Consider the following 115,343-nt stretch of genomic DNA (forward strand, 5'->3'; position numbering starts at 1 on the left):
TCTCGACCGCTACCGCAAGGTTAAGGTTGAGCCAACCGAGGAAGCGAGCATCGAGCGCTACCCGAACCGGATTCTCGCCGGCGAAGCAACCTTTGACGAGAACGACTTCTCATTCGTCGACTTCGACAGCTACAACGCCGACGAGTTCGACCCGAGCGGAATCGAATAGCGGCGGCGACAGCGGCTAGCAGCAATTGACTAGTACGCTGAGCTAAGCAAAAACGGGGGTGGGTGCCTTAGGGCATCCGCCCCCGCTTTGTTTTCTGTGTGTGGTGTAGCAGCGGCCGCTTGTAAGAGGGGAGCTGCGGCATTAGACCGGCTCCGTTTGTCGGGGGTGCGGAGCCGCCAAAAACCTGGAAAACCGTTTAATTTCAACAAAAATCGGCGCGGTAGTGAGAGAATGGGCTTGCAGCTTGTTAGTTTCAAGAGGTAACTTTGCTCAGCTGAGAGGTGAAAATGACTGAACCACGCGAAAAAGAAACCCCGGGAGCAGCGCTGCCGGAGACAGAGGCCACACCCGAGGCGGTTGAAGCGGCGGTGTCACGAGCAAGTGACGAGTCACTAACCGCTGAACCGGTTGTGATTCCCGAGTTTTTGAGGTCGGAAGAGAAGAACGGCGCGGCCGCAGACGGTGCCGCCCGAGACGGCGTTGCTGATAGCGGTGACGCGGCAGACAGCGGTGCCCGAGATAGTGCTGCCCGTGACGGCGCAGCGCGTGATGCTGCTGCCCGTGACGGTGCCGACCTGAACGGTGATGGCCGCGACGGTGACGCCGAACTGCGCGAGGCCGATGCTGCCGGTGCTGGCGGATCTACCACCGCGGCAGCTGCGACCGCCGGAGTTGCTGCGGGAGCGGGGATCGGATCCGCCCGCGTAAACAGCGCGAAAGCAGCCTACACAGAGGTGAACACCGCAGAGGCCGATGAGCTCTACCGCAAACGTGCGGCCGAAACCTCAACCGAGCCATACACACCGGTGGACGCGGCCGCAGCGGCACACACCGGCGACGAAAACTTCGTCCGCATCGAGAAGGATCACCCGATGGCGGGCTTCTATGTGCAGGCGCCGATCGAACCTGACATGCGCGGCAACCGCCTCGCGGGCTTCTTTATTTCGCTGCTCGCAACCGTTGTGTTCGCGGGCGTTTACAGCGGTGCCTACGCGCTGCTGCAGCTGCTGTGGGTTGAGCCCGATAACCGTTTCTTTGCGGATGTGCTGCTGCCGTTCTTCGGTTCCGCCCAGTTCTATCTGCCGGTTGGCGTGTTTGCGCTGGCGCTGATTCTGCTGGTGCTGATCGTCGGCAAAGCGGGCTGGTGGGCTTATGTGCTCGGTGGTTTCCCAATCGCGGGCGCGGTGTGGATCGCGGCAACCCTCGGTTATGCGCTCTACACCGGTGAGCTGGCTGACGGCTTCAGCTGGCGCAGCCTCACCGAGATCGGTAGTCACGCCAGACTGATCCTCGCCGGAATTGTGGCGCGTGAGGTGGTTGTCTGGTTTGGTGCGTGGATCGGTGCGCGCGGCCGCCGTGTGAAGCTGAAGAACAAGCAGGCGATGGCTGACTACAACGAGGCGCTTGCAGAGACCAACGCAGCATAATGACCTCCCAGCCGACGCGTAAAATAACCCGCGAGTTTGCCGTTATTGTTTTGGCAATGCTGCTTGTCTCGCTGTTCGCGTTTATGCTGTTCGGCTGGGGACTGCTGTTCTGGTTTACCGACCAGTGGCCGGTGCCTGAATCACACCCGTACTGGCAGGGTCCGCTGCTGGTAATTATTGCGTTGATCGGGACCGCGATTCTGCTGTGGCGGGGTGTTATTAGTCTTTTGCGCGGTAATTTTGCGCCGCCGCTCGGCAGGGCGCTGGTGGTGTTCCTGCTGTGGTATCTGACCTGGTGTGTTGGCGGCACGATTATGAGCTTCGGGCTCGCAAACACCTGGTTTGGTTGGCACGCGCTCATCGCCGCCGCCGTTATGGCGACCGGGCCGATTCTCAGCTGGTATTTCCTGCTGCGGCAAATCTACGGCCGGAACGTGCGTCCGCGCTGGCTGTGGGAGAAACAGGCGGAGCGGGAGCGCGAGATTGACACGCTCAACCGGCTCTGGGAACAGTCATGACCGCGGGCGGTGGTGCGCAGCTGGGGCCGCAACAGCCCGACGGTGGCCGGGGTGGATCCACCTGGGACCCCTCATCGCAGGTTGCTAAGGGGGTTGAATCGTGGCGCCGGTGGGTTATGGGGTGGAAACCTGAGATGCACCGCACCCGTTCAAGCCTCTGTAAGCGCTGCACAGGATCGCCGCTGGTGAACGCTGCCGGATTCACCGCCGACACACCCCACCAGGTGAAACACGCGCTGGTGATTCGGATGCACCGGATTATAGACGCGCGCGTCGACGACTACACCGCGAAGCACCTGCACACGCTCCACGCGGAGCTGGAGGGGGAGAAGATTTGGCGGCAGCGGGGATATGATCCGCACGTTAATATCGCCCCGGAACTCGACGGTATGGACCTCGACCCGGAGCCGGAGAGCACAGCGCAGCCGTTCCTGTTCACGCTCGCTGAGCTGGCGGACCAGAGTGACGCCGCCCCGGCGCTCCCCAGGCCGCCCCTCACCGCGGCCGAAAAACAGCAGCTGCGGGCCGAAATCGCGGTCTCTGACCGGGTTGCGAACGAGGCGGGGCAGGCGGTTTGTTTTGAGCTGATTCGGCACAGTCTGGAGATTCGCGAGACGGTTGCCAGGTTTGTGCAGCCGCAGATTGAGGAGCTTCTGACCCGGCTCAGCAGTCAGCTGAGCATGCCCGACAGCGACGGCTAGGCCGCTGCCTCGGCTGCGGCGTCTCGCTCGTCTCTCTGGGCGCTTGGGTTAGATGGCTGGCCGGGGCTTTTACTCTGGCTCGGCGAGCAGTCTGGTGAGCAGCGCCGCGGTGTCCTGCCAGTTCTCAACGGCGATGCACCTGACACCCAGTTCCTTCACCGGGTAGTCGTTGCCCGCGGGATCTAGCCGATCCCCAATAAACAGCATCTCGCTCAGCGGAATATCAGTGTGAGCGGTGAGTTTCTTCATGCCGTAGGCTTTGTCGATGCCCTTGCGGGTGATATCGACCGAGGTGGATCCGCCACTTCGCACCTCCAGCTCCGGCAGCAGCAGCTGCACCGCCGCGGCAAGCTCGTTCTTCTTGGCGCCGGTTGGATCCCACGCCGCCTTCGCGGCGACCGGGGCTTCTTGGCCGAGAGCTGAGAAAGTGACCTGGCTGCCGCGATCCTCGAGGATATCGCCCCACGTCTCAGCCTCCCACAGTCCGAGCCGCTGCGCCTCACTCTTAAGCGCGGCAAGACTCTGCTCGCGCTCCTCGACGGTGAGCGTCTCACGGTAAACGGTCTGCCAGGCGCCGTCTGCCCGCCGCTCATAGTGGGTGCCGCAGGTCGGCAGAATGTGTAACCTGCTCAGCTGTTCCTCGGTCACGCCCGCGCCCGTTTGTGGATCCGCCTGCTCAGCTGCTTCGCCGGTTGCGGAAAGCGACTCTAGCGGGGTCAGCAGCTGGGTTTGAAACTGTGTGATATTGCCTCCCGAGATAACCGCAACCGAGGTCTTCGCTAACAACCGTGCGAGCAGTTCAAGAATCTCGCCCGGAACGGGCGATTTGGACGGGGCAAGGGTATCGTCGAGGTCAAAAGCGATGAGAGCGGGTAGTTTAGTCACCCAACCATTCTAGTTGTTCCTGTTTGAGATCGGGCTTCGTGTTATACGATAGAATTGCGTATACGCAAACGAATCGGGGTGAGGATAGTGGAAGCGGCAACAATTATTAAGTATGTCCGGTCACTGAGCGGAATCACGAGAAAAGAACTCGCGGCACTCGCGGGAGTATCGCCATCGACTGTTGGGCGGATCGAGCGGGGTGAGCTGGATCCCACCTGGGGTACGCTATCCCGAATTCTTGAGGCAACCGGGTATCAGATAAACGGTAACACCGTTGTTTCAGCGGGTGACCCGACAGCAATTATCGCGGCAAGAAAACTGCTGGAGTCGTCAGTTAACGCAACCGCGAGTCAGAATCAGTGCAAAGCCTCTGGCGCTAATGAGCTTGCTGAGCGCTGGGTGCAGCGTTGGCGGCGGGCTGGTTGGCTCACCCCTAAAGTGAGCGGATCCAGCTCTGAGCGTGGTGCCTCAAACGGAAAGCGGAGCCCTGAGCGGCTTATCATACTGGCAGTAAACGCAGGCAACGCTTCGAAGCTAACGCGGCGCAAGGTTGTTCGTCGAACAGTTGTTGCTCCGAATGGCTGGCAAAATCTGGTGAAACAAATCGGTGCAGCAGGTTTCGATTACGCTGTATCGGGAATGGCTGCGGCTCGTGAAGATCGAAGCGTCGTTTCAACGACGGATCCGGTGGTTTACGTTGATAATCCAGCAGAGGTAGCTGCTTGCCTCTCACTCGAGGAAGCATTGCCAGGCAGGGGAGTGCTGTTGATTTCGGCGAGCGGGGACGAACTTGTGGAGACCGAAGATTATGGCGGCATTCGCTATGTTTCGCGTTTGCAGGGAATCCTTGACGCTTTCGCTGGACCAGGGCGTGAACCGGATAAGGCTGAAGATGAGCTGCGCAGTCTGCTGGCGGTGAACTCATGAGTGAGTGCTTTAGGGATCGACCCAATGAGAGGTGGCGAGAGGATTTTGCAACGAGGCAAAAGCCCGGGGGTTCTATACAGTGTAACTATTTGATATCGATTTTTGTGTAAAAATAGCCCGTCATTTCAGGTTTTTGTGGATTTATTCGAGCAGGATAAGCCATTTTCGCTGCAAAGCGTCAAACTTTTCGGTAGTCTTATCTCATTGCAACGGATGCAATAAAACCGACATTGTTCATGCGGGGATGGCCCGGATGAATGTTAGGAGGAGATACTACGTGAAGAAATCTCGTATATACACAGGTCTGGTAGCGCTCAGCGCAGCAGGTGCACTGGTTCTGTCTGGTTGCTCTGCAAACGGCGGTGACAGCGGCGGTGACGCTAGCGCAAAGGGAGGCGTCGTCAGCGTCAACAGCGGTGAGCCGCAGCGTCCACTGATTCCGTCTGATACGGCTGAGGTAAACGGCGGCAAGATCATTGATCTCGTGTTCTCTGGTCTCGCTAGCTACGATGCTGAGGGTAAAACCCAGCTCGAGATGGCTGAGTCAATCGAGAGCGATGACAACAAGCTCTGGACCATCAAGATCAAGAAAGACATGAAGTTCAGCGATGGTACTCCGGTTAACGCCGACAGCTTCATCAACGCTTGGAGCTTCGGTGCTAACAAGGCGAACAACCATCTCGGATCTTACTTCTTCAGTGAGATTGTTGGTTTCAGCTTCACTGAGTCTGTTGAGAAGCTTGAGGGTCTGAAGAAGGTTGATGACCTCACCTTCACTGTAGAGCTCGTTGAGCCAGCAGCAGACTTCGGCACCCGTCTCGGCTACAGCGCATATGTGCCACTGCCAGAGGTTGCCTATGAGGACATCGAAGCTTTCGGTAAACTGCCAGTTGGCAACGGCCCATACAAGCTGGAGTCCGCAATCAACCCACAGTCCGGTGTAAAACTTGTGCCAAACGAGGAATACACCGGTGAAAAGAAGGTTGCAAACGCTGGCATCGACTTCAAGTTCTACGCTGACACCAAGGCTGCATACGCAGACCTGCTCTCAGGTAACCTTGACATCCTCGATGCAATCCCAAGCTCAGCGTTCGAGAACTACGAGTCTGACCTCGGCGATCGTGCTGTAAACCAGCCAGTTGCTGTGTTCCAGAGCTTCCTGATCCCAAGCTCACTCGAGGGCTTCTCAGGTGAAGAGGGTGCCCTCCGCCGTGCAGCTATCTCTCGGGCAATCGACCGTGACCAGATCACCGACAAGATCTTCAAGGGCACTCGCAGCCCTGCTAAGGACTTCACCTCACCAGTTATTGAAGGCTTCACCGCTGATATTCCTGGCAACGAGGTGCTGACCTTCGACAAGGACGAGGCTAAGAAGCTGTGGGAGCAGGCTAACGCTATGAACCCATGGCCAGCAGACCGCGAACTGAAGATCTCATACAACGCAGACGGTGACCACCAGGCATGGGTTGACGCTGTAGCAAACAGCATCAAGAACAACCTCGACATTAAAGCACTGGGTAACCCAGTTCCAACCTTTGAATCATTCCGTGAGCAGATCACCAACCGCACCATCGGAACCGCGTTCCGTACCGGTTGGCAGGCTGACTACCCAGGTCTGTTCAACTTCCTCGGTCCTATCTACGGCACCGGAGCTGGTTCAAACGATGGTGACTACTCAAACCCAGAGTTTGACAAGCTGATCCAGCAGGGTAACGCAGCACCATCTGCTGAAGAGGCTAATGAGTACTACGTGAAAGCTCAGGAGATCCTGTTCAAGGATCTGCCAGCTATTCCACTCTGGAACTCAAACGTGACAGGTGGATACGGCGACAAGGTTGACAACGTTGTATTCGGCTGGAACTCTGTTCCACTCCTTAACGAAGTCACCAAAAAGGGCTAGTTAGGCACTGATAATAGGCCCCCTCGCGTGGAGATACGCGGCGGGGCCTATTGTCAAGCCATCACATAACTCGCGAGGCTAACTAATGTTGAAATATATTCTGTTCCGTTTGCTGCAGGTGATCCCGGTGCTGCTCGGAACCACACTACTGATCTACTTCCTGGTGTTCTCTATGCCGGGTGACCCAGTGCTCGCCATGTTCGGAGACAAAACACCGTCCCCTGAGCAGGCTCAGGCACTTAGAGAACAGTACAACCTCGATAAGCCGTTCATTGTGCAGTACCTGATGTTCATGGGAGGGTTGCTAACAGGTGACCTCGGAACCAGCTTCAGCGGCGAAGAGGTGGTCGACATCCTGGCAAGAACATTCCCGGTAACCGCGATGCTCGCTGTGATGGCGATTGCTATCGAGTTCACACTTGCTGTTGTGTTCGGTCTGATCTCCGGTGTACGCAAGGGCAAGCTGTTTGATAACTTCAGCCTGATCCTTGGTCTTATCATTCTCAGCGTACCAGTCTTTGTTGTCGCCTTTATCGCACAGTTCACACTCGGCATTAAAGCGGGCATCTTCCCGGCAACGGTTGGCGGCAATGTGTCGTTCTATTCACTGCTGATGCCAGCGCTGGTTCTGGGCGTTTCACTGTTCCCAATCAGTATGCGACTGACCCGCGCGTCAACAATTGACACCCTCAATCAGGACTTTGTGAAGACCGCCTACTCGAAAGGACTCAGCCGCCGTCGTGTGCTGCCAGTACACGTGCTGCGTAACTCACTGATCCCAACCGTCACAAACTCCTCAGCAAACTTCGGCGTGCTGCTGGTTGGCGCGACGGTAACCGAGGGTATCTTCAACATCCCAGGTGTTGGTAACGAGCTGTTCCAGGCGATCCTCCGTGGTGAAAACTCTACGGTTGTGAGCTTCGTCACCGTGATGGTGCTGCTCTACCTGATTGTTAACTTGCTCGTGGACCTGCTCTACGCAGTGCTTGACCCAAGGATTCGATATGTCTAAGAAAGAGCAAACACACAATAATGAGACCCCGCTGTCACTCAGTGAGCACTATGTTGCCCCGTTTGAGGACACCGAGGTGCAGCCGATTGACGCGGTTAAGGTTGACGAAAAACCAAGCAACCTCTGGCTAGAGGCCTGGCGCGATATGCGCAAGCGGGTTATGTTCTGGATCGCGGCAGTGATTATCCTGCTGGTGTTGGTTGTGGCTCTCTTCCCACAGCTGTTTACAAAGCTGGATCCAATGTACTGCAACCTTGATTTCTCAAACGAGGGGCCAGACGCGAACAGTCTTTTAGGCTACACCGAGCAAGGCTGCGACATTTACGCGCACATTATCTACGGCACCTCAACCTCGGTTTCGGTTGGTATTATCGCCGTGCTCTTAACCTTCACGGTTGGCCTGATCTTTGGTGCTCTCGCGGGTTATTTTGGAGGCATCGTTGACGCGATCCTCTCACGCCTCGGAGACATCTTCTTCTCAATCCCATACATCCTTGCGGCGATTGTTGTGATGAGCGTGCTCGTTGAGCACCGCAACATCTGGGTTATCTCGCTGGCGATTGGTGGATTCGCGTGGCCAAGCACCGCTCGTATTCTGCGCGCCGAAATCCTTCGGGTGAAGAGTCAGGACTTTGTGACCGCTGCTGAGTCAATCGGTCTGTCGAAGTTCAAAACCCTGGTGAAGCACGTGCTGCCAAACGCTATTGCGCCGGTGATTGTTGTGACAACACTGTCGCTGGCTGGCGCAATCGTTGCCGAAGCAACCCTGTCGTTCCTCGGTGTGGGGCTGCCATCCGGTGAGTTCCTCAGCTGGGGTAACGACATCAACGCTGCGCAGGATCACCTCCGCAGCCGACCACAGAACCTGATCTACCCGTCGATTGCGCTGTCAATCACGGTGCTCGGGTTCATTATGATGGGCGAGGTAGTGCGTGACGCGCTTGATCCGAAAGCGAGGGCACGTCGATGAGCGTAACAGAAAGCAACAAAGTGACTAACGAATCAAAGCAGCGTGAGCCACTGCTCAGTGTGCGTGACCTGAAGGTGGCGTTTGGTAAGCCAAAGTCACCCAACGAGGTGCTGCACGGCATCAACTTCGATATCTACCCGGGTGAAACCGTTGCGATTGTGGGCGAGTCAGGCTCTGGCAAGTCAACAACCATGCACGCGGTTATCAACCTGCTGCCCGGGACCGGGCGGATCACAGACGGCTCTGTGAAGTGGAAGGGTCGCGAGCTTGTCGGCATCAACCGCAAAGACATGGAGAAGCTGCGCGGCCGTGAAATCGGTCTGGTGCCGCAGGATCCAATGTCGAACCTCAACCCGGTGTGGTCAATCGGCTTCCAGGTTGAGGAGGCGATCCGCGCCAACGGTATCGCGAGCGATAAAAAAGAGATTAAACAGCGTGCCGTAGAGGTGCTGCAGCAGGCCGGCCTGGCTGACGCGGAACGTCGCATGAAGCAGTTCCCGCACCAGTTCTCGGGCGGCATGAAGCAGCGTGCGCTGATCGGTATCGGCCTCTCTGCTGAGCCAGATCTGTTGATCGCTGACGAGCCAACCAGCGCGCTCGATGTCACCGTGCAGAAGGTGGTTCTCGACCACCTCGCAAAACTCACCGGTGAACTCGGCACAACCGTTGTGTTCATCACCCACGACCTGGGTCTCGCCGCTGAGCGCGCCGAGAAACTGATCGTGATGTACCGCGGCAATATTGTTGAGTCCGGGCCGAGCAAGGAAATCCTGCAGCGCCCACAGCACCCGTACACCAAGCGACTGGTTGCTGCGGCGCCAAGCCTCGCATCCAGGCGGATCCAGGCAACCGGCACACTCGGCAACACCCAGGCTGTAACCCTGCCGGGGATTGCCGCGCTGCACGCCTCCGAGAACGATAGCTCGGCAGACGGGCAGGTGTCGGCGGTGCCGGTTATCGAGGTGAAGGACCTGACAAAGCAGTATCGGATCCGCAAAGGCAATTTCGGGTCAGAGCTGTTTACCGCGGTTGATAGCGCAAACTTCAAGATTAACCGGGGTGAGACGCTCGCGCTCGTGGGTGAGTCCGGCTCGGGTAAGTCGACGATCGCGAAGATGGTGCTGCAGCTGGAGAAACCAACCAGTGGTTCGGTGCTGATCAACGGTAAGGACACAACCGGTATTTCAGGCCGTGAGCTGTTTGAGCTGCGGAGCACACTGCAGCCGGTGTTCCAGGATCCATACGGGTCGCTTGATCCGATGGTGAGCATCGGCAATATTATTGGTGAGCCGCTGAGCGTGCACGGCGTTGGTGACAGAACCAGCCGTCGCGAGCGGGTTTATGAGCTGCTCGACCAGGTTGCGCTGCCGCGCTCACTGGCGACACGTTACCCGAACGAGCTCTCCGGAGGACAGCGTCAGCGTGTTGCGGTCGCCCGCGGCCTCGCCCTGAAACCAGATATTCTGGTGCTCGATGAGGCGGTTTCGGCGCTTGACGTGCTGGTGCAGGCGCAGGTGCTGGATCTGCTCGCGCAGCTGCAGCACGAGCTCGGTCTGACATACCTGTTCATCACCCACGACCTCGCGGTTGTGCGGCTGATCGCCGACCAGGTGTGTGTTATGCAGCAGGGCAAAATCGTGGAGCAGGCGACAACCGATGAGGTGTTCGACAACCCGCAACACGATTACACCAAGAACCTGCTCGGCGCTATTCCGGGCGCAAACATCGAGCTCGGTGTGAAGTAACCGCCGCAGCAAACGCTGTGAAATAAGCCGGCCGTTCTGTTAATACAGGGCGGCCGGTTTGTTTTCCGGCGAGCTAGATGCGGTCGGCGAGCAGCGCGATCCGCCCGCCCCGAAACCGCGTGATAATCAGCGTCGCCTGCCTGCGCCCCCGCAGTTTCAATGACCGCCGAAGCTGCTCAGGCACAACATCCACCCCGCGTTTCTTAATCTCTAGCTTGCCCACCTCGAACTCGCGCAGCAGCTGACCGATCGCCTTGCTCTTGAACGGGCACACAGCAAGCACCCTAAAACCGGCCGCGAAAGGGGTTTTTCTGGCCTCTGGTGAAACAAAATAGGCGATTTGTGGATCCACCAGCGCCCCCGCGAGTGGCTCTGCCGCCGCACCGATAAGGCGTGCGCGAATGACCGCCGGGTCCGGTTCATAGAGCGTCATGCCGACCAGCTCGGCGGGGTCGGTGAGCTCGGTTATCGGCGGGTTTGCGAGCGGATCGTCCGGGTCGCCGCCAATCGTGGTTTCGGCGGTTAGTTCGCTCTTCTGCTCACCCTGGAAAACAACCGCTGAGCGGCTGATTCCGGGGCGGCGGAGTGAGTCGAACCAGAGGCTCAGCTCAACCGCCTGGCCGTTAACCGAAACCCACTGCGCCTCCGCCTCTGCGGGGATAAGCTCGTTGGGGAACCCGGGGCCGAGTTTCACACCGGTCGGCAGCTGGTTTGCGATTTGCCACACAAACTCGAGGCTGGGGGAGTAGTCGTCCGGGCTCACTCGTCGGGTATCGCGGTGACCGGAGGTTCTTCTGGCGGGGTCGAAGAAGACCGCGTCGGCGTCTCGCGGGTTAAAGTCCTCGGCCGCGGCGCAGGCGACCTCCGGGGAGCTAGCGGAGTCGGGGCTGCAGAGAGGCTGCTGGCGCAGATTGTGCTCGGCAAAAGCGGCGGTCAGCGGATCAATCTCAACCGCGAGCGGGGTTAGTCCCGCCCGCTGCAGCGCGAGCGATTCCGCGCCGATTCCGCACCCCAGGTCGGCAACCCGCTGGGCGCCAGCACCGGCGAACCGGGCGGCGTGCAGATCCGCCACCTGCCAGCGCGTAGCCTGCTCCAGACCCGCGGGGGTGAACAGCAACTCGCTCGCCAGCGACCCAAACTTCGCCTCGGCTCTAATCCGCAGCTCCGCCTGTTTGAGAGCGGCGGCGGTTTGCTCACCGGTTAAGCCAGCGGCGGGGGTTTGCTCGCCGCTAGCCCCCGCAGCGGCGGCATTTTGCTCGACGGTCGCCCCCGCAATAGCGGCGCTGTCGGATCCATCCCGGAAGACACCCGCAGAACCCTGCCGCAGCAGCTGGTTAACCGCCAGCGGTGAACTGCCCTCGGCGAGGAGCGCGTGGGCGGTTTTGGTGGCGGCGGCGCCGGCGGGTGTCAACAGAAAATCCCAGCCCGGCAGCGTGGACGCGGAGGCGGCGTTAGAGAGCATGGCATAAGTGTATCCTGGTTTGTTCGTACGCCAGCAGCTTAAACCGGCCCCGAAAGGGCGTTGCCGTGTTGCAGCAGGCCAGGATGCTTAATAAAATTGCTCTTGTATTGAAGGCGAGCACTGCTCTGCAAGCGGGCTGCGGCTGCGATTTTAGGTAGCACCGAAATCCCAGCGCGGTTTGTTAGGGTTTTGTTGGCAAGACAGTTTTAATAGAAAGGGCTACTGTGTCAGTAACACTTAAACCACTCGAGGATCGTATCATTATTAAGCAGGTTGAGGCTGAGCAGACAACCGCTTCCGGTCTTGTAATTCCTGACAGCGCTAAAGAGAAGCCGCAGGAGGGCGAGGTGCTCGCTGTTGGTCCGGGTCGTGTTGACGACAACGGCAACCGTGTACCACTCGACGTCAAGGTTGGCGACCGCGTAATCTACGCAAAGTACGCTGGCACCGAGGTGAAGTACGGCGTTGACGAGTTCATCGTGCTCTCCTCACGCGACCTGCTCGCTGTTGTTGAGCGCTAAGCGCCAGGCAAGCTAAAACCTTAGGCGGCCGCCCCGGTTTGGGGTGGTCGCCGTTTCATTCTCGCCCCTCCGCGGCAGCGAGCAAAGCGCGGCAGTTTGTGCGGATCCGCCAGCCGCCAAGCACCCCAGCCCAGCGCCGCCACTGACCCGCCTCACCGGTAGTATGATGTAAACCGTGCAAAGCAAAAGCGGTCTCTGGTACGGCATCACAGCCTACGTGCTGTGGGGTCTTTTCCCGATCTATTTCGGGCTGCTGCAACACCTCAACGCGCTCGAGGTTATTCCCTGGCGGGTTATCACCTGCCTCGGGTTCTGCGTGATTCTGCTGCTGATCCTCAGACAGTGGAGCGAACTGATACAGATCCTCCGCAAACCAAAACAGCTGCTGTGGTTTCTTGTCAGCGGTGTGCTGCTCTACATCAACTGGCAGCTTTACGTGTACGGGGTGCTTAACGGCCTCGTGCTTGAAACCTCGCTCGGCTACTTTATTAACCCGATTGTGACGGTGCTGCTCGGGGTTGTTATCTGGCGTGAGAAACTCAGTCGGATCCGCTGGATCGCCCTCGCGGTTGTGACGGTTGGGGTGCTTGTCGGGGTGATTGTTTACGGCGAGTTCCCGGCGGTGGCGCTGGGGCTGGCGTTCTCGTTCGGCAGCTATGGCGCGATCCGCAAAGCAATGAAAACCAACACCACGGTTGTCACGGGCCTAACCCTCGAGACGGTGGCGGTGTTGCCGCTTGCGCTGCTGCAGTTGCTGTTACTGGCACAGCAGGAGCCGCTGCACGGATTCTCAACCGGTACTGTCACCGCGTTGGTTGTTATCGGAACAGGTGTTGTCACAGCGGTGCCGTTGCTCTGCTTCAGTGCCGCAACCGCGAGACTGCCGCTCAGCTACCTCGGGTTCATCCAGTTTATCGGACCCATGCTGATCTTCTTTTACGGCTGGCTGGTGCTTGACGAACCGATGGGTGTTGCGCGGTGGATCAGTTTTGGTGCGGTCTGGCTGGCAGCCGCGCTGCTGCTGTTTGAAACGCTACAACGGCATCGTCTGAACCGCTAGACTAGATAGAGTATAACCATCGTGCTGTAAGGTGAGGTTTTAAATGGAACAGCGAGATCCTTTTGCGTTTACCGGACTAACATATGATGATGTGCTGCTGCTGCCGGCGCACACCGATGTGATTCCGAGCGAGGCAGACACCGGCACCCAGTTGACGCGCCGTGTCAGGGTGAATGTGCCGATTATCTCCGCCGCGATGGACACCGTCACCGAGACTCGCATGGCGATTGCGATGGCTCGTAACGGTGGTCTCGGCATCCTCCACCGTAACCTCTCAATCGCTGACCAGGCTGAGATGGTGGATCGCGTTAAACGCAGCGAATCAGGTATGATCACGAACCCGGTCACCACCTCCGTTGACGCAACCCTCGCTGAGGTTGATGCGCTGTGCGGCGAGTTCCGTGTTAGTGGTTTGCCGGTTGTTGATGACGAGGGTGTGCTGCTCGGCATTATCACCAACCGCGATATGCGTTTTATCAGCAGTGAGGATCGCAAAACCATGCGGGTTGCTGAGGCGATGACGAAGATGCCGCTGGTCACTGCAAAGCAGGGGATCACCCGTGATGAGGCGCAGGCGATCTTCCAGAAGCACCGGATCGAGAAGCTGCCGCTGGTTGATGAGGCTGGCAAACTAACCGGTCTGATCACCGTGAAAGACTTTGACAAGCGCGAACAGTACCCGAACGCGACAAAGGACGATGAGGGCAGACTGCGCGTTGGCGCGGCGGTTGGTTTCTTCGGCGATGCCTGGGAGCGTGCGAAGGCGCTGCTGGAAGCTGACGTTGACGTACTCGTCGTTGACACCGCAAACGGCGACAGTCGCGGTGTGCTCGAGATTATTGCCAAGCTGAAGGCTGATCCGGCGTTCGCGGGCGTTGATGTGATCGGCGGTAACGTTGCAACCTACGCGGGGGCGAAGGCGCTGGTTGAAGCTGGCGCTGATGCGATCAAGGTCGGTGTTGGCCCCGGATCCATCTGCACCACAAGGGTTATTGCGGGCGTTGGTGTGCCGCAGGTGACAGCGGTTTATGAAGCGGCGAAGGCGGCAACCCCGGCTGGTGTGCCGGTTATCGCCGACGGTGGTCTGCAATACTCTGGAGATATCGCGAAGGCGCTGGTTGCGGGTGCAAGCTCCGTGATGATGGGCTCACTGCTCGCAGGCACCGACGAGAGCCCCGGCGATCTCGTGTTCGTTGGCGGCAAACAGTTTAAGAGCTACCGCGGTATGGGCTCGCTCGGCGCGCTACAAACCCGCGGTGAGCGCACCTCCTACTCAAAAGACCGCTACTTCCAGGCTGATGTGCCAAGCGATGAGAAACTGATCCCGGAGGGTATCGAGGGTCAGGTGCCGTATCGTGGCCCTGCCTCATCAGTGCTTTACCAGATGGTGGGTGGACTTAGGCAGTCAATGTTCTACGTTGGTGCCCGCAGCATCCCAGAGCTGAAGGCGCGCGGCAACTTCGTGAGAATCACCGCTGCTGGCTTGAAAGAATCACACCCGCACGACATCCAGATGGTTGTTGAAGCACCAAACTATCGACGCTAACCGCGTTTACTACCCATAGAGCTTAGGAAAATCAGTGAGCAGTGAGATCGAAATCGGCCGCGCAAAAAAGGCGCGCCGTGTTTACAGCTTCGACGACATCGGCATAACCCCGACCCGACGCACCCGCGACCCGGAACTCGTCTCAACCGCCTGGAGTCTTGACGCCTTCAACTTCGAGATTCCGGTGCTTGGCGCGCCAATGGACTCGGTTATGTCGCCGGCAACCGCGATCGCGCTCGGCCAGCAGGGCGGCCTTGGGGTTTTGAACCTGGAGGGGCTTTGGACCAGGCACGAGGACCCAACCCCGCTGCTAAAGGAGCTCGCCGCTCTCGGAAACGGCCCCGCCGCGGTTGCGAGAATGCGTGAAATCTACGCGGAGCCGATTAAACCGGAGCTGATCCGTGACCGGGTTGCTGAGATCCGCGAGGCTGGCGTCACCGTCGCCGGTTCACTCTCCCCGCACCTCACCGCGCAGTATCACGAGGCTGTTGTGAACGCGGGCGTTGACCTGTTTGTGATCCGCGGCAACACGGTTTCGGCTGAGCATGTTGCCCAGAGCGGCCGCGAACCGCTCAACCTGAAAGAGTTTATTTACGAGCTGGACGTGCCCGTGATCGTTGGCGGCGCCGCAACCTACACTTCGGCGCTGCACCTGATGCGGACCGGCGCGGCCGCCGTGCTCGTCGGTTTCGGCGGCGGGGCATCCTCGGTAACCCGCGCAACCCTCGGGATCCGCGCACCAATGGCAACCGCAATCGCGGATGTTGCCGGGGCTCGCACCGACTACCTGGACGAGTCGGGCGGGCGCTATGTGCACGTTATCGCTGACGGCGGGCTTGGCACCTCGGGAGACATTGTGAAGGCGATCGCCTGCGGCGCTGACGCGGTTATGCTCGGGTCGCTGCTCGCGCGCGCAACAGAGGCGCCGGGCGAGGGTTGGCACTGGGGGCAGGAGGCGCACCACGCTTCACTGCCGCGCGGCAAACGCCTGGAGGTGAAACCGGTTGGGTCGCTCGCCGAGATTCTGCACGGCCCCGCGAACGTCGCAGACGGCACCTCAAACCTGATGGGTGCGCTCAGGGTTGCGATGGCGACAACCGGATACTCCGAGCTGAAAGAGTTCCAGCGCGTAGATTTGATTCAGGCAAACCGCTAACCAAATGAGTGAGCCGGCCGCTAAAAAACCACGACGCCCGCAGTATCAGGGTGATCCGACGGTACGGCAAATTATGCTGCGGCCGAAGTGGTTGCTTGCGCTGCTCGGTTTCCTCGCTGTGGCCGCGGCGTTTGCCGGGCTTGCGCAGTGGCAGCTGAGCCACGCGGTGAGGATCAACACCGAAGCGCCAGACAGTGAAACACCGGCCCCGCTGGAGACGCTCAACCCGCCGGGCACCGCGATCAGTGACACCGCCGCTGGCTATCTTGCCGAGGTGAGCGGCAGCTGGGCAGCTGGCGACTTCAGCGTTGTGAGCGAGCGAGCAAACCAGGGTGAAACCGGTTACTGGGTTGTTGGTCACCTGGTTACCGGTGGGGCGGATCCGGCAGACCTCGCCGTCGCAATCGGTTGGACCGCCGATGGGGAGCGCTCGCACGAGACTGTTTCACGTTTGAACGCTGAGGCGGATCCGCTCGCTGAAATAACCGCGAACCCGCTGCTCGGCAGATACAACCCGACCGAGGCGGCGAAAATCCCGGACGGCAGTCAGCCGCCCAACAGCATGAGCACGATGGTGCCGAGCCAGTTGCTAAACCTCTGGCAGCAGCAGCCGCAGGAGCGGGTTTATGCGGGCTTCCTGGTGTTGCACGACACTGCCTCGCAGCTGCCTGCCTATCAGCTGCAGCAGATCGACTCGGTGCCGCCGAAGGCTCCCGAGACGCTGAACCTGCTCAACTTGTTCTATGCGATTGAGTGGGTTGTGTTTGCCGGGTTTGCGATCTATTTCTGGGTGCGGCTGTGCCGTGACGCCTGGGAGAAGGAGCACGAGCTGAAAGAGCTGCGGGCCGCCGGCGACAGCGACGAGACTTTGCCAGAACAAAACAGCGCGACCGCGCGAAAAAACAGCAAGGAGCAGTAATGCAGTTACGGCCTAAACCAGAGAACTATCCGCGGATCCGCAAGGCGCTGACCTTCTTTAAGATCTCGTCTGTGATCACCGGCATTATGTTGTTCGGGCTCTACATTATCTCAAGCATCCGCTGGTTCATGCACAGCGACATCTACCTTTTCACCGGCAACGCCATCGCAGAGCTGGTGCAGCTGCCGCCAGAGGGTGTTGAATATGATGTGGCCCCTGAGGGGATCAACTTCACTGTTATCTTCCTGATCCTCCACGGTTGGTTCTATGTTGTCTACCTGATCGCTGGTTTCTCAATCTGGTCGCCGATGCGCTGGTCCTTTGGTCGGTTCATTATGATTGCGATCGCGGGCTGCGTTATCGTGCTGTCGTTTATTGTTGAGCGCTGGATTGTCCGAAACGTTGAAGAGGAGCTCGCGCGAGGTAAGGACGAGCAGGCGAGCGGCCAGGCCCAGCTTAGTTCGACATGAACAAACCCCCGACTATACAGTAAAATTTAGCCGTACGGCTTGAAATTCGTGGCCTTATGTGCCGCAGAAATTCGAAACCTGATCTAGCCAACCGCGTCTAGCAGTAGCGATCCACCGCGAAACGCACTTAACGAAAGGTCTTAAATGACTGCAGAGGCTCCCGCAGCAACCCCGGCAGCACCCCGCCCGGTGCTGGTTGTTGACTTCGGCGCACAGTATGCGCAGCTGATTGCGCGCCGCGTGCGCGAGGCCGGAGTGTACTCCGAGCTTGTTCCCCACACGATTACCGCCGCTGAAGTGCGTGACAAAAACCCGCTCGCGCTGGTGCTCTCTGGTGGCCCCTCAAGCGTTTATGAGGAGGGTGCGCCACAGTTCGACGACTCAATCTTCGATCTCGGCATCCCCGTTTTCGGTATCTGCTACGGCTTCCAGGTGATGGCGCGGGCGCTCGGCGGTGAGGTGGCAAACACCGGTGACCGCGAATACGGCGCAACCGACGCGCAGGTGGTTGGTGACGGCGGTAAACTGCTCGGCGGTCAGCCAGCAGAGCAGAACGTGTGGATGAGTCACGGTGACGCGGTGCAGCGTGCTCCGGAGGGCTTCGATGTGCTCGCCTCCACCGCGGTCACCCCGGTTGCGGCGTTTGGTTCACCAGAGAAGCAACTATACGGTGTGCAGTGGCACCCGGAGGTGAAACACTCCGACTACGGGCAGGGCGTGCTCGAAAACTTCCTCCACCAGATCGCGGGCATCGCCTCAGATTGGAACGCCGACAACGTGATTGAGGACCAGGTTGCCCGGATCCGCCAGCAGGTTGGTGACGGTAAGGTTATCTGTGGTCTCTCCGGCGGCGTCGACTCGGCGGTTGCGGCAGCGCTTGTGCACCGCGCGGTTGGGGACCAGCTGACCTGTGTGTTTGTGGATCACGGCCTGCTCCGTGAGGGAGAGCGCGAGCAGGTTGAGGTTGACTATGTTGCGTCAACCGGTGTCCGGCTTGTTACCGTTGACGCGCGTGAGCAGTTCTTGAGTGCGCTCGCCGGTGTCACAGACCCGGAGGAGAAGCGTAAGATTATTGGGCGCGAGTTTATTCGCACCTTTGAGGCGGCGCAGGTGCAGCTTATTGCGGAATCTGCGGAGGCGGGCGACGAGATCCGCTTCCTCGTGCAGGGCACCCTCTACCCAGACGTTGTTGAGTCGGGTGGCGGATCCGGCACCGCCAACATTAAGAGCCACCACAACGTCGGTGGGCTGCCGGAGGATCTGAAGTTTGAGCTGGTTGAGCCGCTGCGCACCCTGTTCAAGGACGAGGTGCGTGAGATCGGGCGGCAGCTTGGCGTGCCTGAGGTGATTGTCTCCAGGCAGCCATTCCCAGGGCCGGGTCTTGGCATCAGGATTATCGGTGAGGTGACCGAGGAAAGGTTAAACACTCTCCGCGCCGCCGACCTGATCGTCCGTGATGAACTGACTGCCGCCGGCAAGGACGCGGAGATTTGGCAGTGCCCGGTTGTGCTGCTCGCTGATGTCCGGTCGGTTGGTGTGCAGGGTGACGGCCGCACCTACGGACACCCGATTGTGCTTCGGCCGGTATCTTCTGAGGACGCGATGACCGCGGACTGGACACGGCTGCCATACGATCTGCTCGCCAGGATCTCAAACCGGATCACCAACCAGGTACCGGATGTGAACCGTGTCGTGCTCGATGTGACATCAAAACCGCCGGGAACAATCGAGTGGGAATAGTGACCGGTTAGCGCAATAAAACGCGCTAACACAACGCGACCTTGGCGAAGCTGAGGTCGCGTTTTTGTTTTTGGTGAGATAGACTGCTGAAAAAGTGGCTCAAAAAGCCAAACCAAATCCAAGACAAATCCAAGACGAAATATAAAACCACTGTCAACGAAGTCAGGAGCGAGAGTTATGAACCTCAACATCGAAAGCCACCCGCTGCATGATGCTGCCGCAGAGCTCAGTTACCCACCCAGCGAGGAGTTCGCCAGGCAGGCGAATGTGCAAGACCCGGGGATTTATCGGGCGGCGGCAGCGGATCCGCTAGAATACTGGGCTGAGGAGGCTAGGCAGCTGCACTGGCACAAGCCATTCACCGAGGTTTTCTATCGCGATAAGCCGCACCAGAACGAGTGGTTTCGAGACGGTGAACTAAACATCGCCTTCAACTGTGTTGACCGGCACGTGCTTGCCGGGTTGGGGGATCGCACCGCACTGCTGTTTGAGGGCGAACCGGGAGACACCCGGAGTATCAGCTACCGGGAACTGCACGTTGAGGTGCAGCGCGCAGCCAATATGCTAGCGGCGCTCGGTGTCAGGCAGGGTGACCGTGTTGCGATCTATATGCCGATGATCCCTGAAACGGTTGTTGCGATGCTCGCGGTTGCTAGGCTTGGTGCTATCCACTCGGTTGTGTTTGGCGGGTTTAGTGCCGAGAGTTTGCGCGCCAGAATCAACGACGCGGGCGCGAAGCTTGTGATCACCGCTGACGGCGGCAATCGTAAGGGGCGGATCACCAAGCTGAAGGACACGGTTGATGCGGCGCTGCGCCTCGACGCTGGGGAGCCAAGCCCGGTTGAACACGTGCTGGTTGTGAAACGCTGCGGTAACGAGGTGACCATGCAGGAGCCGCGCGACCTGTGGTGGGATGAAGAGATTATGACCTATGACGCGGAGCATCGGCCGCAGGCGTTTGCCGCCGAGAATCCGCTGTTTATTCTCTACACGAGCGGCACAACCGGAAAACCAAAGGGGATCCTGCACACAAGCGGCGGTTATCTGACGCAGGCCGCCTCAACCATGCGGGGCGTGTTCGATCTGAAACCCGAGACCGACATTTACTGGTGCACAGCAGACGTCGGGTGGATCACGGGGCACAGCTATGTTGTTTACGGCCCGCTCGCAAACGGCGCAACCCAGGTAATCTATGAGGGTTCACCTGACACTCCAGACTGGTCGAGGTGGTGGCAGATCGTGGAAAAATACGGGGTGACGATTCTTTACACGGCACCCACCGCGATCCGCGCCGCAATGCGTATTGGTCGGCAGGTTGCCCAGCAGCACGATCTTAGTTCGCTGCGGTTGCTCGGCAGTGTCGGGGAGCCGATCAACCCGGAGGCGTGGCGCTGGTATTACGAGGTGATTGGCGGACACAGGTGCCCGATTGTTGACACCTGGTGGCAGACTGAGACGGGGGCGATTATGGCGGCTCCGCTGCCGGGCATCACAACGCTGCGGCCGGGCAGTGCACAGCGGGCGCTGCCGGGAATTTACCTGGAGGTGCTCGACGATGCTGGTGAGAGTATGGATCCGCCAACCGGTGGGCTGCTGGCGGCAGTGACACCGTGGCCGTCTATGGCGCGCACCATTTGGGGTGATGATCAGCGGTTTGTTGAGACCTACTGGGAGCGATTCGGTGACGCCTATTTCACCGGCGACGGTGCCAGGTTTGATGAGGAGGGTAACCTCTGGCTGCTGGGCCGCGTCGACGACGTGTTGAACGTTTCCGGGCACCGACTGTCGACCGCGGAGATCGAATCCGCGCTGGTTGAGCACCACGCTGTTGCGGAGGCCGCTGTTATCGGTGTGCCGGACGAGGCAACCGGTGAGGCGGTTGCTGCGTTTGTGATTCTAAAGACGCAGCAACAGCTTGTCACGCCGGAGGATGCGCCGCGACAGCTAACACAGTTTGTTGCCGAGCAGATCGGCGCAATCGCGCGGCCGAAACAGCTGCTGATTGTGCCGGAACTACCAAAAACTCGCTCCGGCAAGATTATGCGTCGGCTGCTGCGTGATGCCGCCGCGGGCAAGTCGATCGGAGACACAACAACGCTCGCGGACACCACCGTTATCCAGGTTATTACCGATCAGATTAGCGGTCGCTAGCGTTACGCGAAGTACAGTTCCTCGTGGAGCTTACACCCCGGATTGAACGGGTGCGCGCAGTGCGGGCACGCCGTCACCGCGGCATACTGCCGGTAACTGAGCGTGCCACCGCAGCAGCCACACAGCACCGCCGGCCTTAGGTCGCTCTTTAGCACCCTCCCGAAAACATGGCCGGCCAGTTCCTCGTGGCAGCTGTGGCATGCCCAAAACTCGTCACACACTGTGCAGCGGTTCGCCACAACATCGAGCTCGCTGTGCCAGTGCGTGCAGCGCCCCTGCTCGTCAACGGTGTGCCCGCGTACCTGATGAATCACAAACCCAGTGTAGCGAGCTAACTTGCAAAATAAATCATCTGCTTGTAGATTAAATAATACCTATAACGGTCTACAAGGAGGTAAGAGATGACTGCTGAAGACACAGCTATACACGATGAGGACGCTCAACACCTGGCATCCCTTGGCTATAGCTACGACGCAACATTTAAACGGGAAATGACGTTTTGGGGCAATGTGTCCCTGGGATTCACCTACCTGTCACCGATTGCCGGCGTCTATTCAATGTTCGCAATCTCGCTCGGAACAGCCGGCCCACCAATGGCTTGGGCAATGCTTATTGCACTGGCTGGTCAGTTCTTTGTCGCGCTGGTATTTGGTGAGGTGGTTTCTAACTACCCGGTATCCGGTGGCGTGTATCCCTGGTCTCGTCGGCTCTGGGGTCGCAAATGGGCGTGGATGAACGGCTGGATCTACGTTGTCGCACTGGTTGGCACACTCGCAGCCGTAGCCTACGGCGCAGCGCCGTTTGTGGCATCCATGTTTGGGATGGTTTTGGATAGCTGGGGCACCGTGCTGATTGGTCTGCTGGCGCTGGTGATTGCTACGGTGCTCAATTTCAGTGGTACCAAGGTTCTGAATCTCGCGGCGCTGGTTGGTCTTATTGCTGAAATGATCGGCGCCGTGGGTATTGGAATCTATCTGCTGCTGTTTGGTAGGCAGCACGACTGGAGCGTGCTCTTTGATAATCAGGGCATCGGTAATGATGCACCTGGCGGTTACTTTGGTGCATTTGCCGCCGCAGCGCTGATTGGTATGTTTGCCTACTACGGTTTTGAGGCTAATGGCGATGTGGCGGAGGAGATCAAGGATCCCGGAAGGCAGGTGCCAAAGGCCATGCGGGTGACACTGTACATCGGCGGCTTCGCTGCCAACCTGATGGTGTTTTCACTGGTGCTTGCGGTTCCTGACTTCGGTAAGATCGCAAGTGGCGAGGTGACGGATCCAATCGGTGAACTGCTGCACCAGGCATTCGGGCCGATCTTCCCGCTGGTTATGGCCATTATCGTTGTGGCGTTTATTAGCTGTATCACCAGTCTGCAAGCAGCAGCAAGCAGGCTTGTCTACTCAATGGCCAGGGATGGTTTCCTGCCAGCCTCTCACCTTGCTGCTTCGTTCAACAAGAAGCTGCATGTCCCGCATGTTGCTTTGATCTCTGTTGCGGTAGTACCTGCGGCGATTCTGGTGCTGTCACTGCTGCTAGAGGATGCGTTGACGGCGATGGTCGGATTCGGAACTGTCGGTATCTATATGGGCTTCCAGATGGTTGTTTTGGCTGCTCTGCGAGCCAGGATCTTGGGTTGGCAGCCAGCAGGTAAGTTCAAGCTCGGCGTGTGGGCATACCCCGTTAACCTGATCGCGCTGCTCTGGGGTGTTTTAGCGATTGCAAACATTCTCTGGCCGCGTGAAACAGGCGGTGGCTGGGCAGAGGACTATTTGTTGCTGATGACAACCGCGGGTGTGCTGCTGTTCGGCTACACCTACATGATGGTGACAAGATCGTATCGCCGTGGTGACGCGCCAGCGGGTGACGCGAGCGGTCCGATTAAACTGCCGTAGTGGCGGAATACAGCGGCTGTAGTGTTTGTTTGGTCGATGACACACAAACAATTAGGGTGTGAGACCTGGGATTCGGTCTCACACCCTAATTGTTTTACATACTAGGCGGCTTCAGCAGCCTCTAGAATTCCCGGCAGCCAGGCAAGCGCAACATCGCTACCGAGATCCCAACCAGATGCATCATGGCGTCCATACTCGCCGACGCGCTCAGCACCCTGTGCGCTGAATCGAGCATCCAGGTGCTCGCTGCCTCTGCTGTAGGTTTCTTCATAGAAGGTGTCGCCGAGGCCGAAGACAGCGTACTTGATTCCGTCCATGGCTGGTGGATCCGCGTCAAAAGCCTCTGCAAAAGGCAGCGCCGTATTTGGTAGATCGCCCTCACCGTGAGTTGAGCAGACAACAACATAAAACTCGGATGGCGTGAAATTAGCGGGATCAAAATCCTGCAGGTCAAACACCGTTGTTTCGTGACCGGCAGAGCTAGCCTCGGCAGCGATGTCATTAGCTATCAGTTCTGAGTTACCGGATTCGGTCCCAAAGAGCACTGTTATCTTCATTTTTCCTCCTCATGGTTAAGCACAGCCGACAGCTGTTTGCTGTGGTCAGTGATTTTCAGGCGAACTCTACCCGCCGTAGCGTTTACCAGTTCAAGTTCATTGAGTTGCAGCCACTGTGCAAAGCTGGTTGCTTTGTTTTGCGCCTGTTCATTAAGCCCGATAAACCCGGGCTTTGGGACTGTAGATTGCTCAGATAGTGCTTCAGCAACCTCTTTTGCGACGGCGATTGCGCAAGCCCGGTTACTTGGAATACCACCGCTTGACCCGCGCTTAGCCCAACCGGTGCGAAACACCTGTTCTGTCACTCTGCCGGATTCAGCGGGCGAGGTGATCAGGCTCTCGAAGGCGGATCCTTCAGCGGTAAAACCGATAGCGGAGATAACCGACGAGGCTGTCATCGTTTTGGTCTCATCTCGCTGAGAGTATTGCAAGCTTATCTGTTCAGCGGTGATGTCGTCTGTTGCCTCAGATGATTTAGCTAAGCCGAGGGGGATGGCGTTAAAGAGAAAATTGACCTGCACCGGATTACTGGTTGTTTCTCGGCGCGGGTCAAAGAGTTGCTGCAGAGCTGTTGCTGTGCGATTACCTGCGGTTTCCTCGTTTGCAAGATTGCCCGAGGTTATGTCATCGCAGCTGTAGTGCGCCTCAGATATTGCCCCGAGCTCCTTGATCATCTGAGCATCGCCCTTGAACGTCTCGGGCGTGCCGCGATAGAGAAGTGTCACCCGTTGTACCGGAACTTGGTGGATGTCGTGATAGACATCGTCGTTTATATCACTGCCGGAGTAAGCGGTAGACGGTTTGACACAGAGTCTAAGCAGGTCGAGAGCAACATTACCGCCGCCGACAATTACCGGGTGTGAGCCTAACGGATCCACTTGTGAGCTTGCTAGTGGATGAGAGTTCAGAGCTCTAATTAGGCTGTTTGCGCCGATAACAAGAGCCTGAGAGCAAACATCATCGGGGAACAGTGCTCGGTCAGCTTCAAGACCGCTCGCTATCACAACTGCGTTAAAGCACCTCTGCAGCTCCTCGAGAGTGACATCGTCGGGAACGCTGATGTTTCCTGCGAAGCGAACGCGCGGATCCTGCAGCACGCGGTCTAGCTGCTGTGTTATCCGTTTGGTGTGCTGGTGATCAGCGGCAACCCCGTAGCGGATCAATCCGTATGGAGTGACAAGCCTGTCGAAAACCGTTATTTGCGCGTCTGGCAGCAGTTTTAGCAAGGCCTGAGCTGCGTAGCAACCGGCAGGGCCAGAACCGATAATGGCTATCTCTGAGGAGTTAATCGACATTGTTCATCCCCTAACAATATGGTTATAGATTCTTTAAATGCGCCTTTTAGCCTAGGTAATAGTACAAAATACTACACCGAGAAGGTCGATTTGCAAAAAATAAGATATGGATGTAGATTAATTAAAACCAAAGAAGGGAGCCGTTATGAGTGCTACTGCAGAAGTTGCATACTTGAACATCAGTGATCCATCGTTTGCGATGAGTTCTGAGGAGGTGCGTCGAGCGCGTGATCTGAACTGGTACGCAAAGACAAACTACGGTTACGGGATCTTGCGTTACAATGAGGTGACCGCGCTTTTGAAGCATCCAAGCCTGAACCAGGGCAGTGCTAAATGGCCAGATCACCACGGAGTGCACAGCGGGATTTTCTACGAGTGGTGGGAAAAGAATCTGCTCGTGCTAGAAGGCGATGAGCATCACCGAATCAGGCGTCTGCTAAACCCGGCGTTTTCTCCGACAATGGCACGCAGACTGGTTCCGGAATTCCAGGCGATCGCAGACGAGCTGGTTGAGGAGATGAAAGAAAAGCAGCGTCAAGCCCGCGAGATAGATTTCGTGGCTGACTTTGCTGAGCCATTTGCAACCAGAGCGCTGTGCGCCATGATGGGGCTTGACCAGAAACACTGGCCTTTTATTGCCTCTCGCGCTAACACCGTGGGTTACGCTCTCAGCATCACAATTAAAGAGGACATTGAGCAGATTGATCACGCGGTAAACGAGCTGTATGACTTTGTTGCTGAGCTTATTGATGAGCGCCGCACTAACCCAGGTGAGGATGTAGTGTCTCGTCTGGTCAACTTCACTGACCAGGGCGACAAACTCAGTGACGCAGAACTTCGTAACGCCCTAGTGCTTATGCTGTTTGGCGGCATGGACACAACCAGAAACCAGCTGGGTCTTATTCTACAAACCTTTATGCGGCACCAAGACCAATGGGAGCTGCTAGCGGCGGATCCGGAAACCTACGCACAGCCAGCGCTGGAGGAGGCGCTGCGCGTTAACCCAACAACCAGGTGGGTAACTCGTGAAGCAAATGAAGACTTTGAATTCCAGGGGCTTGAGATAAAACGTGGAGAGACGGTGCACCTGTTCACTATGGTGAGCGGCACCGATGTGCTCGCATACCCAAACCCGGAGATCGATATAACAAAGCCTGCCGAAAAGCCACACCACACATTTGGAGGTGGAGTGCACCACTGCCTCGGACACTACATTGCCCGAGCAGACATGAGCGTTGCGCTGCCAACGCTTGCCCGCAATTTCAAGAATATTCAGTGCCCAGGAGGTGACGAATGGTTGCCAGACTCAGGTAACCACGGACCGGTGAAACTCCCCATCACATTTGAAATACGGTAGGTTCCGAGAATACGAGGCCTTCCGACGAAGAAAGGTAAAACAATGTCAAAACACTCGATCAGAGACGATATAGCCGAGATTCTAACGGACCACAGCAGCTTTGAAGCCCATCGGGCGGCAAATCTCAGCCCAGAGGTTGTTGAAGAATTTCGTCGCAAGATAACCGAGAGCGGGATTAAGTTCATCTACTACATGGTGCCAACCCTCGGTGGAAGAACTGTAGCCAAGGTTGTTCCAGCGGAACACTACGAGCGAATGCTCGGAAAAGGAATAGCTTTTCACCGCACAGCGCTCAGCGATCTGCAAACCAGCCGCAGCGGAGAACTAATCGGCGGTGGGGTAGATGCCCATGAATTTTGGGCACTGCCAAATCCTGAAACACTAGAACAGCTGCCGTGGGATCCGGAAGTGGGCAGAGTCTTTTGCATGGCTTATGATCCACCGCAGCTGCAAAACGGTGGTCGCCTGATTCCACTAGACACCAGAGCACTGTTTATCCGAGTTCACGACCGGTTCACACAGCGAACCGGGATTGAGCTGCGAAGCGGACTAGAACCTGAAATGACTTGGTCCGGACAGGGAACAGAAGTGATCGCTAAACAGGATCAGAGCCCTGCCTATCAGGTTGAAAACCTCGAGAAGATGCGGCCAGTGTTCAAGAAAGTGATTAGCTACGCGCAGCAGCTTAACTTCAACATGATCCAGGGTGATTATGAGGACGATGGGCAGGTCGAACTGAACTGGGAGTATGATCGAGCAGAGCTCACCTGTATGAGGATGACAACATACCGTCAAATCTGCAAACAGGTTGCACGAGAGCTGCAGCTGCAGGCAAGCTTTATGCCGAAACCATTTAATAAGAAAATGGGTAATGGCTGCCACCACAATCTCAGTCTTTGGCGAGTGGATCAGGGCGAGCCGCAAAATCTGGTTGAAGACGGTCGAGTGGAACTGCACGTGACAGAAATCGCCAAGCAGGCTATCGCGGGAATGCTGTTACACGCACCGGGCTCAATGCTGGTTATGGGGTCAACAGTGAACTCCTACAAGCGGTTCTGGGACTCTGGTCAGTTTGCTCCTTCAGGGGCGGACTGGGGACTGGACACAAGGGGAGTTGCGGTGAGAATCTCTGCAAACGGCAGAATGGAGTACCGACTACCGGACGCCAGCGTCAATCCATACCTGTCACACCTCTACCTTCTGACAGCAATCGATCACGGGTTGAGTGAGCAGATGGATCCTGGCAACCCTGGTGAACCAAGCGAACTGCTCGCATCAGCACCTCCGATCCCGATGACGCTCGGAGAAGCAATCGCAGCTTACACCGCGGATGACTACCTGATGGACACCATGCCTGAGGAACTCACCCGCATCTACACACAACTAAAACAAGACGAGTGGGCTCGCTATTGCGGTGAGATTACGCAGTGGGAGTTCGATCAATACTGGGAGGCAATACCATGACAACAACACGCACAATCCGTTTCGCCTGCATCGACTCAGACGCGCTGCCGCTGTTTGCAAAAAGCACGGACGGAGTCACCCGAACCGGTTACGAAGCCAGCGTTGCTGAGCTACTGTGTAACAAACTCGGGGTGAAGTTTGAGTGGCTTATGATGCCCTGGGAGGACATGATCCCGTCGGTGAGATCTGGTGAGACAGACGCGGTGCTGTGCGGTCAGGGAGTGATCCCCGAGCGACAGGCGCTTGTTGACTTCACTGAACCGTACACAATCTTCAACGAGACGCTTGTGGTAAGGGAGGGGATAACCCTCACCCCGGAGAGTGACTACACCGGTTACAAGATTGGCGCGATTGCCGGATCCACCAACATGAAACTGGCTGAAACATTCAAGGGGGCTGAGCTTGTGCCGTTTGGGTCAAGCGACGATGTCTTCCAAGACATGATCGATGCGACAAGAAGCGGGCAAATCCACGGCTTTGTTGATGACGATGTTGTGATGATCCCGCTGGCGCAAGAAGCTGAAGACCTGTCAGAGGCCTTCACCGTGAAAACCGCTAACCGTTGGGCAATCGGTGTGAAGCCAGGGAATCAGGCTCTGCTTGACGAGTTGAACGGTGCGCTCGCTGAGGCGATCGCTGATGGCTCACTGAAGCAGATCTGGGATCAGTGGCTCAGCCCGCTGGAGTTTCCGTTCACAGAGTCAGAGTAGGAGCCGATGATGTCGACTGTTGCGCGGCGAGCGCCGCGAGTAGCTGTTACTGGAATGCACTCCGGAACAATAAAAGGGTTACGCTTTGGCGGAAGTGCAGCATCCGATGCGATTCTGAGGGCGGTGGTTGCAGCCGGCGGGGAGCCAGCTGTTCTCAGCTTGCACTCGTCGCTCGCCGCGCAACAACGACTAGAGGGGTATGATGCGCTGTTGATACCGGGCGGTGCAGATATCAACCCTGCCAGGTACGGTGCTGAGGTGGAACCGCACACGGTAGTTGCCGATTCACCTCATCAGGATCAGTTTGAGGCGGATCTGCTGATGGCCGCTGCTCAGGCGCAGATGCGGGTGCTAGCGATCTGTCGCGGTATGCAGCTCGTGAACGTTGAATTTGGTGGAACCATGCAGCAGGATGTTGCGGGCGACTCTATTCATCGTAACTCGGTGCATGACGTTGAGATTGTGGCGGGCTCGCTCCTGTCGCGGGTGTTCAACGGTGAGGAGCGGGTTGCTGCATCCTCATACCATCACCAGGCCGTTGCAGACCTTGGGCAAAACCTCCGCGTCACCGCCCGCGCGAACGACGGCACCGTGGAGGCGCTGGAACATGAAACCGCTGAAATTATTGCCGTGCAGTGGCACCCCGAGGATGATATAGTTACCCGAGAAAAGCACGCCCAGCTCTTTCAATGGCTTGTGTGGGGAGAGGATTTACCGCAGTGACGAAACTACGAATATTGGTTGTGCAACACCAGGCAAACGCCGGCCTTGGCGTCTATCAAGAGCAGCTGCGGAAGGCTGCCAGTGAGCTGGTGATCGCAGGCCCCGTGTTTGAGACGGCGGTGCCAAGCTCCGCTGCCGGGTTTGACGCGGTGATAGTGCTTGGTGGATCCATGGGCCCCACTGATGATGAGAAGGCGCCGTGGCTGGTGCAGACCCGCGAGCTACTGCGTGATGCTGTCGCAGGCGGGGTGCCAACCCTCGGCATCTGCCTTGGTGCACAACTGCTTGCAACCGCGCTTAACGGCGAGGTGAAAACCATGCCGCAGGGGCCCGAAATTGGTGTCTGCCGCGTGCGAGTAAGTGACGATGCTGGAGCGGATCCGCTTTTCGGCAACTGCGCGGGCGCGGCATTGCCGGCGGTGCAGTGGCACTATCTGGAGGTTGCAAAACTACCGGATGGCGCTGTTGTGCTCGGCGGAAGCGAACACTGCCCACACCAGATTTACCGGGTTGGGGATGCCGCGTGGGGAACCCAGTTCCATCCCGAGGCGAACGCGCAAACCGTTGTTGACTGGGTCAAGGAGGATCCCGCCGAGCTTGACCGGCTAAAGCTTAACCCCGAGGAACTGGTTAGCGCCGCCCAGCGTGAGGAGCCAGCGCTCGCCGATGAATCACAGCAACTGATGGAACGGTTCCTCGGGTTTGCCGCTGCACGGCGGGTCGCCAGCTAGACGTCGACGACCACTGTGTGGGGTGGGGGCGGATCCGCTCACCCCAGCGCCTTGGTAAACAGAGGGTAGCACCTGCCCGTGCGGGGGCGATAGAGCTGCTTAGCGCTTGCCGACGCGGGGGCGATAGAACAGCTGAATACCGCTGTCGAGCGGTTGGATTTTGATCTGATCGAATATCCCGCTGGCTTCCTGCAGCAGTGTGCCCGGAAGCTGTTCCGGGGTGTTGCTCAGCAGCACCGTGCCGTGACTGTTGGTGATAACTGCGTCAATCTCGGTGTGCATGAGAAGCGGCATCAACTCCTCTTCGAAGTCCGCAACGGTGATGTCGAGGCCGATAATGCCGACACGTTTGCCGTCGAGGGTCGCCGGGGTTGTGAAGGTTATGATGTTGGCTTCAACACCCAGGTAGTCGAGGTACGGGCCGACAGCGCCGATTGTGCCGTGCTCGTAAGAGGTGATGAACCAGGGCAGCTGCTCGTAGTCGTAGAAACGCTCTGACTCGGGTGTGACACCGAACGCGTAACGGGCGAAACGGCCCTCATCCTCACGCACCCACCACTCAAGCTGACCCTGTGACTTGTGTGCTGTGCTTCTCGCGAGGACCAGGCCACAACCGTCAACTCGCGGGTGTGCGTCCAGGAAGTCGGCCGCAAGGAGTTTAATCTCGCGACGGTTGGTGGGTGTGATGTTTACGTTGTTGTCGGCGCTGTTGCCGCTGATGAAGCCGATGATACCGCTGTTCAGCGCCTCCAGGTCAGTAAACAGTTCTGTCAGGTGGTTGCCGAGAGCTTCACCCATACGCTGTGCGGCTTTTCTTGCCGCAACCGCTTTATCCTCGCTTGAGGCGGCAGCTGATGCCGCTGCCGCTGCTGCCGCAGCCTCCGCAACCCGCTCAGCTGTTGTGCCTGCTGGGGTGGCTGAGGCGAGAGCAAGCTGCAGGCGGTTCTTACCCTCCAATATTAGTCGCATATTGTGTTCAACGTGTGCGACAGCGAGTTTCTCTGCCTTGTCTGGATCACCCTGCTCAATCGCCATGGTGATGTCGAGGTGGTCACGGTAAGCGGCAGCGCTCGATGCCTCGGTGATCTCCGTCTCCCAGAGGAACGGAGAAAGCTCAGAGTAGAGGCGCTGTTCAGCGAGCAGCAGCCTGTTCGAGTTGCTTAAAACCGCGATCTCGAAGTGGAAACGGTTGTCAGTGAGTGCACACTCACGCGGTGTTTTAGCGTCGCGGGCGCGGAACATCAGCTCTGGTAGGCGAGTCTGGGCACCCAACGGTAGGCGCTGAGCGGCGAGACGCGCAGCGGTGCCGGAGACCGCGCACTGCTCGTCAAAGAAGTCACGCAGTGTGTCGGTGCTGGTCGCCAGCAGAGAATCCTTTAGCAGCTGCACGTTCGGAACTGGTGACTGGGCAATAAAAGTGCCACCGTTGCGGCCTCGTGTTGTCTGCACGATACCCTCTTTGCGCAGTTTCGCGAGTGCCTTGCGCAGCGTTACAACCGCGACACCAAACTGTGCAGCTATTTCTGGTTCGGATGGGAGGCGTTCACCAACATTGAGTTTGCCGGTTGTGATCGCCTTCTTAATTCTCTCAACGATCAGATCGACGCTGGACACAGAGAGGTCTTGAGTTCCTGCGGAAGCGGAGTCAAATAGTTGCACGGATGAATCACCCTCACATCTCTAATGTTCTTATAATTTTATTCTAGTCTTTTAATCCCCCGTGTGACAGGGGTGTTGGGCACACTAACAAAGTCTGTGGGCATCACACCACAATAGTGTAATGCCCACAGAGAAGAGCTATTTAGCGTGTTTGGTCGGTTAAGTATACCGTGTCAGCGGTTAGTCGTTGCCGCGGAGAATAGCTAGCAGACGCAGGATTTCAACGTACAACCACACGAGGGTGACCATCAAACCGAACGCTGCTGACCAGCCGTATTTCTGGTCGATGCGGTTCTCAACACCGCCTTTAATCACGTCGAAGTCCTGCACAAGTGAGTAGGCGGCGAGCAGAATTGCCAGCGCGCCGATAATGACACCGAGTGGGATGCCGCCGAATAGTTGAACACCCCGCAGACCCCACGGATCTGAAGCAACACCTGTCCACATCAACACCAGGTTAACAACCGAGAATGCGAGGTAGCCGACGGTTGCGACCAGGAAGATCTTGTTTGCCCGTGGGCTGGTGCGTACCTTACCACTGCGGAACAGCAGCAGTGTCACACCGAAAACGATAACCGTGCCGAGCACCGCTTGGAAGACGATGCCCGCCCAACGAGCCTCAAAGATCTGTGAGATACCGCCGACGAATAGGCCCTCGGCTGCCGCGTAGAGCACGATCAGTGGGACACTTGGTTCGCGTTTGAAAGCGTTTATAAGCCCGAGCACGAGTCCGGCGATTGCACCCGGGATCGCTAGTATCGGGAACATCCAGCCAACAGCCGCTGTGGTGAGCAGCACGAGGAACAACATCACGGTCTTGGTGATGGTGTTCTCGTAGGTCATCGGGGTTGCGGATCCGCCCAGCGCGAATCCTGGTTGTGCGCCCTGATGGGCTGTTTTTGCCGCAACCGTTGCTGCGGGCTGGTTGTAAATCTCACGGAGCTGATCAGCGCTCAGCGTCTGTTGATTCTTCGGATCAAAAGCTGGCATCCGGTTAAATGCTGGGTTGCTCATCTGGCCACTCCCTTATAAATGTTGGTCTGTAAGCAAAGGATGCTGTTTATCTTACTGCGCTTTAATGTGATAAAGCTGTGTTGCCAGGCGATTGCAAAGCCAACACTGTTTGTTATACCGGCCAGGGTGCCGAAGCTGACACAGTTTGTAACAAAATGTCCGATGCCTCTTCTAGACTTGTAGGTATGAGTTTTTCAGATCACGCCGACCCACTGCTCGCAGGGCTTAACGAGCAGCAGCGCACCGCTGTTGTCTCTAAGAGCAAAGCGCTTTTAATCGTGGCGGGTGCGGGCTCGGGCAAAACTCGGGTGCTCACTCACCGCATCGCGCACCTGATTAGGCAGCGGATCGCCTGGCCCAGCCAGATTCTTGCAATCACTTTCACGAACAAAGCGGCAGCTGAGATGCGGCAGCGGGTAGGGCAGCTGCTTGGCGAGGGTGCTGAGAGTATGTGGGTTAGCACATTCCACTCCGCCTGTGTGCGAATCTTACGCAAGGAGGCGGAGCGCTTCGGCTATGTTTCCGGTTTCACCATTTACGACAGTGCTGACAGCAGAGCGCTGTTAAAACGACTCATCAAAGAGAGCGGGGCAGAGGCATACAACTTCACACCGGCCGCTGTCGGCAACAAGATATCACGGTTAAAGAACGAGTTAAAAACCGCCTCAGACTACGCTGCAACGGCGAGGGTGACTGATCCACGCGAGGCGGTATTTGTTGAACTGTTTAGCGCATATGAGCAGGAGCTGCGGCGAGCAAACGCCTTCGATTTTGACGATCTGATCGCGCAGACCGTCTACCTGTTCCGGGCCTTCCCCGATGTTGCCGCTAAGTATCGCGCACGCTTCAGGTGGGTGCTCATCGACGAGTACCAAGATACTAACCACGCCCAGTACGCGCTCGTCAGGGAGCTTACCAAGGCAACCCCGGCTGATGCCATCGCGGCGCTAAAAACCCCTCTTAACCCAGCGCTTTTAACACCAGCGGGGGATTTGCCCGGCGCGGCGCTCACCGTTGTTGGTGACTCTGACCAGTCAATCTACGCTTTCCGCGGCGCAGACATCCGCAACATCGTCGACTTCGAAAGCGATTTCAGCGACGCTGAGGTTGTGAAGCTTGAACAAAACTATCGCTCAACGCAGAACATCCTGGATGCTGCAAACGCGATTATTGCCGAGAATTTTGATCGTCAAGAAAAGTCGCTGTGGACGGCGTCGGGTCCCGGCAACAAAATAGTCGGGTTTGCCGGCTACTCACAGCACGATGAGGCACGGTTTGTAGCAGAGGAGATTGAGCGGCTGCACAACGACGGTGTCGCTTACGGGCAGATCGCAGTCTTTTACCGTACCAACGCCCAAACCCGTGCGCTTGAAGAACTGCTGATGCGCGCGGCAATACCCTACCGTGTACTCGGTGGCACCAAGTTCTATGACCGGGCAGAGATTAAAGACGCAATAGCGTACCTGACCAGCATCGTAAACCCCTATGATCCAATCAGCTGGTCGCGGCTATTAAGCGCCCCCAAACGGGGGATTGGGGCAGTCACCGAAGCACAGATCGCGGTCTTTGCTGAAACCAACGAGATCAGCTACCACGAGGCGATGCTGCGCTGCGCAGAAATAGGCATCGGAGCAAAGGCACGAAACGCGGTGCTCTCGCTCGCCCAAACACTGAAGCAGGCAACCGAGCTCGCAGCACCCACAGCGGCAGCGGTGAAGCCGCGCCCGGTCGGTGAAATCCTGGAAATGATCTTAAAAGAAACCCGCTACCTTGAGACGCTCAGGGCGAAACGGGATCCGCAAGACGAGGCAAGAGCAGAAAACCTAGAAGAGCTTATCGCCGTTGCCAAAGAATTCGACGCGGCAAACAGCGGCGGTACAGTAATCGAGTTCCTCACCCAGGTGAGCCTCGTCGCCGCAGTCGATGAACTAGACGACATCAGCGGCACCGTCTCCCTGATGACACTGCACACAGCCAAAGGGCTAGAGTTCCCATACGTGTTCCTCACCGGCGTTGAAGAAGGGCTTTTGCCACACCAGATGTCACTCAACGAACCAGGCGGGGTAGCAGAAGAACGACGACTCATGTACGTCGGTGTGACAAGAGCCGAAAAACAGCTCTACTTAACACTCGCGAGCACCCGCAGCCAATTCGGCGACATCGCCGCAACCGTGCCATCCCGCTTCCTCCAAGACATTCCAGAAACACTCATCGACTGGCGACAAACCCCAGACCAGATCGGCCACCGCTGCTACGCGGGCGGCAGCCTACAAACAACAGGATCCGGGTACGGCGGCGGTGGATCCGGCGGCGGATCCGGTTACAGCGCAGGCCAGCGCCGCGACGCCGCTGCGGCAGACCGCAGCCAAGCCGCGAAATGGCGCGAGCGCAAACAACAGCTCACTGCTTCCCGCTTAAACGGGAAGCAAACAAAGCCGATCAGCTTCGGAACGCCGATAGCGCAAAACTACAACGATATAACACTGGAGATTGGCGACAGGATCGAACACGAAACCTACGGCATCGGCTCCGTCAGACTAATCACCGGTTCCGGCAATAAAAGCGTGGCACACGTCAGCTTCGAAGAGCACGGTGAGAAGAAGCTGTTAATCAGGCTCGCCCCAATAATTAAAATTACAGGCAAAGATTAGTTGTGTAGACTAGAGCCTAGACATCAAGCAAAGGGATGTTAGATCAGTCAACAAATGCGCCGGTGTAGCCGCACTGACGCAGCAAAACCGATAGGAAAAGCGTGGATCTCTACGAATACCAGGCCCGCGATCTGTTCGAAAAATACGGTGTGCCGGTGCTCGCCGGCATCGTCGCCGAAACACCCGAAGAAGTTAGAGCGGCAGCAGAACAGATTGGTGGCACAGTAGTTGTTAAAGCACAGGTAAAAACCGGAGGCCGCGGCAAAGCAGGCGGAGTGAAAGTAGCTCACACCCCAGACGAAGCCGCAGCAGCAGCCGAAGCCATCCTCGGCCTCGACATTAAAGGCCACATCGTAAAACGCGTGATGGTCGCCCAGGGCGCAAAAATCGCGCAGGAGTTCTACTTCTCAGTGTTGCTCGACCGCGCAAACCGGTCACTGCTCTCTCTCTGCAGCGTCGAAGGCGGCATGGAAATCGAACAGCTCGCAGTTGAGAAGCCGGAGGCACTCGCGCGGGTAGCCGTGGATCCACTCGTCGGGATCGACGCGGCAAAAGCGAAAGAAATCGCAACCGCGGCAAACTTCCCAGCAGAACTCGTAGACAAAGTAGCGCCAGTGCTCGAAACCCTCTACCGGGTCTACAGCTCAGAAGATGCAACACTCGTTGAAGTAAACCCGCTCGTGCTCACCGAAGAAGGTGACATCATCGCGCTCGACGGTAAAGTCTCACTCGACGCCAACGCCGACTTCCGGCAGCCAGAACACGCAGCCCTCGAAGACAAAGCGGCAAGCGATCCACTCGAAGCTAAAGCAAAAGCACTCGACCTCAACTACGTCAAACTCGACGGTGAAGTAGGAGTCATCGGAAACGGTGCTGGCCTCGTCATGTCAACACTCGACGTAGTCGCCTACGCCGGCGAAAAACACGGCGGAGTAAAACCAGCCAACTTCCTAGACATCGGAGGCGGCGCATCAGCAGAAGTAATGGCGGCCGGACTCGACGTGATCCTCGGCGATCCACAGGTGAAAAGCGTGTTCGTTAACGTCTTCGGTGGAATCACCGCCTGCGACGCAGTCGCCAACGGCATAGTCGGCGCGCTCGAAAAACTCGGCGACACCGCAAACAAGCCACTCGTGGTTAGGCTCGACGGCAACAACGTCGCAGCAGGCCGCGAAATACTTGAGGCTGCAGCCCACCCACTCGTCACCCTCATGACCACAATGGACGAGGGCGCAGACAAAGCCGCAGAGCTCGCAAACACCAACAGCTAAGCCGCAAAAGGTATCAAGGAACAATGTCAATCTTCTTAAACAAAAACTCGAAAATTATTGTGCAGGGCATAACCGGCGGCGAAGGCACAAAGCACACCGCGCGGATGCTCGCAGCGGGCAGCAACATCGTCGGCGGCGTTAACGCCCGCAAAGCAGGCACAACCGTCACCCACACCGACAAAAACGGCAACAGCGTTGAACTGCCAGTGTACGGAACCGTCGCCGAGGCCATCGAAGCAACCGGCGCCGACGTGTCAGTCGCATTTGTGCCGCCAGCGTTCACAAAAGACGCGGCAATCGAAGCCATCGACGCGGGCATTGGCCTGCTCGTCATCATCACCGAGGGCGTACCGGTGAAAGACACCGCCGAACTCTGGGCATACGCCGGTAAAACCGGCAACAAAACCCGGATCATCGGCCCAAACTGCCCGGGTATAATCACCCCCGACGAGTCACTCGCGGGCATCACCCCGGCAAACATCACCGGCAGCGGACCAATCGGGCTCGTCTCCAAATCAGGCACACTCACCTACCAGATGATGTACGAACTGCGCGAAATCGGAATCTCCACCGCAATCGGCATCGGCGGTGACCCAATCATCGGCACAACCCACATCGACGCACTCGCAGCATTCGAAGCGGATCCCGACACCAAAGCAATCGTGATGATCGGCGAAATCGGAGGCGACGCCGAAGAACGAGCAGCCGAATACATTAAACAGCACGTCACCAAACCGGTAGTCGGCTACGTAGCAGGCTTCACCGCCCCTGAGGGTAAAACCATGGGTCACGCGGGAGCAATCGTGTCAGGCTCAGCAGGCACCGCAGCAGCCAAACAGGAAGCCCTCGAAGCAGCCGGAGTGCGAGTCGGGAAAACCCCAACCGAGGCAGCAAACATTATGAAAGAGATCATCAAAGATCTCTAACAGCAGCCCCGCCAAGGGCCGCAAAACCCTCACAGGGAGACATAAACAAACGTCACCCACAGAGGATCCAAACAAAAATATCGGGCAACAAAAACGCCGGGCCGTTTGCAGCGAAAGCAACTAGCGACCCGGCGTTAACCCTAACCCCGCGAGACAGCTAGCCCGGGGGTGTCGAGCCTAGATAGCGTCGATAATGCCGTTGAGAGTGGCGCTCGGGCGCATCAGAGCGTCAGCCTTGGCCGGATCCACTCGGTAGTAACCGCCCAGGTCAACAGCACTGCCAGACCCCGCCAAAAGCTCCCGCTCAATCGCATCGGAGTTAGCGGCGAGCGCGTCCGCGACCGGCTTAAAACGCTCAGCGAGCGGCTCGCTGTCAGCCTGATCGCGCAGCGCCTCAGCCCAGAAGCGGGCGAGCCAGAAGTGGCTGCCGCGGTTATCAAGCTCACCGGCCTTACGGGACGGCGACTTATTCTCGGCGAGGAACTTCGCGGTAGCGTTCTCCAGCGCGTCAGCCAGCACACTCGCACCAGCGTGCCTGAGCGACTCCGCGAGCGCCATAAACTCGCCGAGTGAGTCCCAGCGCAGGTGGTTCTCCTGCACAAGCTGCTCAACATGCTTTGGTGCGGATCCGCCAGCCCCCGTCTCAAACAGTCCACCGCCCGCGAGCAGCGGCACAACGGAGAGCATTTTGGCGCTGGTGCCGAGCTCCAGAATCGGGAACAGGTCGGTGTTGTAGTCACGCAGCACGTTACCGGTGACGCTGATCGTGTCGAGGCCCTCGCGGATCCGGGTGACCGCGTGTTTTGCGGCGTCGGCCGGTGCGAGGATATCAATCTCCAGGCCTGCGGTGTCGTGATCCGCCAGATACTCGCGAACCTTCGCGATCAGCGCCCGATCGTGTGCCCGGTTCTCGTCAAGCCAGAACACAGCGGGGGTTTTGGAGGCGCGGGCGCGGGTGACAGCGAGTTTCACCCAGTCGCGTACCGCGGCATCCTTGGTTTGGCAGCCGCGCCAGATATCGCCAGCGCCCACCTCGTGTGACAGCACGGTCTCACCGGCGCTGTTAACCACCTCAACGGTGCCCGCGGAAGCGATCTTAAAGGTTTTATCGTGGGAGCCGTACTCCTCAGCTTTTTTAGCCATCAGACCAACATTCGGAACAGATCCCATGGTGCGTGGGTCGTAGGCGCCGTGCTCTTTACAGTCGTCAATAACCGCCTGGTAGACTCCGGCGTATGACGAGTCTGGGATAACCGCGAGGGTGTCCTGCAAGTTGCCGTTACGGTCCCACATTTTGCCGCTGTTGCGGATCATCGCGGGCATTGAAGCGTCGACGATCACGTCGCTCGGCACGTGCAGGTTGGTTATGCCCTTGTCGCTGTTAACCATCGCGAGCGCGGGGCCGTTCTCCAGGTCAGCAGCGATCTGCGCGGTAATCTCGGCCTCGTTTTCCCATCCGGCAATGCCCGTGAGGATCGCGCCAAGCCCGTTCTCACCGGTCAGCCCTGCCTCGGTGAGTTGCTCGCCGAAGCGGTTGAAGGTTTCCGCGAAGAAGGCACGCACAACGTGGCCGAAAATAATCGGGTCAGACACCTTCATCATGGTTGCTTTCAGGTGCACCGAGAAGAGCTGGTTGTTGGCTTTGGCGGCGCTGATCTGCTCCCGCAGGAAAGCGTCAAGCGCCTGCGCGCTGATAAAGGTGGCGTCAAAGATTTCACCGGCCAAAACAGGAATCTGCTCGCGCAGCACGGTGACGGTGCCGTCCTCGGCGGTGTGCTTAACGGTGAGCACATCGTCCCCTGTGAAGTTGTGTGAAACCTCGTTGCTGAGGAAGTCGTTTTGCCCCATTGTCGCAACCGCGGTTTTCGAGTCGGCGTGCCACTCACCCATGCTGTGCGGGTGGGCCTGCGCGTAAGCCTTTACGGCCTTTGGTGCGCGGCGATCCGAGTTACCCTCACGCAGCACGGGGTTGACGGCGGATCCCTTCACCGCGTCATAGCGAGCCTTCACGGCCTGCTCAGCCTCGTTCGCCGGGTCGTCCGGGTAGTCGGGCAGCTGGTAACCGAGCTGCTGCAGCTCTGCGATTGCGGCCTTTAACTGCGGCACCGAGGCGGAAATATTCGGCAGCTTGACAATGTTTGCCTCGGGGGTTTTAGCCAGTTCACCAAGCTCAGCGAGCGCGTCAGCTTCGCGCTGCTCGGCCGGCAACTGGTCGGCGAAAGCCGCGAGGATCCGCCCCGCCAGCGAAATATCTCGGGTCTCTACAGTAACGTCTGCGGCGCCGGCAAAAGCCTTGACGATGGGCAGCAGCGAGTGCGTTGCGAGCATTGGCGCTTCGTCAGTGTAGGTGTAGATAATGTTAGCCACTTAAAATACTCCTTCTTCGGTGTACATCAACTTAAATCTACCGTGTTTTTCTGCGAGTTAGCTAGTCAGGGGCGTTAGACTTTGTGGTAATGAAATCGATTTTTGCCGGTCTGAGCGCCGCTGTTAATGCTGTTGGGGTTGCCCTCACAGGCTATCTGCTTGTTGCCATCCCGGCGATTTTGCTGTGGATGATCACCTTCAAACTGGAGGGGGATCTCGCCCAGCCGCTCTCCGGCGCGAGCGCCGCCTGGCTGCTCGGTCACGCGGTGCCGCTGGTGTTCTCCTTCTCGGCGAGTGAGGCGCTGAGCTTCGGGGCCGCCGCTGAGGCGGTGCATCTGCCGCTGTCACTGCCGCTTTTGGGGCTTGCACTGCTGACAGTGATTGCCGCGATCCGCTTTGGTTGGCGGATCCCGAAACAGCCGCTGCACGCCCTGGCGATGCTCATCGGGGGCACCGCCGGGTTCGCCCTGGTGAGCACGGTTGTCGCCTTTGCCGCCGCGGACGCGCTCAACACCTTCGTCTGGTGGGCTGCCTTAAAGCCGCTGCTGTTCTTCATCATCCCGGCCGTGCTCGCGTTCCTGGTGCGTCACCTCTCCGATGTGCTCGATCTTTTGCCCGATAGCGTCGCTAATTTCGGGGGCGGATCCGTGCTGCTGCTGCCCCTCGCGGGTCGCCTCGCAACAGCCACCGGCGCCGCAATCCTGGCGGTTTGCGCGGCGCTGTTTGCGGTTTCGTGTCTGCTCCACTTTGCCGAGTTTGTGCGGATCAGCCAGCTGCTGCACCTCGATGTGCTCGGCACCGTTGTGCTCTGGCTGACCTGCCTGCTGCTGTTGCCGGTTGCGCTGCTGTGGACGCTGGCGTGGCTAACCGGCAGCGGCTTCCGTGTCGGGGTTGGGTCAAGTGTCAGCCCCTTCGAGCAGCTGCTCGGGCCGGTGCCGTCCTTCCCAATGTTCAGCATGATCCCCGCAGACTGGGGCAACTGGGCGTTCCTTGCGCCGCTGCTGCTGTTCCTTGCGACCGTCACCGTCGGGGCACTGTTTAGCGCGAGACTGCGCGGCGAATCAGCTGTCGGCAGGGTTGTTGTGATCGGCGCGGCAACACTGCTGCTGTTCTTTGCGACCGCGTTTTTGATGGGGCTCGCGGGCGGCGCAATCGGGCCGGGCAGGCTAACCCTGACAGGACCAGAGCCGTGGCTGGTTGCCCTGATTGTTGCGGCACTCAGCGTGGTTGGTCTCGCGCTTGGCACCTGGATCGGCAGCAGCGGCGGATCCGTCGCCGAGCGGCTGCCAGGACCTGCGGGCGCCGGACTGAAACGGCTGCGCGACGCACGCAGGGAGGCAATCGCGGCGAAACGGCCGCAGCTGGTTGAGCTCGTGGACGACGAGGAGCCGGCCCAGTGGGAGAGCGCCAACCAGGAAACCGAGCTGCTGGAGACCGAGGCACTGCAGTTTGAGGAGTTCAGACTGACACCGTCGCAGACAGCTGAGCCGGAGGGTGAGACGCCAGATTCCTCGGAGCAGCAGGGCACGCCGCAAGCCGACGGCGGGATCGCGGACGGCAGTTTCGGTTTCCTGTTTAAGAAGCGGACGGGTCTTCGCAAACCACCGAAATCCGATGCCTAAACCGTGATTTTGTGATAATTTTGTAGATCTACGGGAGTTCACAGGTGTGGGCTGAGAGGGAGCAAGCGGCTCCGACCGTTAAACCTGATCTGGGTAATGCCAGCGGAGGAAAAGGAGAATAACTGTGCCTAAGGGCTACTTCAAACACGGTGTTGTTTTTACTGCGGGAATCACCGCCGGTCTGCTCGCGCTGACCGGTTGTGCGGGGGGTTCCTCGGATGCCGGTGACGGATCCGCAAACAGCGAAAAAACCGTTCGAATTGTCACCCACGACAGCTTCCCGGCCGAGGATTTTGCGAAGGCCGCGAGTGAGGCGACCGGTTACACGGTTGAGGTTGTTGCTGCCGGTGACGGCGGCGAGCTCACCAACAAGCTGGTGCTGACAAAAGACAAGCCGATCGCGGACCTGTTCTACGGCGTTGACAACTACTTTGCGTCACGCCTGGTGGACGAGGATGTTGTGACGGCTTACACACCGGCTGGCCTGCCCGAGTCGGCTAAAGAGTTCAACTACGACGACAGCGGATCCCTAACCCCGATCGACGAGGGCGCGGTCTGTGTGAACATCGACCCTGCCTGGTTTGCTGAAAAGGGCATCGCCGAGCCGGTAACCTACGAGGACCTCACAAAAGAGGAGTACAAGGGCTTGACCGTTGCAATGGATCCGGCCGGTTCCTCAACCGGTATGGCGTTCCTCGCGGGCACCGTCTCCAAGTTCGGTGAGGACGGCTTCGCCGACTACTGGAAGCAGCTGGTTGCCAACGACGTGCGCATTGAGCAGGGCTGGACCGAGGCATACAACGGCCAGTTCACTCAGGGCGGCGAGTCAGGCAAGAAGCCGATCGTTGTCTCCTACGCATCATCACCGGCCTGGACCGTGAACGATGACGAGACCGAGACCAGCACCAAGGCGCTGCTCGAAACCTGCTCTAGCCAGGTTGAGTACGCAGGCATCCTGAAGGGTGCCGAGAATGTCGAGGGCGCGAAAGCGGTTATCGACTACATGGTGAGCGTTGACTTCCAGAACACCATCGCCGAGTCAATGTACGTCTACCCGGTTCACAGCGAGGCTGAGGTTCCTGAGGTGTGGCAGAAGTTCGCACCAAAACCAACCACCCGCCACGACCTGAGCGCGGCGAAAATCGGCGAGTCACGCGAGGCGTGGCTGAAAACTTGGTCTGACGCGGTCGCTGAGTAGCAGCGTAACGATTAGGGGGCACAGGGGCTGGCGGATCCTGCAACACCAGGGTCGCATCGCCCCTCGGCGAGTAAACCGGCTGGGCAGATCCCCAGCACCGCGACCGGCCCCAGCTGAAACTATGCGGTTCAAACAGTCACTGACAAAGCAACTGCTGCCCGGAATTATCTGGGCAGCAGTTGCTGCTGTTCCCGTCCTGTTTGTTGCGATATTTTTTGGCTGGCCGGTTGTTTCGCTGATTATGCGGGGGCTTGCGGATCCGCAAACCGCCCTCGAAATCGCTCTCTCTTCCGACACCGTTAAGGTGCTCGGGCAGACCCTCATGCAGGCGACCGCGGGCACAGTGGTTTCAGTGCTCGCGGGCATCCCGGTCGGATACGCCCTCTACCGGGTTAACTTTCGCGGGGTGACGGCGCTGCGGGCGCTGATCACGGTGCCGTTTGTGATGCCGACGGTTGTTGTTGCGGTGTCGTTTAACAGCCTCTACGGGGAGAGCGGCGCGCTCTACTGGCTCGGACTCGACCAGAGTTTTACGCTCTTGGTGATGGCGTTCGCGTTCTTTAACATCACGGTTGTTGCCCGCAGCGTTGGCACGCTCTGGGAGCGGCTTGACACGAGACCGGCTGACGCGGCGCGGATGCTCGGCGCCGGGCCGGTGCGGGTTTTCTTAACGATCACGTTACCCGCGCTGAGGCCCGCAATAGCCGCCGCGAGCGCGCTGGTGTTCCTGTTTTGCGCAACCAGTTTCGGGATTGTGCTGATCCTCGGCGGGCGCCGCTTCGCGAACCTTGAAACCGCAATCTACCGCAACACGGTGCAGCTGCTCGACCTGCAAACGGCGGCGGTGCTCGCGATCCTGCAGACGATCCTGGTGGTGCTGTCGCTTGTTGTGGCGCAGCGGATCCGCTCCCGCAGCGAACAGCGGCAGCTGGTACAGAAACCGGCGGCGAGGCTGGGGCGCAGTAACTGGCTGCCGGTTGCGGTGACGATTCTGATTATGCTGCTGCAGGCGATGCCGCTGTTTTCACTGCTGTGGCGCTCCCTGCATCGTGACGGCAGGTTCACGCTACAAAACTACGCGGATCTCGCGGTCACCCACAAAACCCTCAACGGCAGTGTGCTTGACGCGGCGTTCACCTCGCTGAAGTTCGCGGTAATTGCGACGCTTTTAACCGTTGTTATCTCGGCGATCGCCGCGATTGTTGCCTCCCGCAGGCCAACGAGTCCGCTGCTGCGGCGCGGGCTTAGCCTGTTCGACGGACTGTTGATGCTGCCGGTTGGGGTGAGCGCGGTAACCCTCGGTTCGGGGCTGCTGTTAACAATGCACCGACCCTTCGGCATCGACATTGACCTGCGCACCGACACCGCGCTGATTTTTATCGCCCAGGCACTGGTTGCGATGCCGATTGTGATGCGGATCCTGCTGCCCAGCCTGCGAGCAATCGACCAGCGCAGCAAGGACGCGGCGGCGGTGCTCGGCGCGAGCCCGCTGAGGGTTATGCTCGACATTGAACTGCCGCAGCTGGGGCGGGCGCTCGGCATCGCGCTCGGTTTCGCGTTCGCGGCGGCTCTCGGGGAGTTTGGTGCGAGCTCGTTCCTGGTGCGTCCCGGGGCGACAACGCTGCCGGTGATAATCTCATATCTTGCCGCTAAGCCGGGATCGTCGGAGTACGGATCCGCGCTCGCGGCAGCGGTTTTGCTTGGCGCGATAACCGCCGCTGTGATGCTGGCTGCTGAGCGGATCCGCCCAAAACAACGAGGGGAGTGGTAGTGTGCTCGAGCTTCAAGGGGTGACGGTTGCGGCGTCGCAGAAACGCGCCGCGAATATTTTGCAGGATATTTCCTTACGAGTCGGTAGCATCGAGACGGTTGCGCTGCTCGGGCCGAGCGGGTGTGGAAAGTCGACGCTGCTGCGCGCAATTGCGGGCTTGCAGCCGCTCGCCGCGGGCCGGATTTTTTGGGACGGCGAGGATATTACGGCGGTGAAACCGCACAGGCGCGGTTTCGGGCTGCTGTTCCAGGACGGGCAGCTGTTTAACCACAAGAACGTGGCAGAGAACATCGGTTATGGGCTGCGGCTGCAGAAACGATCACGCGGCGAGGTTGCTGAGCGGGTCGAGCAGCTGCTGGATCTCGTTGGTTTGGCGGGCTACGGCAAACGCAGTGTGCTGCAGCTCTCGGGCGGGCAACAGCAGCGGGTTGCGCTCGCGCGGGCGCTCGCCCCGGCACCGAAACTGCTGCTGCTTGACGAGCCACTCTCGGCGCTTGACGCCGATCTGCGGACCCGGCTGGCACAGGAGCTAACCGTGATGCTGGAAAACACGGCAGCGATTTTTGTCACCCACGATGAAACTGAGGCTTCCGCAGTGGCGGATCGGATTATTAGAATGAGAGATGGCAGGCTCGCAGGTTAGACGCGGGGCCTGCCAGGAAGCGGATTTGGGAAGGAGCATAGATGCTTACCGGAAGAACCGAACACGACTACCGCAGCCGTCCGTTTGCCGGTCAGATTGTGCTGATTGACGGCAGATCAGGGGCGGGTAAAACCACGATCGCGAAACAGCTCGCGGCACAAAACGACGCACAGCTTGTGCAGCTTGATGAACTGTATCCGGGCTGGGAGGGGTTGCGCGCCGGGGTGCAGCTGGCGATCAGCGAGGTGATTCTGCAGTGCCGGGTGCCGCAGTTTAACTGGCAGACAATGCGGTTCGGGATCCCGCGCATGCTGAATCGGCAGCAGCGGCTCGTGCTGGAGGGTTGCGGAGTGCTCACCCCCGACCTGATCAGCGCGGCGAAACGCACCGGCGCCCGTGTTATCACCATCTGGGTTGAGTGCGATGAGGCGGAACGGAAGGCGCGGGCGCTCGCGCGTGACGGCGCCAGCTACGAAAACCGCTGGGAGATGTGGGCTGCGCAGGAGCAGCAGCACATAGCGGACCACAATCCTCAGCAGCTCGCCCAGAAGATCTACACAACCGATGGTGCAGGCGGTGACTTCGGCATCGTCTGCTAGGCGGCCAGGAAACTAATAGAATAGCTAATATGCTTGATACCGTTGTTTTAATCTCCGGCGGCGGCAGCAACCTGAAGGCGCTGCTCACCGCTGCCGAGCAGCCAGACTCTCCGTTCCGCGTTGTCGCCGTTGCAGCGGACAACTTCTGTGACGGTCTGTGCCACGCGGCAGACCACGGTGTGCCGTCCTTTGTTGTCAGCCCCAAGGATCACTCCGGCTCGCGCGCTGCCTGGGGTGAGGCGCTCGCCGCGGGGATTAGGGAATACGGCGTTAACGCCTCTAACGGGCTGGTTGTTTCGGCGGGTTTTATGCGGATCCTGCCACCAAACTTTATTGCCGAGTTTAGTCCGCGGCTGATTAACACCCACCCGGCGCTGCTGCCAAACTTCCCGGGAGCGCACGCTGTGCGTGACGCGCTCGCGGCCGGAGCGACGGAGACGGGTGTGACCGTGCACGTGATTGACGAGGGCGTTGACACCGGGCCGATTATTGCCCAGCACGCGGTTCCGGTGCTGGAGGGTGACAGCGAGGAGGAGCTGCACGAGCGGATTAAAACGGTTGAACGGCAGCTGCTCGTGAACGTTGTGAAAGACATCGCAACCGGCAAGCAGCCACTGCCGCCGCAGCCATAACGGCCGCGCCGCTAACTCGCTAAGGGCCGCGGCCCCGCAGCCCTAGCGACCGCGGTCCCGGCCCCTCTAACGCCCGCGCCGCTACAGCCCCGATGAACTATAATTAGAACGAAAAATTCGTTTCTACAAGGAGCAGCTTTGGCAGTAGCAAGCCGTGACCCGCATCTCTATTCACACCGTGACACTGTCGCGATCCGCCGAGCACTGATTTCGGTCAGTGACAAAACCGGCCTGCTGGAGCTGGCAGCGGCCCTGGCAGCAGCCGACGTTGAGATTGTTTCAACCGGTTCAACCGCCGCGCAGATTCGTGACGCGGGCTACCCGGTTACCGATGTTGCCGAGGTTACCGGCTTCCGGGAGGCGCTTGACGGGCGCGTAAAAACCCTGCACCCGGCTGTGCACTCGGGGCTGCTCGCTGATTTGCGGCTGGAGGATCACGTCTCCCAGCTGGAGGAGCTCGGCTATGCGCCGTTCGAGCTCGTGGTGGTTAACCTGTACCCGTTCGAGCAGACCGTTGCGGCCGGTAAACCCGCCGCGGATATTGTTGAGAACATCGACATTGGTGGCCCGGCGATGGTGCGCGCCTCAGCGAAGAACCACGCAAACGTTGCGATTGTTGTGTCACCTGAGCGCTACCCGCTGATTATTGACGCGGTGAAGGCGGGTGGCACCGACCTGGAGCTGCGTCGCGCGCTGGCAACCGAGGCGTTTGTGCACACCGCAAACTATGACGGCATGGTCGCCAACTGGCTGATTGAGCAGCAGCAGTTCGGCTGGGGCGAGACTGAGGGGGCTGACGGATCCGCCTCAGAGTATGACGAGTACGATGTTGAGAGCGAAACCGATATGGTGTTCGCTGAGGTTGAGAACGCGGTTGTTGCATACTCTTTGCGGGGCACCCGCGAGCAGGTGCTGCGCTACGGTGAGAACAGTCACCAGCGGGCGGCGCTGTTTGTGGATCCGGACGCCGCTGGCATTGCGCAGGCCACCCAGCTGCACGGCAAGGCAATGTCTTACAACAACTATGTTGACGCGGATGCGGCGCTGCGTGCCGCCTACGACCATGAGCGGCCCGCGGTTGCGATTATTAAGCACGCGAACCCCTGCGGTATTGCGGTAGCACCCGAGGATGCTGCCGACCCGATTGCGGCGGCGCACAAGCTCGCACACGACTGTGACCCGGTTTCCGCGTTCGGCGGAGTTATCGCCTGCAACCGTGAGGTTAGCGAGGAGATGGCAAAAACCGTTGCCGAGATTTTCACCGAGGTGATTGTGGCACCGAGCTTCAGCCCGGCGGCGCTCGCAATCCTCACCCAGAAGAAGAACATTCGCTTGCTGGCACTGCCGGAGGATTTCAAGCCGGCGGTTACCGAACTGAAGCAGGTTTCGGGTGGTTTCCTGGTGCAGGATGTTGACCGCAGTTTTGCGGATCCAGCCAGCTGGACGCTCGCGGCCGGTGAGGCGGCGGACGAGGCAACCCTCGCCGATCTAGAGTTTGCGTGGCGTGCCTGCCGCGCGGTGAAATCGAACGCGATCCTGCTCGCATCAGGCGGCGCAACCGTCGGTGTTGGCATGGGGCAGGTTAACCGGGTTGATTCCTCACGCCTGGCGGTGCAGCGCGCAGCAGACCGCGCAGCCGGATCGGTTGCCGCCTCAGACGCTTTCTTCCCGTTTGCTGACGGCCTGCAGGTGCTGATTGACGCGGGTGTGAAAGCGGTTGTGCAACCGGGTGGATCCGTCCGCGACGGCGAGGTAATCGAGGCCGCCAACCAGGCGGGTATCACCCTCTATTTCACCGGTGAGAGGCACTTCTTCCACTAATTCAGGTGTCGTTTAAACGGTTAAGCCCGCTCCACCAACAGCTGGTCATGGTTAGGCGGGGCTTGCTAGTATTCTGCGCCGCACCGAACTATGCTTACAGGTATGGAAATTGTAAAAGGAATTCTTGTTGTTTTGCACCTGCTCTGCTTCGGTGCGATGCTCGGTATCACGATCGCGCAGTTCAAGCCTGCCGCAAAAGGTAAAGGTGTTATCCCTAACGGCCTGATCCACTGCGCCTGGGGTCTGCTGATCACCGGTGCCGGTCTGATCGGAACTGTTTACGCCGCTGGCGGTGCCCCAAACAACCTGAAGATCGCTGTCAAGCTGCTCGTGCTGATCGCGATTATTGTGCTGCTGTTCGTGCTGAAGAAGAAACAGCCGGTGAAGCCAGCCGGTCTCGGAGCCGTTGCGGCGCTGCTCGTTGTGAACGTTGCGCTCGCGGTCCTCTGGGCATAGCTAGCGACCAGCCCTTAAAACCTCACACGCCTCACGCTCTTTCAGCGTGGGGCGTGTACTATTTTTATCAGTGTTTTGCAGATCGCGGGGTGGAGCAGCCTAGTGCATATTTTGATTTTTAGCGACCAGCACGTCGAGTCGCTCGGCGGCGCACAAACCTCGATCCTGCTGCAGCGTAAATACCTGCAGCGTGCCGGGCACCTCGTCACCGTCTGCCAGCCGCGCAGCTTCAAACCGGGGGTTGTAAACCGCTCCCGCCAGGGTGTTGGCAGCGACGCCGCTCACGCCGGCGATAACGTTCAGGCAGCTGCCCGGGGTGGATCCGCCCTCGCCGCCTCTAGCGCGGTCACCGAGCTAAACACCCCCGCTATCCCGGTAACACCCGACCGTGAGTATTCGCTGACGCTGCCAACCGGGCTTGTGCAGCGCTGGCTTGACCGCCACACCGAGAAGCTTCCGCCGATTGACCTGGTGCTTGTGCAGGCGGATTTTGCGCAGGCACTGATCGGCTACCGTTTCGCGAGACGCCACCGACTACCGGTTGTGCACACAACCCACACGAATATTGGTGAGTCTTTCCGCTCTAACACCGGCAGGATCGCGCCTCTGTTGCTGCGCGGTTTCCTGCTGTTACAGCGTCACCGTCTCGGCGGCCGCCGTAGCCGCCTCAAGGATCCTGAGTTTGCGATCTATGACGAGTACGCGCGCCGCGCTGCCGCGGTTGTCACCCCGTCACTGCACTTCCAGGAGCTGTTGCGCAAGGCCGGGGTTAGCACGGGTTACGCAGCTGCTGAGTTTGTGCACGCGATAACCGGTGTCGATGACGATCTGGTGGATCCGGTTGCTGCCGCCGGCGGTGCAGCTGATGCCACCGTGCCAGCTGGTGCCGCCGTGCGCCGCGATCCCACCCGGATCGTTTGGAGCGGACGGATGAGCCCCGAGAAGCGGCTGCTGCCGTTTATTGAGGCGCTGCGCTTACTCGCTACGGGCGGCGCCGAGTTTAACGCCGAGATTTACGGCGAGGGCGCGGAGAAGGACGCGGCAATTACCGCGGTGAAGGCCGCTGGGCTCGATGATCGGGTGCGTTTTTGTGGACGGGTGAGCTACCCCGAGATGCTCGCGGCGCAGCGTCACTCCGGGGTGCTGGCACAAACCTCAATCGGGTTTGAGACGCAGGGGATGACGGTTTATGAGTCGCTGACGCTCGGAACGGTTGTTGCGGTCAGTGACCCAAATATCTACGCTGAAGTGGCGAGCGCTGCCGACACCGCAGACTTTCTGGTTGCTGTCGCAGATCGCACACCGCAGAGCCTCGCGCGCGCACTTAGGCAGGCGCTGCAGCTTGCGCGCGCAGCGAGCATTGGTGGCGGTGAGGCCGGTGCGGCGGGGGAGGGTGGATCCGCCCCCGCACCCCACAGGCAGTTCTTGCAGAGCACCCAAACCGCGAAGCTGCTTGACGTCTACAGCAGGGTGCTGCGGGTGACCGGCAGGCGCTAGAGCAGGTTCTCGACCTCGATGAAAACGATGTCGGTGTCGCCGCGGTTCTCGTTCATGTGCGCGGAACCGGCCGGCCTGCCGTAGGCGGTGCCGGGCTCCATGCGAGCCTCCAACAGTTCGCCGGCGTCGGTTGTGACGTGCATCACGTTGTTTGAGATGGGCACAACCACGTAGTCGTACTCGTGGGTGTGCATCTCAATTGTCGCGCCCGGTTCGATCGTCCACTTGGTGACCCGGAACTTGCTGTCTTCGTGGATAACTTCGCTGTAACTACGTGGTGTGCTCATGTTATCCACTATAGATCAAAGCCGGGCAGGCTAGCCCACTTTTGGCTGCTGCTGGGTTATGCAGTGGATGCCGCCACCCCGTGCGAACAGTGGTTTTGCATCAACCGGTACAATTTTGCGACCTTCGTAAACATCGGCGAGTATGCCTAGTGCGCGGTCGTCACCCTCGCCGAATGAGCAGGCAATAACCGCGTCGTTGATCACCAGGTGGTTGATGTAGCTGTAGTCAACAAAGCCCTCCTCGTCGCGCTGGGCGGCAGGGGCGGGTAGGTCGAGGATTGTGATGTTCTCGCCGCGATCCGCAAACCACGCCTCAGCAACCTCGCGGTTGCGTGCTGCAATCGCGTGATCGGGGTGGTTTTCGTTCGGCTGCTGGTGCATCAGCAGCAGGTCTGGGGTGACGAAGGCCGCGAGAATGTCGGAGTGACCGCGGGTGCCAAACTCGTCGTGGTCGCGGGTGAGGCCGCGCGGCAGCCAGAGCACACTATCGGTGCCGATTGTGCGCAGCAGTTCCGCTTCAACGTCCTGTTTTGTGAGATTCGGGTTGCGTCCCGGATCCAGCTGCACCGTCTCGGTGATTATGACACGCCCGGTTCCGTCAACTTGGATACCGCCGCCCTCGTTAACCATTTCAGAGTTGATCAGGGTTGCGCCGGAGGCCTCGGCGATGATGCGGCCGATGTGCTGGTCTTTGTCCCAGCTGGCCCAGTCCTGTGCGCCCCAGCCGTTGAACACGTAGTTGACCGCGCCCAGTTCGCCGCCCTCACCGAGCACGAAGCTCGGACCGATGTCGCGCATCCAAGCGTCGTTGAGTGGCGCCTCAAGCAGTGTGATTGAACCGTTCAGGAACTGCCTAGCGATTGCCTCATCGCCCGGATTCACAACCATTGTGACCGGTTCAAACTCGCTGATCGCGTTTGCGACCGCGGCCCAGGTGGTGCGCGCCTCGGTTGCATCCTCGGCGGTTTCGCCGAGCGTGTATCCGGTGGTTGGCCACGCCATCCAAACTCGTTCTTGCGGGTGTGATTCAATCGGCATCTGCCATTTTGCTGTCATCGGTGAACGGTGTCCTTTCGTTTACCACAAGCTTAATAGAATGTTGTCTGACCGCCTACATAGATCACTATAAAATCACATTTTGATGTAGAAATTAGGTTTTGTAGTTTTTTGAGCAAATTTGCAGATACAATGTTTCGTTAGAGGAGAGAGTGACCTTATGAGCATTAACAAGCCTGCCATACTGGCGTGGGAGTCTATGGTTCGTGCAGAGAATACTCTGAAATACCACTTTCAGCAGAGTGCTATCTGGAACGCGTGCGGCAACCGCGAGTATGACGTTTTGTATAACCTGAAGCTTGCGCCAGACGGTAAAGCCAAACAGGCAGATCTGGTGCCGCGTCTTGTTATTTCGCAGCCATCACTGAGTCGCATCATCGACAAACTGGTGCGCAAAGGGTATGTCGCACGCACCCCCGACCCTAATGACGGTCGTGGCGCGATCCTGACTCTTACCTCAGAGGGCAAGCGAATGCAGCGGCGGATCGGGCGGGCTTACGCCACAGAGGTCTCCGACATAATCGCAAACGCGCTCAGTGATGAAGAGATTGAGCAGCTCGACATTATCAGCAAGAAACTGCTTGAGCAGCTGCACCGTCACCTCGAAGACTAGTCTCCTGAGCGGATCTGGGTGGATCCGACCGAGTTAGCTATCCTGCTCTCAATCTCCCCGGGTTGGTGAGGGTGAGCGGGATCGCTTTTGGCTACCCAAAAACCATTCGGGCGCTGATGTTTACGGTGAATAATTATTTATGTGAATATAAAAGTGTGGAAGCGGATCTAAACCCGCTGGGCACCCGTAGAGACTGTTAGGGGGAGGAGGCGGATCCACCAGATAGCGCAGAGAGCGCCCAGCAGCCCCGTTGCGACCCTAACTGCTGTGTGGCAGTATAAAACCACGTCTCAGGGGTTACTGGGCTCTCTCAGAGCCTGCTAGAACTTCAGCGCATCCGCGATTAGCTTCTCCTGCTCAACCGCGTGCACCTTAGCAGAACCGGTTGACGGTGCCGCCGACTCCGGGCGTGAAACCACACGACAGTCAGCGAGAGCTGGAATATCAGCGAACTGGTTGCGGAGGAAGTACCAGGCTCCCTGGTTTACCGGCTCGTCCTGTACCCAGACGAGATCAGTCCGGTTGTTGTAGCGTTTAACAGTGTTGATTAGCTCGGTGAGCGGCAGTGGGTAGAACTGTTCGATCCGCACCAGGGCGATTCGGTTCTGGTTGCCGTCCTTCTCAAGCTGCTGCTTCAAATCGTAGTAGACCTTACCAGCGGTGAGGATTACGCGTTCAACACTGCCTGTATCGGTAATGTTAGGATCGTCAATAATGGTCTGGAAACCGCCGTCGGTGAAGTCAGCAACCGAGCTGGTTGCGCCGCGCAGGCGGAGCATCGATTTCGGGCTGAACACGATCAGTGGCTTGCGTGGGCGAGCGTATGCTTGACGCCGTAGCAGGTGGAAATAGTTAGCCGGTGTCGACGGGCGCGCGACAGTCATGTTGTTTTGTGCGCACATCTGCAGATAACGCTCTATCCTCGCGGAGGAGTGGTCTGGCCCTTGGCCTTCATAGCCGTGAGGTAGCAACATCACGACCGAGGAGTTCTGACCCCACTTCTGCTCAGCTGAGGAGATGAACTCGTCAACCACGGTCTGTGCGCCATCCGCGAAGTCACCGAACTGTGCCTCCCAGACCACCAGTGCGTCCTCTCGCTGCAGCGAGTAACCGTACTCGTAGGCGAGGGCTGCGTATTCGCTGAGCAGTGAGTCGTAGATCCAGAAACGTGCCTGGTTGCTGGTCAGGTTCAAAAGCGGCAGCCACTCTTGGCCGTTAACCCGGTCGTGGAATACGGCGTGACGCTGTGCGAAGGTGCCGCGGCGTGCATCCTGGCCTGCGAACCTGACAGGGGTGCCCTCAATCAACAGCGACCCAATAGCCAGAATCTCGGCGAAGCCCCAATCGATATCGCCGTCACGGCTCATCTTGTGCCGCTTTTTGGTGAGCGCGTCAAGCTTCGGGTGGATTGTGAAACCGTCAGGTTTGTTCAGATGGGCATCGCCGATCAGTTCAACGGCTGATTTTTCAATCGCGGTCGCAACCCGAACCTCAGCCGGTTCTGGTTTTCGGGTGCTCTTACTGAGCGACAGCGGTGTTGAGGAAGTTTGGGCGGCGTGAGTTTCAGCGAATGCCTGCTCCAGCTTCTTCTGGAAGTTTTGTTTTGCCTCCTCGTACTCTTCCTCGGTGATGTCACCGCGGCCAACCAGCGCCTCAGAATAGAGTTTACGGGTTGACTGCTTCGCCTCGATCAGGTCGTACATCAGCGGCTGAGTCATCGACGGTTCATCGCCCTCGTTGTGACCGCGCCGGCGGTAGCAGACCAGGTCGATGATAACGTCCTTGTGGAACTTCTGACGGAACCGGTACGCGAGCTGCGCAACGTAGACAACTGCCTCGGGATCATCGCCGTTAACATGGAAGATTGGGGTCTGCACGGTCTTACCCACATCGGTTGCGTAAACCGAGCTGCGGGAGTCGCTTGGCAGTGTTGTGAAGCCCACCTGGTTGTTGACGATGATATGGATTGTGCCACCGGTGCGGTATCCGCGCAGCTGTGACATCTGCAGAGTTTCGTAGACGATTCCCTGGCCGGAGAAAGCGGCATCGCCGTGCACCAGCACGGGCAGGGTTGTGAACGAGCCGATCGGTTTCGGATCCTGCTTCGCACGCACAATCCCCTCCAGCACGCCGTTAACAACCTCCAGGTGTGATGGGTTTGCGGCGAGGTGGATCGGCACCTGAGTACCGTTCGGGGCGGTGAACATACCCGATGAACCGAGGTGGTATTTCACGTCACCTGAAGCACCGGCCGCCGCCTGCGATCCCTCAAACTCGAGGAAGATCTGACCGTAGCTCTTGCCCGCGATATTGGATAGCACGCTCAGGCGTCCACGGTGCGCCATGCCGATATCAACCGAGTCGACGCCGTCCTCAGCCGCCTCAATCAGCATCGCGTCCAACAGCGGGATCAGTGACTCTCCACCCTCCAAACTGAAGCGCTTCTGGCCAACATACTTGGTCTGCAGGAAGGTCTCGAAGGCTTCAGCCTCATTGAGTTTTTCGAGGATCCGCATCTGCACATCGTGGCTCGGTTTCGCGTACTTAACCTCAAGCTGCTCACGCAGCCACAGACGCTCCTCCGGCTCCTGAATGTGCATGTACTCAACACCGACCTTGCGGCAGTACGAGTCACGCAGAACGCCGAGGATATCGCGCAGCTTCATCACACTCTGGCCGCCAACGCCGCCGGTTGGGAAGTCACGATCCAGATCCCAGAAGGTGAGGCCGTGGCTCTCCAGCTCCAGATCCGGGTGGGTGTGTTGGCGGTATTCGAGCGGATCAATATCCGCCATCAGGTGACCGCGCACCCTAAAGGAGTTAATCAGCTCCTGCACGCGGGCGGTTTTATCAACGGTTGTTTCGCTGTCCGCGTTAATGTCCATGCTCCAGCGCACCGGCGCGTAGGGGAGACGGAGGGCGGCGAAGATTTCCTCGTAGAAGTTGTGGCGACCAATCAGACGCTCGTGTACAAGTTTCAGGAACTCGCCGGATCCAGCACCCTGAATCACGCGGTGATCATAGGTGCTGGTAAGGGTTATGGTCTTGGAGATGGCGAGCGCGGCAACAGTCTCGTTTGAGGCGCCGTGGAACTCAGCCGGGTAGTCGAGCGCTCCAGCGCCGATAATGCAGCCCTGACCCTGCATCAGACGCGGGATCGAGTGGACGGTGCCGATGCCGCCCGGGTTGGTTAGCGACACGGTTGCGCCCTGGAAGTCTGCGGCGGTGAGTTTGCCGTCGCGTGCGCGCTTCACCAGATCCTCGTAGGTTGCCAGGAACTCGTTAAAGTCGAGGGTTTCAGCCTTTTTAATCGCAGGCACCATCAGCTGCCTGCTACCGTCAGGCTTCGGCAGGTCAATTGCGATGCCGAGCCCAATGTGCGCCGGAGAAACAACCGCGGGTTTGCCGTCAACCTCGGTGTAGGCGACGTTCTGGCTCGGGAACTCCTTCAGTGTTTGAATAATCGCCCAGCCGATCAGGTGCGTAAACGACACCTTACCTCCGCGGGTGCGACGCATGTGGTTGTTTATGACGATGCGGTTGTCGATCATCAGCTTCGCCGGGATTGTGCGCACGCTCGTCGCGGTTGGGATCGTCAGTGACTGATCCATGTTCTTCGAGATGGTGCGGGCAACACCCTTCAGCGGGGTTACCTGGTCGGCATCCTGCGATTCGGTATCTGGTTGTTTTTCTGCCTTGGTAGGCTCCGCCGGAATTGGTGCGCTGCGCGGCGCAACCTTCGTGGTTGTTGCGGTCACCTGACCGGTTGCAGGCTGTGCGGTGCCCTGTGCTGCTGGCTGCGGGGTGCCCTGTGCGGATCCCTGCGCGCTGGCCTGAGCAGGCTGCGCAGCAGGCTGAGCTGCTGGTTGCGCACTTGCCGGGGCTGTTGCTGGCTGCGCGGCCGGGGCGGCGGGGGTGGATCCACCCTGCTGACCCGCGGACGAAGCTGCCGAACCGCTCGCTGCCGAGATATCACCGCCGTTCGCGTGCACGCGCTCAAGTATCGGCCACCAGGATTGGTCGACCGATGACTTGTCTTGTAAATACTGTTTATAGAGTTCCTCTACCAACCAAGCATTTGCGCCAAAGTCGTTGTCTGATCCGGGTGCCCCAGTCGCCTGCGCCACAGTCGCTGCCTCTTTCCTTCGCATCGGTGCGGGTATACAAATTGACGGTATTAGCCTATGGCATAAACCTGAGTGATGTACAACCGCCACAGCGAAAATTACGGTTTTTTACAGCAAAACATCCCCGAAGTATCACATCTGAGCGGGAAAATATCCGGTTTTTCAGCATCCCTTAACCAGTTTTCGATATTCTTAGAGGGATATGTGTGAGGAGAGCCAGTGAACGAGTGGGTGCTGCTGACTATCGGCCTGCTCTTAACGTTCAGCACCGGAATCTTCGTCGCCGCTGAGTTCTCACTCGTTGCCCTCGACCGCAGCGAGCTGGAACGCCGCCGTGACAGCGGCGAAAAGCGGCTTGACAGCGTAATTAATGCGCTCCGCGTCACCTCAACCCACCTCTCCAGCGCCCAGCTCGGGATCACGCTGACAACCCTGCTCGCGGGCTACACGCTCGAACCAGCCCTTAGTAGGCTGCTCGCGCAGCCGCTTCGCGCGCTCGGGGTGAGCGAGGGTGTGTGGGAGGTTATCAGCATGCCGATTGCGGTGCTGATCGCAACGGTGCTGTCGATGATCTTCGGCGAATTGGTCCCTAAGAATTTCGCAATCTCACTGCCCGAGGCAACAGCTAAGTTCGTGGTGCCCATGCAGGCGGCGTTCACGGCTGTGTTTCGGCCCGCGATCTTCCTGCTCAACGGCAGCGCCAACAGTATGCTGCGGCTGCTCGGAGTGGAACCAAAGGAGGAGCTGTCTGGAGCCAGATCCGCTGAGGAACTATCATCGCTGGTTAGACACTCCGCCTCAGCCGGTGTGCTCGAGCTTGACACGGCAACACTGCTCGATAAAACCCTGCGATTTAGTGAGCTGAGTGCGGCGGACGCGATGACCCCGCGCCTGAAAATGCAGAGTATTCAGAAGCTGGATCCGGTCGCCTGTGTGCTTGCAAAAGCTGGCAGCACCGGGTTTTCTCGCTTCCCAATCTACGAGTCTGACAGTGACGACATTGTCGGTGTTGCGCACGTTAAACAGGCGATCGCGGTGCCGCGGGAGAAACGCGCCGAGGTGCCCGTTGCAGCAATCGGTGAGGAGATCAGCCGTGTCCCCGAGACGATGGCGCTCGACTCGCTGCTCGCCGAGCTGCGGGAGGCGGTTTATCAGTGCGCGATCGTGGTCGACGAGTACGGCGGCACAGCGGGGTTTGTGACGCTGGAGGACCTGGTTGAGGAGCTTGTTGGTGAGGTTGCTGACGAGCACGACCGCGCGCAGGCGGGAGTCACCGGAACCGCCGGAAAACTACTGATTCCGGGCGAGCTGCGACCGGACGAGCTACTGGAACAGACCGGGATTACTGTGCCGGAGGACGGCAGCTACGACACCGTCGCCGGGTTTATGCTGCACCAGCTTGGCAGACTACCTGTGATCGGGGATTCTGTGACGCTGGCGGACGGCAGCTCACTTACCGTCGAAAGACTAGAGGGGCGGCGGATCGCCAGGATCCGCTACACAGGTGCGGCGCTGCCGGAGCGGCTGCGCGAGTTCAGCGGCTTAGGCGCGGAGCCGGTGACAACAGCGACCGGGACGCTGCAGCTGCCGGGGCATTTGCTCGGTGGATCCGCCGCGAAACAGGCCGGTGGCCAGATTGGCGGCCAGCAACAGGCGGAGCAGGAGGTGTCGCAGTGAGCGACTGGGCAGGAATTGTGTGGCTGGTTGTGCTGCTCGCGGTTAACGCATTCTTCGTTGCCGCAGAGTTCGCCGTCATCTCGGCCAGGCGCTCGCAGATTGAGCCGCGTGCGCAGGTGGGTTCGCGCGCCGCAAAAACCGCGCTGTGGGCGATGGAGAACGCAACCCTGATGCTCGCAACCTGCCAGCTCGGGATTACCGTCTGCTCGCTTCTAATTTTGAACGTTTCAGAGCCCGCGATCCACCACCTGTTTGAGGGGCCGCTCGGGTGGACGGGTCTGCCCCACAACCTGATCGGGATAATTGCCTTCCTCTTGGCGCTGATTCTGGTCACCTACTTGCACGTTGTGTTCGGCGAGATGATGCCGAAGAACGCCGCGTTCTCGATGCCGGATCGCGCAGTGCTGCTTTTGGCACCGCCGCTGGTTGCGATCTCGCGGGTGCTGAAACCGGTTATCTACGCGATGAACGCGATCGCAAACGGTGTTTTGCGGCTTTTCCGGGTGGATCCAAAGAACGAGACCAACAGCACCTTCACGCTTGAGGAGGTTGAGAGCATTGTGCAGAACTCAACCCGCGAGGGTGTTTTACAGGACCGCAGCGGTGCGCTGACGGCCGCGTTCGAGTTCACCAACAAGCAGGCTCGGGATCTCGTTGTGCCGGCGGCTAAGCTAGTGACGCTGCCAGACACGGCAACCCCGCTGGATATTGAGGCGGCCGTCACCAAACACGGTTTTTCCAGGTATCCGCTGGTTGCGGGACCGCAGTCGGTTATCACCGGTTATGTGCACGTGAAGGATCTGCTGCGTCTCAGCGGTGAGCAGCTGACCGCACCAATCAACCCGAAGCGGGTGCGGGAGCTGGTGACCGTCAGCGACGAAACCGATATTGAGGACGCGCTCGCGCAGCTGCAGCGCCGCGGTGTGCACCTCGCGAGGGTTTACGCGGCCGACGGCACTGAGCTCGGGGTGCTGTTCCTGGAGGACATTATTGAAGAGCTGGTCGGTGAGGTGCACGACGCGACAACCCGGCAGCGGGTGCGCGACTAGGCAGCTGGCGAGGTCAGCCAGCAGGTTTGCGAACTGCTAGGATCCACGACTAGGCAGGCTGTTCGAGCAGACGCAGCAGCTGCTCACCAACCCGCTCGTGCTCGATCAGGAAGGCGTCATGCCCGTAAGGGGAGTCGAGTCGCCACGCCTGGTCGCCGTCGAGCGCGCCCGGCAGGTTAGCGGCGATCAGATCCTGGCCGTCGATTGTGAAGAGCCTGTCGCTCGGGATCCCAATCACCAGCGCCGGCATGGTGAGATTCGCAAGCGCCGCTGTGATGCCGCCGCGGCCGCGCCCAACATCGTGCGAGTTCATCGCCTGTACGAGGGTAACGTAGCTGCCGGCGTCAAACCGGCGGGTGAACTTGTTGCCGTGGAAGTCAAGATACGACTCAACCGCGAAGCGACCACCGCCGCCGAGCGGACTCAGCGTGGACTGCCACGCCCTGCCGAACCGCTCATCAAGCTCTGTGTTGCTGCGGTAGTTGAGCAGCGCGAGCCGTCTAGCGGTTGCGAGGCCGTGGTGTGGGCCTGCTCCGTCAGCCTGGTTGTAGTAGTCGCCGCCGTTGTAGTTCGGGTCTGAGCGGATCGCCTCCAGCTGCACCAGATTCAACCCGATCTGGTCGGCGGTGAGCACCGGGGGAGCCGCAATCACCGCGATCCTCAGCGCGCGCTCGGGCGCTGCGATGCTGAACTCCAGGGTGTGCATGCCGCCCATGGATCCACCAATCACCGCCTCGAAGCGCTCAATGCCGAGCTCCTCTGTCCACTTCAGCGCCGCCTGCGCCTGGTCGCGAATTGTCAGGTAGGGGAAGCGTGAACCCCACTCTTGCCCGTCTGGCGCGAGCGACGACGGGCCGGTTGAGCCCATACAGCCGCCGAGCACGTTACAGGCGAGGACGCAGAAACGGTCAGTGTCGAGCGCCTTGCCCGGGCCGACCACGTCATCCCACCAACCGGCGGTGACGTGGCCGGGACCCGCGGCGCCTATCAGGTGGCTGTCACCCGTGAGGGCGTGGAACACGAGGATCGCGTTACTTTTGTCCTCGTTCAGCTCACCAAACTGTTCATAGGCGATTGTGACGTGCGGCAATTTCTCGCCCGCCTCGGTAACAAACTCGCCGATCCTTGCGAATTTGCGATTCCCGGGCGGATCCCCAACCCGCCAGGCTCCTGAGACCGGCGGCTTGCCAATCAGGGCGCGCAGCTGCGCGTCCGTCACAAACTCTGCCTGCCTGGAATCCTCGGGTGTTTGCCAGTCCAATCTCTCTCCTGCGTTGTTTTGCTTAGGCTCTACTCGTGGTTAGCCGCAACCACCTCTTTGGCTGCAACAAATCCCCGCTTCAGGTCCGCGATCAAATCGGCGGTGTTTTCAATACCGACCGACAGTCTGATCAGACCCGGGGTTACCCCGCTGGCGAGCTGCTGCTCGGGGGTGAGCTGAGCGTGTGTTGTTGAAGCCGGGTGGATCACCAGGCTTCGCACATCGCCGATGTTTGCCAGTTGACTAAACAGTTCAAGGCTATCAACAAATGCCTTACCGGCGGCAACTCCGCCCTTCAGTTCGAAGGACAGCACCGCGCCGGATCCGAGCGGTGCATATTTCTCGGCAGCCTTGTTCCACGGGCTGTTCGGCAGCGAAGCATAGTTAACGCTCGCAACATCCTGGTGGGAAGCCAGCCAGCTGGCAATCTCCTTAGCGTTGGCGACGTGGCGATCCAAACGCAGCGACAGGGTCTCAATACCCTGCAACAGCGTCCACGCGGACTGCGGTGAGAGGGCAGCGCCGATGTCGCGCAGCAGGGTGACGCGCGCCTTCACAATGTAGGCGAGCTGGTCACCGAGCGCCTCCGTGTAGACGAGGCCGTGGTAGGAGGCGTCAGGTGTGTTGAGCGTTGCAAAACGCTCCGGGTGTTTAGACCACGGGAACTTTCCGCCGTCAACGAGCACACCGCCGATGGTTGTGCCGTGTCCGCCCAGGAACTTGGTTGCGGAGTGCACAACAATGTCTGCTCCGTGCTCGAACGGGCGGATCAGGTAGGGCGTTGCGATGGTGTTGTCGACGATCAACGGCACACCGTTCTCGTGAGCGATCTCGCTAACCTTCTCAATGTCGAGCACGTTAACCTTTGGGTTGCCGATTGTCTCGGCGAAGAACGCCTTGGTGTTTGGTTTGACAGCGCGCTGCCACTCGGCCGCGTCATCCTGATCCTCAACGAAGCTAACCTCGATGCCGAGCTTGCTGAGCGTGTGCACAAACAGGTTGTAGGTGCCGCCGTAGATGGAGGTTGAGGAAACAATGTGGTCACCGGCTGAGGCGATGTTTAGGATCGCGTAGGTTGTTGCAGCCTGACCGGATGACAGCGCCAACGCGGCAATGCCGCCTTCAAGCGCGGCAACGCGCTCCTCCAGCACCGCCGTTGTTGGGTTGGTGATGCGAGTGTAGATGTTGCCCGGCTCGGCGAGCGAGAACAGGTTCGCAGCGTGGTCGGTGCTGTCAAAAACAAACGAGGTTGTCTGGTAGATGGGCAGTGCCCGGGCCTTAGTGGTGGGGTCTGGCTGCTGTCCGGCGTGCAGCTGTTTGGTCTCGAAGCTCCAGGATTCTGCGCTCATCTGCTTATCTCTTTTCTGCTAAAAATAGTGCGGCCCGTTAGCCGCTGCCACAGTAGTTTTACCCTTCTAACAGTAGGGCTAGCGGGAGCGGCTCGCAATAAACCAGAAATATTCTGTAATATGTCGAGCATGGCGAAATCCCTGCAGCAGCTTATTGCGTCCGGCGAAATCGCCCCTGACTGGGAAGAAGCCTTGGCGCCCGTGGCGGGGGAGCTAGCCGAGCTGTTAGCGCTGCTTGATGAGCGCGCGAGCGCGGGTGAGACTATTCTGCCTACCAGGGCGGATCTGTTTGCGTCGCTGCGTCAGCCGCTTGCGGGTGTGCGGGCGGTGATCCTCGGGCAGGATCCGTACCCCACCCCCGGTCACCCGATCGGCCTGTCTTTCGCGGTGTCTCCACGGGTGAAACCGCTGCCAGGCTCCCTGCGTAACATCTTTCAGGAGCTGCAGCAGGACATCGGCGCACCGCCGCCCGCAACGGGCGATCTCACGCCCTGGACCGAGCAGGGCGTGCTGCTGTTAAACCGGGTGCTGACCGTCAGCGCCGGCAAAGCTGGCTCCCACCGCGGTCTCGGCTGGGAGCAGATAACTTCGCAGCTGCTTCGTGCCGTGGGGGATCGCGACCAGCCGCTCGCGGGAATCCTCTGGGGTAATGACGCCAGGGCTGCCGCACCGCTTTTGGACGAGTGGCGCTGTGTGATTAGCACACACCCGTCACCGCTCGCGGCACACCGCGGCTTCTTCGGGTCTAGACCGTTTAGTCGCGCCAACGAGCTGCTGCGCGAGCAGGGGGCGGATCCGATCAACTGGGCGCTGCCGAGTGCGGCGCTGCTCTAACTGGTGCCGAGTGCGGCGCTGCTCTAACCACTGCCCGGGTGAAACGGTGCTCAGCTTGGCGCTGAGCAACCACTCACCCGGGCTCGACCGGTTTTAAGCTTAGACGCTTACCTGCGCAAGCAGTTGCGGGGAGCCGCCTGTGCGACCGCTGTGCGATACGCGTTTTCGGTTAACCACGTCGACCACAATGATTGCGATGATGCTGAGCACAAATAGGATTACCGAGCCGAACAGCATAACCAGCTGATAGCCGGGAGTTGGGGGCGGCGTAAGCGTTGCTGGCCCCGATGCCTCCCACTCGCGATAGGCAATGCCCATCAAGATAATGGCAGTGAAGCCTGTGACCATGCTCAGGCACATCGCGGTGATGCCCGGCTAAATTGGAAGCTTCATTATTTCCTCCTTACCAGTGCTCTCACCCCTGCTCCCGCGGCTTCTATCACCCGCATCTGGTCTGTGGGAGCTGTGTCTGTGTGACCAGATTTAGGGGGTTGGGCACTTTAGGTTTGCTTTAGTCTACACCCTTGTTGCTGGAATCAAAACTAAAATTTGTTGGAAGCAGTGTGTGCCTGTTGCCTGCGGTAACTGGGCATGAAAAAACTCCGGGACAGAAAACCTGTTCTGCCCCGGAGTTTTAATCGCTTTTCAGCACTAGCTTCGGCTGAGCGCTGATGCTTACTGCTTATTCGCCTGGCGATTAAGCGCTGAAGCGGTAGAGCTTCTTGTTAGCGAACTCGTCGATGCCGTACTTACCGATCTCGCGACCGTAGCCTGACTTCTTCACGCCACCGAATGGCACGTCTACGCCCTCAAGGCCTGAAGCGTTGATGAACACCATACCAACCTCGAGCTCGTCACCAACGCGCTCCGCACGCTCAACATCGTCGCAGAACACGACTGAGCCGAGACCGTATGGTGAAGCGTTGCAGAGGTCGATTGCCTCCTGGTCGCTTGAAACCTTGTAGAGCTGAGCGACTGGACCAAACAGCTCCTCGCTGTAAACATCCATCTCAGGGGTTACACCCTCGAGCACACCAGGGGTGTACCAGTTGCCCTTTGGTTCGTTGTCGCCAACGGTGAGCTGTGCGCCCTGGTCGAGTGCGCTCTGCACCTGAGCGGTGAAGCCAACGGTTGCCTTCTCGCTTGAGAGCGGGCCGTAGTCGCCGTTGTCCGCGTTCTGACCAGCGATAGCTGCCTTGAACTTCTCTGCGAACTCGTCGTAAACAGTGTCGAGCACGACGATACGCTTTGAACCGTTACATGCCTGGCCGGTGTTCTCCATCCGGCCACCAACCGCGTACTCAACAGCTGCGTCAATGTTCTCGGTGTCGAGAACGATGAACACGTCTGAGCCACCGAGCTCCAGCACGCACTTCTTGAGTGCGCGGCCAGCCTGCTCAGCAACGATTGCGCCCGCACGCTCTGAACCGGTGAGCGAAACAGCTGCAACGCGGTCGTCTGCGATCAGGGTTGAGATCTGGTCGTGGGTTGCGAAGACGTTTACGTATGCGCCCTCTGGGAAGCCTGCGTCGCGGAACAGCTTCTCAAGTGCGAGAGCTGTCTCAGGACACTGCTCTGCGTGCTTCACGATTGTGGTGTTACCAACTGCGAGAACCGGAGCTGCGAAGCGAGCGATCTGGTACATCGGGTAGTTCCAAGGCATAATGCCGAGCACAACACCGATTGGCTTGCGCTTAACAACGGTTTTCAGGCCGTCTTCAACCTTGAGCTCGTCATCAGCCAGCCACTCCTCAGCGTTCTTTGCAAACGCCTCGATGATGCCAGCGGAGAACTCAACCTCGAGCTTGCACTGCTCGAGTGGTTTACCCATCTCGCGGTGGAAGGTCTCAGCTAGTTCGTCCTGACGCTCCATGTGCAGCTCTGCAAGGCGGGTTAGCAGCTTTGCGCGCTCTGCAACGGTTGTCTTCTTGCCCCACTCGCGGTATGCCTTATCGCTTGAGGCGAGTGCCTCTTCGATCTGGGCGTCGGTTGCAGACTCGTAGCTTGCAACGACCTCGCCGGTTGCCGGGTTTGTGACAGCGTACTTGCTCATTTAATCACTCCTTCAGTGAACGTCCATGTTGACCGTCACTATTTAGTCTCCCACACTTGGGGCGTGCGGCGCTTGATTTGTGGCTGTGATTGCTCTGGGAAGTGGTTAGGCGGCGGGTTTCTCTGGGGTGTTTTGTGGGGCGGATCCACCCCGCTGCCGCTACTTTCTTCTGTGTCTTATATACAGGGTATTGATCTGCTTCGAGTGGCGACCGTGTTTAGCGCAGTATTGGCAGGTCGGTGGTTGCGGTGTCGGGCGCCGGACTAATGTCGACACCGCGGAGATTCGGGATCCACCGGTTGCCCGCCAGCGCGATAATAATCGCGATCGCAAACAGTGCTGCGGCAGTGATAATCGCGGCGGGCGCGCCGCTGATGTCAGCTGCAACACCCGCGAGAGCGGAGCCGATTGCGGCGCCCACGAGCTGGCCTGACGCGATCCACCCGAACGCCTCAGCGGTTTCAGAGAACCTGACGGTTGCGCTGACCAGGCTGTTAATCGCCGCGAGTGCGGGTGCGCAGCCGATACCACCGATGAACATCATTAGCAGCAGCCACCAGAATGAGATATTAATCAGGCTCAGCAGCATCACCAGCATCATCAGTGAGATGCGGATCCCGATGTTCCAGCGGGTGAGTGGGCGGTGGCCGAATGTTAGGCCGCCGACGAAGGATCCGACCGCGTTGGCCCCGATCACAAAACCGCTCTCAACACTGTGGTTGCCAAACACCGCAATGATCGCAACCTCCATGGCGGCGAAGCCGGCGATGAACGCGAGGCTGATAAACACCGCGAGCAGTGCGGGCGGGCGTTTTAGCACGGCGCCGAAGCGTTTTTTGGCGCGGGGGATCTGCAGTCGTTTCAGTTCGGGTAGAAAAGCGAGCCAGGTGACACCGCCGAGCAGTGTTGTCGCGCACAACAGCAGTCCGGCCGCGGGGTTGATAAACTGCGCAATAAACACCGCGATAACCGGTCCGACCGCCCAGATTACCTCCTGCGCGGTGGCGTCCAGGGAGTAGAGGCCGGGCAGTTGCGTGCCCGGCACCAGGCGAGAGTAGAGGGTTCTGGCGACCGAGTGGACCGGTGGCAGGGTCAGTCCGAGAAACAGTGACAGGATAACCATCACCGCGTAGGGCAGGGGCACGAAAGCAATTGCGAGCAGGGCGGCGGCGCTGCAGCTTGCGGAGGTTATCAAAACCAGGCGGCTACCGTATTTTCCGGTCAGTCGGCCAAGGATCGGACCGGCCGTTGCCTGACCGATTGACACGGCAGCGAGCGCTAAACCGCCGCTGCTGTAGTTATTAAACACCCTTTCAAAGTGCAAAAGCAGGAGCAGCGATGTCATGCCCGCGGGAATGCGGGCAACCAGCTGTGACGCCACAACCCTTGTGACGCCCGGGTTTTTGACTATCTCTCTGTAGATTCCCATTTTGATTAGTTTAGCACCGGAATTGGCTCTTTTAGCTCGAGAAAACAGTAATTTGCTAATGATAACCGTTACCAATAAACTGGTTGCTGTGCTTCAGAAGATCAAGAAATCAGCGTCTTTGACGATGCTGCTCACCGCGCTGCTGTGCGCAGGCTGCACCCACCAGGGTTCCGCGCATTCCAGCACCGCGCAATCAAGCACAGCGCAGACCCTGGGAGACGGAGGCGGCGGAGGAAACAGCGCGGCGGGGGCGGATCCACAAGCGACAAAGGCGGAGCGGCCCCTCAACGTTGTCACAACCACCGGCCTGCTCAGAGACCTGGTGAAGAACGTTGCCGGTGATCGCGCCAACGTCACCTCGATTGTGCCAGACGGCGCAGACCCGCACAGCTACGAGCCGACACTGCGCAGAGTGCGCGACATTGTTTACGCTGACGCGGCGTTCTCGAACTATCTGCTGCTGGAGGAACACCGGGTTATTGAAACCCTCGACAGCAACCTGAAACCGGGTGTGCCAAACGTTGCGCTCGCGGAGGCGGCGGTGCAGTATGCGGCGGAGATTATTCCGCTCGTTGAGGACGCATCGCTTGACACGATCTGGCTGGGCTTGCGCAGCAGCGGGGCCGACAGTGATCCAGCGCTGAACCGGCGCAGCACAACCGAGATCCAGGTCACAGAGGTGACCGGGCCGGGGCGGATGGTTGGGTATTTGACCGGTAGTTTCGGCGATATTGAAAGGTATTTTGACTCGGCTGACGGCTTTGACAAAAACAGCGGGTACCGCGACGACACCGCTGTTTTACCGGTTGATGCGCACACCCACATGAGCTGGGCGTTCACAAAACCGGGTCTTTACCGGGTGAAACTGCAGGCGAAGGTGCGCACCGCGCCCGACCAGAAACCGCGCAGCGTGTCCGCCGGTGAGCTCGTGTTCGCGGTTAGTGTGTCCCCAGATGAGGCGGTGACGGCCGAGCGCACCGAGATTCTTGACTCCGGTCACGCCGATATTACCGCACAGCTGGATCGCTCCCACCCGGACAGTTCTAAGCTCACCGTCGTACTCGATGAGCACAGCGGCAAGGTGCGGACGGTGCCGGTTGAGCGGGCGATTATCTCGGTGCCGAGCAAGGCGATCCACGAGGTGCCGGGCGAGCAGGCATACCGCTTCCTCGGCAAACCCGGGCAGCAGATTTACCAGCTGCCGCAGGCGGTGCTCGGCAAACACGTGCACGGTGAGATCGACCCGCACCTCTGGCAGGACGTGAAGAACGCGATGGCGTATGTGCAGGCGATTAGGGACACCCTGAGCGAGGTAGATCCCGGATCCGCCCAGGAATATCACGCCAACGCGGAGCGCTACCTCGCGGAGCTGGAGCAGCTCGATAATTTTGTGCGCGAAACCATCGCGGAGGTGCCAGCGCAGCGGCGGACACTCGTGACAACCCACGACGCTTTCGGCTATCTCGCGAATGCCTACGATATGCAGATTTCCGGGTTTGTTGCCCCAAACCCGGCAGCGGAGCCTTCCTTAAGCGGCCGCAAGAAACTAACCGAGACGCTGAAGAACCTCGAGATTCCGGCGGTGTTTTTAGAACCGAACCTGGCGCAGGTGTCGAACACGCTGAGCGAGCTCGCCGCCGAACAAAACATTAAGGTCTGCGCAATCTACGGCGACAGTTTCAGCAGCGAGGTTAACAACTATATAGCGATGATGCGGTTTAACGCGACCTCGACCAGGGACTGCCTCGGGTAGCGGCGAGGACCCCGGAACCAGCCGGGGCCGGGACGGGATCGGGGTCGGAATCGCGGCCGGGGTCGGAATCGGGGCCGAGGCCGCTAAAGCAACAAGCAGTAAATCAAAGAAGTAAAACAAGCAGAAGAGAAAAGGAAACAGGGGAATAAATGACCAGCACGTTAATTGAGCAGGCTGCTTCGTCGGCTCAGCAACAGGCGGGGTGGCAGCGACGCGGCACCCGTAAAACCGGCTTTGCGGGCAGGTTTTTGCGGGGAGTAACCGCGCTCGCCTTGATCACCTGCGCGGTGCTGGGCGGATCCGCTGGCTCAGCCGCCTTCGCAGAGGACGATGACGATCCGGCGCTGGAGCAGGACCTCACCGGCGAGCAGCAGGGCACCGGCCGGGTTGTTATTTCCAGCGGTCACGTCGATTTTGGTCCGGTGCTGCTGCCGGGTGACGGCGGTGCGCAGGAGGCGCGCGTGCAAATCCACGACGACAGCGGTGCGGTCAGCTACTGGCGCAACCTTGAGGACGTGGTTTTGCAGGTCAGTGACGCCGCGAAGCTTGAGGTGCCAGACAATGCAGCCTACAGTTTTGTGCAGGCGGATCCGGGTGAGACCGTCTGGGTGCTGCCGCAGACCGAGCAACCCGGGGTTGTGTGGGCTGGCTGGAACACCCAGCAGGAGACACTTCTGCAGCAGGCCTCCCGCGGTGTGACGCTGAGCGTTCTGGGCGTGCAGGGTCCCGGCGATGTTGCTGTTTACCTGCAGGACGGAAACTTTGGTGAACCGCAGGCGCTCTGGCACACCGGGGCTGACTTCCCGCAGCAGATGTGGATTGAACTGAACACCCACACGCACGCCAACTGGGTTTTCACGAAACCCGGTGTCTACCTCGTGACAATGCTGTTCGATATCACCCTCAACACCGGTGAAACCGCCAGAGCACAGGGAACACTGCGCTTCGCGGTCGGCGATGAAACCGACGCGGAAGCAGCTTTTACCGCGGCGGTTGATGAGTCGAAGCTCGCCAGCGCAGACGCTGAACCGGTTGACGCGGTTGGCGCCGCCGAGGATGCCGCTGCCGGCAACAGCTTCGAGATCGTCGTCTGGGTTGTGGTTGGTGTTGTCGGTGTCGCGCTTCTGATCGCGGTTGTGCTGGTTTTGATCGCGAGCGCGAGAGCGAAACGGCGGGCAGCGGATCCGCAAACCAGCGAGTCAGCTGCTGCGGCGGCGACCGGGGCTGGGCCTGCGGCGGATCCGGCAGACACCTCCTTGGCGAGGGCGGCGGCTGATGACTAGCCTGCTCTTGCGCGTTAGCGATCTCGGGGTGCGGCTCTCCGGGAACCAGGTGCTGCGCGACGTCAATCTGACCATCAACAGCGGCGAGTTTATCGGCGTTATCGGGCCGAACGGTGCCGGAAAAACAACGTTTTTGCGCGCGATCCTCGGGTTGATTAACACGAGCTCGGGCAGGGTGCAGTTTAGCGCCGCCGGAAACACAGCTAAGCCCGGGAAGCAGGCGAAGCTCGGGGCGACGCCTGCTAAGCCCGGACGGCGGGAGCTGGCGCGCCTGATCGGCTATGTGCCGCAGCGGCACGAGTTCGCCTGGGAGTTTCCGATCACGGTTGAGGATGCGGTGCTGACCGGGCTGATCGCCGAGATCGGGATCCTTCGCCGCCCGGGTGCCGCGCACTATCAGGCGGTGACCGAGGCGCTCACCAAAACCGGGCTTTTGGAGCTTAGAAAACGCCCGGTTGGCGCGCTTTCTGGCGGGCAGCGGCAGCGTGTGTTGGTGGCGCGGGCGCTCGTCTGTAAACCGAAGATGCTGCTGCTCGACGAACCGTTTACCGGTCTGGACATGCCAACCGCTGAGGAGCTGACGCAGCTGTTTAAGAACCTCGCGGCAGCCGGCTGTGCGGTTGTGATGACAACCCACGACCTGTTGAGCGCTGTGCACGAGTGCTCCCGCATCTGCCTGATCAACCGCACGGTTGTTGCCGACGGCACACCCGCGCAGCTGCTGCAGGGGGATGCCTGGCAGCGGGCGTTCAACGTCAGCAGCTCACACCCGCTGCTCCGCGCAATCGGCGCGGTCAGCGCCGCCAAAACCCCCAGCGAGATAGGAGCGGTAAGTGCTTAGCCCACTCGACTTTATTGTTGACCTGTTCAACCCCGACCTTGCGTTCCTCGGCAAAGCGTTAATCGTCGCGCTCGCCTCCAGCATCGTCTGCGGTGTTATGGGCTGCTATGTTGTGCTGCGCGGGATGGCGTTCATCGGTGACGCTGTTGCGCACGCGGTGTTCCCGGGGCTCGCGGTCGCTTTTGTGCTGCAGGGATCCCTCGTCCTCGGCGGTATGGTCGCAGGCGTTCTCACCGCGCTACTGGTGGCACTGTTTGCCCACAACCGCCGGATGAAAGCGGACTCGGTTATCGGTGTGCTGTTCGTTGCGGCCTTCGCACTCGGCATTGTGATTATTTCGCAGGCACCCGGATACGCCGGGTCGCTGCAGCAGTTCCTGTTCGGCGCGATAACCGGCATCTCCAGTGACAAGGTGCTGCTGGTGTGCGCAACCGGACTGGTGCTGCTAATCCTCGCCTTCCTCTTCCATAAAGAACTCGTGATGGTCAGCCTCGACCGGGAAATGGCGCAGGCGTCAGGTCTTAGAGTTCTGCTTTTCGACATGCTGCTGTACGCGATGGTTGCGATCGCGATCGTCATCTCCGTGCAGACGATCGGCAACGTCCTCGTTCTTGCTCTGCTCATCACGCCCGCCGCTGCGGCGCGGCTGCTAACAGATCGGCTGATTATTATGATGCTTCTAGCTCCTGTGCTCGGCGCAATCGCCGCCGTTTTTGGAATGTACCTGTCCTGGAGTCTAAACCTGCCAGTCGGCGGCACAATCGTGCTGACCGCAACGGCGCTGTTTGTGCTCGCCTGGCTGTTTGCTCCACGCCACGGCCTAATCAGCAGCAGGCTGAAACGCACCCTAAACAAACCAGAAAAAGACCGGTCAGAAGGTAAAGCCCGGGTGAAAACCGGTGACGCGGCGAAAAAACTCGCGGCCGCTGCGGCTTCGCTGACGCTAATCGCGGGGGCGGCGCTCACTCAGCTCGGCAGCACCGGTGCGGGGGCGGTGGCGGATCCGCCCACAGACCTGACCGGTAAAACCATTGTGCGAGACGTGCACACCGACGCGGTTTCCGCCTACGCCGACAACGGGCGTCTGGTGCTCGCGAGCTCCGCGGACATCGACGTTAACGGTGACGGCAGGGTGGATCTCGCCTCCCGGCTGGATCCGAGCACAACCGTGTTCCACGTCAGCGCCGCCTCCGCAACCAAGATTCCCGCTGGGGTTACCGGCTACGAGTTTATTGCCGAACCGGAAACAGTGTTCTGGATGGCACCGCAAACCCAGCAGCCGGGCATTATCTGGCCCGGTTTCAGCACCGAGTCCGCGAGCCTTGCAGCGCACGGAATCACCGCTGTAGACCTGCGGCTGAAGCAGGTAAACGGCCCCGGAAAACTGGAAATGTTTACCAGCAGCACCTTCGGCGTGAACCGCCTGTTCAGCTCAACCGAGAAACTGCCCGACTGGACGCTCAACGTGCCACAGCACACCCACCTCAACTGGGCGTTCACCGCCGAGGGTCTCTACCAGCTAACCTTCGAGGCAACAGCAACCGTCTCGGGCAAACAGCAGAGCGCCGAAAACACCTACCTCTTCTATGTTGGTGACCTGCCGACGGGTGGTGGATCCGGTTCCGGCGCCGGTGACGGTTCAGACGGCAACGGCAACCTGCCAGGGGACCTGCCCGGCAACCTGCCTGGTGACCTGCCCGGCGGCTTGCCTGGCGGATCCGCCCCCGGGGCCGCTCAGCCCGCACCTGCCCCAACCCCCGCACCAGCTGCGCCCGCCGCACCAAACAACACCGGGACCACCCCGATCCGCCCCGGACACAGTGCACAGTATTGCGCACCGGCGCTAACCCTTGACAGCGGCCACATCGACCTGTTCACGGTCAGCGCCGCGGGCGGGGTTGCAGTGCTGCAGATTAAAGAGGACGTGACCGGCCGGCACGTGCTTCGGCAGCCGGAGACAACGCTGATTCGCGTCGGCGAGCACGCGCTGCGCGGGGTTCCCGCGGGCTACCCTGGCGCGGGCCAGGGCTATGTGCTGCCGCTCACCCAGGAATCAAACCTGCCGTGGCCGGGCTGGGACACCAACGGCACAGCCGCGAGCGGTTACACAGACGTGAAAATCAACATCACGAGCGTTACCGGCCCCGGTCAGGTGCATCTCTACTCGATTGCCTCCTTTGGTGGGTGGCGGTCGCTTTTGACCACGGGTGGATCGCTGCTGCCCGGCACCCTGCATGAGCCCCGCCCGGCTCACACCCACGCGCAGTGGGTTTTCACAAACCCCGGGGTTTACCGAATCAGTGCCTACGCAACCGCAACCAACCCGGCAACCGGCAAAACCCTGACAACCGCCCTCAGACAGTATGTTTTCCAGGTTGGTAACGCGCCGCTCGGCAATGTTTTCTGTGGCGCAAACCCGGGAGCGGGAGCAGCGCAGGCGGCAGCTGTTGCATCGGCGCTGCCAGCTGAGCAGCGTGCCTCACAGGCGGCTGCGGCGCAGCAGGCGGATCAGGAACAGCAGCTGCGCGCGGCAGCCCAGGCCGATGCGGTGAAAGCGAAAGCTGCTGAGGAACTGAAGCAGCGCAAGCAGCGCGAGAAGGCTAAACAGAAGAACCCGGTTGCGGACTTTGCGGCCGCGGTGAAGCGCAGACCGCTCGCGGCAGCCGGTGTGATGGGCTTCGGCGGTGGCCTCAGCCTGGTGTTGATCGCCGGTCTAACCGCGGCAAAACTGCGCAAGCTTCGCGGCTAGCTGATCCTGGCTATCCGGCCACTGGCATCCGCTGGCGCGTCTAGCTATACCCCACTGGCGCGGCTAGCTGCAGCACCCTGACGGTGCTGGACGGTTGTGGCGCGATCCGAAACCGCCCAGCGTCGTCTCATACCCTGGTATGAAATTACTGAAAAGCGCTTACCAAACCAGCGGGCAGCAATTAGAGTTAGTCTCAACAGCGTTTTGTAGTATTTGGAGTTCGTTATGCAAGTGTTTCGCAAGGTAGTGTTACCGCTTGGCTTCCTCATCGCCTTCCTACTGATCGGCGTTTCAATGTTGCTGATGGTGCTAAAACCGGGCAACGGTAACGAGGCGGATCAGCTCACCCCAACCGGTGTTCCCGGCGGCGTTACCGAGGCCGCTGTGACGGTCGGGGATATTGACGCGACAATCTCGCTGGAGGGCACGGTTAACGTGGATCCGGCAACCCCCGTGAAAGCCAGCACCGACGGTGTTGTTAACCACATCTATGTTGGTGAGGGCAGCAGGGTTGAACAGGGCGCGCCGATCTACCAGATCCGCTACGAAAAATCTGCCCCGGCAGCGAGCGGTGCTGCCTCTGCGGCCGCCGACGGCGGTGACGGCGCTGCTGTGCAGTTGACCGCGCCCGCGAACCCGGAGCCGAGCTACGCATACGCTGACGTTGTTGCGCCGGTTGCCGGTGTGCTCAACAAATACACCGTTGCTGTTGGTGACACTGTCACCAAGGGAACCGCGGTGACCGCGATCGCGTCGAGCACCTACCGGGTGAGTGCGAACGTTGAACCGATTAAGCTCTACCAGCTGGATCCGCTGCCAACCGTTGCGAAGGTGATTATCAACCAGGGTCCTGAGCCGTTTGAGTGCGTTAACCTGCGCTTAAAAGAGGGCGGCGATGCAGCAACCCCGGCGCCAGCTACCCCACAGCCACAGCCGCCAATCGGCCAGGAGAGTGGTTTTGCTGGCGCGCCGCTAGCTGAGGCTGCTCCGCCGGTGAGCGGATCCGGCTCCCAGCTCAACTGCGTTGTTCCCGACGGGATTAAAGTGTTTAACGGGCTGGCCGCAAAACTTGAGATTTCACTCGGCAGGGCTGAGGGTGTTTTGACCGTGCCGCGCACCGCGGTGCAGGGACAGGGCGCCAACGGCAGTGTCTGGGTTTATGACGATAAGGGTGAACCCGTTGAAACCAAGGTTGTGCTCGGTCTCAGCGACGGTAACCTGATCGAGGTGAAAGAGGGGCTGAAGGAGGGTCAGGCGATCCTTGAGTATGTTCCCGGAACTGAACCTGCGCCAGCCGAGGATGAACTCTACGGTGGCGTGGGAGTATCCGGTTACGGGGGATAGGCCCAGCCATGACTGATAAACCCTTTGTGACACTGCGCGGTGTGACCCGCACGGTCACCCTGCCGGAGGGTGACAAATTGGAGATCCTGCGCGGGATTGACCTGGATATTTACGGCGGTGAACACATCGGCATCGTTGGCCGCAGCGGCACCGGCAAATCGACGCTGCTCAACCTGCTCGGGCTGCTCGACAAACCCACCTCGGGGGAGCTGCTGTGGCGGGGTATGGCGGTGCAGAAGATTAGCGACGCGAAAGCCGCAAAGATTCGTGGCCGTGATATTGGATTCGTGTTCCAGCAGTTCAACCTGCTGCCTGGCCGAACCGCGCTGGAGAACGTGGCGGCGCCGATGCTTTACGGATCCGCTAAGGACGTGATGACCCGCAACCGGCGCGCGCTGGAGGTGCTCGCCGAGCTGGGGCTTGAAAACCGTGCCTATGATCTGCCGCATCGACTGTCAGGCGGTGAGCAGCAGCGGGTTGCGATTGCGCGGGCGCTGGTGAGGCAGCCGAAGATTGTGCTAGCTGACGAACCAACCGGTGCGCTCGACGTTGAAACCGGTCTGCACGTTATTCGGATGCTGGAGCGGGCGGTTTTGGATCTCGGCGCAACCCTGATCACGATCACCCACGATCCGAAGATTGCCGCGATGTCGACGCGGGCGCTGGAACTCGCTGACGGGAAACTGCACCCGATCGAGTCAGAGAGCAACACCAGCGATATTGCGCAGGCGGTGAGGGCGGCGAAGGCGGACAGCCAGAAGCAGGCCGTGAGGGCGGCCAGCCCTGCTCGCTCGGCCAGCCGGGCGAGTGCTGACGCGAGTGCCGCAGATAAGCAGGGGGTGAACGCAGCATGATCGGAGCAATCCAGGGCGCCTTCATCGAGGCGTGGCAGGAGATTCGGATCCACAAAGCGCGCGTGATCCTGTCGCTGGTCGGTGTGATGCTCGCAATCGCCTCGCTAACGCTGGTGGTTGCGATGAACTCAATCACCGAGCGGCTGCTGCAGGACGACTTCTCCAGCGCCGGCGGTCGAGCCGCAACACTCAGGATCGACTCCACCTCGCTGCAGGGGGGAACCGGCATCGGTCGGGTTGATAAACTGCGTGAGCAGCTGACCCCGGTGCTTGAAGCACACGAAATTAAATATGCCTCACTGTCGGTTGAGGGTGCTGGTGGCAGGCTGAAGAGTGAAAACAAGCCCGCGATCGACACGACTGTGACGCTTGTGGATCCGTCATACAAGACCTTCTACCCGGTGCGGGTGTCCGCTGGTTCCTGGTTTGCGAAGGGTGACGAACACAACCTCGCTCCGGCGTTCCTAATTAACAGCTATGCGGCTGAACAGCTCGGCGTGACAGCAAAGGATCTGCCAACCGCGGTACAGTTGCAGGCACCGAACGGGGATCCATACACGATCACGGTTCGCGGCATCTTCAAGGAGAATTACGAGATCGGCAGGGTTATTGGCCTGGCCGGATCCGCTGCGAACGAGCCGTTCCTGGAGGGCGCGCAGATCACCGCCGGTGTTTGGGTGCCGCCCGAGCAGGCGGACGAGATTGCCAAGAGCCTAAAAAAGACACTGCAAACCCAAACCGGCGAGAAGGGGTGGAACGTTAACCGTTCTGACTTCTTCGCGGGTAACGATGATCCCTTGGCCGTGTTTAAGGTGACTCTGCTGTCGGTTGCGACGCTGATCCTGTTCCTCGGTGCGATGGGCCTGATTAACATCGCGATTGTGACGGTGCAGCAGCGGATCCGCGAGATCGGCATTAGACGCAGCTTCGGCGCCACAGCGTCAAGAGTTTTCTTCTCGGTGCTGATGGAGTCCGTTGTGGCGACCACGCTCGCTGGCCTGGTCGGTATCGGTATCTCAGTCTGGATTGTGCAGCAGCCGTGGTTCATCGCGGGGCTGACCTCCGGATACACTACCGAGGTGCCGCCGTTCCCCGGATCCGCCGCGATAACAGGTCTACTGGTGTCGGTGATTACCGGCGCGATTGCGGGATTCATTCCGGCGGTTATCGCAACCCGGGTGCGGATCATCGAGGCTATCAGAGTTTAGCTTTAACCCCACTTTTGTTAGGCTATTATTCATATGTTTACACCGGTTGGGGGCTGAAAGCCTGTCCGGTTTAACTCGGGAGGATAGATGTTTAGCCTGTTGCAGCGAGACAAGAAGGTCGCGGCTGACGGATCGGAAAAACCAGCGGCGGTGACGCAGGACACCCCGGCGGAGCGCGCCACCAAGGTGAGCACCGCCGGAGCGGCCTGGGGTGACAGCTTCGGGATCCTCGCCAGCCGCAGCCTGCAGATCATCATCGTTGTTGTGCTCGCCGGTGCCGCTATCTGGGGCTTGAGGATTATCAGCACCGTCGCGATTCCGGTGCTGCTCGCGGTGATTCTCGCCTGCACCTTCGCGCCGGTTATGAGCTGGCTCAGATCCAAGAAAGTGCCGGACCTGCTGGCTACCGTGATTGTGCTGTTCTCGGTGCTGTTGGTGCTCGCGGGCGCCACCGCGCTAATCGTTAACGCCGTCTCAAACCAGTGGGATGACCTGCAAAAACAGGCGATCAGTGGCTTCAAACAGGTTACTAACTGGGTTGAGGAGCTCGGTATTATGCCGAGCCAGGAACAGCTCGACAACATCCAGAAAACAGTTGTTGATTTTGTTACCAGCTCACAGTTCGGGTCCGGCGCGCTCGCGGGCGTTAGCGCTGTCTCAACCGGCGCAACCGCGTTCGTGCTGTTCGTTGTGATCCTGTTCTTCTTCCTGAAAGACGGTAAGGTTATCTGGGAGTTCCTCACCCGCCCGTTCTTTGGTGAGGCAGCAGACCGAGCTGAGCGGGTCGGCAAAGCAACCGTGCAAACATTCGGCTCCTATGTGCGCGGCACCGCAACCGTTGCGGCGGTTGACGCTATCGGCATCGGTGTTGGCTTGTGGATCCTGCAGGTCCCGCTCGCTCTGCCGCTCGCCGTGCTAGTCTTCATGCTGTCGTTCATCCCAATCGTTGGCGCAACCCTCGCGGGTATTTTTGCGGCCCTGGTTGCGCTCGTCGCAAACGACATCTGGAGCGCGGTCGCGGTGATTGTGCTTGTTATTATCGTTAACCAGCTGGAGGGTAACTTCCTGCAGCCGGTGCTGATGGGACGCGCACTGAAGCTGCACTCGTTGGTGATTCTGCTCGCGCTCGCAGTTGGTACGCTGCTCGGCGGTGTGCTCGGTGCTGTGCTCGCGGTGCCGTTGACCGCAGCAGTCTGGGCAGCTATCAAAGTGTGGGACGGTGACAACCTCCCAGCATGGTGGGCTAGACCCAAGAAGCAAGCAGAGACGAACTAGCGTTTTGTTAGCTAACTGTCTGGGGCGCGGCACTACAAGCCGGGCCCCAGACGGTATCCACGCTGCCGGGATCCGCGCTGCTGGGAATGCTAGCTACGCTGTGTAGCCGAGCTTTTTCAAGTCAGCCTCCAGAGCAACCCAGGCGAGCATCGCGCACTTGACGCGCATCACAAACTTGGAAACGCCCTGGAAGGCGACTCCGTCGCCGAGCAGCTCCTCATCGGGTTCAATCTGGCCGCGAGACTGCAGCATCTCCCGGAAAGCGGCGATCCGCTCAAGAGCCTGCTGGGCGCTCAGCCCGTCCTCGGTAACCAGCTGACTGAGGGCGGAGGCTGACGCCATCGAGATGGAACAGCCGTCACCCTGCCAGGCGATCTCGGTGATCATATCGGCATCATCAACCGCGATGCTGAGCGTTATCTCGTCACCACAGCTCGGGTTGAACTCGTGATGGGAGGCGGTTTTGTTGCCTGCCTGCGGGGTAAAGTCACGCTTCCCAACCGGCCGTTTGGCGTGGTCAAGGATTAACTGCTGGTAGAGGGAGTCGAGACCGTTCATGGTTAAGTAGTCTACCGTGGTTTTACCTCCGGTGACACCGGTGCTGGGGAGTCGGCTATCAGCACGGTTAAACCTGAAAATACTTTTTTGCGTCCTTTAATCCAGCAATAAAGGCGTCGATTTCGGCGACGGTGTTGGTTGCGTGCACACTCGCGCGCACGCTCGCGGTTATCCCGAGCGCCCTGTGCAGCGGTTGCGCACAGTGGTGGCCGACGCGGGTGATAACACCGGCGCTGTCGAGCACCTGCCCAACATCGTGGGCGTGAACACCCGCAACATTCACCGCGGCGAGGGCAACACGATCCGCCGGATCAGCAGGACCGAGCAGCGTCACCCCGTTAAGCCGGTTAATCTCCGAAACCAGGTACTCAACCAGGCTGTGCTCGTAAGCCGCCAGCCTGGTGATGTCGAGTCCGGAAATAAAGTCGATTGCGGCTCCCAAACCAACCACCTGCGAAACCGGCTGCGTGCCCGGCTCAAACCGCAGCGGCGGCGGCATAAACTCTGCCGAATCGGTACTGACGCGGGTGATTGCGGATCCACCGGTGCGTGCCGGGGGAAGCGCAGCGAGCAGCTCGGTGCGGCCAACCAGCGCGCCGATCCCGTTCGGAGCAAACATCTTGTGCCCAGAGAAAACAGCAAAATCAACACCGGTCGCAGCGATATTCACCGGCACGTGCGGAACCGATTGGCAGGTGTCGAGCACGGTGACTGCGTTGGGTGCGAGCTGCTTAACGCTCTGCACAACAGCGGCGGCGGGGGATCGCCAGCCGGTGACGTTTGACACATCCGTGAAGGCAACAATTCGTGTGCGACTGTTCAGCACCTCGCGGATCGCCGCAACAGACCAGGTGCCAGTCTCGTCAACCGGCACAACAAGGAGTTTGGCGCCGCAGCGGGCGGCCAGGCGCTGCCACGGGATCAGGTTGGCGTGGTGTTCGGCCTCGGTTGTCACAATCTCGTCACCGGGGTGGATCGCCAGCCGTTCACTGCCTGGAACGCCGAGGGCTGGCACGCTCAGCGCCGCGGTCGCCTCAGAGATCCCGGTAGCGATCGTGTTTAGCGCGTCGGTTGCGCCGGCTGCCCAAACAACCGTGTACTCCGGTTCGGGCGCGCCCAGGAACTGTGCGACCAGCTGGCGCGCGTTTTCAAAGCGGTTGGTTGCCTCGCCGACGGCGTTGCTGGTGCCGCGATGCACAGCCGCGTTTTGCAGGGTTATGAACTCTCGTTCCGCGTCCAGCACCGGATCCGGCCGCTGCGATGTTGCCGCTGAATCAAGATAGATGGAGAAATCTTTTCCTGCCGCAGCTCGTTCATCCTGCTGCCGAAAATAGGCAAACTGTTTGCGCAGCGCCAGCGCGTCAGCCTCGCCAAAGTCTTTAGCGTCTGCCCTGCCGAGCTCGCTGTTGATTGTCTGATCCTCCACGTTTTTTGCTCCCGCCGGTCTGTGTTAATCCGATAGTTAACTACTGCACCCGATCAGCTTTTGGTTTTAGGGTGGGGTGTCTGCAATGGTTTGCTAGTAGCATAGTATCGTGTTTGATGATTTAGCCAACTGGGACTGGGGTCAGATTACCTATGAAACACTGCAGTACATAGGTATTTTCGCGTTCGCCATTTCCGGCGCACTGGTTGGTGTGCGTCGCCAACTAGACCTGCTCGGGGTGATCGTTGTCGGTGCCTCAACCGGTGTCGGCGGCGGGATCATCCGCGACGTGATGATCGGGGTAAACCCGCCAACCAGCCTAACCTACTGGCCAAACCTGACGGTCGCGGTCACCGCGTCACTGCTGGTGTTCTTCTTCCACCCGCGAATCACCCGCAGTAAACACTTCGAGGTGGTTTTCGATGCCTTCGGTCTCGGACTGTTTTCAGCGAACGGTGCCGCAGCCGCCTTCGCCGCAGGGCTTTCCCCGATGACAGCGATCTTCGTGGGGGCTATAACCGCGATCGGCGGCGGTATGGTGCGAGATGTGCTCGTGAACGATGTCCCCGGGGTGCTAACCCGGGAGCTCTACGCGGTCTCGGCGATGCTCGGCGCAAGCTGCGCTGTGTTGTTAACCTGGTTGACTGAGAGTATTGCGCTCGCCTCTTTCATCGGCGCGCTGCTCGCAATCATCTTGCGGCTCGTCTCCTACCTGCGCGGGTGGCAGCTGCCGAAACCGCGCGCGGGGCGGGGCCTGCAGTAGCTAGCCATCTATTCGGGTGTGCACAGCTGGGCGTTTCGCGTCCTCGCCAACCGAACTATGGCACGCGCAGTTCTCTAATCGGTTCTCGCCGGGCAGCGAAACCTGCCGGGACAGCGGCCGAGATCAACGCTGTTGTCAGGGTGAGTATCGCAACGGCGGCGATAAAATCGAGCGGCGGGGGTGGATCCGCCGACGCAATGAGCAGCAGCTGAGATACGGCGGTGCCGACACCGATGCCGAGCGCGGTGAGCAGGGCTGTTTGTAACAGGATGAGAGAGATGATCAGTGACCTGGTGGCTCCGAGCGCGCGCCTGCGGCCGTAGTCTTTGCGGCGCATAATTACCAAACCAAACTGGATGATCGCGAGTAAAACACCGGTCACCGCGAGCAGCGCCAGTACGAGGCCGCGTGAGAAAGTGCTCAGCTGCGCTTCGATCAGGGTGCGCAACTGTGCAAAGGCTTCGCTCGTCTCGATCTTGATTTTGCTGCTGTCGGTGACTCCCGTCAACGGGATCACCGTGTCGCTGATCACCGGCACCAGCTCTGGTTTATCGACCACAACGATGAGGGTTCCAAGCGTTTCAGGTTTTTCAGGGGTGATTGGAATAAACACCGCCGGCTCGAGCATCGCTAAAAAGTCTGGGACGTTAAGCTCACCAACAACCGCGTAGTTTGCTCCGGTTGTGAGCACAATACCGCCGCTCGCATCTGGCATCCCCAGCGCCTCTAGTGCCTGCTTGGAGGCCCACGCGATGTGCTGTGGCAGCGCGATCCGCTCGGGGAGCTGGAGCGATTGTAGGTCATCGCTGTAGAGGTATTTGACGGCGGTTTTTGTGCCGTCAGGGAGCTGTGAATTGCGGGCGTCGATCGCTGCTGAGAACCCGCCAACCCACTCGATCCCGGCAATGTTGCGCATTCTCGTCACAGCATCGCTGTTAAGCCCTGCTTCGGGCTGTGCGCGGATCACGATGGTCCGTGTTCCTTCTTCATCAATTGCTGCCAGCACCTGCTGTTCCGCGCCAACCGTTCGACCGGTTGTCAGCATTATCGCGATAATCATACCGCTCACCAGGATTGTGGTGATTGCGCCGGTGACCGGCTGTGATCTGATTGTGGCGAGCACCTCTTTAAAGATGAGAGATACTGTCATTGGAGTTTTATCTCTCTGTCGCAGGCTGCGGCAACTTCCGGGGAGTGGGTGACGATAATAACCGCCGAACCCTTCTGCGCTTGCTGTTTTAGACCCGCAACAACCGCCGCTGTGCTTTCCGGGTCGAGGTTGCCGGTTGGCTCGTCCGCGAGGATGATTTTCGGGTTTCCTAGCAGTGCGCGGCAGAGCGCGATCCGCTGAGCTTGACCACCTGAAACCTGTCCGGGTTTTCTGTTTGGCGGGATCTCAACGCCGAAGTGTTTTAGTAGGTTGAGGGCTCGCTCTTTCAGCTTATCGCGGCTTTCTCCGCGATAGAGAGCAGCCTCGGTGACGTTATCAAGCACCGTGCGGGTGCTGTCCAGTGCAGCGTCTTGGAACACAAAACCGTACTGTGTTGCGCGCAGCTGCGAGAGTTCATGATCTTTCAGCAACGCTGTGTCACTACCGTAAACAAACAGTTTCCCGGCGGTTGGTTTCAGCATCAACCCCAGCAGATACATGAGCGTTGATTTACCCCTCCCAGAAGCGCCGGTTATTGCGGTTATGGTGCCGCCATAAAATGCTGTGTTAAACCCGGATATGAGTGGAGTGTTTTTTGAGTAGCCAAATCCCAAATCAACCGTTCTTATCAGGGGAACCGCGGCCGGTGCGGCAGCCTCGGAATAGCTGCGTTCATAGGCCAATCCAGCTGCGCTGCCTTGCGCCTGGGGCTCTGCGCCGCTGTTCACTATTCCCCATCCTTGTCATCGCCCGGCACCCTCACCTTGGTGCCGGCCTTAACGCCCTCAATAACGGTCATGCCGTTGGCTGACTGTATAACCGTCACCTTTAACCGCTTGCCCCGCTTGTTGACGACAGCTGTTTCGCCGGAAGCCGTTGTGATAACCGCAGAAGATGGTACGACTAGACCGCTCACTTTTGTGACCAGCGTTATCTCTGCCTGTAGCTGGGTCTGTCCGCTGGCTGCTATGGTCTGGCATTATGCGCCGCAGACCGGGCTGCCGTCTGCTGTTCCGATGAGGATGTTAACCGCTTCGCTCTCTTCAGCTGATGGGATAACACCGCCTGTTATTCCCTCCCATGTTGTGCCCTCGGGTGTTCTGATTGTTGCGGATAGTCCGGATGTGATCACAGCCGCCTGTGGTTTTGTCACCGTTATCTTAAAACTTGGTGCTGCGGGCAGCGTAAAGAGCACGGATTCATCACCTGTGAGGGTTGCTCCGCGATAGATCTTTTCCGTGTCCAGTGATACTCTCGCCGGTAGCTCGGGGGACATAGATAATGTCGCCAGCGTTTACAGTCCCTGTTTGCGGCACACCGAGGTCTTTCTGCCAGCGTTTAATTGCCTGCGTTGTTGCCGGATTGACCTTCCCTGTTACCGCACCGCTATAGTAGCCGACCTCAGCTAGAAAGCTTTGCAGCTGCGCAACATCACTGCCCTCGGCATCTTCTGCGATGTCGCGAAACGCGGGAGTTTCACCCCTCGCGATAATCACCGGATTTAGTCCCACCGAATACAGTGTGCTGCCCGGGGTAACCTCTGTACCATCGGTGACGGAGACGCTCGTTACCACACCGGCTGCGCGGTTGAGCCCTGCTGGTTGTTTTGTCCACTCCGCTGAGGCGTTAACCGTTGTTGCTGCACCAACCTCACCCGCACCAACTGTGACAAAGGTGCTTGTTGTTTTGGCAAGCGGATCCTTTGCCGGTTTTGTGACGGTGATAACAGCCCAGGCAGCTACGGCACCCAGCGCAATCAACAGCAGCGACACGCTCAGGCGTTTAGTTAACGTGCTTAGTCCGCGAGAGCGCTGCGTATCCCTGTTTTCCGATGCTGCGTCTTTGTTTGTCTCCATGCTGAAGCGTCTCTTTCAGTGCGCCCAGGGCTACTCTTCGATGTGGAATGGTTTGCGGCTAGACTGCCAAGCCTCAATACTCACCCCGTCATACAGAACCTGGTCGGGGATAAGGGGAGGGCAGTTATATTCAATCTCTATCATTCGGCGTTTAGCCTCTGACGGTTTCATACCTTTTTCTGGCAGTTCAACATAACTGTTTGGGTAGTAGGGGGTGGATTCCCAGGTGTCGATGAAGGTTGCTTCGCTGGGCACATCTTCTGCGGTAAAACCCTGTTTTGCCAGGCAGGGAATCAAAAAATCGACCGTCCACTCGTATTGCCGTGTGATCTGTTTTTCACCCCACTCAGTGGATTTTGGATGCACTTTTACCGGATACTGTGCACGACAGGTGTATGCAGCTAGGTTGATCAGCCGTTCTTTTTCTTTGCTGAGCAGTCTGTCATCAAACTCTGAAGAAAAGCCTGCATCCGTTAAACACTGTTGGTAAACCAGCTGTGAGTCTTCTACCTCGACCCATCTCACAACTTTAACCTCCGGAGGGCTATCGAGGCGATGAAAATCGGCATACCACTCCAGGCTTGCTTTATCAGCTGCTTTTTGCTGCTCGGACACAGATTCACCGGTCGTTTCTGCGCCCGATCCATTGCTGCAACCTGAGCACAGTAAAACCGCGGTCAGTGACGCAATAAAGAACTTAGCGGCGGAGCTCAATTTGAACATGTTAATTAACCCAGCCCCGTAATGTCAGTGAGAGCGTCACCGGATTAATTAAGGGATTAATCATGACGAACTCCGTTGTTGGTAATTTAGTGGTTTAGCAATCAAGAACTTTTGGTCTTTGATCCTGATTGTCTTGTGTGGTACCACACAGGCCCCGTGGATTCAACCCCCTGTTGCTAATTTATGTGCAAACGCTGCTGTAAGCAGATTCAGTTAGGGTGAATATACCCCGCTGAGGGGCGTAAAATAGTAGGTATGCTAGTGCTCGCAGCAACCCCAATCGGTAACCTTCAAGATGCCTCGCCACGGTTGCTTGAGACACTGAAAAACGCGCGGGTTATCGCCGCCGAAGACACCCGCACAACCAAACAGCTGTTGAAGCTGCTCGGGGTGGCTACCGAGGCAGAGTTTGTCGCGATCCACGATCATAATGAGCACACAAAAGCCGCAGGTATTGCTGCCCGGGCAGCTGAGGTGGACGTTGTTTTGGTTAGCGACGCGGGAATGCCTGCGGTTAGCGACCCGGGCTATCGGGTTGTTGCCGAGGCGGTGAAACAGGGCGTGCAGGTGACCGTGATCCCCGGCCCGTCAGCGGTCACAACCGCGCTCGCGGTGAGCGGCATCCCAACCGATCGGTTCACCTTCGAGGGGTTTCTGCCACGCAAGGCGGGGGAGCGGCACAGTCTACTGGCCGAGCTTGCAGCCGAGCAGCGGACTATGGTGTTTTTTGAGTCCCCGCACCGTATCGCCCAGAGCCTGAGTGAGCTCGCCGAGATCTTCGGTGAGGGGCGGATCGCGGCGGTCTGTCGTGAGCTGACCAAAATGTTTGAGGAGGTTAAGCGCGGCACCCTCGCCGAGTTAGCCGACTGGACGGCCGCCGGAGTGAAAGGCGAGATCGTGCTCGTTGTGGCGGGTGCGAAGCCGGAGAGTTTAAACACCGCGGACGCTGTCGCCAGGGTGCGGCAGTTGACCGCGCAGGGCCTGAAATTGAAAACAGCGGCGAAGCAGGTTGCTGAGGGGTTTGGCGGATCCGCCCGCGAACTCTACAATCTGGCGCTTAAGACCGAAAGCACCGATGATGACAAACAATAAAACTGTAAAATCGGCTCCTCTGGACTATTTGGCAAGCTATTGGCAGCTGCTTCTGCCGATGCTGTGGGTGGGGATGGTTTTGGCGATCTCGTTTATGGAGGCGCCACTGAAGTTCCAGGCGCCGGGCATCACAATCCCGCTCGGTTTGGGGATCGGCAGGCTGGTGTTCTTCGCGCTGAACATCGCTGAGGCGGTGTGCCTTGCGTCGTTGCTGCTGGTGTCGTTAGGGTTCAAACCGGTGCGGGTGACTGGCAAACGACTGGCTATTTTGCTGACTGTTGCCGGGATTTACGCGGCGAAGGTTTTGGTGGTTCGCCCGCCACTAAACGCCCGCACCGACATGGTTTTGGCCGGTGCGGAGCCCGGTCAGTCACCGTGGCACTACATCTATATGGTCGCGGATTTTTCAACGATTGTGCTGCTGGTGATGTTTGCGCTGCTGACCGTCGGCTGGCTTCGGGCCGCCGCCCGGCAACGCCACGCGGGTTAGTTCTCGTAGCCAGGCAACGCCCCGCCGCCTGACACGCTGGCGAACCACCGCTGACCGCTCGTTTTATGGGCCTTCTGCGGTACACAGAGAGCACAAAGAATTGTGCGTCAAAATTGTATGGTGTCTTCAGCGGGCAAACACCCCCATAATTCTGTGCCCGCAAGCTAAATAACCATCTGGAGGATGAATTGAAACGTAAACTCGCTGCTATCTCAATCGCCGCAGCAACCGCTGGTCTTGCGCTCACCGGATGCAGCTCTGACAGCGCCAGCGCATTTAAGTGCGCGCCGGAGGGATCCGCTAGCAAGGCGGTAAAGGTTTCTGGCAAGCGAGGTGAAACCCAGACCGTGAAAATCGACGGTGATCTGAAAATCTCAGAGCAGCAGGTGACGGTTGTTGATAAGGGTGACGGTGAGCAGATAAAATCAGCCGAGGGTTCAAACTACAACATCAACGCTTTCCTCTACAAGGCTGACGGTTCAGAACTGTTGAGCAACCCCGGACTCGCAATCGATTTTGGCAGCGCGAGCCTGCCCGAGTGGATCAAGAACGTTGCTGGCTGCGTCACCGACAGCGGCCGCGCGGTCTCTGTTCTCCCAGTGGGCGATATTTTTGCGGATCCAAAGAGCGCCGGATTCACCGATTTGCAGGCAACGGATCCAATCATCGCGGTAATCGACTTCCAGGGGGCTTCTAAGGCTGCTCCTGGCGAGCTCGCTGATGACAAGCTGCTGCCACAGGCAAAGGGTGAGGCTAAGGAACTGCCGGAGGGCTTCCCGACTGTTGAGGTAGCTGAATCGGGTGAGCCGACCATCACCTTCCCGGAGGGGCTTGCCCAGCCAACCGAGCTGACCAAGGCTCAGCTGGTTGTTGGTGACGGCGAAGAGGTGAAAGACGGCGACCGCGTCTACGTCCACTACAAGGGCGTGATCTGGCGCACCGGCGAAGAATTTGACTCAAGCTGGAGCCGCGGCACCGCAGCCAACTTCACAACCGACGGTGTAATCGAGGGCTTCCGTTACGCGCTGGTCGGTGAAAAGGTTGGTTCACGGGTGGTTGTGGCTGTTCCAGCGGACGCCGGCTACGGTGCTGAACAGTTGCAGGCGCAGGGTCACCAGGGTGACGATGTGATGCTGTTCGTGCTCGACATTCTCGGCACCGTTCACCCCGAATAGTTAACACCACAGCGCTTTTTGAGGCTCGAAAAACTCGGGAGATCCTGTGCAAGACACACTGCTCTACATTTTGGGTGTGCTGATTATTGCGATCGGCATCGCACTCTCTATTGCCCTGCACGAGGTTGGCCACCTTCTGCCCGCGAAACTGTTCCGGGTGAAGGTGACAGAGTTTATGATCGGGTTTGGCCCCAAAATCTTCTCTCGTAAACGCGGTGAAACAGAGTACGGGGTGAGGCTTTTACCGTTCGGTGGTTTTGTGAGGATGATCGGCATGTATCCTCCCAAGGCCGCCGGTGAGGCTGCGCGTGACGGCGGCACCGGATTCTTAAACTCGGTGACGCAGGATGCCAGGGAGGCGAGCGCTGAAACAATCGGTGACGGTGAGGATTACAGAACCTTCTACCGGTTAGCCACCTGGAAGAAGATCACGGTTATGCTCGGCGGTCCGCTGGTTAACCTGCTACTCGGTGTGCTGCTCTATGCGGTGCTACTAACCGGCATTGGGGTAACCGGTCAGAGCACCACAATCGGCAGCGTTAGCGAGTGTCTTGTGGCTGCCGACAGTGAGCAGACTGAGTGTGACGCAGCGGCAACGAGCGCTCCGGCGGCGGCTGCCGGGTTGTTGCCTGGGGATCGGATCCTCTCGGTTGATGGGGAGAAAATCACCACCTGGGAGCAGTTCAGAGACACTGTTTCAAACAACGCGGAGACTGAGCTGAGCGTTACAGTCGCTCGCGGCGAGGATCAGCTGCAGCTGCGGTTAACCCCCGCCGCAAACAGCCGCTATGTCACCGATGAGATGGGCCGGGTTGTGAAAGACAGCAGCGGCAAGGCGCAGATCGAAACCGTCGGCATGATCGGAGCGACCGCCGCAACCGAGCTGCAGACGCAGCCGATCACCGAGGTGCCACGCTATGTTGGCGAGAATATTAAGCAGGTGACCGGTGTTATTTTGAACCTGCCGCAGCGGCTGATTGATGTTTGGAACGCCGCGTTCGGCGCTGAGGAACGTGACCCCAACGGGCCGATCAGCGTTGTCGGGGTGGGCCGCATCGCCGGTGAGATTGCGACGCTTGACACGGTGCCGGTGATCGCGAAGGTGCAGTCGATGGTTGCGTTGCTCGCTGGCCTCAACATTGCGCTGTTCGTGTTTAACCTGATCCCGCTGATGCCGCTCGACGGCGGGCACATCGCAGGCGCACTCTACGAGAAGGTGAAACGCTCGCTCGCGAAACTGCTCGGCAGGGCAGACCCAGGCCCGATCGACACCGCGCGGATGGTGCCGGTGACGCTGCTGGTTGTTGCGGTGCTCGGTGCGATGAGCCTGCTTTTAATCTATGCGGATCTCGTTAAACCGGTCACTCTCGGTTGACACGCCAGCTGCTTGGGTGGTGCCGGGCTGTGAAGTCGGGGTTTTGACTGGGCGGTTTTGCTTGGTAGGTTAGATGTTGTGAAAAATCAGGATGCCGCAGAGAACAGTCCACAAAAACCAGCTGTGGAGGGTGGAAACGAGGAGCAGAAACCGCGCCAGCATCGGATGCTGTCGTTTGTTAGACGCGGCGGGCGATTAACGACCGCGCAGGAGCGTGCCATGCGCGAGCTCGCGCCTGAGTATTTGCTCACGCCGGAGCGCGGTGACGGTGTGACAAGCGTCGCAGCGGGCGTGGAGGCGGATCCGCACGAGTGGTTTGGTCGTGAGGCAGAGCTCGTGGTTGAGATCGGTTCCGGGCAGGGGCACCAGGTGACTGCCGCGGCTGCCGCGCACCCCGAGCGTGATTTTCTGGCGGTTGAGGTTTATATTGGTGGGCTTGCTCGCACGATGGTGCTCGCGGAAAAGCTCGACGTGCACAATCTGCGGCTGATTGAGGCGAACGCGCCCGAGGTGCTTGAGCACCTGCTGCCTGGTGAGTCTGTTTCGGAGATCTGGATTTTCTTCCCGGATCCGTGGCACAAGGCGAAACACAACAAGCGCAGACTGATAAATAACGATTTTGTCGCGATTTTAGCCCGCGCGTTAAAACCCGGCGGGGTTGTGCGGATGGCGACCGACTGGGAAGACTACGCCGAACAGATGCGAGACGTTTTTGACGGCTCTGACCGGTTATTTAAGCGAGATTTTGCGGGGGATTGGGCGCCGCGTTTCGAGGAGCGGGTGCTAACCGCTTTCGAGCAAAAAGGTATTGATAAAGGGCGCATAATCCGCGACCTTGCATATAAAAAACTGTAGTAACTTCGGCAAAATGTTTGCATTGCGCAAGAATCTGCGTAATTATTAGTTGTATGACTCAAAATCTTCGTGACACAGCTGTATCAACATCGAGGGCTAAACTCGTCGAAAACGCCGGGATTGAGATCGTCGCCGAGGCAGAGCGCACCGCAAAGCCGCGTGACCTGTTCTGGCCGTGGTTCGCCGCAAACGTTTCCGTTTTTGGGATTAGCTACGCCGCTTTCATCTACGGTTTCGGTGTCTCATTCTGGCAGGCAACGCTGGTTGGCGCTGTTGGCATCACCATCTCGTTCCTGCTCTGCGGCGTTGTCGCGATCGCGGGTAAGCGCGGATCCGCCCCAACCATGATTCTCTCTCGCGCAGCTTTCGGTGTTAAGGGCCAGAAGCTGCCGGGTGTTTTCTCGTGGCTGATTTCAATGGGGTGGGAGACTGTGCTCGCGATTCTCGCGGTGCTCGCAACCTTCACCGTGCTGCAGCAGCTCGGAGCCGCCGACGCGGGCAACGAGGTTGTTGTGAAGATTGTCGCCTGCGGCATTATTGCGGCCCTGATCGTGCTCGCCTCAATCGCCGGCTACCACACTATTATGCGACTGCAGTCGGTTATCACCTGGATTACCGCCGCCGTGACTGTGCTCTACATTGCGCTGTCGTTCAACCAGATCGACCTGGCTGCGGTTTTCGCGAAAGAGGGCGCGGGCGTCACCGGTGTAATTGGTGCGTTTGTGATGGTTATGACCGGTTTCGGGCTCGGGTGGATCAATGTTGCCTCCGACTGGAGCCGCTATCAGCCTCGGCACGTCAGCGGCGGCAAGATCGTGTTCTGGAACACCTTCGGTGCTGCTCTCTCACCGATCCTGCTGGTTATTTTCGGTCTGCTGTTGATCGGCAGCAACCCTGACCTGGAGGCGGGGATCAGTAGCGATCCGGTCGGAACCCTCGCCACTATCCTGCCTGCGTGGGTGCTTGTGCCGTTCCTGATCACCGCGGTGCTCGGTCTCGTGTCCGGTGCTGTGCTCGGTATTTACTCGTCAGGTTTGACGCTCTTAAGCCTCGGCGTGAAACTGCCTCGTCCGGCAGCTGCTGGCATCGACGGCGTGATCCTGACACTCGGAACCGTTTTTGTTGTGTTCTTCGCCGACAACTTCCTCGGGCCTTTCCAGTCGTTCCTGATCACACTCGGTGTGCCGATTGCGGCGTGGGCGGGCATTATGATCGGTGATATTGTGCTCCGCAAAAAGGATTATGATGAGGAGGCGCTGTTTGACCCCGCCGGTCGTTACGGCGCATTTGACTGGCTGTCGATCGGCACAATGGTTGCCGCCTGTGTTGTTGGCTGGGGCCTGGTTGTTAACGGTTTCGCCGAGGATGCGGCGTGGAACAACTGGCAGGGCTACCTGCTTGAACCGCTCGGACTCGGCGGTAAAGAGGGCGAGTGGGCTTGGGCTAACCTCGGTGTGCTCTTCGCGCTGGTGATCGGCTTTGTCGTCAGCTACTTCGGCCGGGCGAAGAAGGTTGCAAGGCAGGAGGGACGCGCCTAACACGCTATTCTTAGCTGTTTGCGTCGGCTGTTTTCGGTGATCGAAAAACACGCCGCATCAGACGGCATAAACACTGCGATATCTAGCTTCAACGGGGTTTCTAACCTGTTTCTGGGTGGATCCGCCCAGGCGTTTGGAGACCCGCGCTTCGTTGCGATAAGATAGAGCAGTTAGCCTCCGTAGCTCAGTGGATAGAGCGCCGGTTTCCGGTACCGTAGGTCGCAGGTTCGACTCCTGTCGGGGGCACAAAAAACACCGAAAATACAGCGAAAGCAGCAGCACCACAAGTACAGTAAGCCACAGCCGGTTAACAGCTGGTTAACATCGCACCAGCGGATGCGGGCGACACGCCCAAGCGACGACCGCAACTTGCTATACGCCCTACATGCGGGCATACTTGGTGTTAGCGAGAGGGCAACCAGCAATCTCCCGGAGGCAGAAAGGCCACACTATGACAAACACAGCACTCGAAAAGTTCAGAAAAGCGCAGGATCGTGAAAACCTTTTTCAGCTCATCTTCAAGCTGAACGAGATCGACACTCTCATTGTGCAAGCCCAAGACATTACAGCAAAACTAGAAAAAGCAATCGAACCTGAGGTTGCGCAATCAACCCGCAACATGCTTGTATCGCTAAAGCTTCACAATGCGCGTGTAGACTTCGGCTGGCTAGTAGAGTCAATCAGCGACCTAATAGCAAGGCGAGAAGAAGCCTTTGACCAAGCCCGCAACTAGCGTGCGATAAGCATAAAAAAGCAGCCCCGCTGGGAATAAACCCGGCGGGGCAACACGCATCACTAGAAAGGAAACCATATGACAAGCGCAGAACTAAGAACGATCCTCCAGATTATCGGCATCTCAGGGCTAGAATTTGCTGACCTTATCGAGGTTAACCCCCGTACCGTCCGCCGCTGGCTCAGCGAGCAAGCGCCCCCCGCGTTCGCGCAGGAGAAGGCTCAAGCCTACCTAGACACCTTTATCGACCGGCAACGCGAGATCATCGACGCGCTCGACTCGCAGGCCGAGAGTCTCGGAGAGCCGCAAGCAGTCACACTGTACCGGTACAGGAGCGAAGAATCAGCGCGGCGCGCAGGCATCGATATGCCGTACTCGATTCATTGCGCACTGATCGGCTTCGTTTACGCTTCGCTGATCGCCGAAGGGTACGAGGTGGAGGTTGATTATTACGCGGAGGATATCGCGCAATAACAGGCGACACGCCGTAAGGGCGTGCCCAACTTGCACCCATGCCCTATATTAGGGCATAATAGTTCTAGAGGGCGGGCACAAGGCAAGCCCCGGAGGCAAGAAAGGCCACAAAAAAATGACAAACACCACCTTTGAAAACTACACCGGCACCGGCGCCGAATTCGGATGGGTAAGCCCAATCAAACAGGCAAACCTGGACAACGGCGGCGAACTTTACATCTTCATCGACACCAAAGACGGCTGGATAGAAGCAGAGCTGATCTACCGCGACCCAAACAACAAACTCTGGTCAAGCAACGACCAGCACGGCGCAAACAGGATCGCGGACGTATTCCCACGCGAATACTGGTACGCCGGACTCGAACAGCACGAAGCATACGCTGAAGCAATCCACGCATACTTCGAGGAGGAAAACATCGACGAATACAGCATGGAAAACTACAGTCAGATCAAGCACGACATCGCAGAGTACTGCGGAGACTACGCCGACGATTACGACCTCGACCAGGTGGTAGCAGACATCACCATCCAGTACTACACCGCCTCACCGTGGCGCTCATACCCCAAGATCGTAACCATGAACGACCTGCTGGACGACGCACTGCAAGCAAACGAAATCAACTAGCAGACACAAAAGAATTGCCCCGCCAGGAACAAAACCCGGCGGGGCATTTCTTTACTACAGGCTACTTCTCACCCAGACGCACCTTGCGCGCATCAAGCTCCAGCTTACGCGCATGAGACTCGCTAATCTTCGCAAAACTACCAGTCCCGAAAGTCGCAGCGACAGGGCTGTTATAACCGCCATCATTCGCCTCATACTCGTGGAAGAACCCACTTACGGGATTCACAATAACGTTAATAGTTTTGCCGTTGCTCAGATAATAGAATCCGGCTGTTTTCATTTCGTCCTCATCTTCCTCAACAATATTAGAAACAGCAGCAGGCTTGCTGCCAGCTCTACCAGACCGCAGCGCCTCAGCACGCGCCGCAACCTCACCCAGGCGCGAATACAAAAATCCGCCCGGACACTCAGTCGGATAATGATCCCGATGCCCACTCAAGCGGGAGCGGGTGACCGCCCCCCATCGATAACGAGCAGCGAGATCAGCCACCAATGCACACAGAGTATTAAACGCAGCATCCGAGACACGCCACTCAGGCGCACCCGAGCTGTTCTGCACCTCAACCGTAATATTGCGCTGATCCGCCGCCTGATTGCCACTAGTCCACGCCCTATACTCCTCCGGCACCTGCACCTTTAATACGCCGTCACCATAAATCACATAATTCGTAGACACCTGCACATGCGGCTGCGCTAACCGAGCATCGCCACCAGAAGTTCCGCCCCAATGGTGAACAATCAACCCCTGCGGGGTATGCCCAGCACGAGTCGAAAACTTGTTATGATGCGGGATCGACCCCCGCGAAAGCGTTGAAACAGCCACCGGTCACTCACCGTCCCCGTTCTCACGCGCCCGCCGCGCCCGATACCCGCTGCTGTCAGTGTTCACGCGCGCGAGCGCCCCAAAAAAGGGAGCAACAGCGACCAGCACAGCGTTCGCTACCGCCGCTACCGGGTGAGCACCCAAACCGAGCACCGCAAGCGCCGCATTCACAGCAGTCATCACCACCGTCGCCACAATAAACACACCATACAAGGCCTCACGCACCAGCGGATTGCGCACTACGCGCCCAAACTCGTCAGCATTAACCTCAGACATAATCTATCCCTTCAAATACCCAGGACGAGGCGGTGGAGCATGCCGCTGTCCCGTCTCAATCCACTCATACACTTTCCGCAAATCACGCAACAGCAACCGCTCACGAGCCTCAGCTTCCGAAACCCGCGACCCCATAGCATTAAGCTTCGCCTCCAGCTCGTCCACACGCTCATCCATCCGGTCAGCATAGTCACGCCACCTGTCAGAAATAATCGCCGCCGCCTCAGCCTCAGCCTTCCGCCGATCCGCCGCCCGCGACGTATGCGCAACCCAGACAGACCCACCAGCAGTAATACCAGCAGCCGCCACACCACCAAGAAAAGTTAAAACCTCGTGCATGTGTCCACCTTCCCCGTAGACGGCGGCACATCCACCACCGACGCAGCAACCACCGTCAACCCCGCCGCCGACAACAACGGGATCGCCGACGCAAGCGCATGCGGATTCACACCAACCGCGAAAGCGCCAACAAAAATCAGCCCCTGTAAACAGAACGTGAAAAACGTGGCACTAAACGCGGCCTGCACAGAGCGCCGCGCCCCAAAAAACGCAACCAACACACAAAAAACACCAACCGCAAGATACAAAACGCTGAAATGCTCCGGCTCAAACGGCAAATACGAAAACGAAGCCCGCCGCCCCTGAGAAATCCTTGCAGGCTCCCACAACACAACCCCCTGCGCTATCTGCCACACACCAAGAATCAGTAAAAACAGCGACCGCTTAGACAACCTCACCAGAATCACCCCCCCCCGCCGCGCTCTCCAGCAATGCCGCAACCGCAGACCTAATCATGCCGTCATCAACAGCAATCGAGGCATCCCAATACTCGTCAGCATCACTAGGCCGGACAGCGGCCGCGTAAGCGTCAGCCCAGCCAGGCCAGCACGCAAGCGTCCACCGGTGCCGATAAGCCCACTCCTCAGGATGCTCAACCCCTTTTTCGGCTGCGCACGCAGTCACGCGCGCCCGGAGCTGACCACTCTCAGACAGAAAATACTTGTCCATGTACGACATCAAACAACCCCCCCCCTTTACAGGTCGCCGATAAAACTGAAAGTGATAGGGATCACCCAGCCCGCGTTGCCGTCAAGAGTCGTATAATCACCGGTCGCGATAACACCGTTTGTGGTCGTCAAATACAACTCGCCGAAAGCACGGCTACCATTCGTATGCAGGGCACAAAACGCGCCCACGAAAGCGTCCTTAGCGCGGGCAGTGATCCGAGACTTCACAGCAGGCGGTAATGTCGCAAACGAAGTCAGAGCGCCGCCCGCATTCCGACGAACAGCCCCCTCCACATACAGAACACCGTCCACAAACCGCGCTCGCGGAATATGATTAGCGACACCAGTCCACCCAGACGACAAAATCAAATTATGCCAGCCAGTATCCACCTTCACAGGCGGACGAGGCACAGCCGCCACAACCCGATCCACATACGATTTATTCGCCGCATCAGTCGACGACGACGGCTCCGCCACACCCGGCAAACGGCCGCCACTACCACGCAAAGGAATCGTGCCCGAAGTTGTACCCGTCGAAGTCGGCAACTGCGAGCTATTAACCTTCCCGCCCGACAAATCCGCTTTAGAATTCAAACGCGACTCAATCGCACTAAACCGCTGATTCACCGTCACCGGATCAATCGCAGTCGCAACCCCTTCAGCCTTAGACGCAGCAGCCTGCGCCCTCGACGCAGCAGCATTAGCCGTATTCGCCGACGACGCAGCCGCCGACTGCGCAGCCTGAGCCTGATTCCGCAACTGCGTCAAAGCCGGGGTCACGTCACCTGTCGCGCCCGGAATGCCAACCGTCACCTTATCCACAATAATCACAGTAACCCCTACATTTTTACAGAGCGAGAGCAAAAGCACCCTCAGCAATCCTCACCGTCTCACCACCAGAACCCCAATCCAGCAGCCACACACCAGCCTTCCGGTCAGCCCACGCTGCCGCCGACAAGTCAGCTTTCGACACCACACATGAAGCGAGACCGTCAACGCCACCCTCAACCGTTTTAGACAGCCACTCGACACCAGCCGCCGACATCAGACGCAGCGTACAAACACCTGTCGTCAGATTTTTAGGCGAAAACGTCACCCCGTCAGTGGATTGCTCCCACCGGCACCCCCAATGATTATCGGCACCGCGCCGCAGCACAATATCCTGATACCCGACAGCCTCAGACAAAACAGCCATTATCAACCCCTCACCTTTAGACCGTAGAAAAACCGGCCATAACCGACAGCGCCGCCGTATTACTGCTCGGATACGCATTAAAACGAGTACCCTTCAGCTGCAACTCAACCGCAACATTCCCAGCCAACGGCGCAATCTCGCGCACAAACGCAAGCTGCGCATTAGATCCATACGTGCGAGCAAAAAGCGAAATCGAGCCACGCACAGGCTCGCCCGCAACACCATTAATCAACAATCGCGCCTCAACCTCAGACTCCAAGCCAGCCGCAACACCATGCGCAATCACCGTCGCATTCGCCACCGCCTGCACAACCACACGAGACTTATTAGGCGGAGTAACAATCTGCGTCGAAGCGACGCTCTTCCACACATTCGCGTCCGTCACCGAGAAATTCGTCTCATTCACCTGCGCACCAACATTCGACGGCAAACGAGCCACAAAATCCGCCAACGAATTAACCTGCTCCTGCAACTTACGTACCGCCTGGAAAGTCTCAGTCCCGGTCGCAGTCACCGCTTCACGCGCAGCCCGCGCAGCATCTTCACGCCGCCGCCGCTCCACCGCAAACGGATCATTCGTCCCCAAATTATAGCCCACAGGTTACCCCCTAACGCGTGCCTCACACGTCAACCACTCACCCTCATCACCAGCAACAGACACAATCTTCAAAGGCAGCACCGTTTCACCAAAAAACCAGTCATTCACGTGCAAATTCGCCCAATCACCAGCACGCACCCGCCGATCAGTCGACACCTTAACCGCAATCGAATCCTGACCAGCACCACCACGCACAATCGCCTCACGACAATGCCCCAACAAAGTATCAAGCTCAGACACGCTCGAATGCTCAGACAAAGCCGACTGCAACAGCGGATACCAGCCCTCAGTGCTTCGCATCGCCCGCGCTACCAACACCAGATCGTCCTTCTTCCCACCAGACGCATACACTTGGTTACTGATCGCATCCCCGTCAGTATCAATACTTGACACAATCACGTGACTATCCGGCCGCCGAGTATCCCACTCATGCACCCGATCAACCAGCTCCCGCGCCGCTTCCATACGGAACCGCAGAAACCCCTCACCCGTCAAATACGGAGTAAACCTGATCTCCGGTGCGTTAATCACCCCAGTGAGGTCTTTCAACCGGTCAGACACCGTCGCAAAATCAAACCCGTCATAATTACGGACATTAAACCCAGGCTCTTTCGCCGGCAAATCAAACGGCAAATAACCCCATTTAAGAGCTTCCTCCACCAGATCACGCGCAATCGACGCAAGCGACCCCGACAACGACAGCAGCCAGCCAGCAGCAGGCGAATGCTCATCCAAACGCACCTCGCCATCACGCCATGCAGCAGCAAGATCATGATTCAACACAAGCCGCTTCTCAAACCACGACCAGCCGCCGCCGCAATCGAGCTTCAGCACACCCGTCGCCATATCAAAATTGAAATGCTTCAACGCGCCCGCAAACAACACGTCCTGGCCACGAACCACCGCAACATTCACCCGCCACGGCACAAGATATCTTCGCAACTCCAGCCGCGCCGCCTCTCTCGACCCCTTCACCGTCACCTGCAAACGGCCAGCCGAATTAAGCTCCTCAGTCCAAGACCAAGACGAAGCAGGCAACCGCAACAGCATAGTGCCCTGCGCCGCATCATACACGCGAACCGTTGTCACATCCATGCTGGAGACACCTCAACCTCAAAAATATCGACCCCCGCCATAGACACCGAGACAGTGCCGGGGTCGAGCCGAATCACATCATCACGCTGCAACAGTCCAAAAGAGCACCAGCCGGTGCGACAATCAACCTGCACAAGCTCCTCAACAGCACCATAATCACCAGTCCACACAATGCGCTTATTGCCGACGCTGATCGTCACTTCATCATCATTCGGCTGAAACTTGATCACCGGATATATCGGCTCAGCGCCCTCATTCCGAACATCAAGACGAGACAAAGCAGTAGCAAACCGAACCGGATCACCATACTTCAACGGGTCAGGACACGACACCTGCAACTTAAACGCAAACGCGACCCGCGACAATTGCCTAAACTGCGGCTCCGCCGAAACAAAACCCGAACACGACAACACACCCACCGCATCATCAACAACAACACGCACAACACCGGCACGACACAACGCAGCAAGGCGACGCTTAGCCGCCGCAACCGACACCGTCGACTCGCCCCGATATGCACCACCAACCTCAACAACCCGGTTCTCGCTCGCCCGCATAAGTGGACTGAACGCGCCGTCAAAACCCGGCTGCTCAATAAGCTCATACCGGGGAGCTGGCGGCTCAAACCAGCCACCCAAACCCCCCGCCGTGAGCGCCCAAACGTCAGGAGCTTCGAGCATGCCAACCGTCTCATGATTCCCCGACAAATGAATAACGTCATTCGCAGACACAAGACTCACACGCACTGTTTACCTCCCGATAATCTCAAGCACCTTCTTCGCGACAGCCTCAGGATCATTCGAATACAGATTCACCGTCACCGTGCCACCGTCACCAGAACCAAACCGCCCAGCAGCTGCTGTACGGCCCGGCCGCGCCGACACATTCACACGCGAATCAAACTCCGGCAACAACTCCGCCGCCGCAACAGCAGTCGCCGCCAAATCACCAGCAGCACCAGCAACAGCGCCCTCCATCTGGTTAATACCCGACACAAAACCACGCCCGAGATCATTACCGATTCCCATGAACACACGCGAAGGCGACTTAATACCCAGCAGGCTCTTAGCCCACCCGATCGCACCATTCACGATATTGCCGATAGCGTCAAATACTTTCGTGCCAGCCGACGCAATACCACGCACCAGGCCACCAATAAGGTCAATACCAGCACGCACCAGCTGCGGAATCGCATTAATCAGCGCCGTCAAGATTTGCGGAATCATGCCAATCACAGCCTGAATAATGCGAGGAATCGCACGAATCAGACCAGTCACGATACCCAAAAACAAGGTAATCGCGCCGTCAATCAGCTGCGGCAGCGCCGACACAAGAGCAGTAATCAGACGCGGAACCGCGTCAATCACCGCAACAATAATCTTCGGGATCGCCTGCCCCAAACCGTCAATCAGACCAAGGAACAACTGCACTGCGCCGTCAACCAGCACAGGGATCGCGGACACCAACGCTTCAATAATCACCGGCACAGCAGCGATAACCGCGTCAAGGATCGGAGGAATCGCCGCCGCAAGAGAATCCAAAATACCCATAAACAGAGGTATCACGCCCTCCACCAGCACAGGAATCATGGACACAAGCGACGTGATCAGCGCCGGAATTAGCCCGACCACGGCAGTGATCAACTGCGGAATCGCCTGACCCAACGCCGTCACCAATCCCATAAACAGCTGCAAAGCGCCATTCACCAAAGTCGGAATATTCGCGATCAGATTCGTGATCAGCTGCGGCACCAGAGTCACAACGAGATTAATCACCGTATCCAGCAGGCCAGAAACCATCGGCACAATCGACGTCACCAACCCAGTAATAACCGTAGCGAAAGCTGACGGGTCAAGACCCAGAAAAGCGACAACCCCGCCCGCTGCGATCCACGGCGCAAACCCAGCCAACAAGCCGCCGCCGAGACTACTGAAAAGAGACCCAACGACCGGGAGACTGCTCAACAGGTTAGCGAGCAGGGGAGCAGCAGCCGCCGCCGTAATCCCCAACAGCGGCGCAAACTGCTGCACCTTCGCTACAACACCATCAAGCAGCGAGTTACCCTCAGCAGACCCAGACGAAATCAAATCCTTCAACGCAGTAACCTTCGCAGTGAAAGCGTCCAAGACCGCGACCCCCGCCGCCGCGCCATCCAGCCCAAGAGCTGCCTTAATCGGCTGCACCAGAGTCGTCGCCAACTGCACAACCGCCTTCACCGCATTCGCTCCAGCCTTCACCAACGGAAACTCACCAGCGATCAGTTCAGCACCGAAAATATTGAAAGCCGAACGCATATTAGTGAGCGCAGCCCCCGTCGTATTACCCATCTCAGTCGCCATTTGGCTAAGCGACGTACCCAGAGTATTGATCAGAATATCTGAGGTGATTTTACCCTCAGCAGCCATATCCTTAATCTCCGACGCAGGCACCCCAAGCGCTTCACCCAGCAGAGTGAAAATCGGAATACCGCGCTTAGCAAACTGCGTCAGATCAGCAGAATACGCTTTACCGCCCGCAACAATATCGCCAAACAGTAACGCGATCTCGCCCAACGGTCGGCCAGTAGCCGCCGCCGTATTCTTCAACGTCTCCATATAGCCGACAAGCTGCTCACCCGGTTTAATGCCAGCCGCCAAAGCAGCAGACGCAGCAGCAGCCATATCAGACGACGCAAACGCCGTCCCCTGTACAGACGCTTTAACCGCCTGCATCGCCTGCTCAACAACACCAGCCTCAATGCCGAGACCACGCATCTTCGCCTGCGCATCTTCCAGCGACGACAATCGCGCAAAACCGCCCGCAACACTCGCAGCCAAAGCACCAGTAATACCCGCCGCAATCGCAGCACCCACCGGCTTAAAAACAGCAATCATATTCGACGCAGCAGACGAAGCAAGTCGCGCCGCGCCCGTAAACCCAGACCCGATACCAGACAGCACCGACTGGCCAGCCGACAACGCCGACCGGCCAATCGAGCCAGCCGCCGACGACGCAGCAGACCCAAGCGCCGCAAGCCCAGACCCAACAGACTGCACCGCCGACAAAGTGCCAGTATAAGCGCGACCAATAAACGGCACTCTCGCGACCGTGCTATTCACACTCGACAACACGCCCGCAGTCACCGACTGCACCGAGCGACCAAATCCAGTCACGCCCGACAAACTCGCAGCCAAATGCTTACGCACATTCGCAGACAAACCAGCAGTAGCGCCAGAAACACCAGCCACCGCCCGCGTAACTCCCGGAATACGCGAAACCAGCGGCGCAATATCACGCCGCAACTGCGCAAACACCGACACCCGCGACCCCGCCGCAGACTGAACCCGATTCAGCTCAGCCTGCGCACGAGACAGCCGCTCAGTCGCCGCCCTCACCTGATCAGACGCAGCCGCCAACCCCGCGCCAGCCTTCACAGACCTCGCAGCAGCAGAATCAGCAGCACGCCGCGCCGCCGCCACCCGCTCCTCAGCCCGCACAACCTGCACAGAACCAGCAGCAAACCGCGACCGCGCATCAGCAAGCGCAGCCTCAGCAACACGCACCCGACCAGCAGCATTAGCCTCAGCAACACGCGCCTTAGCCACAGCCTCAGCAGCCCTCACCTGCCCCGCCTGAGCCTTAACGACATCCTGCGAAGCAGCCTCAACCGCCTTCTTCACACCAGCAAGATCAACACGCTTAGCCGCGCCCGCAACACCAGCCGCAAAATTACGGCCAGCCGCAACACCAGCAGCAGCAAACCCCGAAGCTGCGCCCTTACCGCCAGCAACACCAGCAGCCCGCGCCTCAGAAACAACCTTCGCCCGGAAACCCTTAAAAGACGGCACAATTGCCAAATGGCCGGAACCAAGCTCATACCTGCCCATAAAAGCCCCCAATCATCAAGATGCCGTCAATCCTTTATCGCCGACACCTTATTCAGCGTCTCCATCGCTTTCTCAAACTCGGCACGTGAAACAACCTCCGCCGGTTTCACACTCTCATCCCACGGGAAAACTACCGGCGGATCACCCTCATTACCGAGCGCCCGCCACACAGTCGCCACCAGCAAAGCCGAATTAATGCCCTCATACGAGACAACAAACCCGAACCCAGCAACCGCAGCAAATGTGTGACTGCTCCAATCCGAAGCAAACCCCGCATACAGCGACACCGCGAGACCCCAAGACACCGTGTCACCAATATCATCAATCCGGATACGCGCGCGCACCCAAAAGTCATACTCCAGCGCCCTACGATGCGCAGCAAGCGCGTCGCAGAGCTGAATTATTCCCCCAGAGCCGCCCCGTACTTTTCACGCATGCGGATAAAGTACTCAGAAATGAACTGACTACTGGCCTCCAGCTCCAAATCAAGCCACTTATCACGCATCTCATCACTCATTCGCGCAGCCTCAACCAGAGCAATAAAAGCCTGCTCATCCGGCACATCATTATCCTCAATTTTGCGCAGCTCACGCAAAACCCTCAGCGAGAAAAACATCGGCAGCTCATACAGCTCGCCCCCATGCTCAAAAACAAGCTTATTATCGTCCTCGCGGCCACGATACTCGCCGAACCGTTCCTCAAACTCGCGGCGCATCGCCTCAATATCATTCACGTCAATCCGCTCAATCTTGTCACTCATAATTGAATACCTCTTATCGTCAACCCGTTACCAAAAGAAAAAAAGGGGGCAGCCCGCAAGGCCACCCCCTCCCAAAAAAGCAGCCGCTACTCAGCAGGCTGAATCAGCCACTCACCGAAATGCTTACCACCAACAGCCTGCGAAGTCGCAAGCGTAAAAGTCACCTCATAGCCGCGTACACTGCCACGCTCAGGCTTATCTTCCTTCACCGAAGTGATCTGCACATTCGGTGCAACACGCCGCTCCACGACACCGTTCTTGTACACATTCTCGGTGTACAAGACATAACGGGTCGCATGCCCGGCCGCATCATACTCGATATACCCGTTCGAGTCCGGTTTCTTACCAGCAATCAGCTCACGCACCAGATCACTCGTCTCAGCAAGTTTCATCACCACAGTAGCTTTACCCTTGCCAGAAGGAATCTGGTATCCGTCCTCATAAAACTCGATCGGATCACCGTCAGCTTCAAGCGTATACTCAGGAGCGCCGTCCGTAGTCCTCAAACCCAGCGTCTTAAAAGCTTGATCCAGCTCCAGCGCAGGCGCTTTACCCTGCTCAGGAGTCGGAATCCGTGTACCGAAAGGCGCAATAGCGGCCTTACCAGTCACCGGCACACCAACCCGTGCGAGAGTATTCCCCGCCGCGTCCGCGTCGAATCTACCCATTTTCAACCTCCAAAAAATTACGGCACCAGCGTGCCAACAACAACTAAATCAAACAGTGAAAACCAGCGCGCCCGCAACTGCTCATCAACAACCGACATCGCCCCCCGCGATGCAGTCACCGCCGCAACCGGGTTGCCATCAGCCACCCTCGCACAATCACGCACAATCGCATGAACCATCCGTGCAAGCTTCACACAATCATCCGGAAACTCCGGTGTGCCAGCAACATAATTCACACGCACAGACACATCCGACAAATGCAAGTCAGCGTCAGACACAGTCGACACCGCAACCGTCACCAGCTTGTCCGGATAATCCCGCGCCGCAACATCAGGCTCGATAGCAGCAACCTCAACATCATGAAAAAACGGGTCAGGCAACCGCCGCAACTCAGCCCGAATGAAATCGCACAAAAATTTGACAACATCAGCCTGCAAAATACGCATTACTTACCGCCCCGCTGAAACGCAAGCGCCTTCTGAGCCACACCAGAGCGTGCCTCAACTAGCGTCGACTTGCCGTCCTCAAACTCGACACGACCAACCCAACGCCGCTTGCTCTTACGCGGCTTAGCTTTAATCCCATCACGATAAGCACCAGTATCCACCGGTGCAATCGCGCGAGCCGCCGCAGCCACGCCCTCAGCCTCAGCCATAACCGCCTGCCGCATAGCACCAGACAGGCCAACCTGCCGGAAAAAGTCATCACTCAACCGAACTTCGGGCTTCGACACACGATCACCCCGTAACCTCATCAAGCGGCATCTCGCGCACCGGCTGCCAGCCAGTAAACGGATTCACGTCAGCGACCGGGGCGACCCTCACCTCAAAGTCAGGCAACCGGCCACCAGGCGCGACAGAAATCCCGTCACCCTTCACAACATCCGCTGCCGGATTATCCAAAAACAGCGACTTCTCCGTAATGGACTGCAACCGCTCAGGCGAACGCGCATCCACCATAGACCCAGAGCCGATAAAAGCGCCGGGAATCTCATCAATCTCGGCATCATGCCAAGACCCCCGACGCTTCCGATCCGGATTATACGGATCAGGGAGAAGCGGTCGTCGCCACCGATACACCGAGCTATTAAACCGCATGCTTACGACCTTCCCAACCGGCGCGTCAGATCAGACGGTGGAAAAATCCCGCGCGGCAAACCGTCAAGCCCCGAATGGCCAGCCACCGCAACGATACGCTGCAACGCCAGCCGATCCTCCGCCGTGAAAAACCCGCTTACCGACTCATACCGCACCGAAGCATTACCGACCGACTGTGCAGCAACTGCTGACGAGCCGCGCTTAGCAACCTCCGCCGCGATACCGGAAAGCACCGCAACGGCACGGTCACGCAACCCCTGGTCTTCGACAGTTAGGATGCCTGGCGCGATCCCGTCAGCATAGGCGAGCACTCGTAACGCGACCGGCTGCGGTACACCAACTAAATCAGAAACAGCTATCACACCAGACTCCTAACTATCGAAACATCGCCTATTTGCTTCGGCTGCCTTTACCGGTCGAAGCCTTAGCAGGCTCAGCAGCAAGTTCAGGCTCAGCCTCAGACTCAGACTCAGCATTTGCAGCAGGCTCAGACTTAACTGGAGTCACCGGCTCAACCAGGCCAGCATCCAAAGCATGCTCAATAGACACAGCAGTAAACTGGCTCACATCAAGCACCGCGCCACCGTAAAAGTAACGCTCGCCACCGTCCACAGTCTCCAAAACCACAGCAGCAGCAGACACAAAAACACGCTTAGCAGTCATTAATTAAGCCCCGATCCAGTAATAGCAACACCAGCAGACGAATCAGTCACAATCGGCACACAAACGCGACGAGCACGCAGCTTATAAGTATCGCGGTCTGCATCACGAATTGTCGAAGCCTCGACACCGTAATGCCCAGCAGCAGTAAACTCTGGAGATTTGATCTTCTGATCAGCCACGCCGCCCAGCAGGTCACGATCCACAAGCAGTGGATTCTTACCCTTAAAGTAAGGCGTGGTAACCCAAGTGAAACCGAACACCTCAATCGGGGCAGTCCCATTCAGCACTGTGTTGCCGTTCTCGCGAGGCAGCGCGTTCTTATCCAGAAGCAGACCCTGCACCTTCGCGAAATGAGCAGGAGCAAGAACCACCGTATTAAGATTAATGCCAGTGCCAAGCTCAGACCGATCATTAGCAGCAGCAAGCAGCGACTCCAGAATAGCGCCCGGAGTAGTCCAAGCAGACCCAGCAAAAGTGCTAGTAAGCTTCGACGCAATCACAGACATCGCCACCGAATCAACCTGCTTCACAACGCTATTTGCGAGACGTTGCAGACCAACATTCACAGCAGCAATACCCTCATTAGTCACCTGCTCATCAGTGACCTCAGAGCCGATGCCCCATTTGACAGTCCTTGCAGACATCGGATCCCCGTCCGATAGGGTGCTATTCGGGTACTCGCCACCAGGCGCGACCTCACGAGGCACATCATCCGCAAAAAGCGGCTGGCCGTTCTTGTAAAAAGCGGCACCATTCTTCGCCTCATATCGGCCAGGCAGCAGGTAATCCGCGATGAACTTCTGATCGACCAGCTGAAGCACACGCTTCGCAATCAGATCAGGATTAGACAGCAGCTGATGAATCTGCTCAGTGGACAGCACGCCCTCAGGCGCGCGCACAGGATAAGTGAATCCCATAGAAAACTCCTTTAGCTTCCCACACCCCGATTACCGGAGCGCAACCTCAATAAAACCGGCACCTGACGAGCCAGACAGCACCAGGCCGATACCGTCACCTGAATCAGCAACAGCAGCCTTACCCGCCGCCGCTGCCTCAACCCGCGCACCAGCAGTAACTGCGCCGTCAACCTCAACGCGCTGCACACCACCGCTGAACACGGTTACTCGCTCGCCCGCCTTAACAGTCTCCGCGACAACGCCAACCACCTTTGTGGATTTAGCAGTCGCGGGCTTAATCAAATAATTGCCGCTCACCTCGACAAGCTGGCCAGCCGTAACCGCCTCGCCCGCCGTAAAAGTAACCGCCGCACCCGGCTGGAAAACCGGCAAATATTCCCTCTTAGCCATTACAGCCCCTTCCTATCTTGTACCCCAAGCGGTATTAAAAATCTTCTCCGCCTCAGACAGACCCTCAACCTCATCAAGACCAGAGCCAACCTCAGCCAACGGCACCGCTCCAGAAGTCAGCGACGCAAGCAGCGCCGCAGTATTAGCCTCATCAACATTAAGCCGATCCAGCCACTGGCTGCTAGAAGCAGGCGAAATCTTACCCGCCTTCACCGCGTCAGCCACAAGACCCTCACGCCTCGCAACATCAGCCCTCGCGCGAGCCTCACGACCCGCCGCAGCATCAGCCTGCAGCTCAGCAAAAACCGCTTTATCGACAGTCACAACACCATCAACATCAGCCGCCGACGCTGCAGGCTCACCAACCGGATCAGCCACAGCATCAGGCTCAACAGCATCAGCCACAGCCTCCGCCGCCTTCACCAAATCCTCCACAGCCACAGCCACGTCATCAAGCGCAAGCCCCTCATCAAGCCCAAGCAGCTCACGCACCCTTACAACGAATTCCTCAGCAGTCACCTCAGAACCCCCCTCATCATTAATCCGTGGAGCAGGAGCCGCAGCCCGCCCCGCATAATTGAAAACCGACAAATCAAACCGAGCCGACGCAGAAGGCGCGTCCACCCATGAATCCGCAAGGCCAGCCAGCACAGCCTCCTCGGCCGTGAACCACGTCTCGACAGCCATAAGCTCGCGCCAATGCTCCTTAGACTTACCCGTCCTCGCAGCATAAGTAGCAGCAATCGAGTCACTGCACTTCTCCAGAGCCTTCGCCGCGCTCTCCAAATCACGCGCATCGCCCTCGCCCCATGACCAAGCGTCATGGATCATCATCTGAGCGCCGCGATTCATCACGATGCGGTCACCAGCCATCGCAATCACCGATGCAATCGACGCAGCAAGCCCGTCAACCGTCACCTCAATGCGCGCCTTATGGCGACGCAACGCATTCATTATCGCAATTCCCTGGAAAACATCGCCACCGGGGGAGTCGATATGCAGTTCGATCACGTCCACATCAAGCTGATTCAGCTCCTCAATAAACGCCTTCGACTCAGTCCCACCCCACCCAATATGGTCGTAAATACTGATCACGCCAAGCTTTGCGGCACCCTGATCCGGCTTGCTGGCCTGCATACTAAACCAGCGCCGCGACTTAACCCCCGCCGCCGACCTGACACTATTATTCACACTCGGCTCCTTCACAAACTCCGCACGAGAATCCCAAACAGGCTCCTCCGCATACCACTTCTCGATCCCCTCAAACGAATGCTGAGGACGACCATCCGACTCAGCCCGACGCAAACACTCACCCTTGCCAGGATCAACAACAACAACCCGCGCCCCAAAATCAAGCCACGCAGCCACCGCCGCCGCATCAATAAAAGACTGCACAATATAGGCAGAATCCGACACCCCGCGCCGGATACGCGAAATCGCGCCCTGCCTCGCAGCAAACGCGACCTCACGCACCGCCACCGGCGCATCATGCGGCACCGTCGACCCAAACGCGCGCGCCAAAAGGTCATAGTCAACAACCGGCTCACCCGGCTGCCTAACCGACTCAACCCACGCAGACTTACCAGACGCAGGCGCACCAACAACAACCGTGATCTCAGACACCAGCACCCCCGTCCTTACGCACAGGCAGCCCATACTTAGACCGCATGAACTCCTCCAACTGGCCGTCCACCGTCACCGCGCCAGACTCAATCAACAGCTTCACAGCCTCCGCTGTCGCCGGAGCCTGAGCACCAATCGGCTCACACACAATCTGAGGAGCAGGCATCGACTCACCAAAATTCAAATCCACCAAATCCTCAATCACATGCTGCTGCACAACATCCGCAATCGACCCAGCCACAGAATTAAGCGAATTAGTGAAAAAATCCGCGAACGTTGAACCCAAAGCCCAAGATCCAGTCTCAGTGCCCAGATTCAAGAAATGCGCAAGCACGGCACGCGCAATCTGCTCATCGTAATACCGGATCGGCACATTCATATCCGGCAACTCACCAGACACACCCAACAGCTTCAGCTCAGCGCCAGCAGGCAGCGACGCGCCCGCAGTATCGCCAGCCCTAAACTCCGTCGCGATCTTCAACCCCGACGCAAGCTCAGCCTCACGCCACCGCTTCGCAGCATCCTCAGAAGTGCCCTCTGGCACCGGCGCACCAACATAAACTGGTACACCGAGACCATTACGCTCAGCAGACACAGCCTGCACCCTAAGCGCCCGATCCTTCAATAGCCAATTCTTATAGGCAGGACGCAGCAGCGAACTGCCGAACCAGTTGCCGCCCTCACGCTCATTAACGTAAGCGACAAGCCGCGAAACCGGGATCGTATCCTCAGACCCATGCTGCTGGATACCGACAAGACCGCCGTCACGCGCCACCTTAATCTGACTAATCGTCCCAGGCGGCCGCCAAGCAAGCTTACGCAATCTGACACGGTCACCGTCAATGCGATACACCTGCTCAAAAAACGAATGACCAAAAACCAGACAAGTCAAAGCCAAGCGCAGATGCTCGCTCCAGGAAAAACGGTCACGCTTACGCAAAGGAGCAACCGGAGGCCGCCCCTTAACAGGCAAACCCAGATCAGCCGCAACAAGATCAACAACCTCATCACTCGCACCAGCAGGATCAAGATGCCACGTCGCCGACCGGATCGGAGCCGTCACAGCACGCAGCACAGAACCCACCTGCGCATCCTCCAATCGCATCCGGTTAAAAATACGCACACTATTCGGATGCTGCAACTCAGGATTAGACTCAACCTCATTCGCGATCGAACCCCAGCCCGCAAGCTCACCAACCTGATAGCCTTTCTCGCGCGCCATCAACACCCCCTAAAAACTAACCGACCGGAAATCAACCCCCGCCGAAACAGCATCCATACGGTCTCCAGCCCTCACAACCTCAGCAGCAGGCGGCGGCTCATGATCCACCGTCGCCGGTGCCGCATGCTCCAAAGCCCAAACTGCTTCTGCGACCGCGACCAGCGACGCAATATCAACCAGCGACCCCTTGCGATCCCACACACGCACCTCACCGAGATGCCTCGCAACCGCAAAGTCAGCAGCCATATTCAACACCGGCTGATCAAGATGCTTGAACTGTCCCTGAAACACCAGATCATGCATACCGCCGCAGCAGCCGCCGAGACCAACAGACCCGCCAACTTCTACGACACGGAAACCCGCATCATGCAAAGGAGCAACAAACTCGCTAACCGGGGCACCGCGCGGCTGCAAAGCCACATCCCAACAGTTTTGTGCCTCAGCAAGCCTATGCAGAAAGTCGATCACCCAAAGCGACCCGGCACGCGCCGCAATCACCTCACCATGAATCAACCCATCGTCACGATAACCAGCAACCGCGACATAAGTCATCTGCCGATCCTCAGAAATATCAATCGCAAACATCAGCCGCGACCCCGGCGAAATCTCCGACCCCGAATCAGCGCACTCGCTCCAGCTGTCCCGAGGTAAATACGGCTCAACCATCGCCTCAACCCACTGGCACAGCGACTCAGTCCGGAAAATATGTTCAGGCTCAGTACGCGAATCAGTCAACAACTTCTCAACCCGCAAATGCGAATACCCAATGGATGGATTAGCCTGCAAAATACCGTCAACATCATCGACAGCACACCCATCCGGCGCAGACCATTCAAAAAGCGCGTGCGTTATCGAATGCTGTTTAGCCCAATCCTCAACCGAAAGAAGCCCCGGCACGACCTTACTATCCCAATCATTCACCGCCTGCAGCAGATTCTCACGCTGCTCACTCAAAACCACCGACGAATTATCGCCCGCATTCGAAATACCCCAAAGCTGCGAATTAAACTTCGCGCTGTTCGCCTTCGCCGTCGCCGACCAGGTATCCCAAGTATTCTGCTCGCGCAGCTCGTCCATCACAACGCGATCCGCTGCCTTACCGCGCCCGCCGCGACGGTTCGCAGCACGCACCTGATACTGAGCGCCGTTCTTCAAGCGAACAGCCTTTTGCCCATTCTTCCGAACCGGCGGCTTTGTGCGAGCCTTCAACGCAGGAATCGCGAAAACCTCATCCTCGCCAAACCGTCCCTCATCGGGATCACAAAAACGCAGCGCCTTATCCCACGACTCCTCGGCAATATCAAGATTCTGTGCAGTACCCAACACTAAGAAATCCTGCGGAGGAGCCTCCACCGGGAAAGCCTCAGAATCCACAAAAAGCCAATACAGCGTCAACACATTCAACAATGTTGTTTTGCCATTCTGTCGAGCCACAAGAACAATTACACGATCAAACCGGTAACTGCCGTCCTCGTTCAACTCCAGCGCATGAATCAAGAGCCATTTTTGCCAGGGAAACAGCTTAATCCCAAGTACTTCATCAGCAAACGCAATCACCGAAAAGCCGAGCGACGTCTCCTCATTCAGCTCACGCAAAGGCTTAGTCCAAAACCGAGGCTCCGTAAACCCCTTAACCCGGCTTCGCTGCCTTGCGCCGCCTGAACTTAGCAAGCTCATCATCACCCTCCACAACAGCCGGAACCGCCGCTTTAGCAACCTCACCCCGCGCCTCCGGAGTCGCCCCAAGCTCACGCAAAACATTCATCAAATGCGGAACAAGATAAAGCGCCTTCATCTCAACCGTACGGTCACCCGTATCAGCAGCAGCATCAATCGACGCAGCAATCCGCCGCGCAGTCTCAGCCGCCGCCTCATCAACATCACGCAACGACACACACTTAAGCGTCGCCTCAACCGCGCCACCCATACGCGACCGAACCGGCACCCCCGACAAACGCACCCGCTCCCGCGACAAAGACACCGCAAGCTCGACAGCCTTCTCGTCACCACGCAACGCCTTAGCCCAAACCGCCTGCTGCAAGCGGTTAAGCCGATCAAGCTCAACCTCACGAACCGTCGCCGCCTCAACCGCATGCCCCTGAGCTTTACGCGCTCGCGCAATCGCCGCCACCGTAGACTGGACAGTCTTAAACCCAAGATTCTCACGAATCACCGAGATCGCAACACCAGCACGGCACAAATCCAGAGCCTTCAAATCCTTCTCGACAGACAAGAAAACCCCTCACCTTACTCAATCGACGAAAGACACCTCAACACCATCACGCACAGGCACGACACCGGTGTGCTGCTGGAAACGACGGCAAATAACATCCGCATACTTCTCGTCAAGCTCAACCAGCACCGATTTAACGCCCGCATGATGCGCAGCGATAAGAGTTGACCCAGACCCGCCGAATAGGTCAAGAACGACCCCCCCCGGCCTGCAACTATTACGCAGCATCGGCTCAATCAGCTCAACAGGTTTCATCGTCGGATGCTCCCGCGAAGCCTGCGGTTTCGCCACATTAAACACCGTCGTTGCTTTATTATCGCCATGCCAATTTTCGCCACCACGCCCAAGACGGCCTTCACCACCTGGCGCAAACCCATAAAAGAACGGACAATAATCATCAACCTCATCAGGCACAACAGTCTCAATAATCGGCTCATGCTTCCAGTGATAGTCAGCGCGACCCATAACAAGAGCATTCTTCACCCAAATAAGCGTCTGCCTTAAACGGAACCCAGCAGCCTCCAACTTCGCCTGAAACGCTGGCCGAACCAGATCAGCATGAGCAATATATACCGGCGCACCAGGACGCGCAGCAACCATAATAGTGCCAACCGCGTCACCAAAAATAGCTACCGCATCCTCCAGCCCATCATTCTTAATCGTCAGCCGGTCAGAAGTACCACCAACATAGCTCACACCATAAGGCGGATCAGTCCAAACACAATCAGCACCCGCCGGATCAACCGACCGAACAACCTCATCAACCAAATCCACATCAGCACAAGAACCAACAATCAGACGATGCTCACCCAGCTGCCAAACATCACCCAACCGCGACACAGAAACACCCTCCGACACCGACGGCACAGCATCAACATCAGACAACGCAACCGGCACAGCAAGCTCACGAACAAGCGCATCAAAATCAGACCCCGAATAACCCGTACCATCCAGATCACCAGCAGCCTCCAACACCGCCAACAAATCTCCCAGATCATACCCACCAAGATCAGCAATCCGATTATCCGCCGCCACAATCTGCGCCGCCTCATCAGCAGCCACATCCACAAACACACACTGAATCTCAGACCAGCCAAGACCCCGCGCCGCCCGCAAAGTATGATTCCCAGCCAAAACCTCATTCGCACGCCCAGTCTTAGACCCAGCATTAACCACAATCGGCTTATACTGGCCACGCTTCTCCAAAGACGCAGCAATAGCATCAACATCACCCCGGCGCGGATTACCCTCAAACTCGACAAGCTCACCAACCGGAACAGAAACAACCCGCAACTCAAACAAAACAACAAACCTCTCAACAAACCCGCGAAGGGGTACAAAAAACTAAGGGGGAAAAGGCCACCCCACGGCGGGGCTTGGCTGGGGTGGGGGTGGTGGATTTTATTTGGGTGTGGTGGGGTTTAGCCAGTTGCGGCTGAGGGTGCCGAGGTTGGTTGTGTGGGTTTTGTTGCTTTTGGTTTGGTTGCATAGGCGGTGGCTGGGTTTGAAGTTGTTCGGGTTGTTTGCTTGTTCTGGGTGGCTTGTGACTGGGTTGATGTGGTCGAGTTCGAATGCCTCGGGGTGTCTTGCTGGGAGGTTGTAGTCTATGGGTTGTTCGCAGAGCCAGCAGGGGAGTTGTTTTGTTTGGCAGGTTTGGCGGAAGGTTTTGCGTAGCTTCTTGTATAGAGCAGTGTGGCGTGGGTCTTGCTTCATGGTTGCTTGCCGCCCTTCCCCGATTTTTGAAATTATGTTGTCCCGGTTTGCCGCCCCTATCGTGGGCTTGGCTAGTCGTCGTTGTCACCACAGCAGAGAAGCGCGGCCATCACTGCCCGGTAAGGTGTGCCACAATAGTCGCAAAACCAGATAAGCTCGTCATCCACGTCACTCATCGCGCCTGTCCCCTTTTGCTGATCCGCCCGATTAAACAGAAATAGCCCCGAAGCCAAAAACTCAGCTTCGAGGCTACCCCCGCAATCACCCAACCTTCACCTGCACCCTGCACATCGGAGCCACGCCCCGAAGGCTGCAAAATACGTTACAGGCGCAGGGTAAAAACTGCGAAAAAACCCCTGCGCCCGAAACCTATCTTGCAGCCCGCAAACCCCGGATCGCAGAAGCGCTCCCTAGTCGGTACCGTCTAACTCATTCCAGTCAGTGGCCGAGAACTCAATAGCCAAAACGTAAACGGTACCGACCAGGGCACGCCCCCTTGTAGTATCGACGAAACCCGTGAATTGCAGGCAATGTTTTACAGAAAGGTTATGCCGCAAAAAGTAAGCAGCACCGCCGACACAGCAAACGCCCGCCGGGTTGTGGTCGACCCAGACAGGCGCTTATCCGATATTCAATTGTGAATAGCGCTTTGCTGCTACCGCCGCGCGGTGGCTGCTTATGCGCCACTTTCTAATCTATGTGTGACAACGAGAACAATACAAACTGCGACACGCCGTTAGTTACAAGCGACCGCCTGCTTTAACATATGCCGTCCTGATCTGCTTCGCGACAGAATCCGGGATCGCGGCATCAGCCACGCCTTCCCGAACCAGCCGCTGCCGCTGCCTCACCAGCGTCGGAGTCCGCAAAGCATGAAAGCGCTTAAATGCAAGCACATCCTCAACATCGACAAGGATCGCATCATCAACTACAACGATCCGCAAACCCTCCTTGCGGTATCGCATGATAGTCCGGTAATGCACGCTCGCAAGCTCAGCGGCTTTCTTCATCGACACATACACCGATAATCTCCTTCCAGTCCACGCTTATCCGGTGGCCGCACCCGGTGCAGGCAACCAGCGGCTCGGCACCTTCCCACGACACGCGAACTTTTCGCTCCAGACAGACGGGACAGTAACGCGACCTTTGAGGTAACGCTCTCGGCACCGTGGCCGGAAACATACGCCCAGCGCTTCTCGTAAGTAGAGACAACCCACGCAGGAAATCGCAGCCGCCCGGAACCGTCACAGCATCGTCCAGATTCATTCTCAGCCATACGCACCAGTCACCAGTACGGTTGCTCACCTCGACCGGGTCAGTGCCGGCGGCGATACCTCGACGGGTCACCCTGCCGTCCATGAGCGATCCCGGGATTTGAATATTCAACTCATCCGCGAAATACAGCAACCAGTCAGCTAAGAATTGCACGATCTCCTCGCACACCTCTAGCGCGGTGGTATTGATCGGAGATTCCGGCATTCGCGTGCCTGACACTTTCTCTCCACCAGCGCTTTTGCCTGGAATGATGGCGAGACGGGCACGGGCAGCAATGTCTGGCAGCTCGCCGAGTTGCCACAGCGCCCGCGCCTCATCCTTCGCACACAACAGCTTGCCCTGCTGCTTTTCACCCAGGCAGGCTACACACGATAGACCCTCTAGTCGCCCCATGCCCAATATGCCAATCCCGCAACAATCCCGACTGCGCAGATGTAGAAAATCTCAATCACTTTTCACTCCCTTCTAGAATGGTTCATCCCACGCTATGGACTGCTGAGCGACCGGCGCGCCCCATGCCGCGGCAGGCTGCTGCTGAGCCTGAGCCGCTGCTGGCTGAGCCACTGTTTGGTCAGCCGGGACACCCCAAGCTTGCTGAGCCGCTACCCTCTGCTGTGCACTATCCGGGTCAGACCAGCTCGCTTGCTGCTGTGGTTGAGCTTGCTGCGAAGCCGGAGCATTCCAGCCAGCCGAACCACCGCCGCTGCTTTCGCGCTGCGGATGCGGTTTAGCTTGCACAAAGAACCGCTCAGCTAAGATACCGAGATGCTGCACATTGCAGCGAGTAGTAACCCCGCTCCGGCTCGGATCATTACGGCTTACCCACTTCTCGTCATACATGTCACCGACAATAAGCACATGCGCACCCTTCTGAAGCACACCAGCGAGACTGTCGATCATCAGATCACCGTCCCACCGCTCCCACACGGTGCAATCCACCCAGCGAGTCTCGGTGTAATCATAACTATCACCAACTTTGCGACGAGCGGAGTGCGCGACGCTAAAATTGATCCGCCGCTTACCACCAGACGGTGGCGTATAAACCACCGCGTCCTTACCGAGCGATCCGGTAAAGCTCACTTGCATCTCAAACATCAGTACTCTCCTTGTCCTCCGCCACAGTGAACACACCGAGCGGATCAAATGGCTTATCGACAATGCGGCAAAACTCGCCCTCAAAATTGAGAGTCACTTCGCCCTGCCGACCCTGCCGATTCTTAGCGACGATCATTTTCAACCGCCGCGCTTTCGTTTTCTCACGATGCAGCAAAATCACCACATCAGCGTCCTGCTCCAGCGAACCCGATTCACGCAGGTCACTAATGAGCGGCTCATTATTTTTGCGGTTCGCAGATTCACGATTCAACTGCGAGAGCGCAACCACAGGAATTTGCAACTCTTTCGCAAGCAATTTCAACGCCCGCGAAAACTCGCTCACTTCTTGCTGACGGCTTTCAGCCTTCCGATCACCCCGCATCAACTGCAGGTAATCAACAACCAGAAGCTTCAGATCACCTTTACGATGCAGCGTACGAGCATACAAGAGTATCTGCGAGAGAGATTCAGCATTATCGAGAATGCTGAGCCGCCAACTGTCAACCACGGACTTAACCGAATTGATCATCTCCATATCGACAATGGAGGTGCGTCCGTCAATCAACGCCGAGAGTTTAACCCCTGCCTCAGCAGAGATCGCCCGCTTCACCAGCTCAGACCGGCTCATCTCCAAAGAAACAAAACCAACCGAACCGAGACCCGCAAACTTTACTGCGAGATTCAACCCGACAACGGTTTTACCGACCCCGGGGCGGGCACCCACGATATAGAGGGCTCCAGGTCGAAGCCCCCCAATCAGACCGTTAAGCGCATTCCAGCCGGTGCGCGTAACCTGCGCCTCGCCTTGCTGAAGCTC

Annotated in this window: 113 protein-coding genes, 1 tRNA gene and 1 riboswitch (2 of these 115 running past the window's edge); of the genes, 60 read left to right on the forward strand and 54 right to left on the reverse strand. The window is 58.5% G+C overall.

What is annotated here, in order from left to right; genetic code table 11:
* The 4 genes from EII30_RS01570 to EII30_RS01585 form a co-directional block, all read left to right on the forward strand.
* Window positions 1-169 carry the 3' end of a DNA-directed RNA polymerase subunit beta' gene (locus EII30_RS01570; protein ID WP_124885575.1) on the forward strand. Its footprint begins 3,725 nt before the window's first position, so the window shows 169 of its 3,894 coding nt (coding positions 3,726-3,894); its start codon lies beyond the left edge, outside the window; its stop codon occupies window positions 167-169.
* 287 nt (window positions 170-456) lie between these two features.
* Entirely contained in the window at window positions 457-1,596 is a 1,140-nt protein-coding gene (locus EII30_RS01575; protein WP_124885576.1) for a hypothetical protein, read from the forward strand.
* Window positions 1,596-2,114, forward strand: coding sequence for a hypothetical protein (locus tag EII30_RS01580; protein ID WP_124885577.1), 519 nt, complete (start codon window positions 1,596-1,598; stop codon window positions 2,112-2,114). The genes EII30_RS01575 and EII30_RS01580 overlap by 1 nt, the downstream gene beginning before the upstream one ends.
* Window positions 2,111-2,815 (forward strand): spermidine/putrescine ABC transporter substrate-binding protein, encoded by a 705-nt coding sequence (locus tag EII30_RS01585; RefSeq protein ID WP_233569235.1) that lies wholly within the window; start codon window positions 2,111-2,113, stop codon window positions 2,813-2,815. The genes EII30_RS01580 and EII30_RS01585 overlap by 4 nt, the downstream gene beginning before the upstream one ends.
* A 69-nt stretch (window positions 2,816-2,884) precedes the next feature.
* Here the strand turns inward: EII30_RS01585 and EII30_RS01590 are convergent, their stop codons facing one another.
* A complete protein-coding gene (locus tag EII30_RS01590) occupies window positions 2,885-3,700 on the reverse strand; it encodes an HAD hydrolase family protein (protein WP_124885578.1) in 816 nt (271 codons plus the stop codon).
* An 87-nt stretch (window positions 3,701-3,787) separates the two neighbouring features.
* Between EII30_RS01590 and EII30_RS01595 the strand changes: the two genes are divergently transcribed.
* The 5 genes from EII30_RS01595 to EII30_RS01615 all read left to right on the forward strand — a co-directional run bounded on the left by EII30_RS01595 (window position 3,788) and on the right by EII30_RS01615 (window position 10,254).
* On the forward strand, window positions 3,788-4,627 hold the full coding sequence (locus tag EII30_RS01595; RefSeq protein WP_158608624.1) for a helix-turn-helix domain-containing protein: 840 nt from the start codon (window positions 3,788-3,790) through the stop codon (window positions 4,625-4,627).
* A gap of 277 nt (window positions 4,628-4,904) precedes the next feature.
* On the forward strand, window positions 4,905-6,527 hold the full coding sequence (locus EII30_RS01600) for an ABC transporter substrate-binding protein (RefSeq protein WP_199731537.1): 1,623 nt from the start codon (window positions 4,905-4,907) through the stop codon (window positions 6,525-6,527).
* Window positions 6,528-6,612: 85 nt separating this feature from the next.
* Entirely contained in the window at window positions 6,613-7,539 is a 927-nt protein-coding gene (locus EII30_RS01605) for an ABC transporter permease (RefSeq protein ID WP_124885581.1), read from the forward strand.
* The gene (locus tag EII30_RS01610; protein ID WP_124885582.1) at window positions 7,532-8,509 is read left to right on the forward strand and encodes an ABC transporter permease; all 978 of its coding nucleotides are present in this window, start codon (window positions 7,532-7,534) and stop codon (window positions 8,507-8,509) included. The genes EII30_RS01605 and EII30_RS01610 overlap by 8 nt, the downstream gene beginning before the upstream one ends.
* Entirely contained in the window at window positions 8,506-10,254 is a 1,749-nt protein-coding gene (locus EII30_RS01615; RefSeq protein ID WP_124885583.1) for an ABC transporter ATP-binding protein, read from the forward strand. The genes EII30_RS01610 and EII30_RS01615 overlap by 4 nt, the downstream gene beginning before the upstream one ends.
* Before the next feature lie 73 nt (window positions 10,255-10,327).
* On the opposite strand, the gene EII30_RS01620 is transcribed toward EII30_RS01615, so the two are convergent.
* Window positions 10,328-11,716: a class I SAM-dependent methyltransferase gene (locus EII30_RS01620; RefSeq protein ID WP_124885584.1), complete on the reverse strand. Its 1,389-nt coding sequence runs from the start codon at window positions 11,714-11,716 to the stop codon at window positions 10,328-10,330.
* A 224-nt stretch (window positions 11,717-11,940) separates the two neighbouring features.
* Here EII30_RS01620 and groES point away from each other — a divergent pair, with 224 nt between their 5' ends.
* The 8 genes from groES to acs all read left to right on the forward strand — a co-directional run bounded on the left by groES (window position 11,941) and on the right by acs (window position 21,279).
* Complete coding sequence (groES, locus tag EII30_RS01625; RefSeq protein WP_124885585.1) at window positions 11,941-12,237, forward strand: co-chaperone GroES; 297 nt, start codon at window positions 11,941-11,943, stop codon at window positions 12,235-12,237.
* A gap of 175 nt (window positions 12,238-12,412) precedes the next feature.
* Window positions 12,413-13,297, forward strand: coding sequence for an EamA family transporter RarD (gene rarD, locus EII30_RS01630; RefSeq protein WP_124885586.1), 885 nt, complete (start codon window positions 12,413-12,415; stop codon window positions 13,295-13,297).
* Window positions 13,298-13,340: 43 nt separating this feature from the next.
* The gene (guaB, locus tag EII30_RS01635; RefSeq protein ID WP_124885587.1) at window positions 13,341-14,843 is read left to right on the forward strand and encodes an IMP dehydrogenase; all 1,503 of its coding nucleotides are present in this window, start codon (window positions 13,341-13,343) and stop codon (window positions 14,841-14,843) included.
* A 34-nt stretch (window positions 14,844-14,877) separates the two neighbouring features.
* Window positions 14,878-15,999 carry a GuaB3 family IMP dehydrogenase-related protein gene (locus EII30_RS01640; protein WP_124885588.1) on the forward strand — a complete coding sequence of 374 codons (1,122 nt, stop codon included), beginning with the start codon at window positions 14,878-14,880 and terminating at the stop codon, window positions 15,997-15,999.
* Between the two features lie 4 nt (window positions 16,000-16,003).
* Window positions 16,004-16,918, forward strand: coding sequence for an SURF1 family cytochrome oxidase biogenesis protein (locus tag EII30_RS01645; protein ID WP_124885589.1), 915 nt, complete (start codon window positions 16,004-16,006; stop codon window positions 16,916-16,918).
* Window positions 16,918-17,388, forward strand: coding sequence for a DUF3817 domain-containing protein (locus EII30_RS01650; RefSeq protein ID WP_124885590.1), 471 nt, complete (start codon window positions 16,918-16,920; stop codon window positions 17,386-17,388). Before EII30_RS01645 ends, EII30_RS01650 begins: the two co-directional genes overlap by 1 nt.
* A 144-nt stretch (window positions 17,389-17,532) precedes the next feature.
* A complete protein-coding gene (gene guaA, locus EII30_RS01655; protein WP_124885591.1) occupies window positions 17,533-19,128 on the forward strand; it encodes a glutamine-hydrolyzing GMP synthase in 1,596 nt (531 codons plus the stop codon).
* A 177-nt stretch (window positions 19,129-19,305) separates the two neighbouring features.
* Entirely contained in the window at window positions 19,306-21,279 is a 1,974-nt protein-coding gene (gene acs / locus EII30_RS01660; RefSeq protein WP_124885592.1) for an acetate--CoA ligase, read from the forward strand.
* A 2-nt stretch (window positions 21,280-21,281) separates the two neighbouring features.
* Here the strand turns inward: acs and EII30_RS01665 are convergent, their stop codons facing one another.
* Window positions 21,282-21,593, reverse strand: coding sequence for a CHY zinc finger protein (locus tag EII30_RS01665; protein WP_199731538.1), 312 nt, complete (start codon window positions 21,591-21,593; stop codon window positions 21,282-21,284).
* Between the two features lie 87 nt (window positions 21,594-21,680).
* Between EII30_RS01665 and EII30_RS01670 the strand changes: the two genes are divergently transcribed.
* Window positions 21,681-23,171 carry an APC family permease gene (locus EII30_RS01670; RefSeq protein ID WP_124885593.1) on the forward strand — a complete coding sequence of 497 codons (1,491 nt, stop codon included), beginning with the start codon at window positions 21,681-21,683 and terminating at the stop codon, window positions 23,169-23,171.
* Window positions 23,172-23,272: 101 nt separating this feature from the next.
* Here EII30_RS01670 and EII30_RS01675 read toward each other — a convergent pair whose 3' ends face one another.
* Both EII30_RS01675 and EII30_RS01680 read right to left on the reverse strand, forming a co-directional pair.
* The gene (locus tag EII30_RS01675) at window positions 23,273-23,728 is read right to left on the reverse strand and encodes a flavodoxin domain-containing protein (protein ID WP_124885594.1); all 456 of its coding nucleotides are present in this window, start codon (window positions 23,726-23,728) and stop codon (window positions 23,273-23,275) included.
* Window positions 23,725-25,023, reverse strand: coding sequence for an FAD-dependent oxidoreductase (locus EII30_RS01680; protein WP_124885595.1), 1,299 nt, complete (start codon window positions 25,021-25,023; stop codon window positions 23,725-23,727). The genes EII30_RS01675 and EII30_RS01680 overlap by 4 nt, the downstream gene beginning before the upstream one ends.
* Window positions 25,024-25,168: 145 nt before the next feature.
* Between EII30_RS01680 and EII30_RS01685 the strand changes: the two genes are divergently transcribed.
* From EII30_RS01685 to EII30_RS01705, 5 genes are read left to right on the forward strand one after another with little or no spacing between them, the layout of a single operon-like run.
* A complete protein-coding gene (locus EII30_RS01685; RefSeq protein WP_124885596.1) occupies window positions 25,169-26,380 on the forward strand; it encodes a cytochrome P450 in 1,212 nt (403 codons plus the stop codon).
* 42 nt (window positions 26,381-26,422) lie between these two features.
* A complete protein-coding gene (locus EII30_RS01690) occupies window positions 26,423-27,844 on the forward strand; it encodes a glutamine synthetase family protein (protein ID WP_124885597.1) in 1,422 nt (473 codons plus the stop codon).
* Entirely contained in the window at window positions 27,841-28,554 is a 714-nt protein-coding gene (locus EII30_RS01695) for an ABC transporter substrate-binding protein (protein ID WP_124885598.1), read from the forward strand. Before EII30_RS01690 ends, EII30_RS01695 begins: the two co-directional genes overlap by 4 nt.
* 9 nt (window positions 28,555-28,563) lie before the next feature.
* Complete coding sequence (locus EII30_RS01700) at window positions 28,564-29,277, forward strand: gamma-glutamyl-gamma-aminobutyrate hydrolase family protein (protein ID WP_158608625.1); 714 nt, start codon at window positions 28,564-28,566, stop codon at window positions 29,275-29,277.
* On the forward strand, window positions 29,274-30,008 hold the full coding sequence (locus EII30_RS01705; RefSeq protein ID WP_158608626.1) for a type 1 glutamine amidotransferase: 735 nt from the start codon (window positions 29,274-29,276) through the stop codon (window positions 30,006-30,008). Before EII30_RS01700 ends, EII30_RS01705 begins: the two co-directional genes overlap by 4 nt.
* A 99-nt stretch (window positions 30,009-30,107) precedes the next feature.
* Here the strand turns inward: EII30_RS01705 and EII30_RS01710 are convergent, their stop codons facing one another.
* The gene (locus tag EII30_RS01710; RefSeq protein ID WP_124885601.1) at window positions 30,108-31,667 is read right to left on the reverse strand and encodes a GntR family transcriptional regulator; all 1,560 of its coding nucleotides are present in this window, start codon (window positions 31,665-31,667) and stop codon (window positions 30,108-30,110) included.
* A 180-nt stretch (window positions 31,668-31,847) separates the two neighbouring features.
* Window positions 31,848-32,681, reverse strand: coding sequence for a Bax inhibitor-1/YccA family protein (locus tag EII30_RS01715; RefSeq protein ID WP_124885602.1), 834 nt, complete (start codon window positions 32,679-32,681; stop codon window positions 31,848-31,850).
* A 185-nt stretch (window positions 32,682-32,866) separates the two neighbouring features.
* On the opposite strand from EII30_RS01715, the gene EII30_RS01720 reads away from it, so the two are divergent.
* The 3 genes from EII30_RS01720 (at window position 32,867) to sucD (ending at window position 37,529) form a co-directional block, all read left to right on the forward strand.
* Entirely contained in the window at window positions 32,867-35,332 is a 2,466-nt protein-coding gene (locus tag EII30_RS01720; protein WP_233569236.1) for an ATP-dependent helicase, read from the forward strand.
* Window positions 35,333-35,433: 101 nt separating this feature from the next.
* Complete coding sequence (sucC, locus tag EII30_RS01725; RefSeq protein WP_124885604.1) at window positions 35,434-36,603, forward strand: ADP-forming succinate--CoA ligase subunit beta; 1,170 nt, start codon at window positions 35,434-35,436, stop codon at window positions 36,601-36,603.
* 23 nt (window positions 36,604-36,626) lie between these two features.
* On the forward strand, window positions 36,627-37,529 hold the full coding sequence (gene sucD / locus EII30_RS01730; protein ID WP_124885605.1) for a succinate--CoA ligase subunit alpha: 903 nt from the start codon (window positions 36,627-36,629) through the stop codon (window positions 37,527-37,529).
* A 177-nt stretch (window positions 37,530-37,706) separates the two neighbouring features.
* On the opposite strand, the gene EII30_RS01735 is transcribed toward sucD, so the two are convergent.
* Window positions 37,707-39,896: an NADP-dependent isocitrate dehydrogenase gene (locus EII30_RS01735; RefSeq protein ID WP_124885606.1), complete on the reverse strand. Its 2,190-nt coding sequence runs from the start codon at window positions 39,894-39,896 to the stop codon at window positions 37,707-37,709.
* 89 nt (window positions 39,897-39,985) lie between these two features.
* On the opposite strand from EII30_RS01735, the gene EII30_RS01740 reads away from it, so the two are divergent.
* The 9 genes from EII30_RS01740 (at window position 39,986) to EII30_RS01780 (ending at window position 50,135) form a co-directional block, all read left to right on the forward strand.
* On the forward strand, window positions 39,986-41,518 hold the full coding sequence (locus EII30_RS01740; RefSeq protein ID WP_124885607.1) for a DUF6350 family protein: 1,533 nt from the start codon (window positions 39,986-39,988) through the stop codon (window positions 41,516-41,518).
* Between the two features lie 20 nt (window positions 41,519-41,538).
* Window positions 41,539-41,647, forward strand: a riboswitch (TPP riboswitch).
* The gene (locus EII30_RS01745; protein WP_233569237.1) at window positions 41,643-42,716 is read left to right on the forward strand and encodes a thiamine ABC transporter substrate binding subunit; all 1,074 of its coding nucleotides are present in this window, start codon (window positions 41,643-41,645) and stop codon (window positions 42,714-42,716) included. Its footprint overlaps the riboswitch before it by 5 nt.
* Window positions 42,717-42,837: 121 nt before the next feature.
* Complete coding sequence (locus EII30_RS01750) at window positions 42,838-44,487, forward strand: iron ABC transporter permease (RefSeq protein ID WP_124885609.1); 1,650 nt, start codon at window positions 42,838-42,840, stop codon at window positions 44,485-44,487.
* A gap of 1 nt (window position 44,488) precedes the next feature.
* Window positions 44,489-45,130, forward strand: a complete 642-nt coding sequence (locus EII30_RS01755; RefSeq protein WP_199731539.1) for an ABC transporter ATP-binding protein — start codon at window positions 44,489-44,491, stop codon at window positions 45,128-45,130.
* A gap of 41 nt (window positions 45,131-45,171) precedes the next feature.
* Entirely contained in the window at window positions 45,172-45,729 is a 558-nt protein-coding gene (locus EII30_RS01760; protein ID WP_124885610.1) for an AAA family ATPase, read from the forward strand.
* Between the two features lie 29 nt (window positions 45,730-45,758).
* Window positions 45,759-46,361 carry a phosphoribosylglycinamide formyltransferase gene (purN, locus tag EII30_RS01765; RefSeq protein ID WP_124885611.1) on the forward strand — a complete coding sequence of 201 codons (603 nt, stop codon included), beginning with the start codon at window positions 45,759-45,761 and terminating at the stop codon, window positions 46,359-46,361.
* 138 nt (window positions 46,362-46,499) lie between these two features.
* Window positions 46,500-48,182 (forward strand): bifunctional phosphoribosylaminoimidazolecarboxamide formyltransferase/IMP cyclohydrolase, encoded by a 1,683-nt coding sequence (gene purH, locus EII30_RS01770; protein ID WP_124885612.1) that lies wholly within the window; start codon window positions 46,500-46,502, stop codon window positions 48,180-48,182.
* Window positions 48,183-48,284: 102 nt separating this feature from the next.
* Window positions 48,285-48,638 (forward strand): hypothetical protein, encoded by a 354-nt coding sequence (locus EII30_RS01775; protein WP_124885613.1) that lies wholly within the window; start codon window positions 48,285-48,287, stop codon window positions 48,636-48,638.
* A 102-nt stretch (window positions 48,639-48,740) separates the two neighbouring features.
* Window positions 48,741-50,135 carry a glycosyltransferase gene (locus tag EII30_RS01780; RefSeq protein WP_124885614.1) on the forward strand — a complete coding sequence of 465 codons (1,395 nt, stop codon included), beginning with the start codon at window positions 48,741-48,743 and terminating at the stop codon, window positions 50,133-50,135.
* Here EII30_RS01780 and EII30_RS01785 read toward each other — a convergent pair.
* Together EII30_RS01785 and EII30_RS01790 are read right to left on the reverse strand one after the other, a co-directional pair.
* A complete protein-coding gene (locus EII30_RS01785; RefSeq protein WP_124885615.1) occupies window positions 50,132-50,422 on the reverse strand; it encodes a cupin domain-containing protein in 291 nt (96 codons plus the stop codon). The two genes, EII30_RS01780 and EII30_RS01785, sit on opposite strands and share 4 nt — an antisense overlap.
* A 30-nt stretch (window positions 50,423-50,452) precedes the next feature.
* The gene (locus EII30_RS01790; protein WP_124885616.1) at window positions 50,453-51,478 is read right to left on the reverse strand and encodes an agmatine/peptidylarginine deiminase; all 1,026 of its coding nucleotides are present in this window, start codon (window positions 51,476-51,478) and stop codon (window positions 50,453-50,455) included.
* Window positions 51,479-51,638: 160 nt separating this feature from the next.
* Between EII30_RS01790 and EII30_RS01795 the strand changes: the two genes are divergently transcribed.
* Complete coding sequence (locus tag EII30_RS01795) at window positions 51,639-52,091, forward strand: MarR family winged helix-turn-helix transcriptional regulator (RefSeq protein ID WP_124885617.1); 453 nt, start codon at window positions 51,639-51,641, stop codon at window positions 52,089-52,091.
* Window positions 52,092-52,411: 320 nt separating this feature from the next.
* Here the strand turns inward: EII30_RS01795 and EII30_RS01800 are convergent, their stop codons facing one another.
* Window positions 52,412-56,242, reverse strand: coding sequence for a multifunctional oxoglutarate decarboxylase/oxoglutarate dehydrogenase thiamine pyrophosphate-binding subunit/dihydrolipoyllysine-residue succinyltransferase subunit (locus EII30_RS01800; RefSeq protein ID WP_124885618.1), 3,831 nt, complete (start codon window positions 56,240-56,242; stop codon window positions 52,412-52,414).
* A 195-nt stretch (window positions 56,243-56,437) separates the two neighbouring features.
* Between EII30_RS01800 and EII30_RS01805 the strand changes: the two genes are divergently transcribed.
* Entirely contained in the window at window positions 56,438-57,895 is a 1,458-nt protein-coding gene (locus tag EII30_RS01805; protein WP_124885619.1) for a hemolysin family protein, read from the forward strand.
* Window positions 57,892-58,944 (forward strand): hemolysin family protein, encoded by a 1,053-nt coding sequence (locus EII30_RS01810; RefSeq protein WP_124885620.1) that lies wholly within the window; start codon window positions 57,892-57,894, stop codon window positions 58,942-58,944. Before EII30_RS01805 ends, EII30_RS01810 begins: the two co-directional genes overlap by 4 nt.
* A gap of 49 nt (window positions 58,945-58,993) precedes the next feature.
* Here EII30_RS01810 and EII30_RS01815 read toward each other — a convergent pair whose 3' ends face one another.
* Window positions 58,994-60,205: a homoserine O-acetyltransferase gene (locus EII30_RS01815; protein ID WP_124885621.1), complete on the reverse strand. Its 1,212-nt coding sequence runs from the start codon at window positions 60,203-60,205 to the stop codon at window positions 58,994-58,996.
* A gap of 29 nt (window positions 60,206-60,234) precedes the next feature.
* A complete protein-coding gene (locus tag EII30_RS01820) occupies window positions 60,235-61,554 on the reverse strand; it encodes a bifunctional o-acetylhomoserine/o-acetylserine sulfhydrylase (RefSeq protein WP_124885622.1) in 1,320 nt (439 codons plus the stop codon).
* A gap of 129 nt (window positions 61,555-61,683) precedes the next feature.
* On the opposite strand from EII30_RS01820, the gene EII30_RS01825 reads away from it, so the two are divergent.
* Window positions 61,684-62,388 carry a uracil-DNA glycosylase gene (locus EII30_RS01825; protein ID WP_124885623.1) on the forward strand — a complete coding sequence of 235 codons (705 nt, stop codon included), beginning with the start codon at window positions 61,684-61,686 and terminating at the stop codon, window positions 62,386-62,388.
* A 99-nt stretch (window positions 62,389-62,487) separates the two neighbouring features.
* Here the strand turns inward: EII30_RS01825 and EII30_RS01830 are convergent, their stop codons facing one another.
* The 3 genes from EII30_RS01830 to EII30_RS01840 all read right to left on the reverse strand — a co-directional run bounded on the left by EII30_RS01830 (window position 62,488) and on the right by EII30_RS01840 (window position 65,870).
* On the reverse strand, window positions 62,488-62,706 hold the full coding sequence (locus EII30_RS01830) for a hypothetical protein (protein ID WP_124885624.1): 219 nt from the start codon (window positions 62,704-62,706) through the stop codon (window positions 62,488-62,490).
* Window positions 62,707-63,085: 379 nt separating this feature from the next.
* Window positions 63,086-64,441, reverse strand: coding sequence for an NAD-dependent succinate-semialdehyde dehydrogenase (locus EII30_RS01835; RefSeq protein ID WP_124885625.1), 1,356 nt, complete (start codon window positions 64,439-64,441; stop codon window positions 63,086-63,088).
* A gap of 217 nt (window positions 64,442-64,658) precedes the next feature.
* Window positions 64,659-65,870: an MFS transporter gene (locus EII30_RS01840; protein WP_124885626.1), complete on the reverse strand. Its 1,212-nt coding sequence runs from the start codon at window positions 65,868-65,870 to the stop codon at window positions 64,659-64,661.
* A gap of 88 nt (window positions 65,871-65,958) precedes the next feature.
* Here EII30_RS01840 and EII30_RS01845 point away from each other — a divergent pair, with 88 nt between their 5' ends.
* The 8 genes from EII30_RS01845 (at window position 65,959) to EII30_RS01880 (ending at window position 77,177) form a co-directional block, all read left to right on the forward strand.
* On the forward strand, window positions 65,959-67,623 hold the full coding sequence (locus tag EII30_RS01845) for an anchored repeat ABC transporter, substrate-binding protein (RefSeq protein WP_233569238.1): 1,665 nt from the start codon (window positions 65,959-65,961) through the stop codon (window positions 67,621-67,623).
* A 149-nt stretch (window positions 67,624-67,772) separates the two neighbouring features.
* Window positions 67,773-68,906, forward strand: coding sequence for a choice-of-anchor M domain-containing protein (locus EII30_RS01850; RefSeq protein ID WP_124885627.1), 1,134 nt, complete (start codon window positions 67,773-67,775; stop codon window positions 68,904-68,906).
* Window positions 68,899-69,747: an anchored repeat-type ABC transporter ATP-binding subunit gene (locus EII30_RS01855; protein WP_124885628.1), complete on the forward strand. Its 849-nt coding sequence runs from the start codon at window positions 68,899-68,901 to the stop codon at window positions 69,745-69,747. The genes EII30_RS01850 and EII30_RS01855 overlap by 8 nt, the downstream gene beginning before the upstream one ends.
* Window positions 69,740-72,496 carry an anchored repeat-type ABC transporter permease subunit gene (locus EII30_RS09145; RefSeq protein WP_124885629.1) on the forward strand — a complete coding sequence of 919 codons (2,757 nt, stop codon included), beginning with the start codon at window positions 69,740-69,742 and terminating at the stop codon, window positions 72,494-72,496. Before EII30_RS01855 ends, EII30_RS09145 begins: the two co-directional genes overlap by 8 nt.
* 225 nt (window positions 72,497-72,721) lie before the next feature.
* Window positions 72,722-73,840, forward strand: coding sequence for an efflux RND transporter periplasmic adaptor subunit (locus EII30_RS01865; protein ID WP_124885630.1), 1,119 nt, complete (start codon window positions 72,722-72,724; stop codon window positions 73,838-73,840).
* Window positions 73,841-73,848: 8 nt separating this feature from the next.
* Entirely contained in the window at window positions 73,849-74,694 is an 846-nt protein-coding gene (locus EII30_RS01870; protein WP_124885631.1) for an ABC transporter ATP-binding protein, read from the forward strand.
* A complete protein-coding gene (locus EII30_RS01875) occupies window positions 74,691-75,902 on the forward strand; it encodes an ABC transporter permease (RefSeq protein ID WP_124885632.1) in 1,212 nt (403 codons plus the stop codon). The genes EII30_RS01870 and EII30_RS01875 overlap by 4 nt, the downstream gene beginning before the upstream one ends.
* 87 nt (window positions 75,903-75,989) lie before the next feature.
* Complete coding sequence (locus tag EII30_RS01880) at window positions 75,990-77,177, forward strand: AI-2E family transporter (RefSeq protein ID WP_124885633.1); 1,188 nt, start codon at window positions 75,990-75,992, stop codon at window positions 77,175-77,177.
* Between the two features lie 93 nt (window positions 77,178-77,270).
* On the opposite strand, the gene sufU is transcribed toward EII30_RS01880, so the two are convergent.
* Window positions 77,271-77,735 (reverse strand): Fe-S cluster assembly sulfur transfer protein SufU, encoded by a 465-nt coding sequence (gene sufU, locus EII30_RS01885; protein ID WP_124885634.1) that lies wholly within the window; start codon window positions 77,733-77,735, stop codon window positions 77,271-77,273.
* A 67-nt stretch (window positions 77,736-77,802) separates the two neighbouring features.
* Window positions 77,803-79,161: an aminotransferase class V-fold PLP-dependent enzyme gene (locus EII30_RS01890; RefSeq protein ID WP_233569239.1), complete on the reverse strand. Its 1,359-nt coding sequence runs from the start codon at window positions 79,159-79,161 to the stop codon at window positions 77,803-77,805.
* Between the two features lie 109 nt (window positions 79,162-79,270).
* On the opposite strand from EII30_RS01890, the gene EII30_RS01895 reads away from it, so the two are divergent.
* Window positions 79,271-79,924, forward strand: a complete 654-nt coding sequence (locus EII30_RS01895) for a trimeric intracellular cation channel family protein (RefSeq protein WP_199731540.1) — start codon at window positions 79,271-79,273, stop codon at window positions 79,922-79,924.
* Between the two features lie 55 nt (window positions 79,925-79,979).
* Here EII30_RS01895 and EII30_RS01900 read toward each other — a convergent pair whose 3' ends face one another.
* From EII30_RS01900 to EII30_RS01920, 6 genes are all read right to left on the reverse strand, one after another.
* The gene (locus EII30_RS01900) at window positions 79,980-81,074 is read right to left on the reverse strand and encodes an ABC transporter permease (RefSeq protein ID WP_124885635.1); all 1,095 of its coding nucleotides are present in this window, start codon (window positions 81,072-81,074) and stop codon (window positions 79,980-79,982) included.
* Window positions 81,071-81,802, reverse strand: coding sequence for an ABC transporter ATP-binding protein (locus EII30_RS01905; protein ID WP_233569240.1), 732 nt, complete (start codon window positions 81,800-81,802; stop codon window positions 81,071-81,073). Before EII30_RS01905 ends, EII30_RS01900 begins: the two co-directional genes overlap by 4 nt.
* On the reverse strand, window positions 81,802-81,990 hold the full coding sequence (locus tag EII30_RS01910) for a hypothetical protein (RefSeq protein ID WP_124885636.1): 189 nt from the start codon (window positions 81,988-81,990) through the stop codon (window positions 81,802-81,804). Before EII30_RS01910 ends, EII30_RS01905 begins: the two co-directional genes overlap by 1 nt.
* A 63-nt stretch (window positions 81,991-82,053) precedes the next feature.
* Complete coding sequence (locus EII30_RS08845) at window positions 82,054-82,227, reverse strand: hypothetical protein (protein ID WP_158608627.1); 174 nt, start codon at window positions 82,225-82,227, stop codon at window positions 82,054-82,056.
* A gap of 49 nt (window positions 82,228-82,276) precedes the next feature.
* Window positions 82,277-82,846: a peptidoglycan-binding protein gene (locus EII30_RS01915; RefSeq protein WP_158608628.1), complete on the reverse strand. Its 570-nt coding sequence runs from the start codon at window positions 82,844-82,846 to the stop codon at window positions 82,277-82,279.
* Between the two features lie 114 nt (window positions 82,847-82,960).
* Entirely contained in the window at window positions 82,961-83,545 is a 585-nt protein-coding gene (locus EII30_RS01920; protein ID WP_124885638.1) for a hypothetical protein, read from the reverse strand.
* Between the two features lie 363 nt (window positions 83,546-83,908).
* Between EII30_RS01920 and rsmI the strand changes: the two genes are divergently transcribed.
* The 11 genes from rsmI to EII30_RS01970 all read left to right on the forward strand — a co-directional run bounded on the left by rsmI (window position 83,909) and on the right by EII30_RS01970 (window position 92,010).
* Window positions 83,909-84,745, forward strand: coding sequence for a 16S rRNA (cytidine(1402)-2'-O)-methyltransferase (rsmI, locus tag EII30_RS01925; protein WP_124885639.1), 837 nt, complete (start codon window positions 83,909-83,911; stop codon window positions 84,743-84,745).
* Entirely contained in the window at window positions 84,732-85,235 is a 504-nt protein-coding gene (locus EII30_RS01930; protein WP_124885640.1) for a hypothetical protein, read from the forward strand. The genes rsmI and EII30_RS01930 overlap by 14 nt, the downstream gene beginning before the upstream one ends.
* A 188-nt stretch (window positions 85,236-85,423) precedes the next feature.
* Window positions 85,424-86,410 (forward strand): FKBP-type peptidyl-prolyl cis-trans isomerase, encoded by a 987-nt coding sequence (locus EII30_RS01935; protein ID WP_158608629.1) that lies wholly within the window; start codon window positions 85,424-85,426, stop codon window positions 86,408-86,410.
* Between the two features lie 46 nt (window positions 86,411-86,456).
* The gene (locus EII30_RS01940; RefSeq protein ID WP_124885642.1) at window positions 86,457-87,785 is read left to right on the forward strand and encodes an RIP metalloprotease; all 1,329 of its coding nucleotides are present in this window, start codon (window positions 86,457-86,459) and stop codon (window positions 87,783-87,785) included.
* Between the two features lie 165 nt (window positions 87,786-87,950).
* A complete protein-coding gene (gene trmB / locus EII30_RS01945; RefSeq protein WP_124885710.1) occupies window positions 87,951-88,640 on the forward strand; it encodes a tRNA (guanosine(46)-N7)-methyltransferase TrmB in 690 nt (229 codons plus the stop codon).
* A 53-nt stretch (window positions 88,641-88,693) separates the two neighbouring features.
* Window positions 88,694-90,178, forward strand: coding sequence for a cytosine permease (locus EII30_RS01950; protein ID WP_124885643.1), 1,485 nt, complete (start codon window positions 88,694-88,696; stop codon window positions 90,176-90,178).
* An 18-nt stretch (window positions 90,179-90,196) separates the two neighbouring features.
* Window positions 90,197-90,343 (forward strand): hypothetical protein, encoded by a 147-nt coding sequence (locus EII30_RS08850; protein WP_158608630.1) that lies wholly within the window; start codon window positions 90,197-90,199, stop codon window positions 90,341-90,343.
* 8 nt (window positions 90,344-90,351) lie between these two features.
* Window positions 90,352-90,424 (forward strand) — tRNA-Arg (locus EII30_RS01955).
* A gap of 205 nt (window positions 90,425-90,629) precedes the next feature.
* Window positions 90,630-90,911, forward strand: a complete 282-nt coding sequence (locus EII30_RS01960; RefSeq protein WP_124885644.1) for a hypothetical protein — start codon at window positions 90,630-90,632, stop codon at window positions 90,909-90,911.
* A 78-nt stretch (window positions 90,912-90,989) separates the two neighbouring features.
* Window positions 90,990-91,385, forward strand: coding sequence for a hypothetical protein (locus EII30_RS01965; protein WP_124885645.1), 396 nt, complete (start codon window positions 90,990-90,992; stop codon window positions 91,383-91,385).
* A 115-nt stretch (window positions 91,386-91,500) separates the two neighbouring features.
* Window positions 91,501-92,010, forward strand: coding sequence for a hypothetical protein (locus EII30_RS01970; RefSeq protein ID WP_124885646.1), 510 nt, complete (start codon window positions 91,501-91,503; stop codon window positions 92,008-92,010).
* Between the two features lie 61 nt (window positions 92,011-92,071).
* On the opposite strand, the gene EII30_RS01975 is transcribed toward EII30_RS01970, so the two are convergent.
* Genes EII30_RS01975 through EII30_RS01985 form a run of 3 tightly spaced genes read right to left on the reverse strand, consistent with a single transcriptional unit; the run spans window position 92,072 to window position 93,448 of the window.
* Window positions 92,072-92,833 carry a peptidoglycan recognition family protein gene (locus EII30_RS01975; protein WP_124885647.1) on the reverse strand — a complete coding sequence of 254 codons (762 nt, stop codon included), beginning with the start codon at window positions 92,831-92,833 and terminating at the stop codon, window positions 92,072-92,074.
* A 3-nt stretch (window positions 92,834-92,836) separates the two neighbouring features.
* Complete coding sequence (locus tag EII30_RS01980; RefSeq protein ID WP_124885648.1) at window positions 92,837-93,109, reverse strand: hypothetical protein; 273 nt, start codon at window positions 93,107-93,109, stop codon at window positions 92,837-92,839.
* A 3-nt stretch (window positions 93,110-93,112) separates the two neighbouring features.
* Complete coding sequence (locus EII30_RS01985; protein WP_124885649.1) at window positions 93,113-93,448, reverse strand: hypothetical protein; 336 nt, start codon at window positions 93,446-93,448, stop codon at window positions 93,113-93,115.
* Here EII30_RS01985 and EII30_RS01990 point away from each other — a divergent pair, their 5' ends adjacent.
* Window positions 93,449-93,754 (forward strand): hypothetical protein, encoded by a 306-nt coding sequence (locus EII30_RS01990; RefSeq protein WP_158608631.1) that lies wholly within the window; start codon window positions 93,449-93,451, stop codon window positions 93,752-93,754.
* A 78-nt stretch (window positions 93,755-93,832) separates the two neighbouring features.
* Here EII30_RS01990 and EII30_RS01995 read toward each other — a convergent pair whose 3' ends face one another.
* The 27 genes from EII30_RS01995 to EII30_RS02125 all read right to left on the reverse strand — a co-directional run.
* Complete coding sequence (locus tag EII30_RS01995; RefSeq protein WP_124885651.1) at window positions 93,833-94,126, reverse strand: hypothetical protein; 294 nt, start codon at window positions 94,124-94,126, stop codon at window positions 93,833-93,835.
* Between the two features lie 17 nt (window positions 94,127-94,143).
* The gene (locus EII30_RS02000; RefSeq protein WP_124885652.1) at window positions 94,144-94,947 is read right to left on the reverse strand and encodes a hypothetical protein; all 804 of its coding nucleotides are present in this window, start codon (window positions 94,945-94,947) and stop codon (window positions 94,144-94,146) included.
* A gap of 16 nt (window positions 94,948-94,963) precedes the next feature.
* Entirely contained in the window at window positions 94,964-95,311 is a 348-nt protein-coding gene (locus EII30_RS02005) for a hypothetical protein (protein WP_124885653.1), read from the reverse strand.
* 16 nt (window positions 95,312-95,327) lie between these two features.
* Complete coding sequence (locus tag EII30_RS02010) at window positions 95,328-95,909, reverse strand: hypothetical protein (protein WP_124885654.1); 582 nt, start codon at window positions 95,907-95,909, stop codon at window positions 95,328-95,330.
* Between the two features lie 3 nt (window positions 95,910-95,912).
* The gene (locus EII30_RS02015; RefSeq protein WP_124885655.1) at window positions 95,913-97,004 is read right to left on the reverse strand and encodes a hypothetical protein; all 1,092 of its coding nucleotides are present in this window, start codon (window positions 97,002-97,004) and stop codon (window positions 95,913-95,915) included.
* Window positions 96,995-97,744: a hypothetical protein gene (locus tag EII30_RS02020; protein ID WP_124885656.1), complete on the reverse strand. Its 750-nt coding sequence runs from the start codon at window positions 97,742-97,744 to the stop codon at window positions 96,995-96,997. Before EII30_RS02020 ends, EII30_RS02015 begins: the two co-directional genes overlap by 10 nt.
* Before the next feature lie 9 nt (window positions 97,745-97,753).
* Window positions 97,754-100,870 (reverse strand): tape measure protein, encoded by a 3,117-nt coding sequence (locus EII30_RS09050; protein WP_124885657.1) that lies wholly within the window; start codon window positions 100,868-100,870, stop codon window positions 97,754-97,756.
* Between the two features lie 26 nt (window positions 100,871-100,896).
* Entirely contained in the window at window positions 100,897-101,214 is a 318-nt protein-coding gene (locus EII30_RS02030; RefSeq protein ID WP_124885658.1) for a hypothetical protein, read from the reverse strand.
* 56 nt (window positions 101,215-101,270) lie between these two features.
* The gene (locus EII30_RS02035; protein WP_124885659.1) at window positions 101,271-101,630 is read right to left on the reverse strand and encodes a hypothetical protein; all 360 of its coding nucleotides are present in this window, start codon (window positions 101,628-101,630) and stop codon (window positions 101,271-101,273) included.
* An 86-nt stretch (window positions 101,631-101,716) separates the two neighbouring features.
* Entirely contained in the window at window positions 101,717-102,298 is a 582-nt protein-coding gene (locus EII30_RS02040) for a hypothetical protein (RefSeq protein ID WP_124885660.1), read from the reverse strand.
* Window positions 102,299-102,315: 17 nt separating this feature from the next.
* Window positions 102,316-102,744, reverse strand: coding sequence for a hypothetical protein (locus EII30_RS02045; RefSeq protein WP_124885661.1), 429 nt, complete (start codon window positions 102,742-102,744; stop codon window positions 102,316-102,318).
* The gene (locus EII30_RS02050) at window positions 102,744-103,031 is read right to left on the reverse strand and encodes a hypothetical protein (RefSeq protein WP_124885662.1); all 288 of its coding nucleotides are present in this window, start codon (window positions 103,029-103,031) and stop codon (window positions 102,744-102,746) included. Before EII30_RS02050 ends, EII30_RS02045 begins: the two co-directional genes overlap by 1 nt.
* 4 nt (window positions 103,032-103,035) lie before the next feature.
* The gene (locus tag EII30_RS02055) at window positions 103,036-103,395 is read right to left on the reverse strand and encodes a hypothetical protein (protein ID WP_124885663.1); all 360 of its coding nucleotides are present in this window, start codon (window positions 103,393-103,395) and stop codon (window positions 103,036-103,038) included.
* Window positions 103,396-103,397: 2 nt separating this feature from the next.
* Window positions 103,398-103,757, reverse strand: coding sequence for a hypothetical protein (locus tag EII30_RS02060; protein ID WP_124885664.1), 360 nt, complete (start codon window positions 103,755-103,757; stop codon window positions 103,398-103,400).
* Window positions 103,758-103,785: 28 nt separating this feature from the next.
* Window positions 103,786-104,058, reverse strand: coding sequence for a hypothetical protein (locus EII30_RS02065; RefSeq protein ID WP_124885665.1), 273 nt, complete (start codon window positions 104,056-104,058; stop codon window positions 103,786-103,788).
* Window positions 104,058-104,975: a hypothetical protein gene (locus tag EII30_RS02070; protein WP_124885666.1), complete on the reverse strand. Its 918-nt coding sequence runs from the start codon at window positions 104,973-104,975 to the stop codon at window positions 104,058-104,060. Before EII30_RS02070 ends, EII30_RS02065 begins: the two co-directional genes overlap by 1 nt.
* 30 nt (window positions 104,976-105,005) lie before the next feature.
* The gene (locus tag EII30_RS02075) at window positions 105,006-105,365 is read right to left on the reverse strand and encodes a capsid cement protein (RefSeq protein ID WP_124885667.1); all 360 of its coding nucleotides are present in this window, start codon (window positions 105,363-105,365) and stop codon (window positions 105,006-105,008) included.
* Between the two features lie 12 nt (window positions 105,366-105,377).
* The gene (locus EII30_RS02080; RefSeq protein WP_158608632.1) at window positions 105,378-106,988 is read right to left on the reverse strand and encodes a head maturation protease, ClpP-related; all 1,611 of its coding nucleotides are present in this window, start codon (window positions 106,986-106,988) and stop codon (window positions 105,378-105,380) included.
* Window positions 106,981-108,210 (reverse strand): hypothetical protein, encoded by a 1,230-nt coding sequence (locus tag EII30_RS02085; protein WP_124885669.1) that lies wholly within the window; start codon window positions 108,208-108,210, stop codon window positions 106,981-106,983. The genes EII30_RS02080 and EII30_RS02085 overlap by 8 nt, the downstream gene beginning before the upstream one ends.
* A 9-nt stretch (window positions 108,211-108,219) precedes the next feature.
* The gene (locus tag EII30_RS02090; protein WP_124885670.1) at window positions 108,220-109,536 is read right to left on the reverse strand and encodes a terminase; all 1,317 of its coding nucleotides are present in this window, start codon (window positions 109,534-109,536) and stop codon (window positions 108,220-108,222) included.
* A gap of 304 nt (window positions 109,537-109,840) precedes the next feature.
* Window positions 109,841-110,443 carry a hypothetical protein gene (locus EII30_RS02095; protein WP_124885671.1) on the reverse strand — a complete coding sequence of 201 codons (603 nt, stop codon included), beginning with the start codon at window positions 110,441-110,443 and terminating at the stop codon, window positions 109,841-109,843.
* 18 nt (window positions 110,444-110,461) lie between these two features.
* The gene (locus EII30_RS02100) at window positions 110,462-111,745 is read right to left on the reverse strand and encodes a DNA modification methylase (RefSeq protein ID WP_199731542.1); all 1,284 of its coding nucleotides are present in this window, start codon (window positions 111,743-111,745) and stop codon (window positions 110,462-110,464) included.
* A 99-nt stretch (window positions 111,746-111,844) separates the two neighbouring features.
* Entirely contained in the window at window positions 111,845-112,156 is a 312-nt protein-coding gene (locus EII30_RS09150) for an HNH endonuclease (RefSeq protein WP_124885672.1), read from the reverse strand.
* 740 nt (window positions 112,157-112,896) lie between these two features.
* Window positions 112,897-113,121, reverse strand: coding sequence for a hypothetical protein (locus EII30_RS02110; protein WP_124885673.1), 225 nt, complete (start codon window positions 113,119-113,121; stop codon window positions 112,897-112,899).
* 28 nt (window positions 113,122-113,149) lie between these two features.
* Complete coding sequence (locus EII30_RS02115) at window positions 113,150-113,824, reverse strand: hypothetical protein (protein WP_124885674.1); 675 nt, start codon at window positions 113,822-113,824, stop codon at window positions 113,150-113,152.
* Between the two features lie 72 nt (window positions 113,825-113,896).
* The gene (locus EII30_RS02120; protein WP_124885675.1) at window positions 113,897-114,526 is read right to left on the reverse strand and encodes a single-stranded DNA-binding protein; all 630 of its coding nucleotides are present in this window, start codon (window positions 114,524-114,526) and stop codon (window positions 113,897-113,899) included.
* Window positions 114,519-115,343, reverse strand: partial view of a replicative DNA helicase gene (locus tag EII30_RS02125; protein WP_158608633.1) — the 3' portion only. It continues 486 nt past the right edge of the window; 825 of the gene's 1,311 nt are visible here — the last part of the coding sequence; its start codon lies off the right edge, out of view; it ends in the stop codon at window positions 114,519-114,521. Before EII30_RS02125 ends, EII30_RS02120 begins: the two co-directional genes overlap by 8 nt.

This window comes from Leucobacter sp. OH1287, assembly GCF_003859945.1.
Lineage (GTDB): Bacteria > Actinomycetota > Actinomycetes > Actinomycetales > Microbacteriaceae > Canibacter.

Bases quoted from the DNA above. Each gene is read 5' to 3' on its own strand.
- EII30_RS01575 (WP_124885576.1), top strand. From the start codon at position 457: ATGACTGAACCACGCGAAAAAGAAACCCCGGGAGCAGCGCTGCCGGAG.
- EII30_RS01580 (WP_124885577.1), top strand. From the start codon at position 1,596: ATGACCTCCCAGCCGACGCGTAAAATAACCCGCGAGTTTGCCGTTATT.
- EII30_RS01585 (WP_233569235.1), top strand. From the start codon at position 2,111: ATGACCGCGGGCGGTGGTGCGCAGCTGGGGCCGCAACAGCCCGACGGT.
- EII30_RS01605 (WP_124885581.1), top strand. From the start codon at position 6,613: ATGTTGAAATATATTCTGTTCCGTTTGCTGCAGGTGATCCCGGTGCTG.
- EII30_RS01610 (WP_124885582.1), top strand. From the start codon at position 7,532: ATGTCTAAGAAAGAGCAAACACACAATAATGAGACCCCGCTGTCACTC.
- EII30_RS01615 (WP_124885583.1), top strand. From the start codon at position 8,506: ATGAGCGTAACAGAAAGCAACAAAGTGACTAACGAATCAAAGCAGCGT.
- EII30_RS01620 (WP_124885584.1), bottom strand. From the start codon at position 11,716: ATGCTCTCTAACGCCGCCTCCGCGTCCACGCTGCCGGGCTGGGATTTT.
- guaB (WP_124885587.1), top strand. From the start codon at position 13,341: ATGGAACAGCGAGATCCTTTTGCGTTTACCGGACTAACATATGATGAT.
- EII30_RS01645 (WP_124885589.1), top strand. From the start codon at position 16,004: ATGAGTGAGCCGGCCGCTAAAAAACCACGACGCCCGCAGTATCAGGGT.
- EII30_RS01650 (WP_124885590.1), top strand. From the start codon at position 16,918: ATGCAGTTACGGCCTAAACCAGAGAACTATCCGCGGATCCGCAAGGCG.
- guaA (WP_124885591.1), top strand. From the start codon at position 17,533: ATGACTGCAGAGGCTCCCGCAGCAACCCCGGCAGCACCCCGCCCGGTG.
- acs (WP_124885592.1), top strand. From the start codon at position 19,306: ATGAACCTCAACATCGAAAGCCACCCGCTGCATGATGCTGCCGCAGAG.
- EII30_RS01670 (WP_124885593.1), top strand. From the start codon at position 21,681: ATGACTGCTGAAGACACAGCTATACACGATGAGGACGCTCAACACCTG.
- EII30_RS01675 (WP_124885594.1), bottom strand. From the start codon at position 23,728: ATGAAGATAACAGTGCTCTTTGGGACCGAATCCGGTAACTCAGAACTG.
- EII30_RS01680 (WP_124885595.1), bottom strand. From the start codon at position 25,023: ATGTCGATTAACTCCTCAGAGATAGCCATTATCGGTTCTGGCCCTGCC.
- EII30_RS01685 (WP_124885596.1), top strand. From the start codon at position 25,169: ATGAGTGCTACTGCAGAAGTTGCATACTTGAACATCAGTGATCCATCG.
- EII30_RS01690 (WP_124885597.1), top strand. From the start codon at position 26,423: ATGTCAAAACACTCGATCAGAGACGATATAGCCGAGATTCTAACGGAC.
- EII30_RS01695 (WP_124885598.1), top strand. From the start codon at position 27,841: ATGACAACAACACGCACAATCCGTTTCGCCTGCATCGACTCAGACGCG.
- EII30_RS01700 (WP_158608625.1), top strand. From the start codon at position 28,564: ATGTCGACTGTTGCGCGGCGAGCGCCGCGAGTAGCTGTTACTGGAATG.
- EII30_RS01715 (WP_124885602.1), bottom strand. From the start codon at position 32,681: ATGAGCAACCCAGCATTTAACCGGATGCCAGCTTTTGATCCGAAGAAT.
- EII30_RS01720 (WP_233569236.1), top strand. From the start codon at position 32,867: ATGAGTTTTTCAGATCACGCCGACCCACTGCTCGCAGGGCTTAACGAG.
- sucD (WP_124885605.1), top strand. From the start codon at position 36,627: ATGTCAATCTTCTTAAACAAAAACTCGAAAATTATTGTGCAGGGCATA.
- EII30_RS01740 (WP_124885607.1), top strand. From the start codon at position 39,986: ATGAAATCGATTTTTGCCGGTCTGAGCGCCGCTGTTAATGCTGTTGGG.
- EII30_RS01750 (WP_124885609.1), top strand. From the start codon at position 42,838: ATGCGGTTCAAACAGTCACTGACAAAGCAACTGCTGCCCGGAATTATC.
- EII30_RS01760 (WP_124885610.1), top strand. From the start codon at position 45,172: ATGCTTACCGGAAGAACCGAACACGACTACCGCAGCCGTCCGTTTGCC.
- purN (WP_124885611.1), top strand. From the start codon at position 45,759: ATGCTTGATACCGTTGTTTTAATCTCCGGCGGCGGCAGCAACCTGAAG.
- EII30_RS01775 (WP_124885613.1), top strand. From the start codon at position 48,285: ATGGAAATTGTAAAAGGAATTCTTGTTGTTTTGCACCTGCTCTGCTTC.
- EII30_RS01785 (WP_124885615.1), bottom strand. From the start codon at position 50,422: ATGAGCACACCACGTAGTTACAGCGAAGTTATCCACGAAGACAGCAAG.
- EII30_RS01790 (WP_124885616.1), bottom strand. From the start codon at position 51,478: ATGACAGCAAAATGGCAGATGCCGATTGAATCACACCCGCAAGAACGA.
- EII30_RS01795 (WP_124885617.1), top strand. From the start codon at position 51,639: ATGAGCATTAACAAGCCTGCCATACTGGCGTGGGAGTCTATGGTTCGT.
- EII30_RS01800 (WP_124885618.1), bottom strand. From the start codon at position 56,242: ATGCGAAGGAAAGAGGCAGCGACTGTGGCGCAGGCGACTGGGGCACCC.
- EII30_RS01820 (WP_124885622.1), bottom strand. From the start codon at position 61,554: ATGAGCGCAGAATCCTGGAGCTTCGAGACCAAACAGCTGCACGCCGGA.
- EII30_RS01825 (WP_124885623.1), top strand. From the start codon at position 61,684: ATGGCGAAATCCCTGCAGCAGCTTATTGCGTCCGGCGAAATCGCCCCT.
- EII30_RS01830 (WP_124885624.1), bottom strand. From the start codon at position 62,706: ATGGGCATTGCCTATCGCGAGTGGGAGGCATCGGGGCCAGCAACGCTT.
- EII30_RS01835 (WP_124885625.1), bottom strand. From the start codon at position 64,441: ATGAGCAAGTACGCTGTCACAAACCCGGCAACCGGCGAGGTCGTTGCA.
- EII30_RS01840 (WP_124885626.1), bottom strand. From the start codon at position 65,870: ATGGGAATCTACAGAGAGATAGTCAAAAACCCGGGCGTCACAAGGGTT.
- EII30_RS01850 (WP_124885627.1), top strand. From the start codon at position 67,773: ATGACCAGCACGTTAATTGAGCAGGCTGCTTCGTCGGCTCAGCAACAG.
- EII30_RS01855 (WP_124885628.1), top strand. From the start codon at position 68,899: ATGACTAGCCTGCTCTTGCGCGTTAGCGATCTCGGGGTGCGGCTCTCC.
- EII30_RS01865 (WP_124885630.1), top strand. From the start codon at position 72,722: ATGCAAGTGTTTCGCAAGGTAGTGTTACCGCTTGGCTTCCTCATCGCC.
- EII30_RS01870 (WP_124885631.1), top strand. From the start codon at position 73,849: ATGACTGATAAACCCTTTGTGACACTGCGCGGTGTGACCCGCACGGTC.
- EII30_RS01875 (WP_124885632.1), top strand. From the start codon at position 74,691: ATGATCGGAGCAATCCAGGGCGCCTTCATCGAGGCGTGGCAGGAGATT.
- EII30_RS01880 (WP_124885633.1), top strand. From the start codon at position 75,990: ATGTTTAGCCTGTTGCAGCGAGACAAGAAGGTCGCGGCTGACGGATCG.
- sufU (WP_124885634.1), bottom strand. From the start codon at position 77,735: ATGAACGGTCTCGACTCCCTCTACCAGCAGTTAATCCTTGACCACGCC.
- EII30_RS01900 (WP_124885635.1), bottom strand. From the start codon at position 81,074: ATGACAGTATCTCTCATCTTTAAAGAGGTGCTCGCCACAATCAGATCA.
- rsmI (WP_124885639.1), top strand. From the start codon at position 83,909: ATGCTAGTGCTCGCAGCAACCCCAATCGGTAACCTTCAAGATGCCTCG.
- EII30_RS01930 (WP_124885640.1), top strand. From the start codon at position 84,732: ATGACAAACAATAAAACTGTAAAATCGGCTCCTCTGGACTATTTGGCA.
- trmB (WP_124885710.1), top strand. From the start codon at position 87,951: ATGCTGTCGTTTGTTAGACGCGGCGGGCGATTAACGACCGCGCAGGAG.
- EII30_RS01950 (WP_124885643.1), top strand. From the start codon at position 88,694: ATGACTCAAAATCTTCGTGACACAGCTGTATCAACATCGAGGGCTAAA.
- EII30_RS01960 (WP_124885644.1), top strand. From the start codon at position 90,630: ATGACAAACACAGCACTCGAAAAGTTCAGAAAAGCGCAGGATCGTGAA.
- EII30_RS01965 (WP_124885645.1), top strand. From the start codon at position 90,990: ATGACAAGCGCAGAACTAAGAACGATCCTCCAGATTATCGGCATCTCA.
- EII30_RS01970 (WP_124885646.1), top strand. From the start codon at position 91,501: ATGACAAACACCACCTTTGAAAACTACACCGGCACCGGCGCCGAATTC.
- EII30_RS01980 (WP_124885648.1), bottom strand. From the start codon at position 93,109: ATGTCTGAGGTTAATGCTGACGAGTTTGGGCGCGTAGTGCGCAATCCG.
- EII30_RS01985 (WP_124885649.1), bottom strand. From the start codon at position 93,448: ATGCACGAGGTTTTAACTTTTCTTGGTGGTGTGGCGGCTGCTGGTATT.
- EII30_RS01995 (WP_124885651.1), bottom strand. From the start codon at position 94,126: ATGTCGTACATGGACAAGTATTTTCTGTCTGAGAGTGGTCAGCTCCGG.
- EII30_RS02005 (WP_124885653.1), bottom strand. From the start codon at position 95,311: ATGGCTGTTTTGTCTGAGGCTGTCGGGTATCAGGATATTGTGCTGCGG.
- EII30_RS02015 (WP_124885655.1), bottom strand. From the start codon at position 97,004: ATGGATGTGACAACGGTTCGCGTGTATGATGCGGCGCAGGGCACTATG.
- EII30_RS09050 (WP_124885657.1), bottom strand. From the start codon at position 100,870: ATGGGCAGGTATGAGCTTGGTTCCGGCCATTTGGCAATTGTGCCGTCT.
- EII30_RS02035 (WP_124885659.1), bottom strand. From the start codon at position 101,630: ATGAGTGACAAGATTGAGCGGATTGACGTGAATGATATTGAGGCGATG.
- EII30_RS02040 (WP_124885660.1), bottom strand. From the start codon at position 102,298: ATGGGTAGATTCGACGCGGACGCGGCGGGGAATACTCTCGCACGGGTT.
- EII30_RS02045 (WP_124885661.1), bottom strand. From the start codon at position 102,744: ATGCGTATTTTGCAGGCTGATGTTGTCAAATTTTTGTGCGATTTCATT.
- EII30_RS02055 (WP_124885663.1), bottom strand. From the start codon at position 103,395: ATGCGGTTTAATAGCTCGGTGTATCGGTGGCGACGACCGCTTCTCCCT.
- EII30_RS02065 (WP_124885665.1), bottom strand. From the start codon at position 104,058: ATGACTGCTAAGCGTGTTTTTGTGTCTGCTGCTGCTGTGGTTTTGGAG.
- EII30_RS02070 (WP_124885666.1), bottom strand. From the start codon at position 104,975: ATGGGATTCACTTATCCTGTGCGCGCGCCTGAGGGCGTGCTGTCCACT.
- EII30_RS02075 (WP_124885667.1), bottom strand. From the start codon at position 105,365: ATGGCTAAGAGGGAATATTTGCCGGTTTTCCAGCCGGGTGCGGCGGTT.
- EII30_RS02085 (WP_124885669.1), bottom strand. From the start codon at position 108,210: ATGGCGCGCGAGAAAGGCTATCAGGTTGGTGAGCTTGCGGGCTGGGGT.
- EII30_RS09150 (WP_124885672.1), bottom strand. From the start codon at position 112,156: ATGAAGCAAGACCCACGCCACACTGCTCTATACAAGAAGCTACGCAAA.
- EII30_RS02110 (WP_124885673.1), bottom strand. From the start codon at position 113,121: ATGCGATACCGCAAGGAGGGTTTGCGGATCGTTGTAGTTGATGATGCG.
- EII30_RS02115 (WP_124885674.1), bottom strand. From the start codon at position 113,824: ATGGGGCGACTAGAGGGTCTATCGTGTGTAGCCTGCCTGGGTGAAAAG.
- EII30_RS02120 (WP_124885675.1), bottom strand. From the start codon at position 114,526: ATGTTTGAGATGCAAGTGAGCTTTACCGGATCGCTCGGTAAGGACGCG.